This window comes from Clostridium sp. AF34-13 (genome assembly GCF_003477845.1).
GTDB classification, from domain to species: Bacteria; Bacillota; Clostridia; order Lachnospirales; family Lachnospiraceae; genus Butyribacter; species Butyribacter intestini.
Genome location: NZ_QUEB01000003.1, coordinates 1 through 89799, shown reverse-complemented (window position 1 = coordinate 89799; position 89799 = coordinate 1). Strand labels below are relative to the sequence as shown.

Here is an 89799-nt window from a genome sequence, read left to right as displayed (position 1 = left end):
AAAATATCTGTCTTATATTATAAGAACAATTATAAAAATATAAGGCAGATGTTTTTACATGGGAGGGAGGAATGATTATGAGCATGAGATTAAAAAAATTACTTGCACTATCATTGAGTGTTTCTTTAGTTTCAACAGGTATTTTCGTTGATGTTGGAATGAGAAGTGTGACTGCAGCAGCATCAAAAACAAAACAGACTACGGAAAAAAATATAAAAAAAGTAAAAGTAACGGTTGCACAGAAAAAAACTATAAAAGCACCAAAAAGTGAGAAAAAGGCAGTATGGAGTATTTTAAGTGGAAAGCAGAATATATCGGTGATAAAAAAAGGCAAAGGAGAAATAAAGATAAAAGCACAAAAATCTGGAAGTGCAAAGTTGCAGGCAAAACAGGGGAAGAAAAAAACTACTTATGATATAACAGTAAAAAAACAGGCACCTAAAAAATCAGAAGTAAAACAGCTTAGAAAATTATATATAGATTGTTTTTGGAAAGCACAGGAAGAGTCACCATATGATTGGGGATGGAGAAAAAACAGTGATGTTACAAAATTAAAATGGTTCTCAGACTGGATATTATGGGATGATTACGGATATGTAAAGGGGATTGTTTTGGACAGTATGTCAATAACAACACCATATTTTATAGGATATGATATAGAACCAGATGTAAAACTGCCAACATTTAAAAAGATACAGTATTTTGGTTCAGTTACCGGAAATGGTTTGAAAAGCGTTGACTTAGGAAATAATCCGACATTGAAATATTTCTTTTTAAAACAGGGATACGGGGAATATTGGGACGAGCAGGAATATGCTGAATTAAAAGAAATAAATGTTTCAGGGTGCAAAAATCTTGAAAATTTTTATGTTAGAATGACATACAATATAAAAAAATTAGACTTATCAAGTAACTGTAAAATTGAAACAATTAATATCTCTGATACTCCGCTTGACGAGTTGAAGATGCCTAAAACAGACTATTTAAAAGAATTTTATATGAATGGTTCAAGAATAAATGAATTAGATTTAAGTAATTGTACTAATATGAAGAAAATAGGAATTATGGGATGCAATCCTCAAAGTGTGACAATATCATTAGGGAACAAAACAAATAAAGAAATATCAGACTTTGACATAGCAGTAGGTTCCACTGAAGGAGAAACGAGCGTGAGATTTGTTGCGAACAGGGAAATATCGGAAGTTCCAAAAGTAAGATATGAATACGAATATTTAGGATATATAGATGGCGGATTGAAATTTCTGAAAAAATGTGTTAAGTTTATAGAAAAAAATGGAAAAATATATTTTAAATTATTGTAGATTGGGATAGTAAAAATGATTAAATTTTTATCAAAAAACAGGTATAAGAATGAAAAAATGAAGTTGATAGGGAAACATTCATAAAAAACTTAAAGAATTAAATAAAATGTATTTAAAGATAAAAAAATAAAAAAATTCTGATGATGCTAAAACATTGGCTTTATGGCTTATAGCTTCTTATGATATTTTGGAGGAAAGAAAAGACAATGCGAAACAGCTATCAGATTTATTGACTGCAATAGAATTGCTAAAAGAGTCTCCTTTAGATGAAGGTGGAGCAGCAGGTGCTTATATTTTAAAATTTGTCAGGGCAAATGATTTACATAATAAATAAAATAACTGCAACAAAACACAAAAATATCTGTCTTATATTATAAGAACAATTATAAAAATATAAGGCAGATGTTTTTACATGGGAGGGAGGAATGATTATGAGCATGAGATTAAAAAAATTACTTGTATTATCATTGAGCGTTTCTTTAGCTTTAACAGATATTTTTACTGCTGTTGGAATGAGAAGTGTGACTGCAGCAGTATCAAAAACAAAACAGGTTAAAGGCAAGAATGTAAAAAAAGTAAAAGTAACGGTTGCACAGAAAAAAACGATAAAAGCACCAAAAAGTGAGAAAAAGGCAGTATGGAGTATTTTAAGTGGAAAGCAGAATATATCGGTGATAAAAAAAGGCAAAGGAGAAATAAAGATAAAAGCACAAAAATCTGGAAGTGCAAAGTTGCAGGCAAAACAGGGGAAGAAAAAAACTACTTATGATATAACAGTAAAAAAACAGGCACCTAAAAAGTCAGAAGTAAAACAGCTCACGAAATTTTATAAGGAGTGTTTTATAAAAAGTTCAAAGGAGATGGGAAATAACTGGTATGCAGACGGTGATGATTTTCTGCATGACAAATGGATAGAATGGGATGATTATGGATATATTAGAGGAATGTCACTTGAGTCTACAGATACATTTACAGAAATTGATTTGCCGCGGTTTAAAAAAATAAAATATTTTGGTTCTTTTTGGGGAATGAGTAAACTGAAAAAGTTCGATTTGGGAAATAACCCTACATTGGAATGTGTTTTTCTCAAAAATGTAGATGTGGAAGATGATACAATTTTTGAAAATCTCAATGAGATAAATGTTTCAAAATGTAAAAATTTACGAGTAATAGATATTGAGCAGGCAGGAGAGAAATTTACAGAGCTTGATTTATCATCAAATGATAAACTTAACAGCTTAGGGTTAGAAGGTCTTAGAGGATTAAAACAACTGAAAATGCCGGAAACAGATAATTTAAAAGAGATTGTTGTGAAAGAAACAGCTTTAGAAAGTTTAGCTTTAGAAAAATATACGAAATTAGATAAAGTGTGTGTTGGTGGCAATCAATTTGATATATTGAAAATCAACATGGAGCAGAAGACAGAAAAAGATATAGAAAATATGTATTTGCTTTTTGATAATAATTTAAAGGTGGAGTTTATTTCAAGTAAAAGTGGCATAGTTCCTAATATAAAAAGACTAGATAACCATAATCTTTGGGCTGGAATTGTTTTTTCAAATTATGTTGTTACCGATTATGAAATACCTGAATGTTGGTAATAAAAAGGGCAGCAAGGACAGATAGCAGAGCGAATCGTAAAAACTGCCCGACCGTAAGTGTGTTATGAAAAGTTGAAATAATTGCAACAATCTTAGAAAATATCTGTCTTATATTATAAGAACAATTATAAAAATATAAGGCAGATATTTTATTAGTGTACTGTATCAATGATTTTCAGTTAAATAATGTAGATTGAAATTTAAATAAATTATTTGGCGAAATATCAATGATTACACACTGGGAGGGAGGAATTATTATGAGCACGAGATTAAAAAAATTACTTGCATTATCACTAAGTATTTCTGTCGCTGCAACAGGTTTATTTAATGACATAGGAGCAAAAAATGCAGATGCAGCAGTGGTGGCAAAGCAGAATAAAAACAGTCGGTATATAAATTTTGGAGGAAAAGGTACATTAAAAATAGGCAGTAAAGCAAAGGGAGTAGCCGAAAATAATGCTTATTTTTTTAATAACCATATTTCTTCAGTAAAAGTTTCAAAAAAGAATAAATATTTAAAAGCACAAGATGGAGTTTTATACAGTAAAAATATGAAAATACTGTACTATTATCCGGCAATGAAACAAAACAAAAAATTTACTATTCCATCAACAGTGACAAGGGTAGTAAGATATGCATTTGCAAATAACAATTTTCTTGAGCAGTTAAACATGGGAAAAAATGTAAAATATGTGGGTACCAAAGCATTTTCAGAGTGCAGCAGATTAAAAAATATTACATGGAAATGCAAGGCACAGACTATACCTGCCGGATGTTTTGAAAAGTGCCATAGTCTGAAAAACATTAAACTAGGGGATAATGTGAAAAACATTAAGACAGGAGCATTTAAGCAGTGCAGCAGTCTGAACAGGATTTACATTCCAAGAGGTGTAAGTGAAATAGAGGATTATGCGTTTAGCGGTGCCGGAAAGGAATTTTTTGTAGCAGGAAACAATATAGATTATTCATCTAATAAAGGTGTATTGTTTACAAAAGATATGTCAGGACTGGTTGCATATCCCGGCACAAAACAGGGCGGATATATATTACCTGATACGGTTGACGATATTTGTGCGGGAGCATTTAGTAATAGCGTAGGATTGACAGAAATAACATTTGGAAAAAATATTTATGCTGTTGATATGGGGTGGTTTGATAAATGTGCAAATCTGAAAAGGATAAATATGCCACCGGAATTGCAGAGTGTTGATTCATATGTGGAGTATAGTGGATTAGAATCTCTTGAAAAAGTGACATTGTCTGAAAGTAATAAATATTTTTCAATATATGATGATACATTATATTCAAAAGATTACAAGACACTTTATGTAATGCCTTTTGGAAAAAGCAGCTTAGAACTTGCACCGCAGGTCGAGAGCATAGTTTATTTGGATATGATAAATGACAGATATAAAAATGTTCTGACAAAAAATTCATTTTCAGAGATAAATATATCTTCACAAAATCAATACTTTGTAACAGTTGACGGTGTTTTATATGACAAGGATATAACAAAGATAATGTTATTACCGGGTAAAATGACAAGTTATAAGATGCCTGCAACAGTCAATGATATAACAGGAATTTTAAATGGATTTTTTGGAGAGACAGAGGACAATATTGCAAATAATAGTCTTTCGGACATAAGCGTAGAAAAAGAAAATTTATTGTATGTGTCAAAAGACGGAGTATTATTTAGTAAGGACATGAATAAGCTTTATGTTTATCCGCAGGAGAAAAAAGGTAATTATACATTACCAGATGAAACGACATTGATGGATATGTTTGCATTTACAGAGGCAAGAGGACTTACCGGACTTACGATTTCTGAAAATTGTGACAGGATTTATATGGATATATCGGGATGTGCGACTCTTAAAAAGATTACGGTGAAAGATGGTGTAGATACATTCAGGATAAAAGCGGCGGAAACACTTAATATAAGCAGTTTAAAACTTGGAAAAGATGTTTCGGATATTTGTTTACAGGGGAACTTGAACAAGGCTCATAATACGGTTATATCATCGGCTACAAAAGGGAAAGATGCGGTTGAAGTATTAACGGGAATACAGGCGGCAGCGGGAGAAAGTGATGAGGAAATTGAATTTTTGACATTTAAAGATATGAGCAGGTATGTTGAATTTATGGGATATAGATTTAAATAAAGTTTGAAAAATAAGTCATTTTGAGTATTAATATTTGTTTTTTCAGAGTCGAGCTGTTACCTTTACAGAAATATGTCCAAATGTTAGAATGTAGCTAAATAACACAATAGAAAATAACCGGAGTTTACAACGAGAGCACATATAATATAGCAGGAGGATGGATATGGCAAGAACGGTAAGTATAGGAACTCAGGACTTTGAGAAAATGATACAGAGAACCTGTTTTTATGTGGACAAAACAGGTTTTATAAAAGAATGGTGGGAGAGTGAAGATGAGGTTACACTTATAACAAGACCACGCCGTTTTGGAAAAACATTAAACATGAGTATGTTGAACTGTTTTTTCTCAAATAAGTATGCGGACAGAGGGGAATTATTTGAGAAACTTGAGATATGGAAAGATGGGAAATATCGTGAAATACAGGGAACATATCCAGTGATATTTCTGAGCTTTGCAAATATAAAACAGAATAGCTACAAAGGAACAATTATAAAGATAAAAAAAATAATATGTGATGAATTTCAAAAATATGCTTTTTTAAAAGATTGGGACGGATTGACAGAAGTTGAGAAAAAACACATTAGAGAACTTGACTATGATATGAGTGACGAGTCAGCACAGGAAGCTATTAATGATTTATCCAATTATCTCAGCCGATATTATGGAAAAAAAGTAATCATTCTTCTTGATGAATACGATACACCTATGCAGGAGGCATATGTAAATGGATACTGGGAAGAACTTGTTGCATTTACAAGAAGTCTTTTTAATTCAACATTTAAGACAAATCCGTATTTGGAGCGAGCGATAATGACCGGTATAACGAGAGTATCGAAAGAGAGTATTTTTTCAGATTTAAATAATCTTAAAGTAATTACTGTTACCAGCGGGGAATATTCAAAATGTTTTGGATTTACGGAAAAGGAAGTGTTTGATGCACTTGATGAGCAGGGACTTTCAGATGAAAAAGAGAAAGTAAAGTTATGGTATGATGGATTTACATTTGGAAAAAGTAAAGATATTTATAATCCGTGGTCAATAATTAACTTTCTTGATGAGAAAAATTATAAAACATACTGGGCGGACTCAAGTTCAAACGGTTTGATAAACAGCTTAGTGAAAACAGGTAGTTCATATATAAAAATGATGATGGAAACGCTTCTAAAAGGAGAAACAATAGGTGTACCGATAGATGAGCAGATAGTATTTTCGCAACTTGATTATTCGGAAGATGCAGTGTGGAGTCTTATGCTTGCGAGCGGTTATCTTAAGGTTATATCATCAGATAAACTTACAGGTGACCGTACAAAATCGGTAATGTATAAACTCGCACTCACAAATTTTGAGATAAAGCTAATGTTTGAGGATATGATACTCCGCTGGTTCAGTCCTGCAAAAAATGAGACAAATGAATTTATAAAAGCTCTCATATGTGGAGATATAGAAAGTATGAATGCTTATATGAATAAAGTAGCATTAAAAACTATTAGTTACTTTGACACGGGAAATGTACCATCAGACGAAGAGCCTGAGCGGTTTTTCCACGGTTTTGTTTTAGGGCTTATGGTAGACCAGTCAGAAAACTATATCATAACTTCAAACCGTGAGAGCGGTTTCGGACGCTATGATATAATGCTTGAACCAAAAGACAAACAGACTCAAAAATATCCGGGAATAGTTATAGAATTTAAAGTGATAAATCCAAGAAAAGAGAACTCACTTGAAGAAACTGTTGAAGCTGCATTAAAACAGATAGAAGAAAAGAATTATGATGCAGAACTGATAAACCGTGGAGTAAACAAGGAAAACATACATCATTACGGCTTTGCATTTAAAAGTAAAGAGGTGTTGATAGACGGACAGTAGATAAACTTGACATTTGTAAAATAAAAATATTAAAAATGAAGATAATTCAGACAGCATATATGAGGGAAGGCATATGCTGTCTGATTTTTATATAAAAATTGCCGAATTGTGTTGTAAAACTGCTGGAATGTGCAATGTATATTGAATTATTAAATTTTATGAGATAGTATGATAAAAAAAAGAAAAGAGGACTAAAATGATGATTTCAAATTTATGTAGTAAGATTGCACAATTTGCGGAAGTATCATCAGAACAAGAAGAAGTATTTGAGTATATTGTAAAATGTTTTGTTGAAAAGGCAGTTGTTTTTATAACAATATTGTTATATGGATATTTAAGAAACGATGTTTTACAAGTGCTCATTTTTTACATTTTTTGTATGTTAATAAGAAAACATTCAGGTGGATTACATATGAACACTTTTTATAAGTGTTATATAGGTTCTGTATTACTTGTTATAGGAATGACGGAATTAAATAATATGTTTAATATAAAAGGATGTTTTTGGCTGGTATTTATAATAAATTTAATATGTGCAGTTATTGTGATGGTAATAGGATGTGTGAATAATCCGGAGTTAGACTTAACAACCGAGGAATTAAAGTATAACAAAGAACAGACAAGACAGACTATTTTGATAATAGAATTTATTATTATGATTTCTTATATATTAACGGTTAAGAAAATTTATATTGCACTATGTTGTGAAGCTGTAATATGTTGTTCTGTATTGCTTGTAATTGCAAAGCTTATAGGGCAGGAAATAAAGGAATAGATTTAGATTAGAAGTATTTATATGTATTTTTTCTTATGAAGATTTGTGGCATAATAACTCCAAATGTTTCGCATTTGTCATATTTTGTGCTGTATCATGTTGTTGTTAATAAATTCAGCATAAGAGAACAAGTTCACTTACTTTGCGAATTTGTGATATAATGAGTACAAAAGTGCTCATATTAAGAGTTTCTAATGAAACTTTATTATATTGTATAAATTATTATGTTTATTTAGAAGTTTCTATGGAAACTCCATTATGTGCAAAAAACTTGCACAAATTTATGATACAATGAAAGAAAAGGGAGAAAAGTATAGAAATATGAATATAATAATTTGTGATGATATAAAAGAATATGCAGATAAAATATATAGTATTGTGAAAAATTATTTTGCGAAAATAAATCTGCCTGTAAATATTCAAACATACAATTCGGGAAAGACAATGCTTAAAGAAAGTGATTTAAAAAGTACAGACATTTTATTTCTTGATGTTGAAATGGATGAAAAAAATGGGATGGAAGTTGCAGAAGAAATAAGAAATATGAATTTTGATATATATATTGTATATGTGAGTGCACATATACAATATGCATCAGAGGGATATAAATACGAAGCGGTTCGTTATGTATTAAAAAACAAACTTTTAACTGCTGGGATAGAGGAAAGTTTATCGTCTATAATAAAAAGAAAAAATAATGAAAAAAGAAAAATGATATTTTCATTTACAGATAAAAAAAGAACAATAGATATAAGTGAACTTTTGTATATAGAAAGCAGAAAGCATAAACTGATTTTTTTTGTATATGAAAACCAAAAAACAGTTGAGTATGAAATGTATGGAAAACTGTCGATGTATGAAAAAGAATTAAAATTATACGGATTTGAAAGGGTACATCAGAGTTTTCTTGTTAATATGCATTGTGTGACTGGGTATAAAAGGTATGAAGTAGAATTAAAGTCAGGTGAGCAAATATCAGTGCCGAGGGCAAGATACAATGAGGTAGCAAAGCTTATATGCAAATATATGGGAGAGTAGAAATGGAATACATATTAAATTTTGTGATAATTGCGATAGAAATCTTATGTTTGAAAAATTTTATAGAAATATTTGCAGAAAAAAATAAAAAACAATATGTATGTGTGCTATCTATAATAACATTGACATTGGGAATATATGGAATAGATTGCGTATTAAATGACTTTGTGATAGCTAAAATAATGTGTGTTGTGTTATGTATGTCTTTTTGGGTGAAATTTATTAATAATATGAAATTATGGCGTGCCGTATTTATGAGTGCATCATTTATGTGTATTTTGACTTTATTAGATGCTATAATTCTTACATTCTTTGGGAATATATTTGAAGCGGGAGCGGGGATGGCAGAAAACGATGTAGTTGGTATTTATTACAAAACATTATTGACCAGAATGATAATGATAGCATTGATAATGTATATAAAAAGAAAGTTTGCAGTTGGGGGCAGTGAGTATCTTATAAATGAATTTGAGTGGCTTAAATATTTATATTTTCCATTAATGACAATAATTATAATAGTCGGAATGTTGGTGTATTGTGATGATATAACATTGCACAATAATGTTGTTTTAAGCATTGTTTCACTATTGGCTGTAATGAACTTTATTGTTTTTTCTTTGATAGAGAATGTAGTGAGGAGAGAAAAGCAAATAAGTGAGAGCAAATTATTGCAAAACGATATAAAGTCTAAGCATGAATATTATCAATATGTATCTGAAAATTATGAGATTCAAAGACAGGAAATTCACGAATTTAAAAATCAAATAGATTGTATATTAGAAATGTTAAATCACGGTGAATATGCTCAAACGCAAACATTTTTAAAAAATATAACAGAAAATCTTGATGATAGGATAGATTGCATAGATACAAAAAATGCGATAATAAATGCGGTGCTCAATCAGAAATATAGAACAGCACTGAAAAAGGAGATTCTTATGGTATTTCAGTTGCAGAATTTATCAGAAAATCAGATAAAAGATACAGACATAGTTACGATTTTATCAAATTTGATAGATAATGCTATTGAAACCTGTGAAAAATGCAATGGACAGAAGAGGATAAAAGTAAAAATTAAATTTAATGATGCTAAAGATACTATAATAAGTGTAAAAAATTCAGTTCCTAACGGATATAAATTTGATAAAAATCATATTGTCACAAATAAAAAAAATAAGAGAATACATGGATGTGGTATAAAAAATATAATAAATATAGTGGAAAAAAATGAGGGTCATTATAATATAGAATGTAGTGATAATGAATTTTGTTTTTCTATTATAATTCCACAAATACATAGCTTGACTAGCTGAATTTTATTGCGGATACCATAAGATTATGGCATGAAAATGAGAAAAATAATATAAAAAATGCCGAAATGTGTCGTAAAATTGCCGAATTATGCAATCGGTATTGAAAAATAGAATATGTGAGTTATTATAAAGATGATGTCGGAAACAAATGCGGAAGGTGAAAAATGATGCTCTACATATGTTTTGACAGTAAAAACTATTTTCTGCAATAGGATTATTTAGGTGATTTTTGGTGGAAGATGGTATGAAAATTTAAGTTAAGGAGGTGTGGGTTTTGAAATCTTTAAGTTTTAAAGAGACTGCTGAAAAAGCAATAAGTGGCGGGTGAAGACTTGCTGACATAAAATTTATCTAGCAGAGAGGGATGTCCAATGAAAAAATTTAAACAAATATTATGTATCATATGTGTATTAAGTTTGTTGACAGGCTGTGGCGGCAAACAGAATAAGACGGAGAAAAAAACATACAGACAGGAACTGAGCGAAGAAGAAATGTCAAATGGTCATGCTTCGTTTGATATTGATGAAAAATTTAAGGTTGACGCAAATGTCACAATGTCAGAAGTATATAAGGATGGAATGAAGTCATATTATATGAACCAGTATAAAGAAAAAATAAAAGGTACATCAAAGAAGTTTACTGATAATCCGACTGTTTTTAACAGGACACAAAAGGAAATGGAGAAAACTTTAAACAGACTTATACCAGGAAAGCTTTCATGGAAAAAAATTAATAGAAATTATAAAAATGAACCAGTTATAGAAGGAACATATAAATCTGATGACGGTGATAAATATAAAATGCATATAGTATGGGATACATATAACAATGTAACAGGAAACAGTGATACATATTTTTGTCCAAGTTTTTATATGTTGGGTGAAAAAAGTGATAAAGAGCATATAAGTGCAGTAATATCAGGGCTGCAAGCAGATATAGATGATATAAAAACTGATTATACTAACATGATTGAAAAAAATGTCAGTACATATAAAAAAGCAGTTGAGGAGCTTATAGGAAGAAAGATAAATGATAAATACAGGATGTGCTCATTAAATGCTAAATCTGCTAAGATTATCAATGATACTCAGAATATAGAACTTAAATACGATGGAAAACAGTATGATTTGCTCGCATTTTATAAGGATGTTGATAATCTTAAGTTTTCAGATATTGATCCCGGTTATCAGGTAAAAGCGGATGAGAAACCTGATAAATGGGCAAAGACAACAAGTGCCGGTAATGATCATTTGAGCTCAATGTATGATACATCGGTATATCTTGTATTTTGTGAAGGAAAGCTTGAGTATATAGAAGCTGATTCTTTTAGAGAGACAGGCAGTGTATATAAGAATGAACAGAAGATTATTTCGCCAAATAAAGCATTAAAAGAGGTTATTAAATTTTATGAGAAAAAATTGCTTGTAGATGAGGTTAAGATTAAATCCATAGAGCTTCAGTATGCTGCTTACTATGCAAGTGACAGTTCCAAAACTGTTAAGCCGGTAATTACACCAGTGTGGTTGGTGGGAGTTTATGATAATGAAGAATCAATAGAAAGAATTGCATATTTTTGCTACGACGGATATACAGGGGAGTGTTATGGAAATGAAATTATACCATGGTAAAAAAATTATGGAATGGCGGAGGTGGTTTATATCACCGGTATTTATCATTATAGTTATATTGTGTGGAACGGTAACGCTGCTTGATGTATGTTCAAGTGAAAATTTTGCAGCTGATTTAAAGACAGGATACACGGATAGTGTTACATATTATTATCTTTTAAATGTAGGCTTTTTTAGTATTGTAGGATACTGTCTTGCAGCGTGCACCGGAGCTGTTTTGTATGCAGCTGATTATGAAGAAAACTCAGTATATATGCGTATAAACAGGATGGGAGTAAACAGGTATGTGTTTTCCAAAATAATACAGACATTAACAGGAGCATTTGTATGTGGTTTTATTGCAATTTTGTTTTGCTTTTTTGGTGTGTCAATAGTTTATGGGGCATCGATGTTTCCAAAATCGCCAGAATCAATTTCCGGAGTTACAGACAATCTATTACTTCTTGCAGGTAGAAACACGGAATATCTTTTTACATTGGCAGTTATATCAGGTCTGTGTTATGCGTTTTATTCACTTATGACATTATTTATCTCAATATTTGTGCCAAACAAAAAACTTGTCATAGCATTTCCAATGATACTCTGGTTTATATTTCAGTATATATGGGTAAAGATTCCTTTTCTGCCGTCATTTATGACACCGTCTTTAATATTTGATCCCACGAGACAGTTTGGGGATTTGTATAATATGTCACCGTATATCACTGTATTGATAATTTTTGCAGAAATATCTGTTATAGCGGTTGTCGTATCTTTGGTCTTTCGTTTTAAACTTAGACGGAGCGGTGTTTTTGGAGGTGTGGAAGATGAATAAAATGAAAAAGGTATTTAAGGTTGCCATTTATGAATTAAAACTTATGTGTTTTTCATCAAAGTTCCTGATATTGTCGGTTTTGGCATTTATTATAATGGATGTTACAGTAAGAGGATACAGGATGTTTTCACACGATTATAACCTGCCTATAGCACCGGCTGTGCTGCCGTTTTATTTTGCCGATGTGAGTTACGGAAATATAGAAATACTGTTTCTTTTGCTCTGGTTTAGTGATGTGCCGATGAAACAGAGGGTGCAGAACCAGATATTACAAAGATGCGGTATGCCGTGCTTTGCACTTGGACATCTGTTTTCGATAGTATTTGCAACAATAGTTTTTGTGCTGGAACAGTTTGTGTTTTCAGTTTTGCTGTGTGGTACAAATCTTACATTTACAAGCTGGGGAAAAGTATGGGGAAGTGCAGCGGCAGGAACGGTAAAAAAACTTGGATATTCAAGTGGCTTTGTAATATCAAAAAATGTATTTCAAAATTATACGGTACCGCAGGCATTGCTGTTTTCAATGACGATATTTTTGCTGATGGGGATATGTTATGGAATGGTAGAATTTCTGCTGAACGGTCTGCAGAAAGGAAAACTTGGAACAGTGGTATTGTCGGTATGGAGCGTTGCGTGGATATTTTTAAAGACGAACACAACAGATTTTATACGCTCGTTTATGAAATATGCACCGCAGGGCTGGTATAATCTTGGAAGAAACAATATAAGTGCATCAAAGAATATAATCAGTGGTCTTTTTGTGGGTGTAGTGGTTTTGTTTATTGTAAATTTTGTGCTTGTAATGCAGAAGAAACTTGAGCTGGTGAAATAATGGAGGAGAGCAAAATGGAAGATAAAATAGTGGTGAAGAATGTTTCTAAAATGTTTGGGAAAGAAAAGGTGCTTGATAATGTGAGCCTGACGGTTAAAAAGGGAAGTATAGTGGGGATTGTCGGAAGAAACGGGAGCGGAAAAACTGTTCTTTTTAAGCTGATTTGTGGTTTCTACAGTGTGAGTGACGGTGAGATAATAGTTGATGGAAAGAAGCTTACAAAGAGTCACTCAACACCTGAAAATATAGGGAGCATCATAGAAACACCGGGATTTTTGGGAAGTTATTCAGGTTACAGAAATCTTAAATTTCTTGCCGACATAAGAAACAGGATTGGGAAAAAGGAGATATGCGAAGCAATAGAGATGGTCGGACTTGACCCAAAAAGCAGAAAACATGTCAGGAAATATTCGCTGGGAATGAGACAGCGTCTCGGACTTGCCCAGACATTTATGGAGGGGCAGGACATACTGATACTTGATGAGCCGATGAACGGACTTGACAATCAGGGCGTAGCCGATATGAGAAAACTGTTTCTGAAACTGAAAGAACAGGGGAGGACTATGCTTGTTGCAAGCCACAACAGGGAAGATATTGATGTGTTGTGTGATGAAGTCTATGAGATGGATCACGGGATACTGACAACAGAGAGAAAGTAGTGGAAAAAGCCATTTTGAGAATATCAAGATGGCTTATTCTTTACAGAAATATGTCCAAATGTTAGAATGTTGCTAAATAATAGTAACAGTTCAGCCATAAAAAGATACTTAACAATACAATGAGCTTGTTCATTGTATTGTTAAGTACCTTTTTATGGTAGAATAGCCTTTCATTTCTGAAATGAAATAAACATAAGCTGCATAGCAGCGACTGACAGCTTGCTGGCAGGTTTATGAATGTAAGAAATGCAAGGCTGAACTGTTACAAAGAATACAATACAAAATAACAGGAGTTTACAATGAGAGCACATATAATATAGCAGGAGGATGGATATGGCAAGAACGGTAAGTAGTTACGGAACCGAAAATAAAACACCATATTGAAAGTTGAGATTAAGAATGAATGATTTGATAGATGTTTTGGATATAATAGGTGTGATTGCATTTGCAATATCAGGTGCGATGACTGCGATAAAAAAGAGGATGGATCTGCTCGGAGTATGCGTGCTTGGAATCGTGACGGCAGTCGGTGGCGGCATAACAAGGGATGTGCTGCTTGGCAATACGCCACCATCAGTATTTAAAAATCCAAGAGATGTGAGTATAGCTGCAGTTGTTTCATGTCTTGTGTTTATATTTATGATAATGAATGCGTCTGAGCATACAAAAAATCCGAGTGAAAAATTTGTGGAAATATATGAAAATATTCTGATGTTTTCTGATGCCGTAGGACTTGGAGCATTTACTGTCATCGGAATAGATGTGGCGAAAAAAACGGTCAGCGATTACAACACAAATACGTTTCTACTTATATTTGTCGGAGTTATAACAGGAGTGGGCGGAGGTGTTCTGCGTGATATAATGAGCGGCATGATACCATATATATTTAAGAAACATATATATGCAGTTGCATCGGCAGTAGGAGCAGGTGCTTATATTGTCATTGACAATTATATAGGAAGAAACACGGCAATAGTCGGTTGCTCGGTGCTTGTCGTGGTTGTGCGTGTGCTGGCTGCTCATTTTGAGTGGAATCTGCCTAAGATAAAATATGGAGAATGATTTTTTATAAAAGGTGGAAAGAAAATACAAACTTAAACAGAGGAGAAAGTCCTATGGAACAGGAGAAGATGAGAGCGGCAGTATGTGAAGATGTTTTGGAAGAAGCTCAGTGGCTTTCTGACATGATATACAAGTGGTATGCTGATAAAGGCATAGAAGGCGAGGTCAGCATTTTTGAAGATGCTGCCAGATTTCTTTTTGCGAGAGAGGATTATAGTTTTGATGTACTGTTTCTTGATATAAGAATGCCTGGAGAAAATGGGGTATCTTTGGCTAAGCATCTTCGCAGGCTTGGTGATGATATGCCTATTATATTTGTGACAGGCGAAAGGGAATATATTCTTGAGGGTTACGAGGTGGAGGCACTTCATTATCTGATAAAGCCGGTGCAGGAAAAAAAGATTTTTGAATGTCTTGAGAGAGTTTACCGCAATGCAGCACAGCAGGAAGCATATGTGATATTGACAGGAGATATGGGTGTTGTTAAAGTTTTACAAAAGGATATATATTATATAGAAGTGTTTGGTCATGATATGAAATATGTGACAAGGCAGGGTGAATTTTTTAAAACAGGTTCATTAAAGGAAGCCTTAAGTGAGCTTTCAAAGCAGGATTTTGTAAGCTGTTATCGTGGAATTGCAATAAATCTCCGTTATATATGGCGTATAGAAAAAGATAAGCTGTATATGGCAGAGGAGTGCCGCAGCTTTGAAAAAACTGTTCCGGTGAGCAGAAGAATGTATAAGCAGGTCAATCAGAAATTTATTGATTACAATAGAAAACAGGAAGATTAGAGGATTATTATGGAACTTATAATAGCAATAGTTTCAATATGCATTTTCATTGCATTATTATCTTTCAGCATTTTGAAAATATGGCTGCCGGGATATATGGTGCGTGAAATGGAGCAATATCAAAACAAGCTTCTTGAGCGTCAGTTTGAGGAGATTGACAATACATATCGTGAGATGCGTGGATGGCGGCATGATTATAAAAATCATATGCAGGTGCTTAAGATTTATGTCGAAAACAGACAGTGGGAAAATGCAAGGGATTATATTGTACAGATGAATGAGGATTTAGAGAGCATAGATCATGTTATAAAAACAGGAAATATTATGGCAGATGCTATCGTAAACAGTAAGGTATCTCTTGCAAAGAAGAAAGACATAAAACTTGATGTAACAGCAAAAATACCAAAGGAAATTCCGATGACGGATGTGGAATTTTGCGTTGTTTTTGGAAATATTATGGACAATGCAATAGAGGCATGTGAAAAACTTGCATCAAAAGAAAATAAATTTATCAGAGTATATATAGGTGTATTTAAAAAACAGTTTTATATGTCCGTCAGCAATTCTACAGATCAGAAAAAACGGACAAAAAAATATTTATCAATGAAGGGTGAAGGGCATGGATTTGGTTTACAGCGTATTGATAAGATCATTCATGACAAAAACGGATACCTCAATCGTCAGAATGAACCGGGAGTATTTGCGACTGAGATAATGTTGCCATATATTTAGCAGTATTAAGAAAGTATCGCTTTTATTGTGTAGAACAATAAATTTCGTGTAGTGACTTGTTTGTATCAGAAGAATATAAGAATAAAAGACCGCTTAAGTTAAAAATCATACCGCTTATGCAAAAAAGGCACAAGAGGTATGATTTTTTATTATACTAAAAGCAGTTCATGATAGTTTATCAAATATTTTGAGAAAGGATGAGAAAAATGGGAGAGAGAAAAAGAGGTGTAAATCTTGCCATGCCAAGTTATTGTTCTGCATTTTGGGATTGTATCAGAACTATATGGAGTATGGATAAAAAAGTGTATCTTTATGGCTTAGCAGCATTGCCATTTGCAGCATTACAGCAGATACTGCCATTTTATATGCCTAAGCTGGTAGTGCAGGGAGTTGAAGAAAGTGCCAGAATGACAATGCTTATACTTCAGCTTTGTGCTTTAGTTTTTTTGCTTTTAATATGTGTTATTGTCAGATGGCATTTCAGTGGACAGATTACAAGTCGCAATCAGATTATTGCAAAAGGGCTGCAAAACAGATTTGCGAAAAAATTACTTATGGTAGATTATAGTTATCTGGAGGATAAGAAATTTCTTGAACTTAAAAATGTAGTAAAAAAGGATCTGTTTGGTGGAAAGGTTGGCGATGATGATTCCACAGGAAATTTAAAGTATTTTGTGAAAGATATTTTTGAATTATTTTCAACATTTATAATGTTGATAGTCTATATCGCATTTATTGTCCGGCTTGAATGGTGGCTTGTTTTGATATTTGCAATGTTGTTTGCGGTGAGCTTTTTTAGTGGAAAGCTTACAGGAGCATACGAAAAAAAATGGGCAAAAGAGGGTGGTGAGGTCTGGCAGAAGATGGATTATATTACCAGACGCACCGAGGATTTTTCGATGGCGAAAGATATAAGAATGTACAATATGGAGAATTGGTTCGATACACTTTTTAAAAAATATCGTAAGAAAAGACTTGATTATAAAGCAAAAGAAATGGAATATCGTCTGTTTGGAGAAGGGGTTACTGCTTTGCCTGAAATGATATCGTATGTATTATTTTACGGAGTGATAGTCTGGAAATTTTTTAAAGGAGAGATGCCGATATCTGATGTTATATTCTATAATGGAATGATATCAGGCTTTATGCTTCAGAGAAACTCAGGTATGACTAATCTGCATCATCTTATAAATAGTGTATCAGCATTTGGTCGTTATAAAGAATTTATTATATATGGTGATGATATGTCGGCAGAAGCTGCTGAGCTTAAAAAAGCTGCACCACAGATAGAGCTTAAACATGTCAGCTTTGCATATCCTTCTTCAGAGCATAACATCATTGATGATATGAGCCTTAAGATAGATGCAGGGGAAAAAATAGCAGTTGTTGGGCTCAATGGTGCAGGAAAGACAACTCTTATGAAGCTTATTTGCGGACTTTTACATCCGACAAAGGGAAAAATTCTTCTAAACGGAGTAGATATGGAAACAATGACGCAACAGGAAATATATGCGTGGTTTTCATGTGTTTTTCAGGATGTTCATTTTCTGCCGCTTTCAGTCAGGGAAAATATCAGTATGAAACCTTTAAATGGCAAAGTTGATGACAGGGTATGGGAATGTCTTGATAAAGCTGGAATGAGTGAGGTTATTAACGAGTTGCCAGGGAAAGATGATACCTTGATGGAAAAATCACTAAATGATGAGGCAACAGATTTTTCAGGAGGACAGTGTCAGAAGCTGATGCTTGCGAGAGCATTGTACAGAGACAGCGGAGTTTTGATATTGGATGAGCCGACAGCAGCACTTGATGCGATAGCGGAAAATGATATTTATCAAAAATATGCATACTTTACGCAGAATAAAACATCGTTTTTTGTATCGCACAGATTGTCAAGCACAAGATTTTGTGACCGCATTATTTTGATTGATGGAGGAAAGATTGCTGAGGAGGGGACACACAAAAGCCTGCTTGAAAAAAATGGAATATATGCAAAGATGTTTTCTCTTCAGAGCAGATATTATCAGGAAAGGGTGGTGGATTAGATATGTCTAAAAAAGAAATGATAAAAACAAATCTGCGGGGATTGAAATTGGTGTATTCATCACTTTCTATTCCAAAGATTTTTGTTATATTATTTATTGTATTTGATGTAATGTATAATTACTGGGGTTTGTTTTTTGCTTCGCACCTTATTGATGACCTTGTATTAAGGGTTGAAAGAGAGCGTATATTAGGAGATTTTTTAGGACTTACAGTTGGAAATGGGATTTTGTATTTTGCAATGTGTGTGGTGATAAAATTTTATTTTTATGGTGGTTCCATGATATGGGAGGATGCAAATCATGAATTAAACAAAAAGCTTATGTCGATGGATTATGAATATATGGAATCTGAAACTATCCAAAACAAACGGCGCGATATTGACAATATGGCTCGTGAGCATGGCTGTGGACTTAATATGCTTTTCTGGACAGCTACACCATTTGTTGAGCGTCTGCTTCAGCTTGTCGTTGCGGGTATCATAACAGTACAGCTTTTTGTAAAATGTCTTACAGCTTATAAGACACAGGAGTGGAAAGGAATTTTAATAGTTTTATCTTTTGTTGCATTTTTGATAATATTTTTGTATGTAAATCAGAGAATGACACAGAAGATACAGGCTAAAATAAATAAAAGTGTAGAAGAAAGACTTCCATATACGAGAAAATATGATTTTTATGTTGATGAATATATAGGTAGAGAAGAATGTGGAAAAACAGTGCGGCTGTTTAACCAGCAAAGTCTTTTGTCAGAAACACTTAATGAGATTTTTAAGAAAGTATCAAAGCTTTTGAGCAGGCAGACAATTCTTGAAGCAAGAATGAACCAGTGGGCAGAGGGAATAAATGTATTAATCTCAGGAATGATCTATCTTTTGCTTGGCATTATGGCATTGAAGCGTGTAATTTCTGTTGGAAGTATATGTCTTTATGCGGGATGCATTACCAATTTTTTGTGGCATTTTCAAAAATGGAACCAGCAGGTATCATTATTGAAAATGAATACAAAATATGTAAAACAGTACCTTGATTTTATGGATATAAAAAATAAAAAATACGAGGGAACACTGCCGGTGGAAAAGCGTGATGACGATAAATTTATGATTGAGTTTGAAAATGTATCATTTCATTATCCGGGCAGTGAGAAAAATGTATTGGAGAATTTTTCTATCAGATTTAATATAGGTGAAAGACTTGCCGTTGTCGGTAGAAATGGTTCAGGTAAAACGACATTTATCAAGCTGTTGTGCCGTTTGTATGATCCAACCGAGGGAAGGATACTTTTAAACGGAATAGATATAAAAAAATATGACTATAAGGAATATTTAAGTCTGTTCAGTGTAGTATTTCAAGACTTCCAGATACCGGCATTTACATTGGGTCAGGCAGTTGCAGCATCACAGGAATATGATGGGGAGCATGTAAATGATGCCGTAAAAAAAGCAGGACTTTCAAGTCTGGCAGCAAGAATGCCGTATGGAAATGAGACATATCTTACAAAGGAATTTGATAAAACCGGAGTTAATATATCAGGTGGTGAAGCACAAAAACTTGCGATTGCAAGAGCATTGTACCACGATACTCCATTTGTCATACTTGATGAGCCGACAGCAGCACTTGATCCTATTGCTGAATACGAGGTGTATGCTAAATTTGATGAACTTATTGGAACAAAAACAGCAGTATATATATCGCATCGACTTTCAAGTTGTCAGTTTTGCAATGATATTCTTGTGATTGATGATGGAAAGGCAGTACAAAGAGGCAGTCATGAAAAATTGATCGACGAGGAAGGTCTTTATGCAAAGCTTTGGAAAATACAGGCAAAATATTATCAGAAAACTCAGTGATGTTACTGAAAAAACTTCCGGCACTTATCTTTCTTTACTTTGAGATGTTTCAATGTTAAAATGCAGTTATAGAATATTGTGTGTTTTTGTACGAAACTATTTTTTGCAAGTTAAGCATAGCCTTATGTTGGCTATATTATTTCTGAGCGGAAGCGAATAGCTTTCATAGAATTATTTTGTAAAAAAGCTACTCAGAAATGAGGATTAGCGTGAGGTTAAAAATGCATACAGGAGGGAGCGTATGGCAAGAGTTGTAGGGATAGGAAATCAGAGTTTTGAATCAATACGGAAAAAAGACACTTTTTATATAGACAAAACAGCATTTATAAAAGAGTGGTGGGAAAATGAAGATATAGTAACACTTATAACCCGTCCACGCCGTTTTGGAAAAACATTGAATATGGATATGCTCAGATGTTTTTTTTCAAATGAATATAAGGACAGGGGAGAGCTTTTTGAAGGACTTAATATCTGGGAGGATGAAAAGTATCGTGAAATTCAGGGAGCATATCCGGTAATCTTTTTAAGTTTTGCGGGGATAAAAGGGAATACATTTGAATTGTCGAGAAAACAAATATCTGATAGGATTATTGACTTATATGAAAGTAACAGATTTTTGCTTAAGTCAGATTGTATAAGTGATACAGAAAAGGCAAGATATATATCATTTTTGGAAAATCCAATGGATGAAGATATATCATTTAAATTAAACGAGTTATCAAATTATTTGAGCCGTTATTATAAAAAGAAAGTAATAATACTTCTTGACGAATATGACACACCGATGCAGGAGGCATATGTAAACGGTTACTGGGAAGAACTCGTTGCATTTACAAGAAGTCTTTTTAATTCAACCTTTAAGACAAATCCATATCTTGAGCGAGCAATAATGACCGGAATAACAAGGGTTTCCAAGGAGAGCATCTTTAGTGATTTAAATAATCTTAAGGTTATAACAGTTACAAGTGATGAGTATTCAAAATGTTTTGGTTTTACCGAGGAGGAAGTATTTGATGCACTTGACGAGCAGGAACTTTCAAGTGAAAAAGAGAAAGTAAAAAAATGGTATGATGGTTTTACATTTGGCACGAGTAAAGATGTATATAATCCATGGTCGATAATTAACTTTCTTGACGAAAAAAAATATAAAACATACTGGGCAGATTCGAGTTCAAATGGACTTGTATCACAACTGATACAACAAGGTTCTTCAAAAACTAAGGTGATAATGGAGGAGTTGTTGGAAGGAAAAAGCATAAAAACAAAACTGGATGAACAGATTGTCTTTAATCAGCTTGACGGAAGTTCAGAAGCAATATGGAGTTTATTATTAGCTAGTGGTTATTTAAAGGTAGATTATGTTGACTTTGCAAATTCTGAAGGAAATAACATATATGAATTAAGCCTAACAAACTTTGAAGTAAAAAAAATGTTTGAAAAGATGATTGATAACTGGTTCAAAACAAGGGACGACTCGTCAAGTGAATTTGTAAGTGCCTTAATTCAAGGTGACTTAGATGCAATGAATTATTATATAAATGAGATTACGGCTAATATCTTTAGTTGTTTTGATGTAGCCGGAAAAGAAGAATCAAGAATAAGACCGGAGAACTTCTATCACGGTTTCGTTTTAGGACTTATGGTAGACCAGATAGACAACTATATCATAACCTCAAACAGAGAAAGCGGTTTTGGCAGATATGACATAATGCTAGAACCTATAAATAAAAATAGTGCAAAATATCAAGGAAGTATTCCTACGGGAAGAATACTTCCAGGTATCATTATAGAATTTAAAGTAATAAATCCAAGAAAAGAAAACACACTTGAGGAAACAGTCGAAGCGGCATTAAAACAGATAGAAGAAAAAAATTACGATGCAGAGCTGATAGGGAGAGGAGTAAATCCTTCAAATATCCACCATTATGGTTTTGCGTTTAAAGGCAAGGAAGTGTTGATAGATGGAAACAGAAAAGATGCGTCATGAAATTGTGACAAGTAATCCGGATGTAGATGTGAGATTTTATCTGTCTAAGGATGAGGGCAGTTATGTTTCACCACATTGGCATAACAGTCTTGAGATTGTCTATGTTATAAAGGGAAAAGTTGTGCTTAATCTTCCAAGAGGTGTTAAGGTGACGGCGAGTGACGGTGAGTTTTTTATGGCAAATCCGAGGGAAATCCATTCTGTTCTAGCGGAAAAAAACGAGGCACTTGTGCTTCAGATACCACAGCGTTTTTATGACAAATATGTTCCGTCAATGCATCTGCGAAGATTTTTTGTTGATATGCATCCGGGGGATGAGGTTGAAAGAACAAAACTTGAACGGTTGAAAAAGATTTTTACGGATATGTATGTTATCTATGATGTAAGACCAGAGGGGTATCTGCTTCGGTTTAACAGCCTGCTTTATGAACTTTTATTTACACTTATCCATTCCTATTCGGAGAAACTATTGCAAAGGGATTTTGAGAGGGATGACAAGTATTTTAACCGATTAAAAGACATAATGGATTTTATAGATGAAAATCATGCATATGGCATATCAACAGCCGTTATCGCAGAAAAATTTGGATACAATCCTGATTACATGGCAAGATTTTTTAAGAAATATATGAACTGTACTGTTACTGATTATATATATCTTGTGCGTATAGGATATGTGCACCGTGCTCTTGTTAATACAAATGATTCGGTGGCTGATATTTTTGAAAGGCATGGATGCACAAATCATCATCTTGCAATGAAATATTTTCGCAATCAGTACGGCTGCACACCGAGGGAACACAGGAAAAAAGAACAAAGTAAATATAAGACATAGATAAAGGCAGCATTTTTATGGTGTCTTTTATTTTGTTTATATTATTATGCTTAAGTAAAAAGATAGTTTGCTATAGTCTGATGTTATGGTTTGCTGCATTGTCAGTTGGTTTTGAATTGTGCATTATATACTAAAAGTCGGAATAATACCTTTTTTGCGTCTGAATAGATGGATTTCATTTTTGGCTTTAGCATTTATACTATAGTTACATTAAAGGTAAATGCAAAACATCATAACGATTGTTTTACATTTACCCCTGTAAACCGGTTATTACATGATGAACTCATAAATGTTCATTATAATATGCAAAATGCGAAAGGAGGGCTCGTTATGAGTCAGAAAAAAAGTGAAATCCGTTTTTGGGAGCGATTTTCTTATGGTTGTGGAGATTTAGGATGTAACATCATCTACTCGGCAATGTCATCATTTCTATTATTTTATTACACAGATTATGTTCATGTAAGTGCAGGTGTTATCGGTACTATAATGCTTTTGTCAAGAGTGTTTGATGGTATTACGGACCTGATAATGGGAATTATTGTTGACAGGACAAAATCAAGATTTGGAAAGTGCAGACCGTGGATACTCCGCATGGCGATACCGTTTGCACTGGCAGGAATCCTACTGTTTACCGTGCCGTCAGGACTTGGCAATACAGCAAAACTTGCGTATATTTTTATAACTTACAACTTAGTTTCTTCTGTTATATATACGGCTATAAATGTACCGTATGCAACGCTTAATTCACTGATTACACAGGATCAGTACGAACGTTCAGTGCTCAGCATTTTCCGCATGATATTGGCTACAACAGGAACATTGATTATAACAAATCTTACACTTCCTTTAGTTGAATTTTTCGGAAATAATCTTTCAGCATGGACAAAGACATTCGCCGTCTTTGGAATTTTGGCAGTAATCGTATTTATGATTACATTTACGGGGACAAAAGAGCGTGTAGTTCCTGCAAAAGATACAAAGCAGGAAAAAGTTCCATTTGTAAAGGGAATCAGTTTATTATTCCAGAATAAATACTGGATGATGATAACAATAACACTTGTATTTATCTTTATCAATTATTCATTAAACGGCGGAGCAGCAGTATATTATGCAAAAAATATACTCCACAACAGTGATATGGTCGGAACAATGAATCTTGTTGCAAACCTTGTTCAGATAGGTGTAATGTTCTTTACTGCATTTATCATTAAGAAGATTGGTAAGAGAAATATGCTCATCGTCGGAGCTGTTATCTATGGACTAGGTTTTGCAATGTTTGGTTTCGTCGGAACAAATATGACAGGAATAATGATTGCGTGTGTACTTAAAGGTGTTGGAAATGCAGGAATTTCATCATGTATGTTCGCAATCGTATCTGATACTATCGAGTATGGTGAGTGGAAAACAGGCTACCGTACAGAGGGACTTATAAATTCTGCTTCAAGTTTTGGTTTCAAGGTAGGAAACGGACTTGGTTCTGCAATCCTTGGCTGGGTTATCGGTGCAGCAGGAGCAGGTACGGGTTCGGAAATCACATTTATCTGGATTCCTGCAATCCTTTGTATAGGACAGGTTGTTGTAATGTGGTTCTACAAACTTGATAAAGAGTATGACGGAATCGTTGAAGCACTTGAAAAGGAAGGAGCTGCTAAATAATGCTTAAAAATCCAATATTAAAAGGTTTTAACCCTGACCCGTGTATCTGCCGCAAAGGCGATGATTATTATATTGCAGTATCAACATTTGAGTGGTTTCCCGGAATACCGGTTTATCATTCAAAGGATATGAAAAACTGGGAACTTTACACTCATGTCCTCACAGATGATACAAATCCAGACCTTAAAAAACTTCCTTCAGCAAAGGGAATATGGGCACCATGTCTTACATATTGTGAGCAGGAAGATATGTTCTATGTTGTGTATGGTGTCATGAACTCAATGAATGCAAGATATTTTGATGTAGATAATTTTGTTATCACGGCAAAGGATATAAGAGGACCGTGGAGTGAGCCGGTATATTTACATTCATCAGGATTTGACGCATCAATACTCCACGATGATGATGGAAGAAAATATATTGTTTCACTTGACTGGGAGACAAGAGAGGGATACGAAAAGCCAGGAGTTATAGCAATCTCTGAGTACGACCCTGAAAAGAAAGAGATAATCGGCTATCCAAAACGCATATGGCGTGGTGGCACGGACAGAGGTTGTATCGAAGCACCTCATCTTACAAAGAGAAACGGATATTATTATATTATGTGTGCGGAGGGCGGCACGGGATATAACCACTGTGTAACAATGGGACGCTCAAAAAATGTGTGGGGACCATATGAAGGTGACCCTATGAATCCTATAGTCACATCAAATCCGCTCGTATCAAATGAGAGACATGACCCGGACCATTTAAAACCAAAATATTTCAATCCTGATGTGGTATTGCAAAAAGCCGGACATGGAAGTTATGTTGAGACACAGCTTGGAGAGGTATATCTTGTGCACCTTTGTTCAAGACCGTTCAGACCTGAACTTCGCTGCACACTCGGCCGTGAAACGGCAATACAGAAAATGAAATGGACAGAGGACGGATGGCTTCGCATGGCAGACGGAAGCAATATTGCAAAAGAGTATTGCGATGAGAGCAAGCTGCCTGAATATCCTGTAAAACAGGTGCCGGATTTTGATGATTTTGATGATGACACACTTGGCAATTTCTATTATGCACCGAGAATCATGCCGCAGAGTTTTGCCGATGTAACGGCAAGAAAAGGTTATGTCCGGCTGCGTGGACAGGAATCGAGAGCATCTTTAAATAAAGTAAGCATACTTGCAAGAAAACTTACAAGTGTGTATGCCACTGTTACAACAAAGATGGAATTTGTGCCGGAGGTACACCAGCATTCAGCAGGTCTTATAATCTATTATGACAATATGAATTATATAAATCTCCGCAAATATTACAGCGAGACACTCGGAAAGAGTGCAATTTCGATAATCGCACTTGAAAACGGAGAAAAAACGGAATTTGTCAACACAAGGCTCGCAGTAGATGATGTACCTATTTACTTCAGGCTTGAAATAAGAGGAAAACATTCGCAGTTTTTCTGGAGTTATAACGGAAAAGATTACAATAAGATAGGAATACCGTTTGATACGACAAAATTTTCAGATGAGTATTGTAAGTACGGTGAATTTACCGGAACAATGGTCGGTATCACCTGTGCTGACAGAGTAAAGCATAAGCATTATGCTGACTTTGATTTTTTTGAGTATAAGGCAGATGAAGACAAAGCGGTGGAATAATATATAGAAATTAGAAAATAAAAAAGGATGCAGGGCTGTATATACACATAAAAATGTATATGCGGCCTTGTTGGGCATTGAGGGAAGATAAAAAAATATTTAAATTAATTTTGAATTTTTTGCAACAAATAAGAAAAATATCTGTCTTTATAAGTGAAACAGTAATGACAAAATTACAAAGGTTTAGAAATAACTTTAACACTATCAGGCAGCAGAGTGGATTGCAAATGTCCGCTTAATTTTAGAAAGGAGCTGACGCTTATGAAAAGACAGATTGAAAAAATTATGACAATGGCAGTTGCAGCAGGTTTGATGACAAGTATGTTATGTGGAGAAGTAAGCCATGCAGCAAAAGTAAAGACACCATATTATAAAACGGGAGTAAAGACGGATTACCTTGTCAAAGATACAGCGTTTTATAAAAAGACCGGAGAGGTGTTATCATTTAGGGAAAAATATGCAGAGACTTCAGGATATAATCCGGTATCGTATTCAGTTTATGGTTCAGGGTCTGGAAAGCAAAGACCACTTACAGGATATGTAATGATAGGTAATGTTAATAAATTTGGTAAGTGCATAAGTTATGAGGTGCTTGATAATACCGGCTCTGTAGATAAGATAGTGCTTGACGGCAAGAAATCTTACAAATTAGATAAAGTAAGAAAGCCGGCAGAAAACGACAGTGTATCATGGGAGGACTTCGGAAAAAAGACAGCGGCTGAATTAAATATGGAATTTAAGACAGCATCGAAATTAAAAATTCCGGAGGGTAAGCATACCTTATCAATTACAGATAAACATGGTCATAAATCTATTCTCAAGGTTTGGAAAGATACAAAAGCACCTAAGATAAAAGTAACTAGAAAAGGTAAAAAGATAACTTGCAAAATTACGGACAAATCAGGAATAGATGAAGTAAACGGCAAGAAAATATCAAAAAATGGAAAAATAATTAAATCATATACAGTTAAAGGAGACTGTGTAGTTTCAGATTTGGCAGGAAACGAGTCAGTTTCATATTCGTTTAAGTAAAGCTATATTTGGCTATATATGTATTAAGATTGAACAGAAAATTAGTAACAGTTCAGCCTCTCATTTATTACATTCGTAAACCTGCCAGCAAGCTGTCAGTCGCTGCTATGCAGCTTGTGTTTACTTCATTTCATAAATGAAAGGCTATTCAGCCCCAAAAAAGATAAGTCAATAATACATTGAGCAAACTCATGTATTATTGACTTATCTTTTTTGGGCTGAACTGTTACAAAAATTATAAAAAATTATTTTTTATGCCGCTTGAAGTGAAACAGGCGGCATATTTTAATGATATTAAAGTTCAATACTTATATTGTGTAGAACGATAAGTTAGAGCATTGCTTGTGTCAGGAGGGCGACAAATAATTTATGATATGCTGTGTCCGACAATGATAAGATTATATAAATGGTACATCTAAAATTTATACAAAATTGATTACTGAAAATATAAAGAATTCTGTGCAATAGTTTGAAATCTTAGCAAATCTCATTAAAAAGTGGTTTTTATTGTGAAAACTAAACATAAAATTTAATCTCAATATGTAAAAAATGCAAATGGAAAATGGAAAAGAAAGTTGTTAATATTTGTGAAAAAGAAGCATTGCTTTTTTTGTAGGGGATAAATTATAATATAAGAAAGGAACAAGGCGACTATGGGGGATACAAAAAACAGGTTGAAACCGGATATTATCGTAAAAAACTATTGGAGTTCAAATGAGGAATTTGCAGATTTGTTTAATGCAGTATTGTTTGGTGGCAAACAGGTAATAAAATCCTACGAACTAAATGATGTTGATACAGATGTATCGAATGTAGAAAAATATGGAACTTATACGGAAAGTATAAAAGCAATAAGAGACAATATTAAGATAAGAAAAAAATCAACAATATCGGGTATAGAGTTTGTGCTGTTAGGAATTGAGGGACAGGAGCACATTCATTATGCAATGCCGTTAAGGATTATGGGATATGATTACGGTTCATACAGAAAACAATATAGTGACATAAAAAAAGAGATAAAAAAGAAAAAAGGATTAACAACAGACGAATTTTTATCAGGCATGAAAAAAGAAGACAGATTTATACCGGTTGTTACGATTGTTGTGTATTATGGAGAAAAGGAATGGGATGGTGCATTATCATTAAAGCAGATGATGACGATACCAAAAGAAATGGAAAATATAGTTAATGACTATAAGATGAAATTGGTAGAAGCCAGACAAAATGATTTATTATTTTATAATGTTAATAATCGTGATTTGTTTAATCTGTTTGGAATATTACTTAATAAGGACAAGAATACAAGAGAGTTGAGAGAAGAAGCAATAAAATACAGTGTAGATCATAAAGTAGATAAAAATGTATTAAATACCGTAGCAGGAGCGGCAAGATGTGACTTAGATTTTGATGATTTGTTTAAGGAGGGCGACAGTATGTGGAGAGTATTTGAAGAAACAAGAGACGAAGGAAAAATTGAAGGAAAAATTGAGGGAAAAATTGAAGGACAAATTGAGGCATATAATGATTGTAATATGCCTATAGCTGAAATTGCCAAAAAGGTATCAAAGTCAGAGGAGTATGTGAAAGAAGTTATAAAAAAGTTATCGGCCGCGTGTTTATAAATCGGTAAGATATGAATAAATTTTTTATCAGATTATAAGGGAGAAAAGGTAGACCATCAAATTTATTAGTGACTTATAAATTTTATAATATATTTAAAATAAAAAGTAAATCCGTTATTATGGGCTTGATAAAAATAACAGTTCATAAAATGGAGGTAGTCAAATGTTGAATGAGTCAGTAATTAAAGTATTAAAAAACGGAATGCGGGATATTGCAAAGTATATGCAGATGGTCGGGGATTTTTTATATATTGAGGGGATGATTGAGGATAAAAATAATGTACCTTTTTATGAGAAACATGGTTTTTCGGTGTGGAGAATGGTGCGGCAATACAGATTTGTAATTACGGGACTGATGTTTGCTCATAGATTGTGCAGAAATGAGGAGTAATATATGGATTTAAGAGTATTGCGTTATGTTTCTTGAACCTGTAAATACGGAGGGGTTTGAGTATATAAGGGTAAAGGAAAGTGACCATTGGGTTTTGACAATGAGGGCAGATGACCCGCTCGCAGAATTGGCATTAGTGTACTGTGGATAAGAACTTTAATCTTTATTGTACAAGTCAGAGATATGGTGTATTAACTGCTAAAGTATGCCTAAAAAGCATAACAAGATATACAATATAAGTATTAGACATAATAAGATATAAGGCTTTATAATGTATATACAATGATTTTTAAAGAATTAACAGCACTTATGTATCTGTTAGATATTGCAGGATTGTGATAATACATTATATTACTGTGGCAAAAAGGCATTTTGACACTAATTGATGCACCATAGTGTTATATTGTTATGCGATTTTGGAATTATCTGATGCACATATTTTAGGAGGGATTATTATAATGAAAAGATTAGTAGCTTATTTTAGTGCAAGTAAAACGACGGAAAAAGTCGCAAATATGATAGCAGAAGAAGGCGGTTATGATATTTGTGAGATTACTCCAAAAGAGGCATACACAAAGGCAGACCTCAATTGGATGGACAAAAAGTCAAGAAGCAGCGTCGAGATGAAAGATAAGAAAATAAGACCTGAAATCAAGAACAATGATATTGATATGAGTCAGTATGATGAGATTATTTTAGGTTTTCCTATCTGGTGGTATGTTGCACCAACTATTGTAAATACATTTTTGGAAAAATATGATTTCTCAGGCAAAAAGATTATTCTGTTTGCAACATCAGGAGGAAGTGGATTTGGCAATACGGTTAAGGAATTACAGCCATCAGCACCAAACTCTGAAATTGTGGAAGGAAAACTTTTAAACAGAGCGACAAAGCAGGAAATAGCCGATTGGATTAAGGAAATTTAGGAATATAGGGAGGCTTTTATGGCTAAGATAGTACAGACAGCAGGAAGAAATGCACTCGGAGAGTTTGCTCCTGAGTTTGCACATTTTAATGATGATGTTCTTTTCGGTGAGAACTGGAACAATCAGGATATAGATGTAAAAACAAGAAGTATTATAACAGTAGTAGCACTTATGGCTTCAGGAATTACTGACTCTTCATTAAAATTCCATTTGCAGAATGCAAAGAACCACGGTGTGACACAGAAAGAAATCGCAGCAATCATCACTCATGTTGCTTTTTATGCAGGCTGGCCAAAAGGCTGGGCAGTATTTAATCTTGCAAAGGAAGTTTGGAGCGATGGCGAGGGAGATTTGCCATACGAGGATGAAGCAATGAGGGTTCATGCAAAGCAGATGGTATTTCCAATCGGTGAACCAAATGATACATATGCAAAATATTTTATTGGACAAAGTTATCTTGCACCTGTATCAACAAGTCAGGTAGGAATTTTCAATGTAACATTCGAGCCGGGATGCAGAAATAACTGGCATATCCATCACGCTAAGAGTGGCGGCGGTCAGATACTTGTGTGCGTGGCAGGTCGCGGATATTATCAGGAAGAGGGCAAAGAAGCAATCGAGCTTAATCCTGGTGACTGTATTAACATTCCGGCAGAAGTAAAACACTGGCATGGAGCAGCACCGGATAGCTGGTTTAGTCATCTTGCGGTAGAAGTACCGGGCGAGGAAATATCAAATGAATGGTGTGAAGCCGTGACAGATGCAGAGTATGGAAAACTTAAAGATTAAAAGTGGATATACAAGGCAACCAAGAAATAATTTGACAAAAAATTAGTCTGATATAAGGATTATGATAATTTTATTAAAGTAAAAAATGGCAAAGTTGTCAAGGCAGCAATAAGCCTTAAGCTTGCAGATTAGTATTTCAAGTTAGCGTATCAAAATTATAATCATACAAAAGTTCATTTGTATCTGTAAGAGATGCGTTGTGCTGCAATGCAAATATGATTATGCTGTCACGCTGGAAACGGGCGTACAAAATAGGGTACCCGGTGGCTTTTAAAAGCTGCTGGGTATCTTCAAATGACATATTAAGTGCAAAACAGATGGCGATAACTTTATCTCTGGACGGTTTTTTTCTGCCTGACATTATCTGGTATGTATATGTTCGGTCAAGTCCCGTCAGTTTTACGAGGTCACTTGTTTTTAGTTTTCTGTCAGAAAGTATTTTATTCAAATATTCCGAGAGAGTCATGTTTACAAGATTGTCGTTCTCATTTTCTATATAATCGTCTACGGTAGGCGATTTTTTTAATATATCCAATAATTTATCGGTTTTTTTATAATTTTTCATATATGTTATCTCCCAAAATGAAATGTTTGCTTTTGACACTTACATCATATAATAATTTAATTGGAGTTGCTTGTAAACTTATTTTTACAATGTTGCATCTGAATTTATTAAATGATACCATATTTAACATAAGTACCACGAATATCCGTGGCTATAAATATTTGTAAGATAAAATAAGGAGAATTATGGAAAATATAAATCTGAAAACAGCACTTTTAAATGAGCAATATGAGAAAATTGCACTGTTTGGTGAAAATAATGATAGAAAAACATGGCTTGTCAGGCAGAAAAATTCTAATAAAATATTTGTTTTAAAAGAGATAGAAATTGAGAATATTTCAATATATGAGAGTCTCCAATATATAAAAAACAGGCATCTGGCAGCAGTAAAAAATATTATTGAGATTGAAAATAAAGCTGTTGTTATCGAGGAATATATAAGCGGAGATATTCTTGCGGACAAGATTGAAAATAAAAATATAACAAAAGAAGATGCCTTAGAATATACTTGTCAGCTTTTTGAAGTTTTATCTGAACTTGAGAAAGTAAATATTGTTCACAGGGATATAACACCTAAAAATATACTGATTTCAAGTGACAATGTAGTTAAATTGATAGATTTTGGGATTTCAAGGAAAACGAAAGAGGGCAGAACAAAAGATACAACGGTTTTGGGAACGGCGGGATATGCGGCACCGGAGCAGTTTGGATTTATGCAGACTGATATACGGAGTGACATATATTCTGTTGGTGTCGTTTTTCATGAAATGCTTACGGGAAAAATGCCTGAGGGAAATAAATGTATATGTTATGATTATAAGGAATTTATACAAAAATGTATAAATATATCACCCGAAAACAGGTTTCAGACGGCTTGTCAGGCATATAAAGAACTTATGAAAAATTACATACATTATGATGCGAAATTAAATGAAAATGCGGTCAAATTTACAAACAGTGCCTATAAAACCACGGGTAAACAGGATACAGCATCCGTAAAAAAGGATTATGATTATTCAAAAATGCCGGGATTTAGAAGTGGAGCTTTGTGGAAAAAGATACTGGGAGTGTGCGTTTATGTATTTCTGGTAACAGTGATGGCTGTAGGATTTGAGAAATGCAAGGGAAATACGCAGGCTGTTATGTATGAATGTGCTGCGGCGTTTATGTATGTATTTTCAACTGTAGTAATAGCAGGAAATTATAAAAACTGGTATAACAGGATGCCGATTTATAAAGATATGGATAGTGTTGTAAAGATGTTTTCAAGAGTTATCTTAAGTATTATGATTTTCTATGCAGGAATACAGATTGAAGAATATATGAAGACAATCGTTAAATGATGCTGGTGTTTATTGGTAGTTAATGTTTTCAAAATGTGTTTGGTTATAACAGATGCCTGTTTATTGCATAGTTATTTAATATTGCCTATTCATTGTATAAAAATTAAAAATGCCTGAAAATGTATGCTGCCGGCACACCAAAATAGAAATTTCTTTATGTAAAATAAAATAGCTTGATAGATAAAAGTTATTAATCATAAGTGGTTGCAGAACTAACTATATGTTGTGCTATATTTACACAATTTAATCAAGATTTATGATAGTTTCGCAAACGCCTAAATGATAATTACATGAAAAGGAGAAGATTTCTATGAGAACGACAGGGAAAAAAGGAAAAGGCAAGTGGATAGTTATCGTAGTTATAGCGGTGTTTATAATTGCGGCGGCATCAAATTCCGGGAATGATGATACGAAAGATGAGTCAAAAAAAGTAGGAAGTGTAACTGAAAGTTCAGGAAGTACATCTAAAGATAAAAAGAAGAACAAAAGCAGTTCAAAAGACAAAAACAGCAATAAGAAAAAAAGTAATAAAAGCAGTAAAAACAATGGCAAAACGGATGATAACAGGTTTCATCCCGGTGATGTGGTAGAGTTTGGGGATTTTGAGATTGCATATATGGGTGCGGAGAAATACAAATCAAACAATCAGTTTATACAGCCAAAAGATGGTTATAAATATGTTAAATTTTATTTTACATTTAAAAATACAGGAAACTCAGACAGTTATCCTGGGTCATTTGGCTGTTATGTGAATAACAAAAAATATGATCAGGAATATCTTGACGGTTCAGATGAAAGCTTTTTGTTGCAGGAAGTTTCAGGGGGACGAGAGATAAGCGGCAGTATTACATATGAAGTCCCAAAAGAAGCTAAAATGAAAGATATAGAACTTGAGTATGAAAATAATTCTATATGGTCTAATAAGAAAATAATTTTCTTGGGAAAATAATATTGAAAATATACAGAATTGAAAAAAATTTTAATTCTGTATATTTTTTTGCATTTTTTTGAAGACTTTTGTAAATTTCATTCGTTTAAGTATAATGAAAAGAGAAAAATGGGAGGTGATGAGACTTGGCGGACAGTACCAGACATATGGTACAGCTAGAAAAAGCTATGGAACAATATGAAAAACTTATATTTTCAATCTGTTACCGTATGTTGGGAGATTATTTTGATGCACAGGATATGACACAGGAAACATTTCTTACATATTATAAAGTGCTTGACCGGTTTGACGGTCAGAATGAAAAGGCTTTTTTGACGAAAATAGCTACAAACAAATGTCTTGATTTTCTCAAATCAAAAAGACGAAAAGAGATGCCGACTGAAGATGGCATATTAGAAAGTAATGTCGGTACGGTTTCATCTCTTGAGGAGTCTTTTTTGGAAAAGGAGATAAACGAGGAGCTCAGCAATGCCTGCCGTACTCTTAAACCTCCCTATGATGAGGTTGCCTATGAATTTTATTGCTGCGACAAAACGGCAAAAGAGATTTCAAAAAATCGAGGTGTCAAGCTTAAAACAATACAGACACAGATTTTAAGGTCGAAAAAGATGCTTCAGAAAAAATTGGAAAAAAGGCATGAATAATAGCGATGAGCCGTGCAGTTGGAAAGGAGGTTTATTATGGCACATATAACCGATGAGCAGATTAAAAAATATTATATGCATGATATGGAGCAGTACGAAGAAATAAATATGCTCACCCATATTGCAAAATGTGAATATTGTGCAGGCAGGTTTGCAACAGGAATACCTGAAACAGAGATGATAAAGCTGCCGCGTGGGGTTACGGCTGGGATTTTGGAGAAAGCAGAGAAAATACCGACAGGGCATGACAGGCGAAAAGAATATTACGGGTATTGCACAAGAGTCGCACTTGGGATGTGCATGGCACTCGGCATTTTAGTTACCGTTAGTTTTTCAAATGGTTCATATTTAAGAAATCCGGCAGAGACAGTGCCGATAATTGAACAAGTCGGACAAAATGCAAATACAGGGCTTGGGATAGGTGATACTAAAAATGTTATGGAAGAAAAGTCAAAGTATGATAAAAAACAGTCAGAAATGAAAAAAAAGCAGGAGAAAGACAGGAAAAAATTTATAGAAAAAAATAGGGAAAACAGTGGGAGAGAAAGTTTTAGTATAAATAGGGTTTTTAATAGTCTGCGGAGTTTTTTGCGGATTAAAAAGTAGTATAGTATGGAGGATAGTGTGAAAAATAATATTTTTCACACACAAGATTTGTGTCTGTGCACACTTGACACAAATCTGATATGCAAAAAGTGTGTAGAAGTGAGGATTAATATGACACATAAAAGAAATAAGTTTTTGACATTCTGTTTTTCGTGTATGCCGGGAGCGGGACAGATGTTTTTGGGATTTTTTAAACAGGGCGTCAGCCTTATGACAGTATTTTTTGGGATTTTTATTGTTTCGCACTGGCTGTATCTTAGCGTACTTTCACTTGGTGCAATAATTGTATGGTTCTATGCATTTTTTGATGCTATGAACAAAAATTCAATGCCTGATGAAGAATTTGTAATGCTTGAAGATGCTTATATCTGGGGAGATAACTTGGATTGTCTGTCAAAGCTACCAAAGGGTAAAGGAAGAAAGATTTTAGCAATAGTTTTAATATGTTTTGGCATATATATGTTGTGCAACAGTGTTGTTTCGGCACTTGCAGGAATGGGAATATATATATCATATGAAATAAACCAATTTTTACTTCATTATATACCACAGTTTATTGTTGCGTTTGTTATAATAGCTGTCGGACTCAGAATGATAGCCGGAAAAAAGCAGGAAATAGAATTTGATGAAAATGAAAAGTATTTTGAGGGGAGAGATGACAAATGAGACAGCGCAGAATAGGTACGATTACATTAGGAATTTCACTCGTGGTATTTGGAATATTGTTTTTGATACATATATTTGGCGGTGTACTAAACTATATGCTTATATTTCATCTCTGGCCTTTGATACTTATTGTTCTTGGCGGTGAGATATTATATTACAGTTTTTTTGCCCCTGAAAAATCGGGCACATATGATTTTGCGGCGGTTGTCATATTGATAATGATAGTTTTCTTTGCGATGTGCATGGCTGGAGCTGATATGGTGTTTTCGCATATGCCAAAGGATGCATTTGATAAATGGTGGTAGGGGGATGTGATATGATATACGGACGCTAAAAATGAAGATTATTATTCTGTTATATATATGCGAAACTAATTATATGATATGTTAATTGTGTATCTATAACAAATAATACCGCAGGCACGCTTTCGCTACCTGTCACTCGTAACAGTACTAAGTTAGCAAAAGACGCTAACTAAGTGCTGACGGTGGACAGAGTGCACTGCTAACATTATTTGTTATATTTGCACAATTTAGTCATGTGTTATGATAGTTTCGCAAACAATGTTCGGTCAGAATAATAATCTTCATTTTTAGCTGTGTATTGGGGAGAGGAATATATAATTGTTTAACCCTATTAAGAAAGTTTACTACTTCTATTGCGTAAAATAATAAGTAGTGGGTGGGAATTTAAGGGTACAAGACCATTTTTGATATGCTGTGATAGTTGTTAATGGCGTTATGAGTAAATGGCAGAGAGAATTGCGAATATCTGTATGGCTGAATTGATAGTTATATTATACTTAATCTTGTTGAAAACAATAGATTAAGTAGAGTATAACTATATTTTTTGGTTGTTTTTAGGGGTAGATGCTATTATACTTTACTTAAAGTACATAAAATAATGAGATTAAGTAGAATATAATGGTATAAAATTTGGAGAATACAATGAAACGAATAAAATTAACAGTTGCTTATGACGGCACAAATTATCATGGATGGCAGGTTCAGCCAAATGCTGATACGATAGAGGGCGAATTAAATAAGGCAATATCTGAACTTACAAGAGAACAGATAGAGGTTATAGGAGCGAGCAGGACGGATGCGGGAGTTCATGCACTAGGCAATGTGGCCGTATTTGATACAGAGAGCCGTATCCCCGGAGAAAAATTTTCTTATGCTTTAAACCAGCGGCTTCCTGATGACATAATAATACAGAAATCAGAGGAAGTAGATAGAGATTTTCATCCCCGTTATCAGGAGTGCAGAAAAACATATGAATATACTATATTAAATAGAAGATTTCCATTGCCCGAATACAGAAACACGGCACATTTTGACTATGGAAACCTCGATATTGAAGCCATGAAAAAAGCGTGCAAAGCGTTTATAGGAGAACATGACTTTGCAGGATTTTGTTCGGCGGGAGCACAGGTAAAAACAACGGTAAGGACAATATACAGTTTGGAAGTTGAGGGCATGGAACTTGGTGGAGTGCAAAGAGAAAATCATGCAGAAAAGAAAACGGAATGTGAAAAAATATCGGATGATGTAAATATTAAGACTGATGAAGAACAGGAAAATAACAGACTGGTAAATATTAAAGTTGATGAAGAACAGGGAAATAACAGGCTGGTAAATATTAAAGTTGATGGAGGACAGGAAAATAACAGACTGATAAAAATAAGGGTGAATGGAAACGGTTTCCTTTACAATATGGTACGAATAATCGCCGGAACACTTCTTGAAGTGGGAAAAGGAAATGTAGCACCGGAGCAGATGGAAGATATAATAAAATCCGCTGACAGAAAAGAAGCAGGACCGACAGCACCGGCTAAGGGACTAAAACTTGTGGAAATCAGGTATGTGTGAAAACTTCATCCACACTTGCAATGCACCTTAGATTGTGCTATTATCTCATTTGCGAGCGGTATTCGGATATAGAATGAAAAGAAACTGCATCAGGGATAATGTGACCTCTGCAAAATACAGATTACTGTCATTTGCAAATTAGCATCGGCTGTAAGAGCTGATATGCCATAATTGTGAATGGTGATAAATGTGGAGGTGGTAATATAAATATAGGTTTTATAGGAGCAGGAGCTGTCGGTTGCAGCATGGGAAAGTATCTGTGTGAAAACAGCAGCATTGCAAAGATTAAAGGTTATTATAGCAGAACAAGCAAAAGCGTTGACATTGCAGCGACTTTTACAAATTCAAAAGCATATGCTTCACCGGAAGAACTTGTGAATGAATGTGATGTTATATGTATAACAACACCTGACGATATTATTTTAAAAGTATGGGAGCAGATTAAAAATTATAATCTGCACCAAAAAATCATATGTCATTTTAGCGGTTCATTATCATCTGATATATTTTCAGGAATAGAAAAAACAAAGGCAGAAAAGATTTCTATTCATCCTATGTATGCGTTCAGCGACAAATTTACATCATATAGACAATTAAATACGGCAAGGCTCACAATGGAGGGAAGCAGTAAAGCAGTAAAGGTGATGCAGGAGCTTTTTGGAGATGAATTACATCATAAGATTTTTATGTTAAAAGCTTCTGATAAAGTGAAATATCATGCGGCGGCGGCATTTGCAAGCAATTATGTTGTCGGAATTTTTGATGTTGCACTTGGGCTTTTAAAAGACTGCGGATTTACCGACGAAGATGCAGTTTCTCTTTTAGGTCCATTGACAATGGGAAATGTTAAATCCGTGATTGAAAATGGAACTTTAGAAGCTCTCACGGGTCCTGTTATAAGAAATGATACAGGAACTGTTAAAAAACACATGGAAGCACTTGAGGGCACGGACGCACTTAAGATATATAAAAGTGTAGGAGAGCGACTTGTTAAAATGTCTGAGAAAAAAAATCCCGACAGGGATTACAGTGAGTTAAGAAAGATTATGTGATTTGTCAATGCAAAGAAACATGACCCACAAAGGGCAGGTATTCGGAAAGGAATTAAATTATGAAAAACACAGTAAGAACATTTCAGATGGCAAAGGAAAAAGGTGAAAAGCTTACAATGCTTACCGCCTATGATTATTCAACGGCAAGACTTATGGAAGAAGCAGGTATAAATGCTATTCTTGTCGGAGATTCTCTCGGAAATACAATGCTTGGTTATGAAGATACGATTTCCGTTACTGTTGAGGACATGATACATCATGGGGCAGCAGTTGCCAGAGGAACAAGTGATACTATGGTTGTTATAGATATGCCGTTTATGTCTTATCAGACGGGAACAAGGGATGCACTTATCAATGCAGGCCGTCTTATGAAAGAGGGACGCGCAGGAGCAGTTAAGCTTGAAGGTGGAGCAAGTGTGTGTCCGCAGATAAAGGCAATAACTGAAGCAGGAATACCTGTTATGGCACATCTCGGACTTACACCACAGTCTGTAAATGCATTTGGCGGCAACAGAGTTCAGGGAAAAACAGAGGAAGCAGCAAAGAAACTTATCGAGGATGCACTTGCAGTACAGGAGGCTGGAGCTTTTGCAGTTGTACTTGAATGTATTCCTGAAAAACTTGCAAAGATTGTTACTGAAAAACTTGATATTCCAACTATCGGAATAGGTGCAGGAGCAGGCTGTGACGGTCAGATACTTGTATATCAGGATATGCTTGGAATGTTTTCAGATTATGTACCTAAATTTGTCAAGAAATTTGCAAATGTCGGTGATGTGATGAAACAGGCATTTAAGGATTATATCAGTGAGGTTTCAGCAGGTACATACCCGGCACAGGAACACACATTTAAGATTGATGAGGATGTTTTGGAAAAATTGTATTAAAATGAATGTAATTTTCTAAGAGAAATAATGTATGCTTGCATATGATTATTTTTTGTGAAAATTATATGAGTGAAACGAACAGAAAAAAACATTTTTGATTATATATAGATTGGAGCAAAAGCAATGGAAATTACAGGTAGTATTAAGAGAGTCAGGGAACAGGTTAGAGAGTGGAGAAAGGCTGGTCTTACGGTTGGTCTTGTACCTACTATGGGTTATCTTCATGAGGGACATAAGAGTCTTATAGATAAAGCAGTTGAGCAGAATGACAAAGTTGTTGTCAGCGTTTTTGTTAATCCTATGCAGTTTGGACCTACAGAGGATTTAGAGAGTTATCCGAGAGATATGGACAGGGATGCGGCTCTTTGTGAGAAAGCGGGTGCGTCTCTTATATTCCATCCTGAACCGGAGGAAATGTATGATGATAATTTCTCATCATTTGTTGATATGAATACACTTACAGGCGGTCTTTGTGGAAAGACAAGACCTATTCATTTCCGTGGAGTTTGTACTGTTGTTGCAAAATTATTTAATATTGTAACTCCTGACAGAGCTTATTTCGGTCAGAAGGATGCACAGCAGCTTGCAGTCATAAGACACATGGTAAATGACCTTAGTTTTGGTATCGAGATTGTAGGATGTCCTATTATCCGTGAGGAGGACGGTCTTGCAAAGAGTTCAAGAAATACTTATCTTAGTGAGGACGAGCGTAAGGCTGCACTTGTACTCAGCCGTTCATTAAAAGAGGGCAGAAAACTTGTTGATGCCGGCGAGAAAGATGCGGCAAAGGTAAAGAAAACAATTACTGATATAATAGAGAAGGAAGCTCTTGCGAAGATTGATTATGTTGAGGTTGTCGATTGGAATACACTTGAGCCTGTAGAAAAGATTGACGGACCTGTACTTACAGCTATAGCCGTTTATATTGGAAAGACAAGACTTATTGACAATTTCATCGTTGAGTAAAAAATAATTATGCATGATAGGCACATCTTGTTTTTATACATCCTTTGTGAAGTAGTGAGTTGTGTCTGTTTGGAAATGGAGTAAAATATGACAGTTACAATGCTTAAAGGTAAAATTCACAGAGCAGTAGTTAAACAGGCTGAGTTAAATTATGTGGGAAGTATCACTGTTGACCCTGAACTTATGGAGGCGGCAGGGATATATGAATACGAACTTGTGCAGATAGTCGATGTTGAGAACGGAAACAGATTTGAAACATATACGATAGCAGGTGAGCCGGGAAGTGGAATGATATGCCTAAACGGTGCAGCAGCAAGACAGGTTCAGGTAGGCGACCATGTTATTATTATGTGCTACTGTCAGATGTCACCGGAGGAAGTTAAGGAACATAAACCAAAAGTAGTATTTGTTGATGACGAAAACAAGATTGCAAAGGTGTCATCTTATGAAAAATATGGTACACTTACACAGGAAGCAGTAAAATAGTTATCTGGTTAATATCAATGATACAATATACAAGGCTGTAACTTAAATAATAATAGTTGTTAGTTTTAATAGTGTGTAAATTGTTGCCGGACGCATCTAATATGTGAACGGCAGCCGGAAATGAGGATAAAATTATGTTAAAGGGAAAGACGGTTGTTTTAGGCGTAACAGGAAGTATTGCGGCTTATAAGATTGCAAATCTTGCAAGTATGCTGTCAAAACTTCACGCAGACATTCATGTATTGATGACACAAAATGCAACTAATTTTATAAATCCGATTACATTTGAAACGCTTACGGGAAATAAATGTCTTATAGACACATTTGACAGAAATTTCCAGTTTAATGTTGAGCATGTTTCACTTGCAAAAAAAGCGGATGTTGTGCTTATAGCTCCGGCTTCGGCAAATGTTATTGGAAAACTTGCAAATGGAATAGCGGATGATATGCTGACAACGACTGTTATGGCTTGCAAGTGCAAAAAGATAATCTCACCTGCCATGAATACAAATATGTATGAAAATCCGATAGTCCAGGATAACATTGCCAAGTTAAAACGATTTGGTATGCAGGTCATAGAGCCTGATGTGGGGCTTCTTGCCTGCAAGGATGTTGGTGCGGGAAAAATGCCGTCAGAGGACACGCTTCTTGACTTTATTCTTCAGGAAATATTATTTGAAAAAGATTTAACAGGAAAAAATGTACTTGTGACAGCAGGACCTACAATGGAAGCAATAGACCCGGTGAGATTTATTTCAAATCATTCAACCGGAAAAATGGGTTATGCGGTGGCAAAAACAGCTGCAAGACGAGGTGCGAAAGTAACGCTTGTAAGCGGACCTGTAAATCTTTTACCGCCACGATTTGTAGAAACAGTGCAGATAGAAAGTGCCGCCCAAATGTATGAGGAAGTCATAAAAAGAGCTGACGAACAGGATATAATCATAAAAGCGGCGGCGGTAGCCGATTACACACCTGAAAACACAGCCGACGAAAAGATAAAGAAAAAAGACGGCGGTGAAATGTCAATACCGCTCAAGCGGACAAAAGACATATTAAAAACACTTGGAGAAAACAAAAAAGAAAATCAGTTTATCTGTGGATTTTCGATGGAAACACAAAATATGTTGGAAAACTCCAAAAAGAAACTTGAAAAGAAAAATGTGGATATGATAGTAGCAAACAATCTAAAAGTAGCAGGAGCAGGCTTTGGAACAGACACAAATATAGTCACGCTCATCACAAAAGATGAGGTCAGAAAGCTGCCGCAGATGAGCAAAGAAGATGTGGCAGCAGCCATACTTGATGAGATTGTTGAAAAGATATATTAATTTTGCCTGCGTCGGTAAATCAATAATCCACCTCAACTAAACAAAGTCCCTGTGGCGGAGCCGTAAATCCGGCTGCATCACGGGATTTTTTTTCTATTATATCCGGAATATCATCACATGAAAGTTCATGAGTGCCCACCATAAGCAAAGTTCCTGTAAGGATACGCACCATATGATATAGAAAACCGTTTCCGTAAAAATCAATTGTTATTATCCCGTCAGAATTGTTAATCTGTATGTCAGAAATCCTGCGTATTGTGGATTTCTTCATGCGTTTATTGTCACAGAAACTTTTAAAATCATGTTCACCGATAAGATATACGGCAGCTTTTTTCATAGCCTCTATATCATAGTTTTCTGTAAGTCTTGTCATATACTTTCGCTCAAAAACATTTGCCACCTCACCATTGTCAATAGTATATCTGTAATGCTTTCCTTTGGCATTAAGTCTTGCATGAAAGCGGTTATCAGCTTTTTCAACACTCAAAATGCGTATATCGAGCGGCAGATATTGGTTTATATAATCCCTTATATCAGTTTCGGACAATGTGGCATTTGTTTTAAAATTTGCTATCTGCTTTATTGCATGAACTCCTGCATCTGTTCTGCCTGAACCGTGAATTTCTATTTCTTCACCGGTCATTTTACTTAAGATATTTTCTATTTTTCCCTGAATGGTGTTGTCGGTGTTGCCCTGTTTCTGCCAGCCGCTAAAGCGCATCCCATCATATTGTATCGTAAGTTTAAAATTTGTCATAGTTCCTCCGTATTTGGTTTGATAAATTGGAAGTTAGCGATTTCTTTTTCCGGTATTCTCTGTCCCACGGATTTCCTCATGATAGAAATAATCTACGATCACCGGATGTCCCTGCGGGACTCTGCCATAAGGCATTTCATTATCCACAAAGGCACAATCATACTTCTTAGCCATTTTCTCAGCTTTTACTTCAAGTGCTTCAAAGTAGCTGCGGTTATGCTTGTTATAGATCTCGTCGTAAAGTGGTACAAGATCAGGATATTTTCCGGCGATATAATCCATAATTGTCTTTTTGAAACCGCCTCGAAGATTGAGATTTTCGAGCCAGAACAGATCGCACTGATCCTTTACACGATCAAAGATTGCTTCAAAATCCGTGATACCAGGGAATACCGGGGATACGAAACAGACTGTACGGATACCTGCTTCATATACCTGCTTCATAGCAGCGATACGGCGCTCAATGCTCGAAGCAGAGTCCATATCGTTCTTGAAATTTTCATCTAGTGTGTTGATCGACCATGAAACGGTTACACGTCCAAGCTTCTTCAGCAGATCAATATCCCGTACTACAAGATCCGACTTTGTGCAGATCAAAATATCTGCGTCACTGCCGATCAGCTGCTCCAGAAGTTTTCTGGTATTCCCGAATTGCTCCTCCTGTGGATTGTAGCCATCTGTCACAGAACCGATGACCACCCGCTGTCCGGCATATTTCTTCGTATTTTTAATTTCCGGCCAATGCTTCACATCAAGGAAAGTGCCCCATTCCTCCTTGTGCCCGGTAAAGCGCTTCATAAAAGAAGCATAGCAATACTTGCAGGCATGTGTACAGCCCACATATGGGTTGACCGAGTAACCGCCTACCGGCAGACTAGACTTAGTCATGATGTTCTTTGTTTCCACCTCACGAATGAGGATTCCATTCATTACTTCTTCCATGATTTCTGTACCTCTAACACTTTATTAAATTCTTCCGGCATTTCCTGAATCATATTTTCATCCCCTATGATAGGGACAAGGTCTTCCTTCATAAACACCGGAATGCCGAGCTTATGTGCCTGGTCCGCCAGAGACCATGCCCATTCCGGCTCCGTATGAATCTTCCTGCTCTGAGCTCCGGTCATGGTGCCGACAACGATCCAATTGATTCCGGAAAGGTCAACTGTGCCGGGATCGTCGAATAACGGCTCAAAGGTAACATGGTAATGTTTTGCTCTGACGTTTGTCCGAAGGGCGTCGATACGCCACAGTTCTGCTTTCCTCGTCACCGTAACGCCAAACCATGCGTTTTTCAGATCGGTATCAAAATCCAGCAAATCAGGTCGCTTGGTAAGGAACAGGAACTGATGCTGTGGATTTTCACGGATCTTTTCAAATACCTCGTCTCTCCATTCCGGCTTCCATCCGGAGAGATCGCTCATGCCGGTAAGAAGAAAGTTCTGCGGACGTTTCTTTTCCATCATCTTGAGCTTACCCGGAAAGAATTCAGGGGCAGCGAAGTCATCAATCATATGCCAGCGTTTCACGTTGTTGCGGGCATAGCAATATGCACACCCCACTGTGCAGCCAATGACGATATTCATGTTCTGAATCTGATCTTTGATACAAATACTCATGACTTCTGCCACTCCTCAAGATTCTTTCTGATGCGGTCGAGGCATTCCTCAAACCGGGTAATTTCTTCCTCTGAAAAACCTTTGTAGTAAATACTGCCCATCTCATCAGATACAGAATCGTACTCGCCCTTTAAGGCATGTGCTTTCTCAGTCAGAAACAGAAGTGTTTTCCTTTTGTCCGTTTTAGACTGAACACGGCTTATCAGCCCTTGATTTTCCATTCTTTCCAGCATCGTAGTAAGAGATGTTATCGCTAATCCGCATTTAGTCGAGAGTGACCTGATTGAGATACCATCCTCCTGCCACAGCACATAAAGAATACGCCCCTGGGCTCCATTAAACGCATCAATATTCTTTTCGCTGAGAATCTTCTCGAAAATCCGGTCTCCAAGCTGTTTTATTTTGGTGACAAGAAATCCTCCATTCATTTCCATACAAAAGCTCCTATATAGTAGTTTGTTAAAAACATACTATATAGGAGCTTTATTGTCAAGAGTTTATATGTCTTAATAGGTAAATTCCGTTTTTTTCAATTCTTCAAACTGGAATTTAAGGTTCTATTTTATTTTCAAAATAAGCTTCAATCTTTTTATCTACAGCAATTCCTACAGGTGTCAAAATCAACAAAATTATTACCATTATTATCAGAGTAAAAACCATCCTCCCATCAAAATATTTATCAGCAATAATTTGTGCAATAATTATTGCAATAAGTGAAACAACAATATTTACAACTCTTTTCACCAAATTACAATTTCTAGTATTCTTATCAATCATCTTTTACCTCTATTTCTACTAATACATATTCTGCTTTAACAAACTGGAATTTGACTTGCCTATTTTCTTAAAATCTCATGTGGAGCTTCTATTTCATTTGCCAAGGTATGCTCTGTTAATTCTGACATCAATTTCAATTTTTTATTAATCAATGGTCGCATACAATTAGGAACATGTTCCTGATGCGCTCTGTGGATTGCTACACATTCCTTACAGTTTCCGTGATAACGACAGGCTTTCAGGCAAGGACAGTGATCTTTGTCTTTATACTCCTTACGAAATTCCGCTGCAAATTCTTCTTGCAGTCTCAGTCCCTCGACACGGTTTCCCTTATGAAATTCTACCATTGCATCCAGTTCTTTCTGGTTCCCTTCAATCTTCATGTTATTATAGCGCCTCCATTTCAACTATTCCTCATTTTCTGATAAATTCCGATTTTCTCAATTCTCCAAACTTGAATTTCTATTTGTGTTGCCATGTCATTACATAATCTTTTTCTCCGGTAGCCTCATCTAAGCTACTATGCTGAATCTCAAATTCTTCTCTCTTATAAAAAGATATTGCCCGTGCGTTCTTTTGGTATACGTTCAAGTACAACTTATTCCTTTTATCCTTTGCATAATTCAGCAGAATTTTACCTAGACCCTGCGATTGCATTTCACCAGAAACAAAAATGCCCTCAACATATTCATCATTTAACCCTAGGGTTAAACTTAACTACTATTTTTTCTTTGCGATATAAAATACATAACTGTAATAATCTACTACTAATCTAAAATAAAGCGATTATAAGCTATCCTTTTTCCTGTGTTTGTTTTAAAGTTTTCATCTATACACTTTTTTATCTTTTCCTGTTCTTTTTCTTTATCCATAACCGTTAAATTTTCAAGCAAATCAGCTTCCCATTGTATTTGAAAATCAAGTCCATCAATTTTAGATGGAGTATGATGGTTGCCTATTATAAAGCATATTCTATCAATATTTTTGTTATAGCCTACCTTTTTTAATATTTCTTTCGCTACTTCTGGTCCTTCCTTTTCTTGATAGACACCATCAATAGAACCGTATTTTTTTTGTGCTTCAACCGCACCAATATCATGTAGTATAGCAATAATACTGATGAATTCTTTTTCTTCCTCTCCAATATTTTCTCCTTTCATTATATCTTCTGCATTTTTCAAAACTTTGAGAGTATGCTCTATGCCAAAAGGAATTTCTTTGAATACTTCTTTCATCTCTATAATAATTTTTTCTTTAAACATAAATTACCTCCATTTATACCTTATAGGTGTTTTAGTTCTATCTATCCACTTTTTTGTTCGCCGATACAATCAGCATCATGGGACGGCGCATTTCATCCTGCATCCCCGGAATATCCATCATGTATTCCGGCGGCTGCGGCTCCACAATATGATTTATTATAAAACCATTTGAAAGCAGTGTATTTAGATATGTGGTCAGTGTTCTATGATATTTTGTAACCTTTTCTCCCAAAAACACAGCTGTCCGTTTGCCCTCATAATAATAATTATCCACCGGAAAATGCAGTATTTCTCCTTTTTCGTTATAATGCCAGTCTTGTGTTCCATAGGCAGTAAAAACAGGATCTATGTTTTACCTTCCCAACTTCTAATTTTTTACATCATATCCCAAAAGCCTTGTCGTACTCAATAACTCCATTTAATTTGTTTTGACTTCCGTTAAGATTAAGTGCCATAAAACTTTCATCGTCAACTTCAAATGGCGCTTTTATTCCACACTCACTTGCCGGAATATATCCTGCCTTTGGATAGTATTTGGAATGTCCCAAAACAACTGAATATTCATATCCCAATTTATGTGCTATACTGTGTCCTTCTTTCATCAAAGATAATCCGATTCCCCTGTTCTGATAATCGGGTAATACAGAAAGAGGGGCAAGCGCAAGAACCTCAACCCCTTGAACAACTGCTTTTGTAAAAAGAATATGTCCTACAATTTTTTCGTCCTCGACATCAACAAGAGAAAGTTCCGGAATAAACGATTTGCTTTTTCTTAACGCAGCAACTAAGTTCTGTTCATTTCCATCTGTATATTCAGCATTTTCAAATGCTTCTTTTACAACATGATATACCGTATCATAATCTTCTGGTCTTTCTTGTCTTATAATCAAAATAGATACCTACATAGTTTTAAGCTTTTTACAATTACAGGAAATGGCAAATCTACTATCTACCTCTCAATTTTTATGGCTCTGACAATGATAATATCCGGGATTTCTTTATTAAAATAGCATTCTTCGTAAAATCCGTCTATGACAAATCCGGTATCAAAACACAGATTAAAAATATCCTGTAAAGAACGATGATAATAACATTGTTTTTGCGGCTGTCCTTCAATCGCAATATCGTAATAGCTGTGCGGCGTCATATATTTTTCTGTAAGCGTTACAAAACAGGGGTGCTGTGTCGCAAATACAAATACTCCGTTATCCTCAAGCAATTTATAAACAGAGGTAAAAAGCGGCTTAATATCGGTAATATCCATGACCGCCATATTGGAGACTGCTTTTGTAAACGGCTTATTTCTTTTTAATGCCATCAGACTTGTTTCATTCGTGGCGTCTGCTACACAAAACTCAATGTGATCAGCATACCGTTTTTGGCGCTTTTTTGCCAGTTCCACCATTTTCTCACTATAATCAAAAGCCAAAACAGAGACAGCTTTTTCTGCAAGATATGCAGAATAATTTCCATTTCCACAGGCAATCTCTAAAATATAGTCTGTTGGATCAGGATTTAGAAGCTCTGTTACTTTGGGGCGGACAACTTCTCTGTGAAAATCATTTGATTCATTCCCCATTGCACAATCCCAAAATTCAGCGTTTTGATTCCAGATTGCTTTACTTTCTTCCTTTGAATACTGCATAATATCCTCTTTCTGCAAAATTACTTTTTCTCCTTCGCCCCATGGCTCCTGAAATGCGTGATAATGATGTTCCAATATTTCATCTGTTATCACAAACGGCGAATTGGCATTTAAGACCTGATTTCTTTTATATAGTCTTTTTTGCAAAAGCTCCTTACTGGCTTTCATATAGACAAGTTCCGTTTCAGTGCCTGCTTTTTGGATCAGCTCTTTATAAAAATTTCGATTTGCCTTATCTATCATAATATCAGAAATAAGATATAAATTTCCATAAAAATGCATTTATTTGTAAAAAATATACAATGGATTTTAGTGATAAAGATTAAAAATATATAAAATCACCAAAAAAGATTGACGATAAATTTTATCAGTGTTAAGATAGAAAAGGAGTTTGGAGAAAAACTTTAGCAAAATTGAAGTTGCCCAAAATACAAAACTGATTATATTTTTGCAACAGATATTAATTAGGGTAATAAACGATTGTCTTGCATACAGTTAGTTATGCATGGCAGCGATAAATATTTTTAGGCTGCTTATTTCCTACAATATCGGCAGTCGGTAAGGAGGGTTTTAGATAATGGCAAGATTTACATTACCAAGAGATTTATATCATGGAAAGGGTTCTTTGGAGGCTTTGAAGGACTTTGACGGAAAGAGAGCTATTGTCTGTGTCGGCGGTGGTTCTATGAAAAGAAACGGATTTCTTGACAGAGCGATAGGTTATCTTAAAGAAGCAGGTATGGAAGTAGAACTTTTTGAGGGCATTGAGCCTGATCCGTCAGTAGAAACTGTTATGCGTGGAGCAGAAGTTATGCAGAAGTTTAAACCTGACTGGATTGTTGCTATGGGTGGCGGTTCTCCTATTGATGCGGCAAAGGCTATGTGGATTAAGTATGAATATCCGGATGTGACATTTGAGGATATGTGTAAGGTATTTGGACTTCCAAAACTCAGACAGAAAGCACATTTCTGTGCGATTTCTTCTACATCGGGTACTGCTACTGAGGTTACGGCATTTTCTATTATCACGGATTATGAGAAAGGTATCAAATATCCGATTGCGGACTTTGAGATTACACCAGATGTTGCCATTGTAGATCCTGAACTTGCTGAGACGATGCCTGTGAAACTTGTTGCACATACAGGTATGGATGCCATGACTCATGCTATCGAGGCATATGTTTCAACGGCAAATTGCAATTATACAGACCCGCTTGCTATATGGGCCATAAAGATGATACAGAAACATCTTGTAAAATCATACAATGAGGATATGGAGAGCAGAGATCAGATGCATGATGCACAGTGTCTTGCTGGTATGTCATTCTCAAATGCACTACTTGGAATCGTACATTCTATGGCACATAAGACAGGTGCAGCTTTCAAGAACGGACATATCATTCATGGTGCGGCAAATGCAATGTATCTTCCAAAGGTTATCAAATATAACAGCAAGGACGAGACGGCAAAGAAACGCTATGGTGAGATAGCTGATTATATGGGATTAGGTGGAAATAGTGATGATGAAAAGGTAGATTTACTTATCAAATACCTTCGCCAGATGAACGATGACCTTAATATTCCTCATTGCATTAAAAACTATGGTGAGGGTGGACTTCCGGCAGAAGAAGGAATTGTACCTGAGGATGAATTCCTTGAAAAACTTCACGATATAGCAGCAAATGCTATTCTTGATGCCTGCACGGGTTCAAATCCTCGTCAGCCATCACAGGAGGAAATGGAGAAACTTCTTAAATGCTGTTATTATGATACAGAAGTTGATTTCTAAAAAAGTATCGAAAATCGACAAAATTAAGAAATTTGTCGGATAAAAAATTTTATAGTTACAAAAATACCTTCTGAGCAGAGTATGGAGATTTCACATATATCTGTTTAGAAGGTGTTTTTTATTATAATTAATATTGACGGAGAAGAAAAAGTTTTACTTTAGTTTTGCATATTTTACTTTTATTTGATTAAATTGACAGATGTTGTGAAAAAAATTAAATTATAATAAAGATAAGCAGGAATATTTATCGCAAAGTATTGACTTAGCAATAATCTATATTTTATAGTTATCTTATTGAAAAAATCATTATTTTTTCTGCTGACAATCCTTATGTGTCAGGACGAACAGAGAGCTAAAGCTATTTGGCAGAAATTAAAAAGGGGAAAAGAATGAAAAGATTAATTCAAAAGAAACTAAAAAAAACAAAAGAAAATTTGTATTATATTTTATCAGCACTTATGATAGGACTTATTGTAGGAGGCATTGATGCTTTATTTGGGCGTGTTCTTATTGCAATTACTGATTTCCGGGGAAGGTATATTCAAATTTTTATTTGGTTTTTGCCGATTGCAGGCCTGTTTATCTGTTGGATGTATCATCGTTTTAATGAGATGAGTTTAAAGGGAATGACGCTTGTTCTTGAAACCGCCCAAGGAAAGAGGGCGGATATACCGCTCGCACTTGTTCCACTGGTTATGGTTGGAACATGGATTACTCATCTTTTTGGGGGAAGTGCAGGCAGGGAGGGAGTTGCAGTTCAGATTGGAGCAACATTGTCTCATTGGTTTGCACGCAGATTTAAGTTTGCTGATAATAGAACAATTTTGCTCATAGCAGGAATGGCGGCAGGTTTTGGCGGATTGTTCCAGACACCGTTTGCGGCTGTGTTTTTTGCGATGGAGGTTGTCGTTACCGGAAAAATGTTATATCAGGCATTTTTGCCGTCATTGGTAGCGGCAGTTACGGCTTCAACGTTTTCAAATGCACTTGGACTTGAAAAATTTGCAGTACCGCTTAAGCAGAGCTTTAACCTGTCAGAATCTAAGACTATGTTTTATATGGTTATTCTAGGTGTGTCATTCGGACTTACGGGGCGTGTGTTTTCAGTGTTGCTAAAAAGAGCTAAAGCGTTTATGGGGGAGAAACTTGCAAATCCATATAAAAGAATTGGATTTGTATCAATACCGCTTGCAATAATTCTTTTTGCATTTTGGAATGGTCGTTACTGTGGTCTTGGAACAAATCTTATATCACAGACATTTACAGGAGGAGAAATTTTTAGCTTTGACTGGATTATAAAACTGCTTTTGACAGTTATTACATTATCAATCGGATTTCAGGGCGGCGAGGTTACACCTCTGTTTTCAATCGGGGCCTCGCTCGGCTTCTGTCTGGGAAATTTATTTGGAATTTCGCCTGTATTGTGTGGGGCACTTGGATATGCAGCCGTCTTTGGAAGTGCGACAAATACCGTTATAGCACCGTTTCTGATAGGAATTGAAGTATTTGGGGCAAAAAATGCACTTGCGTTTGTGCTGGTGTGCAGTATAGCATATATCGTAAATGGAGACAGGTGTATTTATGGAGCACAGGGAAGTTCCAACAGTTGCCGGTTATAATATTTATATGGATGTTGTTTCCCTCCTGATTAAGACAGGCGTTACTTTTTTATGAATTATCTCTGTTTGTGGCTGTGGATTTCTTTTCTTTAATTCATTCATCTGACTTACAAGCAGACTCATGGCTTCATATGCAATCTTATCTATCTGCTGTCCTACAGTACTTATGGGAATAATAGCTTCTGAAGCGATTGGAGAATTATCAAAACCTACAACCTTATATTCATCGGGAAATTTGCCATATTCACGCATTAATATATTTATTAATATATTTGCGTGGGTGTCATTTGCCACAAATATACCTTTTCGTGTACCTGGGTATGATTTTTGTATAGTATCAAAAATCTTTTTAATATGATTTTGTGTTTCGTCATATGTATTTCCAAGATCTTCAAGGAAAAGTCTATATTTCATATTATGCTCTTTACAGATGTCTGTGAAACCTTTGATTCTGTTATATGCCGGAATTTCCTGTTTGACATGTGAATTTATATGAATTAAAATGTCACAATTATTTTTTATCAGCAGACTGGTTGCCTGAACTGCACCCATATAATTGTCGGTATTGATACTATTTACATATTTATCCTCGCGTTCAATAGTTACCACAGGAATATTGTAAGATGACAGTTCTTTGGAAGAAATAGTATGGCTGAGAACAACAAGCCCCTCAATTTTATATGAAAGAAGTTCCTGAAGATATTTTCGCTCTGTTTCTTCGGCTCCGGTGCCGGCAAAAACAATAAATTTATATCCAAACTTTTCATATGTTGCCAATAACTGGTTTAGCATTTCTGAATAATAATGCAAGTAAAGATTTGGAAGAAGTATTCCTACAAATTCACTTTTTCCATTTGCCAATACTTTTGCAAGCTTGTTTTCCTGATAATTTAAATCTACCAGTGCTTTTGCAATTATTTCCTGATTTTTTAATGTCAAAGAATCAGGATTATTAAAATATCGTGAAATAGTAGTTTTTGAAAAATTTGTATATTTTGCTATATCATTAAATGTTACTTTTTTTTTCTCAGATGCCATATTACTAACCTCTCTTGTTGAAAACTGGTAATGTTATAAATTACATTAGTTAAGTATAGCAATTATCCAGATAAAAGACAACAAAAAAATAACTGGTTAAGTAACCGGTTATTTTTTTGCTGAAAACTACTTGACAAGTAAAGATTATAAGAGTAATATATGTGACATAAAGTAACCGGTTACTTAACCGGTTATGCAAACGAAATCAATATATTAAAAAAACATTGGGAAAGGAGAAGTTGCTATGAGAAAGCACATACTTGCCTTATTGACAGCCTGTTGTATAGTATTAACTACGGTTGGCTGCCAAAAGAGCACACATGAAGCAGGGAGCATTTCTGGATATGACGAAGGAGAAAAATATTTGTCAATATGGGTGCATTCCATTGAAGACACTGACGAAGGAAAATGCTACAGGGAAGCAGTAGAGTCATTCAATAAAGCATATGATGGAAAATATTTTGCTGACATTGAATTTATTCCGAGAAATGACAGTGGTGGAGGATATTCTGACAAAATAAATGCATCAGTTATGTCGGGGGATCTTCCAGATGTTCTTACAGTAGATGGTCCGAATATTGCAGCATATGCAGAGAATGGGATTATACAGCCATTAGCGGAGATTTCAGAGAAAGAAAAGTCAGAGTATCTTGAATCTATTATTGAACAGGGTACATATAACGATAAGTTATATGCTCTTGGAGCAATGGAGTCAAGTGTTGGGCTTTATTACAATAAGGATATTCTTAAAGAAGCTGGCATAGATGTGCCGGATGCCGACCATCCGTGGACATTTTCAGAGTTTTTGAAAGTACTTGAAAAAGTCAAAAAAGTTACAGACAAGAAAAAGGGTTATGCACTTGATATGACATTTCCGGTTGGAGAGGCAACAATCTATTACTATGCACCGTTTTTCTGGTCAAACGGAGGGAATTTGATTGACAATACCGGGTTAAAGGCAGATGGAGTTTTTAATTCAAAAGAGAATGTGTCAACTATAAATTATTTTTGCAGACTATTGTCAAATGGATATATGTCAAAAGTTCCAATCGACCACTTATTTGAAAGTGGAAGAGCCGCATTCAAGTTTGATGGTGCATGGGAGGTAAACACTGTTTACACAAGCTATAAAGATATAAATATTGGTGTTGTACCATATATAACAGGTGACAACTGGAACGGCGAGAGATATACACCTACAGGCTCATGGGCATTTGCGGCATCTTCAAAAACTAAAAATATTGAGGGGGCTACGGAGCTTGTAAAATGGATGAGTGGAGTTGAAAGCGGAAAAAGATTGTGGGAAAAATCAAAATCATTTCCATCAACCTATAAAGCATACGAATCAATTGATGTTTTTAAGAAAGATGAAAATTATAAGGAACTGTATTATCAGTTGAGCAAATATGGTCATCCAAGACCAAAGACACCTGCATATCCACAGGTAAGTACATCATTTCAGCAGGTACTTGAAAATTGTGTTCTGACTGGAGAAGATCCAAAGACACAGCTGGATAAATCAGTAGAAAGGATTAACGCAAAGCTGAAGCGTTATACATATAAATAATGAAGAAAAAATCAGAATCAATATTAGGAATGGCATTTTTTGGTCCGGCATTGGTACTTCTTACAATATTTCTTTTTATACCGATGATACTGACACTTGTGTTTAGTTTTACAGACTTTTTTGCATTAAATCCTGGTCTGACACATTTTGTTGGTCTTGAAAATTATTTTCAGGTGTTTAAGGACGATGATTTCAGACAAGCTTTTGGAAATACGGTAAAATTTGTTGTTATAATAGTTCCATTGCAAGGATTAGGTGCATTAGGACTTGCGTTGCTTATAAATAAAGTGACTCATTGCAAAACATATTTTAAAGTTGCATTTTTCATACCTGTTGTAATGTCTCTTGCAGTAGTATCTACTTTATGGGTTCAGATTTACAGTCCGGAAGGAATCTTAAATTCACTTCTCGCCCATATTGGAATAAATGCACAGCCGTTTATTAACAGTGCATCACAGGCACTACCGTCTATAGCTGTTATGAGTGCATGGCAGGGAGTCGGATATCAGATGATAATATTCTTAGGCGGATTACAGGCTATAAATCCTGCACTCTATGAGGCTGCTGAGATGGATCATGCCAGCGGATGGCAAAAATTTAAAGATATAACATTACCTGAGTTAAAACCACTTTGTATTTTTGTATTTATAACGATTACTATAGGAGCATTTAGAATGTTAGTTCAGCCAATGGTTATGACAGGCGGTGGACCATCACATTCTACATATACAATGGTATATGATATTTATGAAACAGGTACAGTTAATTGGGAAATTGGTCTTGCTTCTACAATGGCTATAGTATTTGCATTTTTTGTTATGATACTGACCGTTATACAGACTATTCTGACTCGGGATAAGGAGGGGAAAAAACATGCTAACAAGAAAACAAAAAACAATTAATTGGATTATTGCAGCGATTATGATAGTAATGTCATTATTCTTTCTTTTTCCTGTCATCTGGATGATTGCAAACTCATTTAAGCCAGATGCTGCAATAACGAAAGATATGAATTCGATTGCTGCATTTATACCACCTGCATTAAATGGAAGTTTTTTTGATAATTATGTTTCAATATTAACAAATACGAGCTTTATACATTACATGTTAAATACATTGTTTTATGCAGCTATTTTAATAATACTTGGAATTATTGTAAATGGACTTGCAGGATATGCACTTGCAAAAATAAATTTTCCGTTTAAAGAGAGATGGCTTCTAATTATAATGCTATTGATGATAGTTCCAATGGAAACGATAATTACAATACATTTTCTTTTTATAGCAAAACTTGGATTGCTTAATACGGTAATAGGATATGTGCTCCCTATGATAGTTAATCCTTTTAATATATTTTTGTTCAGGCAGGTATTTATAAGCCTGCCGGATGATGTTTATGAAGCTGCACAGTTAGATTTTTGCAGTCCGGTAAAATATTTTTTTACTATGGTATTACCGATGTCAAAAAGTGTTGTTGCAACTGTCAGCGTATTTACATTTTTAAATGTATGGAATGATTATCTGTGGCCATCGCTTGTATTTACATCAAGTGATCTGCTTACAGCACAGATTGGATTAAATGCAATAACATCAAATGACAATACAACTATGGGACAGACACTAGCGGTTATTACTATGATAACTATACCGGTTATTATAATTTATTCATTATTTTCAAAACAGATTGTTGAAGGCGTTGTATCTACAGGGTCTAAGGAGGGCTGATTATGAGTTTTATTGAGTTAAAGAATGTTTGTAAACAGTATGCAAATACGAATAAAAAGGCAGTGACAGATTTTAATCTTAAAATAGATGAAAAGGAATTTATAGCATTTGTAGGTCCATCAGGATGTGGAAAATCGACTACATTGCGTATGATTGCAGGATTCGAGGATATTACAAGTGGAGAACTTTATATTGATGGAAAAAAGATGAATGAAGTAGCTCCTAGAGACAGAGGAATTTCTATGGTGTTTCAGAACTATGCACTGTATCCGCATATGACAGTCGAAAAAAACATAAGTTATGGACTTAAAAATATGAAAGTTCCGGCAGATGAGATAAAGCGGAAAGTAGATTGGGCTATAGAGATTTTAGGGCTTTCTGAATATCGCTACCGTAAACCTAAAAATCTTTCAGGTGGTCAAAGACAGAGAGTTGCTTTAGGACGTGCAATCGTAAAAGACCAGAAAGTATTTCTTATGGATGAGCCGCTCTCAAATCTTGATGCAAAACTTCGTGTAAGCATGAGAAATGAGATTAGCAAATTACACCGCAATCTTGGCAGCACGACGATTTATGTAACGCATGATCAAGTGGAAGCTATGACTATGGCAGACAGAATTGTTATTATGAAGGATGGTATTGTTCAGCAGATAGGAAAGCCAATGGAACTGTACGAACATCCGGTTAATAAATTTGTTGCAGGTTTTATTGGTTCCCCACAGATGAACTTCTACAATGTTAAAGTTGATGGAAATAAGATTTCTTTTACAGATGGAAACAGTATGGTATTAAATGATGAAATGGCTGACAAATTAAGGAATTATAAGGAAGTGATTCTTGGAATACGCGGTGAGGATATAAAGTTTGATCCTCAAAATCTTGACATATTTAAAGAAAATAAACAGAGAGCAGTTATTGACAATACTGAAATTATGGGAAATGAAAATAATCTTTATTTTGAATTTGGAGGTTCATCATCTGTAGCAAGAGTTTCAAAATATGAGGTGTCTGATGTTGGTGAGGAAATAGAATTTGTTTTTGTACCACATAGAATGCATTTCTTTGACAAGGTGACGGAAGATGTAATAGTATTATGAGAAAGCAGCAAAGCGGATTGAGAATATCTGCTTGACAATAGTAGAAATGAGGTTTTTATGGATAAGTTAAAAAAAGCAAATGATTATATAGAAAAAAATAAGGTAGATTATAAAGAATTGCCGGAATTTCATGTGGCCCCACAGGTTGGATGGATAAATGATCCAAATGGTTTTTCGTATTATGAGGGCATGGTACATTTGTTCTATCAGTTTCATCCGTATAGTAAAGAATGGGGACCTATGCATTGGGGACATTGTGTCAGCAGTGATTTAATAAAGTGGGAATATTATCCGGTTGCATTGGCTCCTGATATGAAATATGATATGGACGGATGCTTTTCGGGTTCTGCTATAGAAACAGATGAAGGTCATATGCTGGTATATACAGGTGTAACTCATGAAGAAAATGACGGTAAAAAAAATGAATATCAAAATCAATGCGTTGCTTTAGGGGATGGAAAAAGTTATAAAAAAATAGAGAATAACCCGGCTATAAATGGAGAAATCATGCCACAGAATTTTAGTCGTGAACATTTTAGGGATCCTAAAGTCTGGAAAGAGGATGATGGATATTATCTTGTTGTTGGAAATAAAACAAATGATGGTAAACCTCAGGTTGTTTTGTTCCACTCGAAAGATATGTATGATTGGAGATATGTTTCTGTATTGGCAGAGGATGTTACCGGAAAATATGGAACAATGTGGGAGTGTCCTGATTTCTTTGAGATAAATGGACAATATATATTGATAGCATCTCCTCAGGATATGTGTGCTGATGATGAATTTCATAATGGAAATAATTCAGTATATTTTATTGGAAATTATGATAGAGATATGCATAAATTTGATTATAATAAAGTTTATGCATTAGATGATGGCATTGATTTTTATGCACCGCAGACTACGCTCATGCCTGATGGAAGAAGAGTAATGATAGGCTGGATGCAGTCTTGGGATTCAAATATAAGACCTTTTAAACAAAAATGGTCATGTATGATGACTATTCCAAGGGAGATAAAGCTGATAGATGGAAGAATTATACAAAATCCTGTAAGAGAGATAAAAAAATATTATACGGATTCTATTAACTATGTGGAGCAAACAGTAGAGGGAGAGTGCAGTTTTCCAAAGATAAACGGGCGTGTCCTTGATATGACAGTTGAAATTAAAGATGGTGATTATGATGAATTTAAAATAAATTTTGCAAAGAATGATAAATTTAGTTCGAGTATAATTTATGATAAGAGTAAAAATGAAATTGAAATAAACAGACTTTATTCCGGAATGAATCGTGATACAATAGGTACAAGAAAAGTAAAAGTGAGATATCCAAAGCAAAGTTTAAAGCTTCGAGTTATTTTTGATAAATATTCAGTAGAAATATTTGTAAATGATGGTTCGCAAGTGTTAAGTATGACTTATTATACACCTGTTGAGGCTGATGAGATAAGTTTTGAATGTAATAACACTGCAGTTATAAATATTGAAAAGCATGGTATATCTGTAAGATAGGAGGGCTTTAAATGAAAAAGTATGATGTAGTTGCATTAGGAGAACTGCTTGTAGATTTTACTGAAAATGGTATGAGCAGTCAGGGAAATGCTTTGCTTGAAGCAAATCCGGGAGGAGCTCCGTGTAATGTATTGTCGATGTTACAGAGACTTGGCAAAAAAACAGCTTTTATAGGAAAAGTTGGCAATGATAATTTTGGAAAAATGCTTAGAGATATTGTGAAAGAACAGGGAATAAATACAGATAACATTATTCTTGATGGTGAAGTTCATACAACGCTTGCATTTGTTCATACAAAAGAAGATGGTGACAGGGATTTTTCGTTTTACCGTAGCCCAGGAGCTGACATGATGCTTAGAAAAAAAGAGATTAATGAAAGCTTACTTGATAATACAAGAATTTTTCACTTTGGGACACTTTCAATGACGGAAGAAAAAATAGCAGAAACAACAAAGTATGCATTAGATAAAGCTAAAGATTTCGGAGCTGTTATATCATTTGATCCAAATCTGCGTCCACCTTTATGGGATGATTTGGAAAAAGCAAAAGAACAGATGTGGTATGGGATAAGTAAATGTGATGTTTTAAAAATATCAGATGATGAGATTAGTTTTCTTACAGAAGAAGCTGATATTGAGAAAGGAGTGAAAAAAATTCTGAAAAAATATCAGCCGGCACTGATTTGTGCTACACAAGGAAAAAACGGAAGCATTGCATATTATAAAGGGCAGAGCTTTTGTCAAAAAGCCTTTATAAGGAAAGATACAGTGGAGACAACCGGAGCCGGAGATACATTTATGGCATGTGTTTTAAACAGTGTTCTTGAAAAAGGATTAAATAATCTTACAGAATCCGATATTTTACATATGCTTAAATTTGCCAGTGCAGCATCGTCGATTATTACGACAAAAAGAGGAGCATTAAAGGTAATGCCACAGAAAGAAGATATTATTGTTTTTTTGAATAATTACAGTTGTAATATGCCGAATTTATAGTCTTATAGGGAGATTGCTAATATTGAAAGATATGTATATTTATGCTAACATAATATATTATAAATAAACTTTTTGATACATCATGGTCTTAAAAAGAAAGACGATGTATTATAAACCGATACTAAATTATAAATGTTGTGAAATATACTGTTTATATGCAATAAATAAAGTAAGGGTGATATATTGTTATTTGACAATGTACCACCCTTTTGTGCTTATGACATGATTTCACGGCAAATTAGTAAAATGGATATTAAGGGAGATGAATTATTATGACAATACAGGAATGTTACGAAAAAATAGGAGAAGATTATCAGGAAATTCTTTCACGATTTGGAAGTGAGGCAATGGTAAATAGATTTGCCATAAGTTTTCTGAATGATCCAAGCTTTGAACAGTTAAAAGCGGGGCTTGAGGAAAATGATGGAGAAAAGGCATTTCGTGCAGCTCATACTTTAAAGGGAGTCTGTTTAAATCTTGGTTTTAACGGACTGAATGAGCTTAGTTCAGAATTAACGGAGAAACTCAGAGGGCATAGTACGGAGGGTACAGAGCCATTATTTGAGGCTGTTAAGGAAAAATATGAGAGTATGATAGAAACGATAAGAGAACTTCAGAATGAGGGATAAACGACAACAGGAAATTAGTTTGCGTCTGCATTTTGCGTGAGGACAATAACAGGTTTTGTTGGTGTTATCATAAAGAGTTTAGGATAGAGCAGGCTTGACTGGAGTAGTCAGAAAGGAAAACATATATGAGGTATAAAATTCTTATTGTTGACGATTCATATATAAATAGAGAATTATTAAAAGAAATGCTTAAGGATGAATATGACATATTAGAAGCAGAAAATGGCAAAAAAGCATTGAAAATGATAGAACATAAGGAGCAGATAGACGGTATCCTTTTGGATCTTATTATGCCAGAGATTAATGGATTTGGTGTTATAGAGGAATTGTCGAAAAAAGGAATTATGAAGAAAGTTCCCGTAATGATAATTAGTTCGGAGATAAGTGCCGAAAATGAAAATATCTGTTTTAAGTATGGGGTATTTGACTTTATAGGACGACCTTTTAAGACATCGATAGTCCGTAAGCGTGTTCAGAACATGATAAATATATATGTTTATAAAAATCATCTTGAACAACAGGTTCAGGAACAGACTGCTGTTTTGAGAAAAGCATATGAAAAATTAGAGAAACAGAAAGAAAGAGTAGAAAAATTAAATAAAGACATTTTGGATATGCTTGGTACGATAGTAGAGTTTAGAAATCTTGAGAGTGGCGAGCATATTATGAGGGTTAAAGGATATACTAAGATTCTTGCCGAGAAGTTCAAAGAACTGTATCCTGAGTATAACCTTACGGATGAAATGATAGATAATATAGTCGAGGCAAGTGCTTTACATGACCTTGGAAAAATATCAATACCTGACAAAATTCTCTTGAAACCGGGCAGACTTACAAAAGAAGAATTTGAATATATGAAACTACATACGGTAAAGGGTTGTGAACTTATTCAGGCGGTTAATCTTGAACAGAGCGAGGAACTTAAACAGATATGTTATGATATAATCCGCTATCATCATGAGAGATACGATGGAAAAGGTTATCCTGATGGTTTAAAGGGGGATGAGATACCGGTATCAGCACAGCTTGTTTCGCTTGCTGATGTATATGATGCTCTCATAAATGAGAGATGTTATAAAGATGCCTTTTCTAATGAAAAAGCATTTAATATGATAATGAATGGTGAATGTGGAACATTTTCGCCAAAGCTTTTGGAAACTTTCAAACAGGTTCGTGATAAGTTTGAAAGGTTTGCAATCGAGGAAAGAAAATAAGAATTGTTGTTTAAAATAAGGGGGTGTTTCTTGAATTGCCTTCAAGAAACACCCACATTATGTTTAGCTTTATTTTGCCAAGTAATTATTTCTTTGAAAGATAATCATTAACATTAGCTACAAGCTCGTCTGCGTTAAGTCCGTGAACCATAGCAGCTTCTTCAAGTGATTCACCCTGAGCTGATGGGCATCCTATACAATGCATACCTGAAGCCATAAGGATAGCAGCGATACCGGCATCGACTTTAAGCATATCTGCAATTATCATATCTTTAGAAATTCTCTCTGTCATAATAGTCTGATCTCCTTTGAAAAAATATTATTAAAAACGAAAAAGCTACTGTACGGGAGAAAAACTCCTTTACCAGCAGCTTTATTTTACATAAAGTAAAAAAATTCGTCAATAGAAATCGTTGTTTTAAAAACAAGTTTCCGGATAAAATTACTCCTGTGAAATAGCACCTGAAGGGCATGTTCCTGCACAAGCACCACATTCGATACATGTATCTGCATCAATCTGGTAATGAGCATCTCCTTCAGAAATAGCGCCTACTGGACATCCGCCAGCACAAGCTCCACAGCTAACACAATCATCACTAATTACATATGCCATTTTGTTGTCCCTCCTTATTGATTTTGTGCATTCATTATAACGCAGTTTTTTATTTTTGACAACCCCTGAAAGCACTGAAAATAAAGGAAAAATAGTTAGTTTGAGTGAACTTTGGGTAGCGACATAATACAACTTAAACGAGCTTTTGCAAAGCATCATATTTTATAAGAGGTTCAAAATGTTCTTCAAAATAAGAAATACTTGCAGGAACATTTTTTAGCTGTGTGCCATATTCGTTGGCAAGATTGCATATTCTGTTAAATGATTCAGGTGATAAGCTGCCCTGCTGCATGATAAGAATATATTCCCCGGTTTTATCATTTTTATACAAAGTGTTCTCACTTGTATATATATGGTAAAGATTATCTGCTAATAATGAAATGTCATTTATCGATTTAAAGGAGAAAATCCTTGCGACATTTACCGGAACTTTTTTATCGGTGTTCTTTGGGCGTGGCTCCATACCCAATGCTTCTGACAATGAGATGAAGTCGGTGTTCCGGTCATATGATGAAGTTGGCTCAAGAGGTATTTCCTCGTCATCAGAGCTTATGTTGCCGGCGAGCTCATAAATATCCTCATCATCGTCAAAATCTGCTTCGTCATCATCATCAAATGTAAATTCACCTGCAGATTCATAATCTTCGCTATCAGGTGATTCTGAAAAAGTTGAAAATCTTGTGTCGAGTTCATCAGGATCTTCAACCTTTGTGATTAACAGAACTAGGGTATCAGGATACATTGGAATCGCTTCTATCATGAGTGGGATGTTTTCAGCTTCAAAGCCGAATTCGTAGGATGCCTGCTGCACCATGTCACGAAATAGAGCCTTGGCTTTATCTGTTCCGTATGCAAGTTCGCTGATACGAAGTTCTCTGTCGGATAAGTCTTTTTTATTGAGTGTACAACGGATTTGATTATCATTGATTTTTTCAATTCGCATAGGCTCACTCCCTTTCTAAACAAAATTTATTTTATAAGTATTCTTATAGTTAAATTATAGGTTAATATCGTGTTCAAGTCAATAATTTAAAGGCGGCAGAATACTTATTTTATCGTATATATAAGAGAAAAAATCACCATTTATCTGATTATGGGCAAAATAATTTTTACTCTCAACATCATTATATGATATGAGTGAGAGCGGAGTGTTTTAATAAGTAAGAATGTGTTTGTGAATATGATTTGTAAAAAGTTAATAATAAATACTAGAATTTTTTGCATATTTTTAAACACATTTTTGAAATCTTAGTAAATCTCATTAAATCACATTTTTTTCTGTGCAAATGTATCAAAAAATTGAGGACAGATTTGTTGATAATACGGTGATTTTTGTGTTGAAAATGTATAAAATGTCATCATATAATAGTCAGCACAGAGAGACGATCATTTGATTGGAGGTGAGTTTATAGGAAGAGGGCAAATGAAAAAATTTAATGTTGCCGGTTAGAGTCATATAGGCGGCACTGATAAAAAGAAAATTCATTTAATATTTATATACGATAAGGTTTGACAATGATATGCGTTTTACCAGATGCTTTTTTGAATCGTTGATCTGGAGATGGTAAAGGTGGACAGGGAAAATTGACGTTAAATCACAACAAGTGCTGCTGTTTGTATTTATAATGCGGACGGTGCCAGACAAATGCTTACAAAGCAGTCAGATAATTATATAGCTGTATGTCCATTTTAAAATTAGAAGTGACTTAGGAGGTTGGTAAAATGAGGAATGACTCAGAAGAGAGAGAGGATAGAACAACAGCATGGATTTTAGCTGAAGCTTCAAAGTGGTCATTATATGGGGTTGAAGTTAAGATAGATGGGATGTTTTATACGGGAGAAAGTTCTGAAGTAATTGATCATGTCAGAGAGGACAATTATTATATGGAAGATTATGTCAGTGATGACAAGGGTAAGATTGTGCAGGTCGAATTTAATCGTTTATAAATAAGGGGGTTGAAGCTTTATATTCGGATATCCCCACTCCATTATACATAGTATGAGTTGTAAGTTTTTATTGTAAAAAATGTCGGGTTTGTGTGTTACACAAACATAATATGTGCAGGAAAATGCACAATAATAATTGTGAAATGATGATAAACAAAAGTTAATATCAAATAAGAAAATGGTAATTAAAAAATGCAGCCTTTGTAACGGATGGGTTAAAAGGCTGCATTGTATGATTTTTATATGTGCCTTTACTCAAAAAAACATAAGTGATATACTGATATATGAGGATTATATCTGAATGAACGGAAAAAGAAGTTGTTGTTAGCTCTGAGGTGTGAACGGTAACAAAATATAGTTAAGAGGGTATGATAATCGAATTATAGAAAAATTAGTGATTATAAAAGAAAGGTATCGCTTATGAAAAATAAAAAATTAGTATTACCACTTATATTTACGGTAGGAATCTTTATTATAGTTGCGGCAGTTTTTATCATAAAGAAAAATATGCCGTGCAATGATTATATGAATCTCGCAGAGTATTACGGGGAAAGTGAAAAAGGTTATACGGTCATAGCTGAAGAAAATATAAATAAAAATAAAGCATTATATGAGGATGGACATATATATCTTGATGATGAATTTGTATCAGGAGTATTGAATAAGAGATTTTACTGGGATGCTAACGAAAATCTTCTTATATATACAACGGCGACATCTGTTATAAAAGCAGGACTTGACAGTAAGACATATGATATAAACAAAAGCAGCAATACTAAAGATTATGTTATCGCTAAGCTTAGGGGTGATAAACTTTATATTGCACTTGATTTTATTAAGGAATATACTGCTTTGGAATATAAGACATATAAAAATCCTAACAGAGTTGTACTGACATATAAATTTGGAGATAAGCAGAAATGGGTACAGGCAGATGAAGAGGCAAAGCTTAGATTTGAACCAAGTATAAAGAGCAGGATACTTATAGATGTAAAGAAAAAAGATAAATTAAGGATACTTGAAGAAAATACGGATAAAAGTGGATTTGATAAGGTGCTTTCGGAGAGTGGTGTTATAGGATATATCAAAATGTCGTCTTTAGGTGATACATATGAGTATGTTCCAAAGACTGATTTTGTTGAGGAGACATATCCGCATACACTTTTAAGTGGAAAAGTAAATCTTTTATGGCATCAGGTCACGACACAGTCTGCAAACGCAAATCTTACCAATGTTCTGTCCGGGACAAAGAAAGTCAATGTTATAGCACCGACATGGTTTGGAACAAGTGATAACAACGGAAATATATCATCTATAGCAAGTTATGACTATGTGGAAAAAGCTCATTCTATGGGGATACAGGTCTGGGGACTTTGCAATGATTTTGCACCGGATATGAAGATAGGAAAGGTTCTTAGCAGAACGAGCTGCAGGGAAAGACTTGAGAAAAATCTTCTTGCTGAGGCTATAAGATACAGTCTTGACGGAATAAATATTGATTTTGAAAATGTGAAGAAAGCTAACGGGGATGATTTTATCCAATTTGTAAGAGAATTAGGAATAATGTGCCGCAACAACGGAATTGTTTTATCTATTGACAATTATCCTCCGGCAAGCTATTCAGCTTATTATAGCAGAAATGAGCAGGCTGCAGTGGCGGATTATGTTATAACTATGGCATATGATGAATTTTATTCCGGCTCTAAGGAGGCAGGACCGGTTTCATCTATCAGTTATGTAAGAAATGCTTCTGAAAATATATTGAAAGAAGTTCCTGCAAATCAGTCAATAATAGGTTTGCCGTTTTATTCAAGATTATGGAAAGAAACTACCAAAAACGGAGAGACAAAACTTTCATCAGAGGCGTGTTCGATGAAATATGCTGAGGAGCTGATAAGTGATGCAAAAGCAGAACTTAAATGGAATGAACAGACGGGACTTGAATATGCTGAATATACAAAGGACAATGCTTTATATAAGATATGGCTTGAAAACTCAAAATCTCTTGCTATGAAACTTGAAACAGTAAATTCACATAAGATGGCTGGAGCTGCATTCTGGAAAGCAGGCATGGAGAAAAAGAATGTCTGGGATACAATAGAAAAATACATGGCACAGTAAAGTCATAAAATTAAACAGATGGCATATATAGTATGAGAAAACATAAACGCACATTTTGTATTTCAGCCGCACTGCAGGTGTGAAAAGTGCAATGCTGAGTATTGGCGTGGAATTGGAGTTTTATATGTATCTGTTAAAAAAATGTATTATATCACTATTTGTATGTACCGCCATATCAGGAGCAGTCATAAGTGTAGGTATGATGAAAAATATGCCTGTATTTAAAAATAGTGAAAAAAATGTTATAGTCATTGATCCGGGACATGGTGGCGGGGACCCTGGAAAAGTCGGTGTTGACGGTTCACTTGAAAAGGACATTAATCTTGCAATATCCCAATATCTAAAAAAAGAGTTACAGGACAAAAACTATAAGGTTATCATGACAAGGGAAAAAGATACGGGGCTTTACGACGAGAGCGATACAAATAAAAAGATTGCAGATCTTCATAAAAGGATAGAGATAATGAATCAGTCAGATGTAAAACTTGTTGTGAGTATTCATCAGAACAGTTTTACAGGTGAGAGTTCAAAAGGGGCACAGGTTTTTTATCAGAGTACATCTGAGGAGGGAAAAAAATTTGCAGGGATAATGCAAAAAAAGATAGCATCATGTATAAATGATGGAAATCATAGGATAGAAAAAGCAAATTCAGATTATTATATATTAAAAAACAGCAGTCCTGTTGCGATTATCGTTGAATGTGGATTTTTGTCTAATCCGCAGGAGGCAGCACTTTTGTCTGATGATAAATATCAGAAAAAAATGTCATCAGCGATAGCACAGGGAATTAGTGAATATATTCAGAAGGAGGCTCATTAGATGAGTATGGATACAAAGGTTATCAAAGTAAATCCGGAAATGTTTGATGACGGGGAACTTAAAGAGGCTTGTGAGATATTAAAAAGAAACGGTCTTGTAGCGTTTCCGACAGAAACAGTTTATGGTCTTGGCGGTGACGGTATGCACAAGGAAGCATCAGCAAAGATATATGCGGCAAAAGGAAGACCATCGGATAATCCTCTTATAATACATATAGCAGACAGAAAAAGTCTTGACGAAATAGCATCAGAGGTTTCAAAAAAAGCAGAGAAGCTTATGGACGCTTTCTGGCCTGGACCGATGACGCTTATCTTTAGAAAAAAAGAAAATGTCCCTATGTCAACGACAGGGGGACTTGAAACGGTTGCAGTAAGGATGCCGAGTCATCCGGTGGCAAGAGAGCTTATAAGACAGTCTGGAGTTTATATAGCTGCACCGAGTGCAAACACTTCGGGAAGACCCAGTCCCACAAAGGCAGAGCATGTTATAGAAGACCTTTCGGGAAAGATAGATATGATAATAGACGGCGGTAGTGTAGGTATTGGTCTTGAATCGACGATAGTGGATATGAGTGAAGATATACCTGTTATCTTAAGACCGGGCTACATAACAAAGGAAATGCTTGAAAATGTAGTGGGTGAAGTGAAAGTTGACCCTGCCATCGTGGGAGAAGCACCCAAGAAAAATATTATTGCAAAAGCTCCGGGAATGAAATACCGTCATTATGCACCAAAAGGACAGATGACAATCGTAGAGGGTGATATTGATAATGTTGTGGCAAAGATAAATGAGCTTTCCAAAGAAAAAATTGCTGATGGAAGAAATGTTGCCGTTATTGCGACTGATGAGACAAAATACAGATATAAATACGGTACGGTAAAAAGTATCGGTTCAAGAAAAACTGAAGGTTCCATTGCAGCAGGGTTATATGATATACTAAGAGATATGGATCATATAGGTGCACAGGATATATATGCTGAGAGCTTTAGTGACGACAGACTTGGCGGAGCGATAATGAACAGGATGATAAAAGCTGCAGGGCATCATGTGATTCATGTATAAAACAGGACATCAAAATTATTTTAAGCCATAATGTAAATTTGTTAGTTCAGACAGAGCAGACGGATATATTGACATTATAGAATGAACGATAAAAGGAGAAGCAGATGAAAGGTTATGACAAAGTCATATTTGTGAGCAAAGGAAATACATTCAGCAGTCCTCTTGTTGAAGCTATTTACAGGGACAAGGCACCTAACTGGCTGCCTGAATCCATGTCAAGAGGAACTGTTGTACTGTTTTCAGAGCCGATAAATCCAAAAGTAAATGTTTTGTTGAGCAGTCATGATATAAATATAAGTAATCATGAAAACTCAAAACAGTTAGAGAGGGAGAATATTGGACAAGATACACTGATACTCACAATGACATTTAGCGACAAGTTAAAAGTAATAGAAGATCTTGGTGTATCAAACAATGTATATACGCTGGGAGAATATATAGAGGATGATGCGGATATATCAGATCCGTTCGACCCCGATGAAACATTATATGACAAGTTTTTTGAGGAAGTTGCAGAAAAGATTGAAAAGGTGATTTTACACATGGAAGCAGAGTATCATGAAAATGATGATGATGCCAAAGATGTAAATAATAAAGAGTTAAACAGTAAAGATATGGAGGTAAGTTAAAATGATAGCAATAGGAAGTGACCATGGCGGATATGGGCTTAAACAGGAGATTATGGCTCATTTAAAGGAACAGGGTGTAGAGTATAAGGATTATGGATGTTATGATGAAAAATCATGCGATTATCCTGTTTATGCAAAAAAAGTTGCAAATGCGATAGTGTCAGGTGAGTGTGAAAAAGGTATTCTTATATGTGGAACAGGTATAGGAATTTCTATAACAGCCAACAAAGTTAAGGGAATAAGAGCCGCTCTTTGCCATGATACATTTAGTGCACAGGCAACAAGAGAACACAATGACGCAAATATACTGGCAATGGGTGCAAGAGTGGTAGGACCGGGACTTGCATTAAAGATTGTCGATACATTTTTAAATACTGAATTTTCAAATGATGAGAGACATATCAGAAGAATAAATATGATAGAGGAAGATTAGGTGTAAACGGTAGAGATTAAATTCTTGACAGTATAAAATCATGGGAGTATCATTAGAAATATGTTAGAATAAAAGATTTTTATCAATGTATTTAATATTATACAGTATATGTGTATTGATTGTATTGATTGTATTGATATGTAATCTTTTGCAAATAATTCACCCGATAAATTAGGGTTACGAAAGGAAGTATTGTTATGGCAAAAAAAGACATCGATTGGAATAATCTTGGATTTGGTTATGTAAAGACAGACAAAAGATATGTGTCAAACTTCAAGGACGGAGCATGGGATGACGGAGCACTCATAGATGATGATATGATTACTATCAGCGAGTGTGCCTGTGTACTCCAGTATGCACAGACTGTATTTGAAGGATTGAAAGCATATACTACAGAGGATGGCAGAGTGGTATGCTTTAGACCTGACTTAAATGCCTCTCGTCTTGCAGATTCAGCAAGCAGACTTGAGATGCCGGTATTTCCTGAAGATAGATTTGTAGATGCTATTGCTAAAGTGGTTGAGGCAAATATTGATTATGTACCACCATATGGTTCTGGTGCAACATTGTATATTCGTCCTTATATGTTTGGTAGTGATGCCATCATTGGTGTTAAACCTGCCAATGAGTATCAGTTCAGAGTATTTACAACACCTGTAGGACCTTACTTTAAGGGTGGTGCAAAGCCTATCACTATCCGTGTTAGTGACTTCGACAGAGCAGCTCCTCATGGAACAGGTCATATCAAGGCAGGACTTAATTATGCTATGAGTCTTCATGCAATAGTTGATGCTCATCAGAAAGGATTTGATGAGAATGTTTACCTTGATGCAGCTTCTCGTACAAAGATTGAGGAGACTGGTGGAGCAAACCTTATCTTTATCACAAAAGACGGTAAGTTTGTTACTCCTAAGTCAAACAGTATTCTTCCATCTATCACACGCCGTTCATTAGAGGTTGTTGCAAAAGATTATCTCGGAATGGAAGTTGAAGAGAGAGAAGTATATCTTGATGAAGTTAAGGATTTTGCTGAGTGTGGTCTTTGTGGTACGGCAGCAGTTATCTCTCCTGTAGGAAAGATTGTTGACCACGGCAAAGAAATCTGTTTCCCAAGCGGAATGGAGCAGATGGGACCAAAGACAAAAGAACTTTATGATACACTTACAGGTATCCAGATGGGCAGAATCGAAGCTCCTGAAGGATGGATAAAAGTTATCAAATAAATTTAAGACTAATAAAAGTTTTCACACACGGATTTGTGTCTGAGTGCACTTGTCCAAAACCGATGTACTTAGAAATGTGTGTAGAAAAGAGTATTAAATTACAATGAGCAGAGGAAAAGTTTTCCTCTGCTCATTTATTTGTCTGATAAATAATTTTAATAGCTTATAAAGTGTGGATTTTATAATAGGATGTTGGGGGCAAAAGGTATTTTGACCCAAACATAATATTATTATTTTACAAGTTTTATATCAGTGATAACAGGTGTACCGCTTCCTGAACCAATAGCACCATTAAGTGTGATGGTATCTGAAGCACCCCAGTAACCGGACCATGCAGGATTGCTTACTCTGTAGCGGTTGTTTCCGAGACTTTCGCAATTACCGCTCCACATTGATGTGATTTCTCTTGAGAGAGTAAACTCGACCGTCCATCCTGATGTAAATATTTTAGAAGTGTTGTTTTTGAGTGAAATCGTAACGATTCCGCCACTTCCCCAGTCACTTTCAAGTTTTACTGAGCCGGTTATGTCATCAGAATCTGATGGAGCGACTGTCGGAGCAACTGTCGGAGCAACCGTCGGAGTAACTGTCGGAGCAACTGTCGGGGCAACCGTCGGAGCAACTGTTGGAGCAATCGTCGGAGCAATCGTCGGAGCAACAGTCGGAGCAACCGTCGGAGCTGCTGTCGGAGCAACAGTCGGAGCAACTGTCGGGGCAACTGTCGGGGCAACTGTCGGAGCAATCGTTGGAGCTGCTGTTGCTGAGTTGCCGTCAATATCAGATACAGTGAAGTTAATCTTTACATTGTTTAGTGTCTGATAGGATACATTGTTAAAGTATGCCTTATAATTTCCGTTTTCTACAGTGACATTATTTACATGTGTGTTTGCCCATACATTTATAAATGAGAAGTTAAATATCGGGCAGGTGAGTCCGTCATCAGAAGCTTTCTTTGATGTGTCATAGAGGAAAGTATCATTCTTCATTGAATATGCAGTACCGTTTACCTCTATTGATGAAACTTTTATAGTTGCTTTATTGAAAGCAGAAGCATCTTCATCACCTACATTTATGTCTCTTATGTAAAGTGAGCCTATGTTGCTTAACTGGCTCTGTGTTGCATCGAGACTGAGTGAGAATGTACCTCCTTTTGAATAAATATCAACATATTCGTCGCTGGCTACTGACTGCCAGTTTGCTGTTTCAAGGAGATAGAGCTTAGCTCGTACATAATTGGCTTTTGGCACTGTTACCTCACATGAAGCACTGTAGCCGAGAGGGACTGATGCCGTGATTTTGCAAGTGCCTGCATTTACTGCCGTAACCTGTCCTTTAGAATTGACAGTTGCAACTTCTTCATCACTTGATTTCCATGTAATCTTGTCTTTGCTGTCAGCAGGTGTGAGAGTTGCATTGAGCTGTTTTTTCTCATCACCGATATTTATTATCATTGAAGTCTGGTCAAGTTTTATGCCGGTGGCAGTTGCCGATGAGGAGTCACCGTAAATTTCCATGATTGCATTGATAACTGACTGCTGTGTAACTTTGTATGAATATCTGTCAAATAAGCCGAAACCATAATTTCCGTTGTAACCGTTGTCCCATGCAACAGGAATGATTCCGTACATATCTGAGTAATAACAGAATTTTTCGTAGTAGTCTGCACGGCAGGCAGCATTTTGCGAATCAAAGGCTGATTTGTCTATCGCACCAAATTCGCCGACTACTACCGGATAACCGTTTGCTACAAATTTTGTGTTCATTTTCTTTAACTGTGATGCCATATAGGATTCATCGCCCCAGCTTGCCACTTTGGAACTGTTTGTAGCTTTTTCGCCCCACTGTGTGCAGGTTGATGATTCTGTACCACAGAAATCCCATGGGTCATAATAATGTACGGAAACCATTATTCTTTTCTGGCCTGATGGAATTGAAGATGAAAGATATTTATCTGAAGGCATTTCAAATCCATAATTATCTGCCGTATAGTTGATATTTGTGTTCCAACCCGGAATAAGAAGCCATCTTTTATCGTTGTTGCCGCCTGATTTTCTGACTGTATCAACAAAAATCTGATTATAAGCATTTATATTTGCATATGCATTATAAGAAGGATTTCCATATGTACCGTCAAATTCTTCATTCATTGATTCAAATATAAGATGCTCGTCGTAGTTTTTAAATGTGTCGGCTATTTGCTCCCAGCAGGCTTTGTATTTTGCCTTAATCTTAGTCTGTTCACCATTTCCGCAGAGAAGCCAGCCGCCTGAAACAGTTGTATATCCGTCGCCGTGCATATTGACTATGGCATAGAGTCCGTTGTCAACACACATATCGACAACCTGTTTAACTCTGTCGAGCCAAGAGGAATCAATTTTATATCCGTTGCTGTCATCAATCATGCTAAGATATGACACTGGGATTCTGATTGACTTAAATCCTGCATCTTTTACCGCAAGGATAAGTTCCTCGTTAATCTTTGGATTGCCATAGGCTGTCTCATTTGGGGTTCCGTTTGAGGATGCTTCAAGCTGGTTCCCAAGATTCCAGCCTGCTCCCATTGCTTTGGTGATCTCTGTCTGATTAAGATTGTTGAATGATGATGCTGAAACAGTCTGCACATTCTTCTCCGGAATACAAACTGTTGTGGCGATCATGGCTGCTGATAATAATACAGCCATTACTTTTTTGCGAAGTCGCATAAATTTTCTCCTTTCATGTTAAGTGCTTGTTTTTCAATACAACATAATAATATCCTTTTTGTGAAATATTTGCAATTATTATTCACAGAATATTAAAGATTTCGTCACAATTACTATAATAAATGCTGGTTTAGCAAAAAAATACGGTTTAAATTTGTGCAATATCGCTATTTCGATTTACAAAAAGTTCAATTTATTTACAAAAATGTTAAAAATTCTATATATTGTTGCTTTCTGTTTTTTGTATTATAATAATGTGATGCAGGAGTCAAAAGCAGAAAATTGCGAAACTATCATAAATATTGATTAAATTGTGCGGATATAACAAATAGTATCACAATTAGCACAACATATAGTTAGTTTCGCAAACGCCTATTTAAAATAGATCTGAAAGGAGATATTTCCTAATGAAGAAAATAGTTTTAACCGGTGGTGGAACAGCCGGTCATGTCACACCCAATATCGCACTTATACCGGAGCTTAAAAAAGCGGGATATGAGATTTATTATATCGGTTCTTATGAGGGAATTGAGAAGAAACTTATAGAGAAACTGGGAATACCTTATTATGGGATTTCAAGCGGAAAACTTCGCAGATATATTGATCTTAAGAATATCAGCGACCCATTTAAGGTATTAAAAGGATTTGCACAGGCGAGGAAACTTCTTAAAAAGATTAAGCCTGATGTTGTATTTTCAAAGGGAGGATTTGTATCAGTTCCCGTTGTTGTTGCAGCAAAATCAAGAAAAATTCCATGTATAATACATGAGTCAGATATGACACCGGGACTTGCAAATAAGATATGTATTCCATGTGCAGTGAGAGTATGCACAAATTTCCCTGAGACACTAAAGCATCTTCCGGCGGAAAAAGCTGTACTTACGGGTTCGCCTATAAGGGAGGAACTTTTTAAGGGAGATAAAGAAAAAGGACTTAAATTTTGTGGATTTGATAATTCAAAACCGGTTATTCTTATAATAGGAGGAAGTCTTGGAGCAGTTGCCGTAAACAATGCGGTAAGAGGGATACTTCCGGAACTTTTGAAGAAATTTCAGGTAATACATCTCTGCGGAAAAGGAAAGAAAGATGACTCACTTGTAGGTACAAAAGGTTATGTGCAGTATGAGTACATAAGTGAGGAACTTCCTGACCTTATGGCGGCTTCTGATATAATGATTTCAAGAGCCGGGGCAAATGCCATATGTGAGATACTTGCACTTAAAAAGCCTAATATACTCATACCATTGTCTGCACAGGCAAGCCGCGGTGACCAGATATTAAATGCGGCATCATTTGAAAAACTTGGTTACAGTATAGTTATTCAGGAGGAGGAAGTTACCAATGAAAAACTTCTTGCCGCCGTAAATGAGGCATTTGACAATAAAGAAAAGTATATAGCTGCAATGAACAAGAGCCAGCTTAACAATTCAATAGAAAAGATAGTTGGTCTTATAAACAGTGCCGCTAAGTAATCATTGTTTGGCTGAAAATGGAATAGCGGTATAAAGTAAGAAATGCAAGACTGAACTGTTACTAGTAAGTAGAGTATTTTGCGAATATTATTGACTTTGAGTGGCACTGCCATGCAAAAGGACGGTATAGAATGGAGGATTGAAATGAGCAATGGTTCGATACCAAAAGACCCGGTGATGCTGCTTAGTTATGTGAATACGCAGCTTAGGGATTTTTACCCTGACATTGAAGAAATGTGCAAATCACTTGACATTGACAGGGAAGAACTTGAAAATAAACTTGCTGCCATCGATTATAAGTATGATGGCAGCATGAACAAGTTTGTTTAGAAAGTCATGGGGTTTCCGGTTACATCGCGTGACACCCACATTGACATTCCGGGACCGTGATTTCCGAATGGTCTTGTGTGGAAACCGAATTTTTCATAGAAACTTTCACGATGGTAGGCTGCCATAAGGCTTACCATTACGGTTTCCCCTGCCACTACATCTTTTTGTATGTAGTCAAGTTCACGGCGTATAAGTTCCGTACCTATGTGATGTCCCTGATAGTCCGGGTGTACGATTACATCTGTTATGAAATATGTATAGCCGCCGTCACTTACGATGCGTGCCATACCGACAGGTTTATTGTCACAGACTGCTACGCAGAGATAAAATGAGTTTTTAAGGGCAATTGCTGCCCTTTTTTCAGTTACATTTATCCAGTTTACTGATTTTCTGAGTGCATTATAATCTTCAACGCTTATATTGTTTACATATGTTATCTTAGTTTCTTTGTTCATAATGTTTGTTATCCTTTTTTGGTTTATATATAAATATTTGGCTGCTCTTTTTAAACATCAATTTTATAGACTTTCATTGTATTTGATTTTATGTTTGTATTTGCAAATCAATATTACAGACATTTCCGACTGTTACTTACAGCATCGTATGTTTAAAAAGCAGTCTTTTTGTTTCTTAATATATTTTACCACAAGTATAATGTTTTGGGTTAGTCTTATTTGATATTCTGTCATAAAAAGAAAATTTGGCAAACAATGAACAAGCTCGTTATATGCCGATACTCTTTTTATGCCTGAACAGTTGCTAAGATGTAATATTTTTTAATGCAGTTGAATAAAATATTATTGCATATGAATTATATATCAGCGGGGCAATTTTTACCCTGACAATAAAATTAGACATTTGCGAAACTATCATAATCTCAAAATTAACACAACATATAATTAGTTTTGCAATCATCTATGGCAATTAAATAAATTTAAGGAGATTTCTATGGAACTTAAAACCGCACAGATAACTTCAAATCAGATAGTTTGTCACAGTGATACACAGATTACATTGGAAAATGATATGAATGTTCCTGACAGCAAACCCGATATAGATAAGATAATTAAAATAGAGGGAAATATTTTATCTAATTCGGTTGTGGCACTTGACGGCAGGGCAGGCATAAAAGGAACCCTTGATTATTTTATTTTATATACGAGCAGTGACGATATTGTTCCAGTACATAATCTTTCCGGAAGTATAAATTTTGATGAGTCGGTAGGGCTTGATGAGGTTTCGGAGGGAGATGATATTGACTGTCATTTTGAGATTGATGACTGTCAGGCAAACCTTATAAATTCAAGAAAACTGAGCATAAATGCCATTATAGGGATACATTGCTGCAAGCCGGTGAACGATAATTATGAGGCAGTGTCATCACTTTCGGACTCTGAGGATATAGGAATGACGGAGTCGGAGGGATTATATTCAAAGTTAAAGAATGTAGCATATACACATCTTGTTATCAGCAAAAATGATATACATCGTATTTACGAGGAGATAAATCTGCCGAAAGCAAAACCGAATATTGATTCAATATTGTATTATAATATAAGACCTCTTAACATCCAGACTAAAGTTGTCGAGGATGGTGTAAGACTTATGGGGGATTTGAATATTTTTGTTTTATATACTCCTGAAAATGAGGAGCGGAGCCTTGAATATTTTGAGACAGAAGCGGCTTTTGACGAGATTATAAACTGTAATAACTGCAATGAGGATATGATTCCTGATATAGATGTGAGTGTCGGCAGCAGGGAGCTTTCAGGAAAGCCTGATGAGGATGGTGAAAACAGGATAATAAGTTTTGAGCTGACACTGAAATTGCAAATGAAGTTTTATGAGAATAAAGAAACTCAGATACTTGACGATGCTTATTCAACGGCAATGGAGCTTGAGCCGGTAAGAAAGACTATGTCACTAAACAGGCTTATTATGAAAAATCAGAGTGTTTTGAGACTTTCTGAGCAATTTAATATAGACAATCAGGATAAAATACTTCAAATATGCAATACAACGGGAAAGATAACGATTGATGAACAGCAGGTTGTAAAAGACGGGATACAGCTTGACGGCGTGATGCAGCTTGATGTTTTGTATATGACGGAAAATGATTCAAATCCTTTATCTATCGAAAAGGTGGTAATGCCGTTTCGTCATGTTATCGAGATTGATGGTCTTAGTCCTGAATGTTACTATGAATTGCAATTTGAGATAAACAACATAAATGTTATGATGCTTGACAGTTCGGAAATTGAGGTCAAGGCAAATATAACATTATGTGCCATTGCTTTTTCAAATTTTGAGGAGAATTATATTTTTGATGTAAATGTTGAACCACTTGATTTTGAGCGGCTTCATAAACTGCCTGGAATAGTAGGTTATTATGCAATAAAAGATACACCGGTGTGGGATATTGCGAAAAAATACCGCACGACCGTTGAGAGTATCAGCCAGCTAAATGATTTAAGTGGCGACATAGTCCATAAAGGGGAAAAACTGCTCCTTTTAAAAATGGTTGAGGGCATATAATTTGACATATTTAATTGCATAAATAATGTATATAGTGTAAAATAAATGCAGAAGCGAGTTAAGTTTTGAAATGGATTTAGCCCTGCTTCTGTATTTTTGTAGTTATTTTTCATTTACAGGTCTGATACGGAATGTCAGGACTTGTTAATGGCTAAGTAACTCTTGTGTCCTGAAAGGAGGATTTATGCGTATGAGATATGACATTATTATAGTCGGTGCAGGCCCTGGAGGTATTTTTGCATCATATGAATTGGTTAAGAAAAATCCTGAGATTAAGGTTGCCGTATTTGAGACAGGTCATTCACTTGAAAAGAGAGTCTGCCCTATTGACGGCGATAAGATAAAAAGCTGTATAAATTGTAAAAGCTGCTCTATAATGAACGGTTTTGGCGGGGCGGGTGCTTTTTCAGACGGTAAATATAATATAACAAATCAGTTTGGCGGTACTTTATATGAATATATAGGAAAAAATAAGGCGCTCGACCTTATGTATTATGTAGATGAGTTAAATCTTAAATATGGCGGTGAGGGTACAAAACTTTATTCGACAGCCAATACAGAAATAAAGAAACTTTGTGTTCAGAACGGTCTTCATCTTCTTGATGCGTCTGTACGCCATCTTGGAACGGATAAGAATTATGTTGTTCTCGAAAATCTTTATGCAGAACTTAAAGACAAAGTAGATTTCTATTTTGACACGCCTGTAGACAGTGTTTTACAGAATGGTGACGGTTATCTTATAAAGACGGCAAAAGGTGATTATCAGTGTGATAAATGTATCATATCAGCGGGAAGAAGCGGAAGTAAATGGATGGAAAAAGTCTGTTCAGAGCTTAATATTCCGACAAAATCAAACCGTGTTGATATTGGTGTCAGAGTTGAACTTCCGGCAGAAGTATTTTCACATCTCACGGATGAACTTTACGAGAGCAAGATAGTTTACAGAACAGCGAAATTTGAGGATCTTGTCCGTACATTCTGCATGAATCCTCATGGTGTTGTAGTAAATGAAAACACAAACGGAATAGTTACGGTAAACGGTCACAGTTATGAAGACCCAAGCAAACACACTGAAAATACAAACTTTGCACTTCTCGTTGCAAAACATTTTTCAGAGCCGTTCAGAGACAGCAACGGATATGGAGAGAGCATAGCAAAACTTTCAAATATGCTGGGCGGCGGTGTCTTAGTGCAGAGATTTGGTGACCTTATAAGAGGAAGACGAAGCAATGCAACTCGTATAGCTGAGGGATTTGTGACACCTACGCTTTCGGCAACTCCGGGTGATTTAAGCCTTGTAATGCCAAAGAGAATACTTGACGGCATTATAGAAATGATATATGCACTCGATAAGATAGCACCGGGAACAGCAAATGACGATACGCTTCTTTATGGTGTTGAAGTCAAGTTCTATAACATGGAAGTTGAGATAGATGAAAACCTTGAAACTCCGCTTAAAGGACTTTATGTTATCGGTGACTGCAGCGGTGTAACACATTCATTGTCACACGCATCGGCAAGTGGAGTTCATGTAGCAAGAGCGATTGCAAGAGCAAATAAATAAGCAATAAAAATGAAATGAGGAATAAAGATGGCAGAAAATTATTCATTTTTTTCAAATAAGAAATGCGAGTATTTTCCATGCCACAAAGTATCAGATGAGATAGCAGAAAAGGACTTTAATTGCCTTTTCTGCTATTGTCCTTTATATCTTAAAGAAAAGTGTCCCGGAAATCCTGTTTACTTTGTGACGGCAAATGGAGAAAAAATAAAAGACTGTTCAAAATGTACTTTTCCACACAGGGCGGCAAATTATGAAGAGGTGCTTAAGTGCCTTATGTCAAAAGATGAAATTCTTGAAGTGGATATAAGTGAGCTGATTGTGGATATGGAGACGGAAATAGAACATTCATGTGGATTTGAGTCAATGGATGCGGAGATGAAAAGACAGCATAAGGAGATAATAAATGCAGCTTATGATAAATTTTTCAGTGATAAAAAAGTAAAAGTCATTCTTAAACAGATTGACGAAAGTGTGGTGACAACCGCTGGATTTGTATTTGGAGAGCAGACAATAGAATGTAACGCACTGGAAAAAATGAATGTGGCGTACGGCGACATAGACAGTGCTTATCTGTACGCATTTGGAATAAAGGATATTGATGAAAAAGTGTTGGAAGAAAGTTCACTTCTTGAAAAATATTATGTCGAATGTCTGATGATAGCGGCAACAGATGTGTTGAGAGACTGGATTAGAAGTTATATAGAAAGAAAGCACAGCGTAAGGCATAAAAAATATGTGACGGATTCATTTGGACCGGGATTTTATGGGATGGATATATCAGCGGTGCCAAAACTTGTGAAAATAACGGGGGCAGAGAAAGCGGGTGTGTCAGTTGATAAAAGCGGAAATATGCACCCGGCAAAAAGTTGTGTTGGGATTTATCTTGTGACGAAGAAAGAGTATGGGGAGAGGATAAAGGATTGTGCATTTTGCGTGGGAAACAAAGGTGGATGTGCGGTATGCAGGGGAAGATAGGGGGAATTGTTTTTGGCAGAATAAGTTATCTTACAATGCAAATGAGTATAAAACATATCTTCTTGGTCTGGTTTTTTATAAATATTTATCAGATTCGTATTTGTCAAAGGCATATGATTTGATGAACGATGAGAAGCCGGACAGCCTTGAAGAAGCACAAGAAAAGTATTTAGCACATTATTTTGAAAGGCTCTTAAAGGTTTTATGCCTGATTGGATTGGGGAGTTTTATGCCTATTATCAGTGGTATTATAATGTGTCAAGTGTGGAAACGATAAAAAAAGTTCCATTGAGTTTTTTGAAAAAAGCTTATTATGGATTACACGATTTGGAACTTGAATTGGCAGTACAGAAAGTGAGGTAAAATCATGGAGATAATTTGTTTTCACAATCCTGATGAGGAAAATGGTTATTTAAGTAATTGGTTTCATTCAGATTTTTCTGTTGGTGAAATTGAATTTTCATCGATGGAGCAGTACATGATGTATAAAAAAGCTGTTTGTTTTTCTGACAAAAAAATAGCAGAAGAAATTCTTTCAATAAATGATGTTGCAGAAATTAAAAGATTAGGACGGCAGATTTCAAATTATAATGATAATATTTGGAATGGAAAGAGACAGATTATTGTGTACGAGGGACTTTTGGCAAAATTTTCTCAGAATTATTCACTTAAAAAGGTGTTAAAAAACACAGGTGATGCAATGCTTGCGGAATGTGCCGTGAGAGATAAAATATGGGGTATAGGATTGTCTATGAGTGACCCAAAAAGATTAAACATTGACGAGTGGAGAGGTCAAAATCTGCTAGGATATGCACTGATGCAGGTTAGGGAGAAATTATAGTAGAATGAAAAGCAGGAAACTCTTAATTTATATTAGAGGATAAATGTTTTCATGGAGAGGAGCATTTTTATGACTGAAAAAATTGGAATAGGAATACAGGAATTTGATGAAATCAGGGAGGGTAAATGTTTTTATATAGATAAGACATATTTTATTCGTGAATGGTGGGAGAGCAAAGATAAGGCAACGCTTATTGCCCGTCCGAGACGATTTGGGAAAACTCTTAATATGAGTATGCTTAAACAGTTTTTTTCGGTAGATTATGAAGGTAGAGAAGATTTATTTGAGGGACTTTCAATATGGGAGGAAAAAGAGTACAGGCAGCTGCAGGGAACATATCCTGTGATTAGTCTGTCATTTGCGAATATTAAAGAAAAAAATTTTCCGATGACAAGAAAGAAAATATGTCAACTGATTACAAAACTTTATGAAGAATATTCATTTCTTTTGTTTACCGGTTTGCTGGGCGAGGCGGATAAAAGATATTTTAGGCGGGTCTCGGAAAATATGGATGACAGTGATGCTTCTTTGTCTTTGTATCAGTTATCAGACTACTTGTATCGTTATTATGGTAAAAAAGTAATAATTCTTCTTGATGAATATGATACGCCTATGCAGGAGGCATATGTAAATGGATTTTGGGATGAGTTGGCTTCATTTACAAGAAGTCTGTTTAATTCTACATTTAAAACTAATCCATATCTTGAAAGAGCGATAATGACAGGAATAACAAGAGTGAGTAAGGAGTCGGTTTTTTCTGATTTAAACAATCTTGAGGTGGTTACAACAACATCAAACAAATATATGACGGCTTTTGGTTTTACTGAGGAAGAAGTATTTAATTCGCTTGAGAAATTTGGATATGGGGATAAAAAAGAAGAAATTAAAAAATGGTATGATGGGTTTGTGTTTGGAAAAATAACAGATATTTATAATCCGTGGTCTATTTTAAACTTTCTGGATAAAGGAAAGATAGATACATATTGGGCAAATACCAGTAGTAATGGATTGGTAAGTAAACTTGTAAGAGAAGGAGATGCATATTTAAAATCCGTTTTTGAAGAATTGTTAAAAGGCAAAAACATATTGTGTCCTATTGATGAGCAGATAGTATATAATCAACTGGATGATGATTCGGAAGCAGTCTGGAGTCTTTTGCTAGCAAGTGGTTATTTGAAAGTAGTTTCTATTGAAAAAAAAGTAGTTGGAAAGAGACAACTGTATGAACTTTCACTGACAAATATGGAAGTCCTGGATATGTTTTATGATATGGTGAGAGGTTGGTTCAAAAAGTCAGCAGGAAACTATAATGCGTTTGTAAAAGCATTGTTAATTAATGATGTTGAAGCAATGAATGAGTATATGAATGTGATTTCTGAGGAAATATTCAGCAATTTTGATGTTGGAACAAAACCTTCAAAACTACAGCCGGAGAGATTAGTCTCATGCTACGACTGTAATGGAGTAGCTAATGGCTCAAGTTTGAACGATAGTTCAAACTTGTATGCGATGACTAGCAAGTCATCGCGTTTTTACCATGGGTTTGTATTGGGGCTGCTTGTTGATTTGGCAGAGGACTATATTGTGACTTCAAATCGTGAGAGTGGTTTTGGGCGGTATGATGTAATGATAGAGCCAAAAGATAGGAGTAAAGAGGCTTTTATTTTGGAGTTTAAGGTCTATAATCCAAGAAAGGAAGACTCTCTGGAAGAAACTGTAGAAAATGCTCTTATACAGATTGAAGAAAAGCAGTATGAGACAAATCTGAGTGCAAAAGGAATACCAATAGATAATATTAAAAAGTATGGTTTCGCATTTAAGGGCAAAAAGGTTCTGATAGGGTGCAGGGGTTAAATAAGGATGAGATACTTTAACTTGGGAACAGCGTAAGTTGAATGAGGTTGCAGAGTTTAATCCAAAATCAGATCTTCCAGAGTCGTTTGAGTATGTTGATTTAGAATCTGTTGTAGGAACAGAAATGGTATCCCATAGAACAGAGACAAAAGAAACAGCACCTTCGAGAGCTCAGCGATTAGCATAGACAGGTGATGTGTTTTTTCAGACTGTAAGACCGTATCAGAGAAATAATTATTTGTTTACAAAGCCTGATAATAACTATGTTTTCTTTACTGGGTATGCGCATATGAGACCTAAAATAGATGCAGAGTTTCTTATGTGTTTTTTGCAAACAGACAGTTTTGTAAGGGTTGTTTTGGATAATTGTACAGGTACCAGTTATCCGGCAATAAACTCAAATGACCTTTCAAATTTGGAGATTGATCTGCCAACTTCAGAGGATGAGCAAAGAAGAATTGGGTGTTTTATCACTAACCTCGACCACCTCATCACTCTTCATCAGCGTAAGTGCAAAAGTTGTAAAAAGTATTATAAATGCACCAGAAAATTAAAATGATTGGTGTCTTATTGAAGAAAAATTTATATTTGTTATAATAAATATAAGAGTAACAGACGATAAATTTTATTTGTAAAGGTTGTATCTATTATGTTGGCTATGTATGATGAAAAAGAAATATTGCGTGAGTATATTGAGTATGAAAAATATCATGCAGCAAAAGAAGCAGCAAAAGAAGCAGCAAAAGAAAATGCAATAAAAATGATAAAAGCAGGGAAGTTATCAATAGAGGATATACCACAGTTTTTTACAAGTCTGACACCGGAAGATATAAAAGAAATAGAAAATGAGTTGATGCAGACATTGTAGAGAATGGTATAAAATTAAGGAGAGGTGATGTTTTGGAGAATAAAAATACGATAATGGATAGGTTAAACGAAACAGATATAGCAAAATATACGATTAAAGACAGTGTCTTTACAAATCTGTTTCAGGACAAAAAGTATCTGATACAATTATATAAGACAATACATCCGGAGGATAAGGATGTAACTGAAGCTGAATTAAAGGATATAACAATTCATAATATATTAACGGATGATATTTACAATGATTTGGGATTTCTGGTAGGAGACCGGCTTGTTATATTAGTGGAAGCACAATCAACATGGACAGAAAATATCGTGATAAGAAGTTTGATATACTTAATGACAACATATCAGGATTATTTTAAAAGAACAAAGCAAAATCTTTATGCAAGCCGAAAAATAAAGATGCCAAAGCCTGAATTATATGTGATTTATACAGGAGAAAGAAAAGACCATCCTGAATATATCAGCTTATCAGATGCGTTTTTCGGAGGACATACCGGATTTATTGATGCAAAAGTTAAGGTATTATATGGAACGGATGAAGATGATATTATAAGCCAATATGTGACATTTACAAAGGTTTATAATGAGCAGATGAAACAGTATGGAAGAACAAGGGAAACAATCATGGAGACAATTCGCATTTGCAAGGATAAAAATGTATTAAGAGAATATTTGCAAAGCAGGGAAAAGGAGGTTGTATCTATTATGTTGGCTATGTATGATGAAAAAGAAATATTGCGTGAGTATATTGAGTATGAAAAATATCATGCAGCAAAAGAGGCAGCAGAAGAAGCAGCAAAAAAAGCAGCACAAGAGGCAACAAAAAAAGCAACAAAAGAAAATGCAGTAAAAATGATAAAAGCAGGGAAGTTATCAATAGAGGATATACCTCAGTTTTTTACAAGTCTGACACCAGAGGATATAAAAGAAATAGAAAATGAGTTGATGCAGACATTGTAGAGAGTGGTATGAAATTAAGGAGAGGTGATGTTTTGGAGAATAAAAATACGATAATGGATAGGTTAAACGAAACGGATATAGCAAAATATACGATTAAAGACAGTGTCTTTACAAATCTGTTTCAGGACAAAAAGTACAGAGTATAGTCCTATCACAATGCTTGTTATGATGGAGTCTATCCAGCAGAGAATTGTGGAGAATGGAAAGAGGGGTAAGGCAACTTGGCTCTATATTGACGAATTCCATGTCTTGCTTAATTCCGAGTATTCAGCTAAGTATTTACAGCAGCTTTGGAAGAAAGTAAGAAAACAAGGTGGACTTTGCACAGGCATCACGCAGAATGTCGAGGATCTTCTCCAGAACTACACTGCAACTACAATGCTGGCAAACAGTGAGTTTGTGGTACTTCTTAAGCAGGCAAATACTGATAGTTTCAAAATGGCAGAGGTTATTGGAGTGTCAGATGCACAGCTCCGCTTCGTAACAAACAGCCAGTCTGGTATGGGACTGTTAAAGTGTGGTAATGTGGTTATTCCGTTTGATAATCAGATTGGAAAGGATACGAGCCTTTATAAGCTGTATAATACCAACATCCATGAGAAGATTGCGGAACAGAGGGTTAAAAAAATAGCTGTGAAATAAGCAACTGGTTTTCTTAATGAAGTACTATGTATTTTATGGTACAATATCGTCTGTGAGGTAAACTGTACTTTACAGACGATATTCACATTATTAGAAATAAATATTTATGGTGAGAGAAAAATGAAAACATATAGCGAAATATTTGATATGAATAGATATCCAAAATTTGACGAAAAACATCGACCAAAGGATACAGCCCCCTGTGTTTGTTTATCAGGAAAGATGTACAAAGAATGTTGTAAAGATGAGATTGAAGAAAGTAAATGTAACAAAGAAAATAGTGGAATTAATTATGAACTAGAATGTTTATATGGAAGAAAATATTCAAAACTAACTAGTAGAAAAGTTTATAAAAAAGATATTGTAAAAAAGAATTTTTCATATTGTTTAGCATGTAATATTTATGGAAATTGTTCTAAAGATAATATCAGATATTCTCATACTCTTTCTAAAGGAGTTGTTTTGAAAAATTTATGTAATGGAGATAATAATTATGTGAAACAAATAGATGATTATGTAATGATTAATGATACAAATAAGGGTTATGATGAAAGGTTTAATGATGTTGATAAAGCAAGTATAACAGTTTCATTTTGTAAAACGCATGATGAATTGTTGTTTGAAGACATTGAAAAGGATGGGTGTAAAGAATACACTCAGACAGAAATTCAAAATCTTGAATATGCATTAAAGGCAATTACGTTTGAAATATATGATATTGCATTTGAAATAGACTATTTGGCTGAATTAGTTAAAGAAAATGTAGATGTTGTATATGATAGTCCGAATTATTCTCGTTATTTTGAAGACTATGAAATTAAATTAAGTTTAATGGAACCATATTTAGAATTAGCTAATAGATTGATTTATGATATTAAGCAGATGAAAGAATCTGGAGTATCTTCAAAGATAGTAACAAAGTACATTTCATTAAAATATAATAGAGTTGAATATTCATTATCAGAGATTATTGATGGGTGTTTAGTTAATGTAATAAACGCATCTAAACCATATATTATTATTTCGTTTTATCCTGATAAAAAATATGGTGATCAAGAAATATGTGAATTGGTTGAGAATTATTTAAAAAAACCCGAAAGAAAAAATTTAAAACGTATAACAGAACACATTATCTCAAATTCAAAAAATATTTATTTTAATAAAAAGACAATAGAGCATCTTAATAAAAAGGCACTTAGTAATCTCTATTGGGCGCATCGAAATGGAATTGGGGATAATAGGGTTAGTAACAATTTTGGTGATATTATGATGAAGGTGTTCTATAAATAATAATTACTTTAGATATCCAAATTAAGATTTGATATTGAATCAATTGTTTATTTATGGGGGGTGTTGTGCTAAACTATAGTTGTAACACATCGACCTAATAAGATATAATCTTAGGAGGAAACGAGGTATGTTACAGATGAACCAACATTATGAACCAGAATTCAAGAAGAAGATTGTCCGCCTTCATCTTGAGGAGGGACGCTCCCTGAAAGGACTTGCAGCTGAATACGGAGTATCCAAAGCAAGTATATCCAACTGGACAAAACAATTTCGTGAAGAATGCCAGATAAATGAAGAAGCCCAAGCCGATTATGATTTCATGAAGGAGAACCTTAAACTGAAAAGACAGCTTGCAGAACTCCAAAAGGAAAATGACTTCTTAAAATAAAGCCATAGCCACCAAAGGTGGCATTGCATTCTTTGCGAAGGAAATCGATTAGAGGCTTATCGATTCATTCAGAAATTCAACAATAAATTTGGACTTAGATGGCTCATCAGAAAGTTTAATATATGTTCAAATGCTTATTATAATTATCTTAAAAATCGAAAGGCTGATTATTATCGTCGAAAAAATGAGATAAAAAACTCTATTCGAGAAATCTATCACTCTCATGGCGGAGTGGATGGGTACAGAACCGTGCATGCTTATCTTATTCGTAAAGGGTACGATATCAGTTGTTTAACGGTTCACAAATATATGAATACTGAAATGCAGCTGTTTTCAATATCCAGAAAAAAGAAACCGGCGTGTGAACATGGTATTGCTTACAAGGTTTATGAAAACAAGCTGAATCAGGATTTTCATGCAAATGCAATAAATCAAAAATGGTGTACTGAGTTTACCTATCTATTTTTAACAGATGGTAGCAAGCGTTATAATTGCACTATTATTGATCTTCATGACCGAAGTGTTATCGTTAAAGAAAAAGGAGAACAAAATAATGCATATACTTGAATGGAATATAAATCAAGCCACAAACATATCGAATAAAAATTTAATTCCAGGATTTGTTGTTGATGAAGTTATTAAGAATAATCCAGATATATTTATATTTACTGAATTTGCAAAAACAAGAAATTATATAGATGTTGAAAGTAAACTTAAAAAAAATGGGTTTGATTGTGCGGTTACAAATAATGATGCTTGCAAACAAAATGATGTTTTGATTGCATGGAAAGATGATAAATTTGGGATAGATAGAGACAAGATTGAAAAACCTCTAGCAATTGATGATATGCCTGAAGTTTTAATTGTTCCACTAAATTGGATGGGCATAAAATTTATAGTTGCTGGATTAAGAATTAAATTATTTAACAATGATTATTTGAAGAGAAAAAAACAATTAGAAAATGTGATGGATTTAATTGGTAAACAATTTTCTGATTACAAATATTGTATTATTGGTGGTGATTTTAACAATAATAAGTCTGATTATAAAAATTGTCAGTGGAGAGATAAATGGAGCTTAGGTGTAATAGATTCCATAGCAAAAAATAATAATTGCATTAGAAAGACACCTGATTCTAGCGACGGGTCGAGCATATACAAAAAAAATAATTATATTTTATTTCAAGAAGATCATTTTCTTGTCTCTAAAGGAATTGAAGTAAATGATGTTCATTATTGTAGAAATTTTGCAAAATGTAATTCTGATATCTATCTACATGGGGAGGATTTTCAAGTATATAATTCGCAAATAAGAACTGTTACTTGGACAATTCCGTTTGGTTCAGGAGTACCAGATCATGCTATGTTAATAGCGGATTTTGAAATGTTAGAAAATTAAGAAAAAAGATGAACAAAAGCAACAAGAATAGTTATGTATAGAATTGTATGTGTTAATAGTATCTGAATATGTAATGGAGAATATTTACATAAGCCATTTGGACTAACCATCCGGATGGCTATTTTTTTACCCTTTTTTGGGTAATGGATGTAGAAAGAAGGTAAGAAAATTGAAAATCAAAAAGGTCGATGACAAGCCTATGGTGATTCATACCGAGAAGAAAGCAAAGCTTCATACTCATGAACCAAAGAAAGCTTCCATCAAGGCTTCCAACATCTATACGGTTGACCGCAGTCCGAAGATTAAAGGGTCGAAGATTACAACTACTGAAAACAAGAAGTTTCGTAGGAGTACGATTCATCCGGTTGATAATGCAAAGAAGGGAATGTTCAGGCAGTACCGGGCAGCAATAAAGGAATCCAAGCAGTCAATTAAGACAAAGAACTCTTCCATTACGGTTAAAAATCCAATATCGCCAAAGCTTAAGTTTAATAAGACGATTATTAAGGAGTTTAGTGACGATTTGATGGACAAAATTTTTCCGTTATAATCCCAGGTTTTAGATATCGAAAGTATCTGGTGTGCCAAATCAAAATCTTTCGGAGTAAGTGCAAGTGCTTCTGAAAAACGCATTCCGGTCTTTGCAACTAAAAGGATAAACCAGTCCCAGTTTATTTCAAGACCAAGTTCTAAATGAGCAAGCAGTTTCTGAAGTTCAAACTGGTTGAGATATTTAGTTTTCTTTTCGGATGGCTGTTTGCCTTTTATGATTGCTTTTCTTGTGGGGTCTCTGCTTATAAGACCTTCATCTACGGCATCAAGAATCGCACATTTTACATGATGATGAAAATCCATTGTTGTCTGGTGTTCATGAAATTCAGCATAGCTGTTAAGAAGCTGCTGGTAAATTGTCCGTGTAAATTCAGATACTTTTAATGTTGGAACCAGTTTTTCGAGCCATATATGTGTCATAATGTATTTTTTCATTGTAACAGGTCGTATTGCTCCTTCTTTATAAGTATCAATCCATTGTTTATAGTAGTCACAAAATAAAAGGTCATCTGTATTTGTTATTATTTGCATAGAAATTCCTCCCTAGTATAATAATGATGTAGTCAAACAAGACTACTTGGTTAA

General features: G+C 35.0%; 85 protein-coding genes and 5 pseudogenes. 71 read left to right on the top strand and 19 right to left on the bottom strand.

Going from position 1 to position 89799, the window contains the following annotated elements:
• Positions 1 to 77 precede the first annotated feature (77 nt).
• From DWZ63_RS03660 to DWZ63_RS03535, 27 genes are all read left to right on the top strand, one after another.
• On the top strand, positions 78 to 1322 hold the full coding sequence (locus DWZ63_RS03660; RefSeq protein ID WP_147353196.1) for a hypothetical protein: 1245 nt from the start codon (positions 78 to 80) through the stop codon (positions 1320 to 1322).
• A 154-nt stretch (positions 1323 to 1476) separates the two neighbouring features.
• Positions 1477 to 1656 (top strand): hypothetical protein, encoded by a 180-nt coding sequence (locus tag DWZ63_RS03655; RefSeq protein ID WP_055943116.1) that lies wholly within the window; start codon positions 1477 to 1479, stop codon positions 1654 to 1656.
• A gap of 97 nt (positions 1657 to 1753) precedes the next feature.
• The gene (locus DWZ63_RS03650; RefSeq protein ID WP_147353195.1) at positions 1754 to 2923 is read left to right on the top strand and encodes a hypothetical protein; all 1170 of its coding nucleotides are present in this window, start codon (positions 1754 to 1756) and stop codon (positions 2921 to 2923) included.
• Positions 2924 to 3180: 257 nt separating this feature from the next.
• Positions 3181 to 5088 (top strand): leucine-rich repeat domain-containing protein, encoded by a 1908-nt coding sequence (locus DWZ63_RS03645; protein WP_055945133.1) that lies wholly within the window; start codon positions 3181 to 3183, stop codon positions 5086 to 5088.
• A 163-nt stretch (positions 5089 to 5251) separates the two neighbouring features.
• Positions 5252 to 6955: an AAA family ATPase gene (locus tag DWZ63_RS03640; protein WP_118498755.1), complete on the top strand. Its 1704-nt coding sequence runs from the start codon at positions 5252 to 5254 to the stop codon at positions 6953 to 6955.
• Positions 6956 to 7151: 196 nt separating this feature from the next.
• Complete coding sequence (locus DWZ63_RS03635; RefSeq protein WP_055945128.1) at positions 7152 to 7730, top strand: accessory gene regulator B family protein; 579 nt, start codon at positions 7152 to 7154, stop codon at positions 7728 to 7730.
• Between the two features lie 321 nt (positions 7731 to 8051).
• Complete coding sequence (locus tag DWZ63_RS03630; protein WP_172794174.1) at positions 8052 to 8768, top strand: LytTR family DNA-binding domain-containing protein; 717 nt, start codon at positions 8052 to 8054, stop codon at positions 8766 to 8768.
• A gap of 2 nt (positions 8769 to 8770) precedes the next feature.
• Positions 8771 to 10081: a sensor histidine kinase gene (locus DWZ63_RS03625; RefSeq protein WP_182431436.1), complete on the top strand. Its 1311-nt coding sequence runs from the start codon at positions 8771 to 8773 to the stop codon at positions 10079 to 10081.
• Between the two features lie 371 nt (positions 10082 to 10452).
• Positions 10453 to 11709: a hypothetical protein gene (locus tag DWZ63_RS03620; protein WP_118498751.1), complete on the top strand. Its 1257-nt coding sequence runs from the start codon at positions 10453 to 10455 to the stop codon at positions 11707 to 11709.
• Positions 11684 to 12523, top strand: a complete 840-nt coding sequence (locus tag DWZ63_RS03615; RefSeq protein WP_055945114.1) for a hypothetical protein — start codon at positions 11684 to 11686, stop codon at positions 12521 to 12523. Before DWZ63_RS03620 ends, DWZ63_RS03615 begins: the two co-directional genes overlap by 26 nt.
• Positions 12516 to 13355, top strand: coding sequence for a hypothetical protein (locus tag DWZ63_RS03610; RefSeq protein WP_055945111.1), 840 nt, complete (start codon positions 12516 to 12518; stop codon positions 13353 to 13355). Before DWZ63_RS03615 ends, DWZ63_RS03610 begins: the two co-directional genes overlap by 8 nt.
• Before the next feature lie 14 nt (positions 13356 to 13369).
• Complete coding sequence (locus DWZ63_RS03605; RefSeq protein WP_055945108.1) at positions 13370 to 14014, top strand: ATP-binding cassette domain-containing protein; 645 nt, start codon at positions 13370 to 13372, stop codon at positions 14012 to 14014.
• A gap of 399 nt (positions 14015 to 14413) precedes the next feature.
• Complete coding sequence (locus DWZ63_RS03600; RefSeq protein WP_055945105.1) at positions 14414 to 15076, top strand: TRIC cation channel family protein; 663 nt, start codon at positions 14414 to 14416, stop codon at positions 15074 to 15076.
• Positions 15077 to 15129: 53 nt separating this feature from the next.
• Positions 15130 to 15870: a LytTR family DNA-binding domain-containing protein gene (locus DWZ63_RS03595; RefSeq protein WP_172794173.1), complete on the top strand. Its 741-nt coding sequence runs from the start codon at positions 15130 to 15132 to the stop codon at positions 15868 to 15870.
• A gap of 9 nt (positions 15871 to 15879) precedes the next feature.
• Positions 15880 to 16602: a GHKL domain-containing protein gene (locus DWZ63_RS03590; protein ID WP_243020473.1), complete on the top strand. Its 723-nt coding sequence runs from the start codon at positions 15880 to 15882 to the stop codon at positions 16600 to 16602.
• Positions 16603 to 16808: 206 nt separating this feature from the next.
• The gene (locus tag DWZ63_RS03585) at positions 16809 to 18647 is read left to right on the top strand and encodes an ABC transporter ATP-binding protein (RefSeq protein WP_022013703.1); all 1839 of its coding nucleotides are present in this window, start codon (positions 16809 to 16811) and stop codon (positions 18645 to 18647) included.
• Between the two features lie 2 nt (positions 18648 to 18649).
• Positions 18650 to 20494: an ABC transporter ATP-binding protein gene (locus tag DWZ63_RS03580; protein WP_055945095.1), complete on the top strand. Its 1845-nt coding sequence runs from the start codon at positions 18650 to 18652 to the stop codon at positions 20492 to 20494.
• Between the two features lie 241 nt (positions 20495 to 20735).
• Complete coding sequence (locus DWZ63_RS03575) at positions 20736 to 22481, top strand: AAA family ATPase (RefSeq protein ID WP_055945091.1); 1746 nt, start codon at positions 20736 to 20738, stop codon at positions 22479 to 22481.
• Positions 22456 to 23316 (top strand): AraC family transcriptional regulator, encoded by an 861-nt coding sequence (locus tag DWZ63_RS03570; protein WP_022013700.1) that lies wholly within the window; start codon positions 22456 to 22458, stop codon positions 23314 to 23316. Before DWZ63_RS03575 ends, DWZ63_RS03570 begins: the two co-directional genes overlap by 26 nt.
• A gap of 330 nt (positions 23317 to 23646) precedes the next feature.
• Entirely contained in the window at positions 23647 to 24972 is a 1326-nt protein-coding gene (locus DWZ63_RS03565; protein ID WP_022013699.1) for an MFS transporter, read from the top strand.
• Complete coding sequence (locus tag DWZ63_RS03560; RefSeq protein ID WP_055945087.1) at positions 24972 to 26618, top strand: glycoside hydrolase family 43 protein; 1647 nt, start codon at positions 24972 to 24974, stop codon at positions 26616 to 26618. Before DWZ63_RS03565 ends, DWZ63_RS03560 begins: the two co-directional genes overlap by 1 nt.
• Before the next feature lie 261 nt (positions 26619 to 26879).
• A complete protein-coding gene (locus DWZ63_RS03555) occupies positions 26880 to 27650 on the top strand; it encodes a hypothetical protein (protein ID WP_055945085.1) in 771 nt (256 codons plus the stop codon).
• A gap of 653 nt (positions 27651 to 28303) precedes the next feature.
• Positions 28304 to 29272 carry a transposase gene (locus DWZ63_RS03550; protein ID WP_118498749.1) on the top strand — a complete coding sequence of 323 codons (969 nt, stop codon included), beginning with the start codon at positions 28304 to 28306 and terminating at the stop codon, positions 29270 to 29272.
• A gap of 163 nt (positions 29273 to 29435) precedes the next feature.
• Positions 29436 to 29663, top strand: a complete 228-nt coding sequence (locus tag DWZ63_RS03545) for a hypothetical protein (RefSeq protein ID WP_055945078.1) — start codon at positions 29436 to 29438, stop codon at positions 29661 to 29663.
• Between the two features lie 25 nt (positions 29664 to 29688).
• The gene (locus tag DWZ63_RS16100; RefSeq protein WP_270393140.1) at positions 29689 to 29814 is read left to right on the top strand and encodes a hypothetical protein; all 126 of its coding nucleotides are present in this window, start codon (positions 29689 to 29691) and stop codon (positions 29812 to 29814) included.
• Positions 29815 to 30118: 304 nt separating this feature from the next.
• Positions 30119 to 30589 carry a flavodoxin gene (locus DWZ63_RS03540; protein WP_118498850.1) on the top strand — a complete coding sequence of 157 codons (471 nt, stop codon included), beginning with the start codon at positions 30119 to 30121 and terminating at the stop codon, positions 30587 to 30589.
• Positions 30590 to 30607: 18 nt separating this feature from the next.
• Positions 30608 to 31378 (top strand): carboxymuconolactone decarboxylase family protein, encoded by a 771-nt coding sequence (locus DWZ63_RS03535; RefSeq protein ID WP_118498747.1) that lies wholly within the window; start codon positions 30608 to 30610, stop codon positions 31376 to 31378.
• Positions 31379 to 31514: 136 nt separating this feature from the next.
• On the opposite strand, the gene DWZ63_RS03530 is transcribed toward DWZ63_RS03535, so the two are convergent.
• Entirely contained in the window at positions 31515 to 31943 is a 429-nt protein-coding gene (locus DWZ63_RS03530; protein WP_055945070.1) for a helix-turn-helix transcriptional regulator, read from the bottom strand.
• A gap of 185 nt (positions 31944 to 32128) precedes the next feature.
• Between DWZ63_RS03530 and DWZ63_RS03525 the strand changes: the two genes are divergently transcribed.
• The 12 genes from DWZ63_RS03525 (at position 32129) to coaBC (ending at position 42744) form a co-directional block, all read left to right on the top strand.
• Positions 32129 to 33286 (top strand): serine/threonine-protein kinase, encoded by a 1158-nt coding sequence (locus DWZ63_RS03525; RefSeq protein ID WP_055945067.1) that lies wholly within the window; start codon positions 32129 to 32131, stop codon positions 33284 to 33286.
• Positions 33287 to 33596: 310 nt separating this feature from the next.
• Complete coding sequence (locus DWZ63_RS03520) at positions 33597 to 34235, top strand: DUF4352 domain-containing protein (RefSeq protein WP_055945064.1); 639 nt, start codon at positions 33597 to 33599, stop codon at positions 34233 to 34235.
• 125 nt (positions 34236 to 34360) lie between these two features.
• A complete protein-coding gene (locus DWZ63_RS03515; RefSeq protein ID WP_055945061.1) occupies positions 34361 to 34879 on the top strand; it encodes a sigma-70 family RNA polymerase sigma factor in 519 nt (172 codons plus the stop codon).
• Positions 34880 to 34915: 36 nt separating this feature from the next.
• Positions 34916 to 35485, top strand: coding sequence for a hypothetical protein (locus DWZ63_RS03510; RefSeq protein WP_055945058.1), 570 nt, complete (start codon positions 34916 to 34918; stop codon positions 35483 to 35485).
• A gap of 111 nt (positions 35486 to 35596) precedes the next feature.
• Entirely contained in the window at positions 35597 to 36151 is a 555-nt protein-coding gene (locus DWZ63_RS03505; RefSeq protein ID WP_147353194.1) for a hypothetical protein, read from the top strand.
• Positions 36148 to 36456, top strand: a complete 309-nt coding sequence (locus DWZ63_RS03500) for a hypothetical protein (RefSeq protein WP_022013685.1) — start codon at positions 36148 to 36150, stop codon at positions 36454 to 36456. Before DWZ63_RS03505 ends, DWZ63_RS03500 begins: the two co-directional genes overlap by 4 nt.
• Before the next feature lie 642 nt (positions 36457 to 37098).
• Positions 37099 to 38022: a tRNA pseudouridine(38-40) synthase TruA gene (gene truA / locus DWZ63_RS16200; protein ID WP_118498745.1), complete on the top strand. Its 924-nt coding sequence runs from the start codon at positions 37099 to 37101 to the stop codon at positions 38020 to 38022.
• 173 nt (positions 38023 to 38195) lie between these two features.
• On the top strand, positions 38196 to 39074 hold the full coding sequence (locus DWZ63_RS03490) for a Rossmann-like and DUF2520 domain-containing protein (protein ID WP_055945047.1): 879 nt from the start codon (positions 38196 to 38198) through the stop codon (positions 39072 to 39074).
• Positions 39075 to 39133: 59 nt separating this feature from the next.
• The gene (panB, locus tag DWZ63_RS03485; RefSeq protein ID WP_055945044.1) at positions 39134 to 39961 is read left to right on the top strand and encodes a 3-methyl-2-oxobutanoate hydroxymethyltransferase; all 828 of its coding nucleotides are present in this window, start codon (positions 39134 to 39136) and stop codon (positions 39959 to 39961) included.
• A gap of 123 nt (positions 39962 to 40084) precedes the next feature.
• On the top strand, positions 40085 to 40927 hold the full coding sequence (gene panC / locus DWZ63_RS03480) for a pantoate--beta-alanine ligase (protein WP_022013681.1): 843 nt from the start codon (positions 40085 to 40087) through the stop codon (positions 40925 to 40927).
• A gap of 87 nt (positions 40928 to 41014) precedes the next feature.
• On the top strand, positions 41015 to 41413 hold the full coding sequence (gene panD / locus DWZ63_RS03475) for an aspartate 1-decarboxylase (RefSeq protein ID WP_022013680.1): 399 nt from the start codon (positions 41015 to 41017) through the stop codon (positions 41411 to 41413).
• 134 nt (positions 41414 to 41547) lie between these two features.
• Positions 41548 to 42744: a bifunctional phosphopantothenoylcysteine decarboxylase/phosphopantothenate--cysteine ligase CoaBC gene (gene coaBC / locus DWZ63_RS03470; protein WP_055945041.1), complete on the top strand. Its 1197-nt coding sequence runs from the start codon at positions 41548 to 41550 to the stop codon at positions 42742 to 42744.
• Between the two features lie 19 nt (positions 42745 to 42763).
• On the opposite strand, the gene truA (DWZ63_RS03465) is transcribed toward coaBC, so the two are convergent.
• From truA (DWZ63_RS03465) to DWZ63_RS03415, 11 genes and pseudogenes are all read right to left on the bottom strand, one after another.
• Positions 42764 to 43501 (bottom strand): tRNA pseudouridine(38-40) synthase TruA, encoded by a 738-nt coding sequence (gene truA, locus DWZ63_RS03465; protein ID WP_055945038.1) that lies wholly within the window; start codon positions 43499 to 43501, stop codon positions 42764 to 42766.
• 33 nt (positions 43502 to 43534) lie between these two features.
• A complete protein-coding gene (locus DWZ63_RS03460; protein ID WP_055945035.1) occupies positions 43535 to 44443 on the bottom strand; it encodes a radical SAM mobile pair protein B in 909 nt (302 codons plus the stop codon).
• Positions 44431 to 45120, bottom strand: coding sequence for a radical SAM mobile pair protein A (locus tag DWZ63_RS03455; RefSeq protein ID WP_055945034.1), 690 nt, complete (start codon positions 45118 to 45120; stop codon positions 44431 to 44433). Before DWZ63_RS03455 ends, DWZ63_RS03460 begins: the two co-directional genes overlap by 13 nt.
• A complete protein-coding gene (locus DWZ63_RS03450) occupies positions 45117 to 45554 on the bottom strand; it encodes a radical SAM mobile pair system MarR family transcriptional regulator (RefSeq protein ID WP_015567822.1) in 438 nt (145 codons plus the stop codon). Before DWZ63_RS03450 ends, DWZ63_RS03455 begins: the two co-directional genes overlap by 4 nt.
• A gap of 115 nt (positions 45555 to 45669) precedes the next feature.
• Positions 45670 to 45897: a hypothetical protein gene (locus DWZ63_RS03445; RefSeq protein ID WP_055945031.1), complete on the bottom strand. Its 228-nt coding sequence runs from the start codon at positions 45895 to 45897 to the stop codon at positions 45670 to 45672.
• Positions 45898 to 45956: 59 nt separating this feature from the next.
• Entirely contained in the window at positions 45957 to 46280 is a 324-nt protein-coding gene (locus DWZ63_RS03440) for a hypothetical protein (protein ID WP_004613237.1), read from the bottom strand.
• Positions 46281 to 46359: 79 nt separating this feature from the next.
• Positions 46360 to 46602, bottom strand: a pseudogene (locus tag DWZ63_RS03435) (GNAT family N-acetyltransferase); the annotation flags it as partial.
• Between the two features lie 62 nt (positions 46603 to 46664).
• Complete coding sequence (locus DWZ63_RS03430) at positions 46665 to 47159, bottom strand: HD domain-containing protein (RefSeq protein WP_008981870.1); 495 nt, start codon at positions 47157 to 47159, stop codon at positions 46665 to 46667.
• Positions 47160 to 47196: 37 nt separating this feature from the next.
• Positions 47197 to 47502: pseudogene (locus tag DWZ63_RS03425) on the bottom strand (class I SAM-dependent methyltransferase); the annotation flags it as partial.
• A gap of 37 nt (positions 47503 to 47539) precedes the next feature.
• Positions 47540 to 48049, bottom strand: a complete 510-nt coding sequence (locus tag DWZ63_RS03420) for an N-acetyltransferase (protein ID WP_118498743.1) — start codon at positions 48047 to 48049, stop codon at positions 47540 to 47542.
• 59 nt (positions 48050 to 48108) lie between these two features.
• On the bottom strand, positions 48109 to 48804 hold the full coding sequence (locus DWZ63_RS03415) for a class I SAM-dependent methyltransferase (protein ID WP_055945654.1): 696 nt from the start codon (positions 48802 to 48804) through the stop codon (positions 48109 to 48111).
• A gap of 577 nt (positions 48805 to 49381) precedes the next feature.
• Between DWZ63_RS03415 and DWZ63_RS03405 the strand changes: the two genes are divergently transcribed.
• Entirely contained in the window at positions 49382 to 50593 is a 1212-nt protein-coding gene (locus DWZ63_RS03405; RefSeq protein WP_055945020.1) for an iron-containing alcohol dehydrogenase, read from the top strand.
• A 389-nt stretch (positions 50594 to 50982) separates the two neighbouring features.
• On the top strand, positions 50983 to 52212 hold the full coding sequence (locus DWZ63_RS03400) for a chloride channel protein (RefSeq protein WP_055945017.1): 1230 nt from the start codon (positions 50983 to 50985) through the stop codon (positions 52210 to 52212).
• A gap of 3 nt (positions 52213 to 52215) precedes the next feature.
• Here DWZ63_RS03400 and DWZ63_RS03395 read toward each other — a convergent pair whose 3' ends face one another.
• Positions 52216 to 53250 carry a substrate-binding domain-containing protein gene (locus DWZ63_RS03395; protein ID WP_055945014.1) on the bottom strand — a complete coding sequence of 345 codons (1035 nt, stop codon included), beginning with the start codon at positions 53248 to 53250 and terminating at the stop codon, positions 52216 to 52218.
• Positions 53251 to 53494: 244 nt separating this feature from the next.
• On the opposite strand from DWZ63_RS03395, the gene DWZ63_RS03390 reads away from it, so the two are divergent.
• The 8 genes from DWZ63_RS03390 (at position 53495) to DWZ63_RS03355 (ending at position 61989) form a co-directional block, all read left to right on the top strand.
• Complete coding sequence (locus tag DWZ63_RS03390; RefSeq protein ID WP_055945011.1) at positions 53495 to 54817, top strand: sugar ABC transporter substrate-binding protein; 1323 nt, start codon at positions 53495 to 53497, stop codon at positions 54815 to 54817.
• Positions 54817 to 55719 carry a sugar ABC transporter permease gene (locus DWZ63_RS03385; protein WP_022013673.1) on the top strand — a complete coding sequence of 301 codons (903 nt, stop codon included), beginning with the start codon at positions 54817 to 54819 and terminating at the stop codon, positions 55717 to 55719. The genes DWZ63_RS03390 and DWZ63_RS03385 overlap by 1 nt, the downstream gene beginning before the upstream one ends.
• Positions 55691 to 56542, top strand: coding sequence for a carbohydrate ABC transporter permease (locus DWZ63_RS03380; RefSeq protein WP_022013672.1), 852 nt, complete (start codon positions 55691 to 55693; stop codon positions 56540 to 56542). Before DWZ63_RS03385 ends, DWZ63_RS03380 begins: the two co-directional genes overlap by 29 nt.
• Positions 56543 to 56544: 2 nt before the next feature.
• On the top strand, positions 56545 to 57639 hold the full coding sequence (ugpC, locus tag DWZ63_RS03375) for a sn-glycerol-3-phosphate ABC transporter ATP-binding protein UgpC (protein ID WP_118498741.1): 1095 nt from the start codon (positions 56545 to 56547) through the stop codon (positions 57637 to 57639).
• A 57-nt stretch (positions 57640 to 57696) separates the two neighbouring features.
• On the top strand, positions 57697 to 59151 hold the full coding sequence (locus tag DWZ63_RS03370) for a sucrose-6-phosphate hydrolase (RefSeq protein ID WP_055945004.1): 1455 nt from the start codon (positions 57697 to 57699) through the stop codon (positions 59149 to 59151).
• Between the two features lie 11 nt (positions 59152 to 59162).
• Positions 59163 to 60146 carry a carbohydrate kinase gene (locus tag DWZ63_RS03365; RefSeq protein WP_055945002.1) on the top strand — a complete coding sequence of 328 codons (984 nt, stop codon included), beginning with the start codon at positions 59163 to 59165 and terminating at the stop codon, positions 60144 to 60146.
• Positions 60147 to 60418: 272 nt separating this feature from the next.
• Positions 60419 to 60775: an Hpt domain-containing protein gene (locus tag DWZ63_RS03360; protein WP_118498740.1), complete on the top strand. Its 357-nt coding sequence runs from the start codon at positions 60419 to 60421 to the stop codon at positions 60773 to 60775.
• A gap of 125 nt (positions 60776 to 60900) precedes the next feature.
• Positions 60901 to 61989, top strand: a complete 1089-nt coding sequence (locus DWZ63_RS03355) for an HD domain-containing phosphohydrolase (RefSeq protein ID WP_055944996.1) — start codon at positions 60901 to 60903, stop codon at positions 61987 to 61989.
• Positions 61990 to 62074: 85 nt separating this feature from the next.
• On the opposite strand, the gene DWZ63_RS03350 is transcribed toward DWZ63_RS03355, so the two are convergent.
• From DWZ63_RS03350 to DWZ63_RS03340, 3 genes are all read right to left on the bottom strand, one after another.
• Complete coding sequence (locus DWZ63_RS03350) at positions 62075 to 62281, bottom strand: DUF1858 domain-containing protein (RefSeq protein ID WP_022013666.1); 207 nt, start codon at positions 62279 to 62281, stop codon at positions 62075 to 62077.
• A gap of 150 nt (positions 62282 to 62431) precedes the next feature.
• On the bottom strand, positions 62432 to 62602 hold the full coding sequence (locus DWZ63_RS03345; protein ID WP_022013665.1) for a 4Fe-4S binding protein: 171 nt from the start codon (positions 62600 to 62602) through the stop codon (positions 62432 to 62434).
• 133 nt (positions 62603 to 62735) lie between these two features.
• On the bottom strand, positions 62736 to 63545 hold the full coding sequence (locus DWZ63_RS03340; protein WP_055944992.1) for an adaptor protein MecA: 810 nt from the start codon (positions 63543 to 63545) through the stop codon (positions 62736 to 62738).
• 779 nt (positions 63546 to 64324) lie between these two features.
• Between DWZ63_RS03340 and DWZ63_RS03335 the strand changes: the two genes are divergently transcribed.
• From DWZ63_RS03335 to DWZ63_RS03305, 7 genes are all read left to right on the top strand, one after another.
• The gene (locus tag DWZ63_RS03335; RefSeq protein WP_022013663.1) at positions 64325 to 64549 is read left to right on the top strand and encodes a hypothetical protein; all 225 of its coding nucleotides are present in this window, start codon (positions 64325 to 64327) and stop codon (positions 64547 to 64549) included.
• A gap of 420 nt (positions 64550 to 64969) precedes the next feature.
• The gene (locus DWZ63_RS03330) at positions 64970 to 66670 is read left to right on the top strand and encodes a glycosyl hydrolase family 18 protein (RefSeq protein ID WP_055944989.1); all 1701 of its coding nucleotides are present in this window, start codon (positions 64970 to 64972) and stop codon (positions 66668 to 66670) included.
• Positions 66671 to 66794: 124 nt separating this feature from the next.
• Complete coding sequence (cwlD, locus tag DWZ63_RS03325; RefSeq protein WP_055944987.1) at positions 66795 to 67490, top strand: N-acetylmuramoyl-L-alanine amidase CwlD; 696 nt, start codon at positions 66795 to 66797, stop codon at positions 67488 to 67490.
• Between the two features lie 6 nt (positions 67491 to 67496).
• Positions 67497 to 68552: an L-threonylcarbamoyladenylate synthase gene (locus DWZ63_RS03320; RefSeq protein WP_055945652.1), complete on the top strand. Its 1056-nt coding sequence runs from the start codon at positions 67497 to 67499 to the stop codon at positions 68550 to 68552.
• A 104-nt stretch (positions 68553 to 68656) separates the two neighbouring features.
• On the top strand, positions 68657 to 69181 hold the full coding sequence (locus DWZ63_RS03315; protein WP_055944984.1) for a hypothetical protein: 525 nt from the start codon (positions 68657 to 68659) through the stop codon (positions 69179 to 69181).
• Position 69182: 1 nt separating this feature from the next.
• Positions 69183 to 69614 carry a ribose 5-phosphate isomerase B gene (gene rpiB, locus DWZ63_RS03310; RefSeq protein WP_022013658.1) on the top strand — a complete coding sequence of 144 codons (432 nt, stop codon included), beginning with the start codon at positions 69183 to 69185 and terminating at the stop codon, positions 69612 to 69614.
• A gap of 197 nt (positions 69615 to 69811) precedes the next feature.
• Entirely contained in the window at positions 69812 to 70837 is a 1026-nt protein-coding gene (locus DWZ63_RS03305; RefSeq protein WP_055944981.1) for a branched-chain amino acid aminotransferase, read from the top strand.
• A 230-nt stretch (positions 70838 to 71067) separates the two neighbouring features.
• Here the strand turns inward: DWZ63_RS03305 and DWZ63_RS15610 are convergent, their stop codons facing one another.
• A complete protein-coding gene (locus tag DWZ63_RS15610; protein WP_182431435.1) occupies positions 71068 to 73539 on the bottom strand; it encodes a cellulase family glycosylhydrolase in 2472 nt (823 codons plus the stop codon).
• A 407-nt stretch (positions 73540 to 73946) separates the two neighbouring features.
• Between DWZ63_RS15610 and DWZ63_RS03290 the strand changes: the two genes are divergently transcribed.
• Both DWZ63_RS03290 and DWZ63_RS03285 read left to right on the top strand, forming a co-directional pair.
• On the top strand, positions 73947 to 75011 hold the full coding sequence (locus DWZ63_RS03290; protein WP_118498738.1) for an undecaprenyldiphospho-muramoylpentapeptide beta-N-acetylglucosaminyltransferase: 1065 nt from the start codon (positions 73947 to 73949) through the stop codon (positions 75009 to 75011).
• 144 nt (positions 75012 to 75155) lie between these two features.
• The gene (locus DWZ63_RS03285) at positions 75156 to 75341 is read left to right on the top strand and encodes a DUF4250 domain-containing protein (RefSeq protein ID WP_022013654.1); all 186 of its coding nucleotides are present in this window, start codon (positions 75156 to 75158) and stop codon (positions 75339 to 75341) included.
• On the opposite strand, the gene DWZ63_RS03280 is transcribed toward DWZ63_RS03285, so the two are convergent.
• Entirely contained in the window at positions 75338 to 75796 is a 459-nt protein-coding gene (locus tag DWZ63_RS03280) for a GNAT family N-acetyltransferase (RefSeq protein ID WP_022013653.1), read from the bottom strand. The two genes, DWZ63_RS03285 and DWZ63_RS03280, sit on opposite strands and share 4 nt — an antisense overlap.
• Before the next feature lie 493 nt (positions 75797 to 76289).
• Here DWZ63_RS03280 and DWZ63_RS03275 point away from each other — a divergent pair, with 493 nt between their 5' ends.
• The 13 genes and pseudogenes from DWZ63_RS03275 to DWZ63_RS03215 all read left to right on the top strand — a co-directional run bounded on the left by DWZ63_RS03275 (position 76290) and on the right by DWZ63_RS03215 (position 88662).
• Positions 76290 to 77876 (top strand): SPOCS domain-containing protein, encoded by a 1587-nt coding sequence (locus DWZ63_RS03275; protein ID WP_118498737.1) that lies wholly within the window; start codon positions 76290 to 76292, stop codon positions 77874 to 77876.
• Positions 77877 to 78066: 190 nt separating this feature from the next.
• Positions 78067 to 79440 carry an NAD(P)/FAD-dependent oxidoreductase gene (locus tag DWZ63_RS03270; protein WP_055944973.1) on the top strand — a complete coding sequence of 458 codons (1374 nt, stop codon included), beginning with the start codon at positions 78067 to 78069 and terminating at the stop codon, positions 79438 to 79440.
• A 27-nt stretch (positions 79441 to 79467) separates the two neighbouring features.
• The gene (locus DWZ63_RS16195) at positions 79468 to 80415 is read left to right on the top strand and encodes a cysteine-rich small domain-containing protein (protein ID WP_082440764.1); all 948 of its coding nucleotides are present in this window, start codon (positions 79468 to 79470) and stop codon (positions 80413 to 80415) included.
• Positions 80363 to 80692, top strand: a complete 330-nt coding sequence (locus DWZ63_RS16190; RefSeq protein WP_347474820.1) for a type I restriction-modification system subunit M N-terminal domain-containing protein — start codon at positions 80363 to 80365, stop codon at positions 80690 to 80692. Before DWZ63_RS16195 ends, DWZ63_RS16190 begins: the two co-directional genes overlap by 53 nt.
• Positions 80693 to 80782: 90 nt before the next feature.
• Positions 80783 to 81256: an NADAR family protein gene (locus DWZ63_RS03255; RefSeq protein WP_055944970.1), complete on the top strand. Its 474-nt coding sequence runs from the start codon at positions 80783 to 80785 to the stop codon at positions 81254 to 81256.
• Between the two features lie 69 nt (positions 81257 to 81325).
• A complete protein-coding gene (locus tag DWZ63_RS03250) occupies positions 81326 to 83110 on the top strand; it encodes an AAA family ATPase (RefSeq protein WP_118498735.1) in 1785 nt (594 codons plus the stop codon).
• A gap of 649 nt (positions 83111 to 83759) precedes the next feature.
• On the top strand, positions 83760 to 83978 hold the full coding sequence (locus DWZ63_RS03240; RefSeq protein ID WP_118498733.1) for a hypothetical protein: 219 nt from the start codon (positions 83760 to 83762) through the stop codon (positions 83976 to 83978).
• A 32-nt stretch (positions 83979 to 84010) separates the two neighbouring features.
• Entirely contained in the window at positions 84011 to 84943 is a 933-nt protein-coding gene (locus DWZ63_RS03235) for a hypothetical protein (RefSeq protein ID WP_243020472.1), read from the top strand.
• A gap of 8 nt (positions 84944 to 84951) precedes the next feature.
• Positions 84952 to 85089, top strand: a complete 138-nt coding sequence (locus DWZ63_RS15605; RefSeq protein WP_156335822.1) for a hypothetical protein — start codon at positions 84952 to 84954, stop codon at positions 85087 to 85089.
• Positions 85079 to 85585, top strand: a pseudogene (locus DWZ63_RS03230) (hypothetical protein); the annotation flags it as partial. The gene DWZ63_RS15605 and the pseudogene DWZ63_RS03230, both read left to right, overlap by 11 nt.
• A gap of 120 nt (positions 85586 to 85705) precedes the next feature.
• On the top strand, positions 85706 to 86875 hold the full coding sequence (locus DWZ63_RS03225) for a hypothetical protein (RefSeq protein WP_055944959.1): 1170 nt from the start codon (positions 85706 to 85708) through the stop codon (positions 86873 to 86875).
• Between the two features lie 127 nt (positions 86876 to 87002).
• A pseudogene (locus DWZ63_RS03220) lies at positions 87003 to 87791 on the top strand (IS3 family transposase); the annotation flags it as partial.
• A 25-nt stretch (positions 87792 to 87816) separates the two neighbouring features.
• Positions 87817 to 88662: an endonuclease/exonuclease/phosphatase family protein gene (locus DWZ63_RS03215; RefSeq protein ID WP_055944956.1), complete on the top strand. Its 846-nt coding sequence runs from the start codon at positions 87817 to 87819 to the stop codon at positions 88660 to 88662.
• A 540-nt stretch (positions 88663 to 89202) separates the two neighbouring features.
• On the opposite strand, the pseudogene DWZ63_RS03210 reads toward DWZ63_RS03215, so the two are convergent.
• A pseudogene (locus tag DWZ63_RS03210) lies at positions 89203 to 89745 on the bottom strand (site-specific integrase); the annotation flags it as partial.
• Positions 89746 to 89799: the final 54 nt, after the last annotated feature.

Coding starts and splice junctions, on each gene's coding strand:
- DWZ63_RS03660 (WP_147353196.1), top strand. CDS start 78: ATGAGCATGAGATTAAAAAAATTACTTGCACTATCATTGAGTGTTTCT.
- DWZ63_RS03650 (WP_147353195.1), top strand. CDS start 1,754: ATGAGCATGAGATTAAAAAAATTACTTGTATTATCATTGAGCGTTTCT.
- DWZ63_RS03645 (WP_055945133.1), top strand. CDS start 3,181: ATGAGCACGAGATTAAAAAAATTACTTGCATTATCACTAAGTATTTCT.
- DWZ63_RS03640 (WP_118498755.1), top strand. CDS start 5,252: ATGGCAAGAACGGTAAGTATAGGAACTCAGGACTTTGAGAAAATGATA.
- DWZ63_RS03635 (WP_055945128.1), top strand. CDS start 7,152: ATGATGATTTCAAATTTATGTAGTAAGATTGCACAATTTGCGGAAGTA.
- DWZ63_RS03630 (WP_172794174.1), top strand. CDS start 8,052: ATGAATATAATAATTTGTGATGATATAAAAGAATATGCAGATAAAATA.
- DWZ63_RS03625 (WP_182431436.1), top strand. CDS start 8,771: ATGGAATACATATTAAATTTTGTGATAATTGCGATAGAAATCTTATGT.
- DWZ63_RS03620 (WP_118498751.1), top strand. CDS start 10,453: ATGAAAAAATTTAAACAAATATTATGTATCATATGTGTATTAAGTTTG.
- DWZ63_RS03615 (WP_055945114.1), top strand. CDS start 11,684: ATGGAAATGAAATTATACCATGGTAAAAAAATTATGGAATGGCGGAGG.
- DWZ63_RS03610 (WP_055945111.1), top strand. CDS start 12,516: ATGAATAAAATGAAAAAGGTATTTAAGGTTGCCATTTATGAATTAAAA.
- DWZ63_RS03605 (WP_055945108.1), top strand. CDS start 13,370: ATGGAAGATAAAATAGTGGTGAAGAATGTTTCTAAAATGTTTGGGAAA.
- DWZ63_RS03600 (WP_055945105.1), top strand. CDS start 14,414: ATGAATGATTTGATAGATGTTTTGGATATAATAGGTGTGATTGCATTT.
- DWZ63_RS03595 (WP_172794173.1), top strand. CDS start 15,130: ATGGAACAGGAGAAGATGAGAGCGGCAGTATGTGAAGATGTTTTGGAA.
- DWZ63_RS03590 (WP_243020473.1), top strand. CDS start 15,880: ATGGAACTTATAATAGCAATAGTTTCAATATGCATTTTCATTGCATTA.
- DWZ63_RS03585 (WP_022013703.1), top strand. CDS start 16,809: ATGGGAGAGAGAAAAAGAGGTGTAAATCTTGCCATGCCAAGTTATTGT.
- DWZ63_RS03580 (WP_055945095.1), top strand. CDS start 18,650: ATGTCTAAAAAAGAAATGATAAAAACAAATCTGCGGGGATTGAAATTG.
- DWZ63_RS03575 (WP_055945091.1), top strand. CDS start 20,736: ATGGCAAGAGTTGTAGGGATAGGAAATCAGAGTTTTGAATCAATACGG.
- DWZ63_RS03570 (WP_022013700.1), top strand. CDS start 22,456: ATGGAAACAGAAAAGATGCGTCATGAAATTGTGACAAGTAATCCGGAT.
- DWZ63_RS03565 (WP_022013699.1), top strand. CDS start 23,647: ATGAGTCAGAAAAAAAGTGAAATCCGTTTTTGGGAGCGATTTTCTTAT.
- DWZ63_RS03560 (WP_055945087.1), top strand. CDS start 24,972: ATGCTTAAAAATCCAATATTAAAAGGTTTTAACCCTGACCCGTGTATC.
- DWZ63_RS03555 (WP_055945085.1), top strand. CDS start 26,880: ATGAAAAGACAGATTGAAAAAATTATGACAATGGCAGTTGCAGCAGGT.
- DWZ63_RS03550 (WP_118498749.1), top strand. CDS start 28,304: ATGGGGGATACAAAAAACAGGTTGAAACCGGATATTATCGTAAAAAAC.
- DWZ63_RS03545 (WP_055945078.1), top strand. CDS start 29,436: ATGTTGAATGAGTCAGTAATTAAAGTATTAAAAAACGGAATGCGGGAT.
- DWZ63_RS16100 (WP_270393140.1), top strand. CDS start 29,689: ATGTTTCTTGAACCTGTAAATACGGAGGGGTTTGAGTATATAAGGGTA.
- DWZ63_RS03535 (WP_118498747.1), top strand. CDS start 30,608: ATGGCTAAGATAGTACAGACAGCAGGAAGAAATGCACTCGGAGAGTTT.
- DWZ63_RS03530 (WP_055945070.1), bottom strand. CDS start 31,943: ATGAAAAATTATAAAAAAACCGATAAATTATTGGATATATTAAAAAAA.
- DWZ63_RS03525 (WP_055945067.1), top strand. CDS start 32,129: ATGGAAAATATAAATCTGAAAACAGCACTTTTAAATGAGCAATATGAG.
- DWZ63_RS03520 (WP_055945064.1), top strand. CDS start 33,597: ATGAGAACGACAGGGAAAAAAGGAAAAGGCAAGTGGATAGTTATCGTA.
- DWZ63_RS03510 (WP_055945058.1), top strand. CDS start 34,916: ATGGCACATATAACCGATGAGCAGATTAAAAAATATTATATGCATGAT.
- DWZ63_RS03505 (WP_147353194.1), top strand. CDS start 35,597: ATGACACATAAAAGAAATAAGTTTTTGACATTCTGTTTTTCGTGTATG.
- DWZ63_RS03500 (WP_022013685.1), top strand. CDS start 36,148: ATGAGACAGCGCAGAATAGGTACGATTACATTAGGAATTTCACTCGTG.
- truA (WP_118498745.1), top strand. CDS start 37,099: ATGAAACGAATAAAATTAACAGTTGCTTATGACGGCACAAATTATCAT.
- panB (WP_055945044.1), top strand. CDS start 39,134: ATGAAAAACACAGTAAGAACATTTCAGATGGCAAAGGAAAAAGGTGAA.
- panC (WP_022013681.1), top strand. CDS start 40,085: ATGGAAATTACAGGTAGTATTAAGAGAGTCAGGGAACAGGTTAGAGAG.
- panD (WP_022013680.1), top strand. CDS start 41,015: ATGACAGTTACAATGCTTAAAGGTAAAATTCACAGAGCAGTAGTTAAA.
- coaBC (WP_055945041.1), top strand. CDS start 41,548: ATGTTAAAGGGAAAGACGGTTGTTTTAGGCGTAACAGGAAGTATTGCG.
- truA (WP_055945038.1), bottom strand. CDS start 43,501: ATGACAAATTTTAAACTTACGATACAATATGATGGGATGCGCTTTAGC.
- DWZ63_RS03460 (WP_055945035.1), bottom strand. CDS start 44,443: ATGGAAGAAGTAATGAATGGAATCCTCATTCGTGAGGTGGAAACAAAG.
- DWZ63_RS03455 (WP_055945034.1), bottom strand. CDS start 45,120: ATGAGTATTTGTATCAAAGATCAGATTCAGAACATGAATATCGTCATT.
- DWZ63_RS03450 (WP_015567822.1), bottom strand. CDS start 45,554: ATGGAAATGAATGGAGGATTTCTTGTCACCAAAATAAAACAGCTTGGA.
- DWZ63_RS03445 (WP_055945031.1), bottom strand. CDS start 45,897: ATGATTGATAAGAATACTAGAAATTGTAATTTGGTGAAAAGAGTTGTA.
- DWZ63_RS03440 (WP_004613237.1), bottom strand. CDS start 46,280: ATGAAGATTGAAGGGAACCAGAAAGAACTGGATGCAATGGTAGAATTT.
- DWZ63_RS03430 (WP_008981870.1), bottom strand. CDS start 47,159: ATGTTTAAAGAAAAAATTATTATAGAGATGAAAGAAGTATTCAAAGAA.
- DWZ63_RS03415 (WP_055945654.1), bottom strand. CDS start 48,804: ATGCAGTATTCAAAGGAAGAAAGTAAAGCAATCTGGAATCAAAACGCT.
- DWZ63_RS03405 (WP_055945020.1), top strand. CDS start 49,382: ATGGCAAGATTTACATTACCAAGAGATTTATATCATGGAAAGGGTTCT.
- DWZ63_RS03400 (WP_055945017.1), top strand. CDS start 50,983: ATGAAAAGATTAATTCAAAAGAAACTAAAAAAAACAAAAGAAAATTTG.
- DWZ63_RS03395 (WP_055945014.1), bottom strand. CDS start 53,250: ATGGCATCTGAGAAAAAAAAAGTAACATTTAATGATATAGCAAAATAT.
- DWZ63_RS03390 (WP_055945011.1), top strand. CDS start 53,495: ATGAGAAAGCACATACTTGCCTTATTGACAGCCTGTTGTATAGTATTA.
- DWZ63_RS03385 (WP_022013673.1), top strand. CDS start 54,817: ATGAAGAAAAAATCAGAATCAATATTAGGAATGGCATTTTTTGGTCCG.
- DWZ63_RS03380 (WP_022013672.1), top strand. CDS start 55,691: ATGCTAACAAGAAAACAAAAAACAATTAATTGGATTATTGCAGCGATT.
- ugpC (WP_118498741.1), top strand. CDS start 56,545: ATGAGTTTTATTGAGTTAAAGAATGTTTGTAAACAGTATGCAAATACG.
- DWZ63_RS03370 (WP_055945004.1), top strand. CDS start 57,697: ATGGATAAGTTAAAAAAAGCAAATGATTATATAGAAAAAAATAAGGTA.
- DWZ63_RS03365 (WP_055945002.1), top strand. CDS start 59,163: ATGAAAAAGTATGATGTAGTTGCATTAGGAGAACTGCTTGTAGATTTT.
- DWZ63_RS03360 (WP_118498740.1), top strand. CDS start 60,419: ATGACAATACAGGAATGTTACGAAAAAATAGGAGAAGATTATCAGGAA.
- DWZ63_RS03355 (WP_055944996.1), top strand. CDS start 60,901: ATGAGGTATAAAATTCTTATTGTTGACGATTCATATATAAATAGAGAA.
- DWZ63_RS03350 (WP_022013666.1), bottom strand. CDS start 62,281: ATGACAGAGAGAATTTCTAAAGATATGATAATTGCAGATATGCTTAAA.
- DWZ63_RS03345 (WP_022013665.1), bottom strand. CDS start 62,602: ATGGCATATGTAATTAGTGATGATTGTGTTAGCTGTGGAGCTTGTGCT.
- DWZ63_RS03340 (WP_055944992.1), bottom strand. CDS start 63,545: ATGCGAATTGAAAAAATCAATGATAATCAAATCCGTTGTACACTCAAT.
- DWZ63_RS03335 (WP_022013663.1), top strand. CDS start 64,325: ATGAGGAATGACTCAGAAGAGAGAGAGGATAGAACAACAGCATGGATT.
- DWZ63_RS03330 (WP_055944989.1), top strand. CDS start 64,970: ATGAAAAATAAAAAATTAGTATTACCACTTATATTTACGGTAGGAATC.
- cwlD (WP_055944987.1), top strand. CDS start 66,795: ATGTATCTGTTAAAAAAATGTATTATATCACTATTTGTATGTACCGCC.
- DWZ63_RS03320 (WP_055945652.1), top strand. CDS start 67,497: ATGGATACAAAGGTTATCAAAGTAAATCCGGAAATGTTTGATGACGGG.
- DWZ63_RS03315 (WP_055944984.1), top strand. CDS start 68,657: ATGAAAGGTTATGACAAAGTCATATTTGTGAGCAAAGGAAATACATTC.
- rpiB (WP_022013658.1), top strand. CDS start 69,183: ATGATAGCAATAGGAAGTGACCATGGCGGATATGGGCTTAAACAGGAG.
- DWZ63_RS03305 (WP_055944981.1), top strand. CDS start 69,812: ATGGCAAAAAAAGACATCGATTGGAATAATCTTGGATTTGGTTATGTA.
- DWZ63_RS15610 (WP_182431435.1), bottom strand. CDS start 73,539: ATGCGACTTCGCAAAAAAGTAATGGCTGTATTATTATCAGCAGCCATG.
- DWZ63_RS03290 (WP_118498738.1), top strand. CDS start 73,947: ATGAAGAAAATAGTTTTAACCGGTGGTGGAACAGCCGGTCATGTCACA.
- DWZ63_RS03285 (WP_022013654.1), top strand. CDS start 75,156: ATGAGCAATGGTTCGATACCAAAAGACCCGGTGATGCTGCTTAGTTAT.
- DWZ63_RS03280 (WP_022013653.1), bottom strand. CDS start 75,796: ATGAACAAAGAAACTAAGATAACATATGTAAACAATATAAGCGTTGAA.
- DWZ63_RS03275 (WP_118498737.1), top strand. CDS start 76,290: ATGGAACTTAAAACCGCACAGATAACTTCAAATCAGATAGTTTGTCAC.
- DWZ63_RS03270 (WP_055944973.1), top strand. CDS start 78,067: ATGAGATATGACATTATTATAGTCGGTGCAGGCCCTGGAGGTATTTTT.
- DWZ63_RS16195 (WP_082440764.1), top strand. CDS start 79,468: ATGGCAGAAAATTATTCATTTTTTTCAAATAAGAAATGCGAGTATTTT.
- DWZ63_RS03255 (WP_055944970.1), top strand. CDS start 80,783: ATGGAGATAATTTGTTTTCACAATCCTGATGAGGAAAATGGTTATTTA.
- DWZ63_RS03250 (WP_118498735.1), top strand. CDS start 81,326: ATGACTGAAAAAATTGGAATAGGAATACAGGAATTTGATGAAATCAGG.
- DWZ63_RS03240 (WP_118498733.1), top strand. CDS start 83,760: ATGTTGGCTATGTATGATGAAAAAGAAATATTGCGTGAGTATATTGAG.
- DWZ63_RS15605 (WP_156335822.1), top strand. CDS start 84,952: ATGAAATTAAGGAGAGGTGATGTTTTGGAGAATAAAAATACGATAATG.
- DWZ63_RS03225 (WP_055944959.1), top strand. CDS start 85,706: ATGAAAACATATAGCGAAATATTTGATATGAATAGATATCCAAAATTT.
- DWZ63_RS03215 (WP_055944956.1), top strand. CDS start 87,817: ATGCATATACTTGAATGGAATATAAATCAAGCCACAAACATATCGAAT.